We start from the raw sequence: 82,255 nt of genomic DNA, 5'->3' as shown, positions 1-82,255 counted from the left end.
GTCTACCATGTCCCCGAACAAGTGTTCACTATGTCCCCGGACCGTACACCCGAAACGGGAGAGGGAGTTTCCCGGCAGTGAACGGACAGCCCACCGCATCGTCATATTCTGCCGTTTCTGTTCTGAAACCGGGCGCCGGAGCCACCTGTCACCCTCACCTGGCCCTCTCCCGAAACGGGAGAGGGAGTTTCCCGGCAATGAACGGAACAGCCCACCGCATCGCTATGTTCCGCCGCTTCTGTTCTGAAACAGGGCGCCGGAGCCACCTGTCACCCTCACCCTGGAACGTACACCCTGAAGGGAGAGGGAGTTTCCCGCCAATGAACGGAACAGCCCACCGCATCATCAGATTCTGCCGGTTTTTTGTTTCCGCTTTCGAACACTCCACGCTAATCCACGATGAACCTAAAATTTTGTCGACCGGATCGCGATGAGGCGACGAAGGAAATATAAAGTTGGCGCTTACTTACTTTTGACCCCATTTACCAGGGAGGACGGAAAGCGGCTATCCCGTAAATGATGCAACGACGCATCGGGGTTTTGTTAAAAAAGGCGCTGGAATGTTAATCATCATATGCCTTTTTGTAATTATTAGTGCCTTTATTTACAGGGCATAAAGCGAAAGTGGCCACTCACTTTTTTGCCGGGCGATCGGTGGTGCGGCCATTCATTCCCGCTTAATGGCATTTCATTCCGCCTGAACGGCATTTCATTCCTTTTTCCCCCGGGTCGGGTATCGTACCGGATAAGGTAACCAGCAGAGATTAATGATTTCACTTGTTGGCCAGGACTCTGCTATGAACACAACCACAACGAATCGTACCCGCTGGTTAACCCTGATTGGTACCATCATTACGCAGTTTGCACTGGGCTCTGTGTATACCTGGAGCCTGTTTAATGGGCCGCTGGCTAATAAGCTGGGCGAGCCCGTGAGCCAGGTGGCTTTCTCTTTCGGCCTGCTCAGTCTGGCGCTGGCACTTTCGTCGTCGGTGGCGGGTAAGCTACAGGAGCGTTTCGGCGTGCGCCGGGTTTCTGTCGCTGCCGGTCTGATGCTGGGGCTGGGATTATGTCTGACCGCCTGGTCCAGTAACCTGATGCTGCTCTGGCTGTGCGCCGGAGTGCTGGTGGGGCTGGCGGATGGGGCCGGTTATCTGATGACGCTGTCGAACTGTGTGAAATGGTTTCCGGAACGTAAGGGGCTGATTTCCGCCTTCGCCATCGGCTCCTATGGGCTGGGCAGTCTGGGCTTTAAATTTATTAACACCCACCTGCTGGCGGCGTATGGCCTGGAAGAAACCTTTATGATTTGGGGCGTAATGGCGCTGGTGATGGTGCTTGTCGGTTCCTGCCTGATGAGCGATGCGCCGCGGCAGAGTGTGACCGCCGCCTCTGGCGGCGTCGAACAGGACTTCACGCTGGCCGAATCCATGCGTAAACCGCAGTACTGGATGCTGGCGCTGATGTTCCTGACGGCCTGCATGAGCGGCCTGTACGTTATCGGCGTTGCTAAGGATATCGCGCAGGGAATGGTACATCTGGATGCGATGACTGCGGCCAGCGCCGTTACCGTTATCTCTATTGCTAATCTTGGCGGCCGTCTGGTACTGGGCGTGCTGTCGGACAAAATAGCGCGTATCCGCGTCATTGCCATCGGGCAGGTGATTTCGCTGGTGGGCATGGCCGCGCTGCTTTTCGCGCCGCTGAATACCATGACCTTCTTTGCCGCTATTGCCTGTGTGGCCTTTAACTTCGGCGGCACTATTACCGTCTATCCATCGCTGGTCAGCGAATTCTTTGGGCTGAATAATTTGACCAAAAACTATGGCGTTATCTACCTGGGCTTCGGTATCGGTAGCATTTGCGGTTCGATTATCGCTTCGCTGTTCGGTGGGTTCTATGTCACCTTCTGCGTTATCTTCGCCCTGCTGATTTTGTCGCTGGCGTTTTCCACCACCATTCGTCAACCGGCGCATGAGCATCTGAAAGAGGCTCACGCCTGAGGTGCCAGATAGCGCATCGCCCGTTTATCAAACCAGGCCGCCGGGATGTTGTACGGCGGCCTCATTAATTGTGTAATGCCTTGCTCTACGACCAGTTGCGCTTCCTGACGCAGTTGGTCATTTCCCCGCGTCATACCTGCCAGCTGTAGCCGTTTTTCCAGTAGATAGACGCGTGCGAAATCGGGGTCATAATGCAGTAATTCCCGGGTGTTATCGATAATGTCAGCCAGCTTGATGGTCTGGGCACGGGAACAGGCGTGGGCGCTGTGCTGGAAGTGCAGGCGTTTACGCTGGGCGCGGTTCATGCCTTCTGGCGTTGGCGGATTGGTCAGCATCCCGACCAGGCGTGCCACTTCGGAGCCAAAGCGACTTTCAATATCGCCCAGGGTGGTATCGGTATCTTCTACGGTGTCATGTAGCCAGGCGGCGGCCAGTGCGGCGTCATCTTCAGGTAATACCTGGCGTACCTGTGCCACCACCGCCGCCGGGTGGATGATATAGGGATCGTTGGTGTACTTACGCCGCTGATCCCGGGCGGCGTGAGCCCGTGTTGCAAAGCGGCGAGCGCGTTCTTCCAGTGACGGCATGTTTTTTCCTCCAGTGAAACCTGAGCCACTTACCGTAACGTTTTCCCATAACTTCTTATTGCGCGTCCAGTTTTCCGGAAAAATTCAGAAGTATTCCCCCATAATTCTCAGATACGGAATTGTCTAATATTTATGCGATAAGAAATACCCTAGGGTATGTATGACTTTTTATTCCTTCACTTACCTGAGCAGCGACAGACTTATCCTGTTTTTATTTGTGGGTATTCCTTTCAGAACTCTGGCACATTTTCAGGGTCAGATAAGTGTTTTCAGATCTTTTATTTTTTGCCGGGGCGGCTTGCATGAAATTTATAAAATCGATAACCCAGCAGAAACTCTGCTTTCTGTTGGCTATCTACATCGGCCTCTTTCTGAATGCATCGGTATTTTACCGGCGTTTCAGCCTGTTCGCGCAGGACTTCACGCTGCTTGATGGCGTGACCGCCGTCGTAGAAGTGGTGGCGACGGTTCTGGTCACCTTCTTTTTATTACGGGTTATTTCGCTGTTCGGGCGTCGGATCTGGCAGGTACTGGCCTCTTTTATTGTCCTCTGTTCGGTCGGCGCCAGTTATTACATGACATTTTTAAATGTCGTTATTGGCTACGGCATTATTGCTTCGGTAATGACGACCGATATCGATCTTTCCAAAGAAGTGGTGGGGAAAGACTTTATTATCTGGATGGTGCTGGTCAGCGCGTTGCCGCTACTGCTGATCTGGAGTAATCGCTGCCGCTTTACGCTACTTCATCAGTTGCGCACCCCGGGGCTGCGTCTGAAGAATCTGGTGGTAATGGTGGTGGTCGGGCTGCTGGTCTGGGCGCCGCTGCGCTTTATCGATATCCAGATGAAAGAGATTGAGGAAACCACCCGGGTGGATATGCCGAGCTATGGCGGTGTGGTGGCGAACTCCTATCTGCCTTCGAACTGGGTGGCGGCGCTGGGGCTGTATGCCTGGGCGCAGGTGGATGAATCCTCGGATCACCGTTCGCTGATGAACCCGGCGCAGAAGTTTAACTATGAAGCGCCGAAGGGCATAGATGATACCTATGTGGTATTTATCATCGGCGAAACGACGCGCTGGGATCATATGGGGCTGTTTGGCTATGAGCGCGACACCACGCCGAATCTCTCTCGCGAGAAGAATCTGGCGGCGTTTCGCGGCGAATCCTGCGATACCGCGACCAAACTTTCGCTGCGCTGTATGTTCGTACGGGAAGGAGGAACAGAGGATAATCCTCAACGCACCCTGAAAGAACAGAACATTTTTGCGGTGCTGCGCCAGCTTGGTTTCAGCAGTGACCTGTTTGCGATGCAGAGTGAACTCTGGTTTTACAGCAATACCATGGCAGAAAATATTGCCTACCGGGAAATCATCGGCGCCCGTCATCAGGGTAAGCGGGTGGACGATATGCTGCTGCTGGATGAAGTGAAAGATTCTCTGGCGGAGCATCCCAAAGGTAAGCATCTGGTGATTCTGCATACCAAGGGCTCGCACTTTTCCTACGCGCAGCGTTATACGCGCGATTATGCGAAGTGGAAGCCGGAATGTATTGGCGGAGATAAAGACTGTAGCCAGGCCGAGCTGATTAACGCTTACGATAATTCCATCCTGTATGTGGATAGCTTTATCGATAAGGTTTATGACCAGTTCCGCGATAAGAAGGCGTTGATCTTCTATGCGTCGGATCACGGTGAGTCCATTAACGAGCATGAGCGTCTGCATGGTACGCCACGCGAAATGGCGCCGCCGGAGCAGTTCCGGGTGCCGCTGCTGGTATGGGCCTCAGATAAGTATCTGCAAGACCCTGAACGCGCCCGGGCTTTCGCACATATGCAGGAAGAAGCGAAACGCGGCGTGGAGCATCGCCATGTGGAACTGTACGACTCAATCCTGGGCTGTCTGGGCTACACATCGCCTGATGGCGGGATTCGCGAGCAGAACAACTGGTGCCACATTCCGCATGCTTCTGCAGCGAAAGCCGCGGATTGATGGGTTTTCAGACGATCGATTCTCTTTTTCTTAAAAAGGATTGACGCCGCATCGGGGGGGCAGTAATATGCGCCCCGCATTCGGTGATTGGCGCAGCCTGGTAGCGCACTTCGTTCGGGACGAAGGGGTCGGAGGTTCGAATCCTCTATCACCGACCAGATTCAGAAAAACCCAACCGCAAGGTTGGGTTTTTTGCTTTCTGCCTCTCGCTAATCCTCGTTGATTCGTCATCTCTGCAGTCGACTTATCCCCGTATTCTCTTATCCTCTCCTCCATAGAATTTTCTTCTGCATCCTGAAGTTTTCGCCTTATAAACCCACCATAAGCGCATTGTCTGAGAGAAATTTCACAGAAAAACGAACCTCATTGATTGCTGATAATTTATCTTTATCCAGCGTTTTATTCTAATTAAATGGCGGTAGCATAATTTTCTGTACTGTGAATTAACGCAAAGGCTTTTTTTAATGGTTGTTTCGTATGGCACACAATTTTGATAAAAGCCCGACGGCTATATTGACCTTTAGCCTGCCAGTTGACAGATTGTAGTGCGAGAAGTCGGGTAACCAGGTGCTTTGTCTGGATAAACGAGACATAACCTTGAGGATTGCCTTATTTATATTCCGAGCGGGCCGGGTAAAAAATAAAAAAGGTCCGATGATAAACCCAAAATAACTCAGGTTTTATCAACGTAGTCTGGCCTGAATCAGTGCATATACCCATCATACTTCAAGCTGCAGATGCGTTGGCTGCACTCGCTCATCCCGGTCGCATAGTACGGCTATGCTCCCGGGGATTCATGAGCTTGCCGCCTTTCTGCAACGCGAATTATTCAGGGTATAGACGGCGAAGTTGTCGGCGCTTTACGGCAAGCTACAGTGAAACAACCGGTGTTATGGCGGGAGTCAACAACGCACAACATACATCACACTGGAGCAAAACTGATGAGAATTTCCTTGCGCAAATCAGGGGCGGTAAAACTGGGGCTTGGCCTGCTGGCTATGGCTTGCGCCGCGAGCGTACAGTCAAAAACGCTGGTTTATTGTTCCGAAGGTTCACCGGAAGGGTTTAACCCGCAGCTGTTCACCTCCGGCACAACATATGATGCCAGCTCGGTACCAATCTATAACCGACTGGTTCAGTTCAAGCTCGGCACAACAGAGGTTGTTCCCGGGCTCGCGGAGAAATGGGATATCAGCGAAGATGGCAAAACCTATACCTTCCATCTGCGTAAAGGCGTGAAATGGCATACCACCAAAGCGTTTAAGCCCAGCCGTGACTTTAATGCCGACGATGTGGTGTTTACCTTCGATCGTCAGATGAATAAGGAAAATCCCTATCACAACGTTTCTGGCGGCAGTTATGAATACTTCGAGGGTATGGGATTTCCCAAATTAATTAAAGAAGTTAAAAAGGTTGATGAATATACCGTTCAGTTTGTATTAAGCCGACCGGAAGCGCCGTTCCTGGCCGATTTGGCTATGGACTTTGCTTCAATACTTTCGAAAGAGTATGCCGATAATATGCTGAAGGCAGGAACGCCGGAAAAATTGGATCTTAATCCTGTGGGTACAGGGCCCTTCCAGTTGCTGCAATATCAAAAAGACTCCCGGATTCTTTATAAGGCTTTTCAGGATTACTGGGGAACGAAACCGAAAATCGACCGCCTGGTGTTTTCGATCACGCCCGATGCTTCAGTACGCTATGCCAAGCTGCAAAAAAATGAATGCCAGGTGATGCCTTACCCGAACCCGGCCGATATCGCTCGTATGAAAGAAGATAAGAATATCAATCTGATGGAGCAACCGGGGCTTAACGTTGGCTATCTGTCGTTCAATGTTGAAAAGCCGCCGCTGGATAATGTAAAGGTACGCCAGGCGCTGACTAGGGCGGTGAATAAAGAGGCGATTATCAAAGCCGTTTACCAGGGCGCGGGCCAGCCGGCTAAAAACCTGATTCCGCCCACCATGTGGGGCTATAACGACGATGTGAAAGACTACAGCTACGATCCGGAAAAGGCGAAGCAGTTGCTGAAAGAGGCCGGAATGGACAAGGGCTTCACCATCGACCTGTGGGCTATGCCGGTGCAGCGCCCCTACAACCCCAACGCCCGCCGTATGGCAGAGATGATCCAGGCTGACTGGGCGAAAATTGGCGTGAAGGCGAAGATTGTCTCCTACGAGTGGGGTGAATACCTCAAGCGCGCCAAAGATGGCGAGCACCAGACCGTGATGATGGGCTGGACCGGCGACAATGGGGATCCAGATAACTTCTTCGCCACGCTGTTCAGCTGCGCGGCGGCGAAAGATGGCTCTAACTATTCTCGCTGGTGCTATAAGCCTTTCGAGGAGCTGATCCAGCCAGCTCGCTCCACGGAAGATCACAACAAGCGTATCGAGCTTTACAAGCAGGCTCAGGTGGTGATGCATGACCAGGCCCCGGCTTTGATCATTGCTCACTCCACCGTATTCGAGCCGGTACGTAAAGAGGTGAAGGGCTATGTTGTCGATCCGCTCGGGAAACACAATTTTGAGAGTGTATCCATAGAGTAGAACCCGCCTGGTCTGTTCTGATGTTGCTCTCTCGTCGTAACGGCGAGGGAGCAACCTGACGATCAAAGTATCGAATCCCGGCAGGAAGCCCTGGCGTTCCGGCGGCTGTGTCGTTTCTGGCGGGTGACATAAGAGAATTCAGATATGCTGCAGTTTATTCTCAGACGTCTGGGGCTGGTTATCCCGACGTTTATTGGTATTACGCTGCTGACCTTCGCCTTTGTGCATATGATTCCCGGCGACCCGGTGATGATTATGGCGGGCGAGCGCGGTATGTCCGCTGAGCGTCACGCTCAGCTTCTGGCGCAGCTGGGGCTCGACAAGCCGCTCTGGCAGCAATATTTCACCTATGTCTGGAACGTGCTGCATGGCGATCTGGGCATCTCCCTGAAAAGCCGCATTCCGGTCTGGGATGAGTTCGTTCCACGCTTTAAGGCCACGCTGGAACTTGGCGTGTGCGCCATGATCTTCGCCGTATCGGTGGGGATTCCGGTGGGTGTCCTGGCGGCGGTAAAACGCGGCTCCATTTTCGATCACGCCGCCGTGGGTCTGGCGCTGACCGGCTACTCTATGCCCATTTTCTGGTGGGGCATGATGCTGATTATGCTGGTGTCGGTACAGCTAAATCTGACCCCGGTTTCCGGGCGCATCAGCGATATGGTTTTTCTGGACGACACCATGCCGTTAACCGGCTTTATGCTGATCGATACCGCTCTGTGGGGCGAAGAGGGCGATTTCATTAACGCGCTCGGGCATATGGTGCTGCCTGCGATTGTGCTGGGTACCATCCCGCTGGCGGTGATCGTGCGTATGACCCGTTCTTCGATGCTGGAAGTGTTGGGCGAAGACTATATCCGTACCGCCCGCGCCAAAGGGCTGAGTCGGCTGCGGGTGATTATTGTGCATGCGCTGCGTAACGCGATGCTGCCGGTGGTCACGGTTATCGGTCTACAGGTGGGCACTTTGCTGGCGGGGGCGATCCTGACCGAAACCATTTTCTCCTGGCCGGGCCTTGGCCGCTGGCTGATTGAAGCGCTACAGCGCCGCGATTACCCGGTGGTACAGGGCGGCGTACTGCTGGTGGCGACCATGATTATCCTGGTGAACCTGCTGGTGGATCTGCTGTACGGCGTGGTGAATCCGCGCATTCGCCACAGGAAGTAAGGAGGCATCATGACGCAACTGACTGAAAATAATCTGAGTGCGCCGGCGCCGATGTCGCCGCTGCGCGAGTTTTGGTTCTACTTCCGGCGCAACAAAGGGGCGGTGATCGGCCTGGCCTATATTGTCATCATGGTGCTAATTGCGCTGCTGGCGAGCTTCATCGCCCCGCATAACCCGGCGGAGCAGTTCCGTGATGCGCTGTTGCATCCGCCGGTGTGGCAGGAAGGGGGAAGCTGGCAGCATATTCTGGGAACCGACGACGTAGGACGAGACGTGCTATCGCGCCTGATGTACGGTGCCCGGCTGTCGCTGCTGGTGGGCTGCCTGGTGGTGGTGCTGTCGCTGGTGATGGGGATTATCCTTGGCCTGGCGGCGGGTTACTTCGGCGGTGTGGTGGATATCGCCATTATGCGCGTGGTCGATATCATGCTGGCGCTGCCCAGCCTGCTGCTGGCGCTGGTTCTGGTGGCGATTTTCGGCCCCTCCATCGTCAATGCCTCGCTGGCGCTGACCTTTGTGGCGCTGCCTCACTATGTGCGTCTGACCCGTGCCGCGGTGCTGGCAGAGGTTAACCGGGACTATGTCACCGCTTCCCGGGTCGCGGGCGCGGGCGCGCTGCGCCAGATGTTTATTAATATTTTCCCTAACTGCCTTGCGCCGCTGATCGTTCAGGCGTCGCTCGGTTTCTCTAATGCCATTCTCGATATGGCTGCCCTTGGCTTTCTGGGGATGGGGGCACAGCCTCCTACGCCGGAGTGGGGCACCATGCTCTCGGATGTTTTGCAGTTTGCCCAGAGTGCCTGGTGGGTTGTGACCTTCCCGGGGCTGGCCATTCTGCTGACGGTGCTGGCGTTTAACCTGATGGGGGACGGACTCCGCGATGCCCTCGATCCCAAACTCAAGCAGTAAAAGAGGCAAGAGATGGCGTTACTGAATGTTGATAATTTATCGGTGCATTTCGGCGACGACGCGGCGCCGTTTCGCGCCGTGGATCGCGTTAGCTATAGCGTGGATCAGGGCGAGGTGGTCGGCATTGTCGGCGAGTCCGGCTCAGGAAAGTCGGTGAGTTCGCTGGCGTTGATGGGGCTTATCGACTTTCCAGGGAAGGTGATGGCGCAGGAGCTGGTGTTCAGCGGTCAGGATTTGCAGCGTCTTTCTGCGCGGGAGCGCCGCAACCTGGTGGGCGCCGATGTGGCGATGATCTTCCAGGATCCGATGACCAGTCTGAACCCCTGTTACACCGTGGGCTACCAGATCATGGAGGCGATTAAGGTACACCAGGGCGGCAATCGCCGCACCCGGCGTCAGCGGGCTATCGATCTGCTGAATCTGGTAGGGATCCCCGATCCCGCTTCAAGGCTGGATGTTTATCCGCACCAGCTGTCAGGTGGTATGAGTCAGCGCGTAATGATCGCGATGGCGATTGCCTGTCGGCCCCGGCTGCTGATTGCCGATGAGCCAACTACCGCGCTGGATGTCACCATCCAGGCGCAAATCATTGAACTGCTGCTGGCGCTGCAGCAGCAGGAAAATATGGCGCTGATTCTGATCACCCACGATCTGGCGCTGGTGGCTGAAGCCGCTCACAAAATCATCGTGATGTATGCCGGGCAGGTGGTTGAGGCCGGGATTGCGGAGGATATCTTCCGCGCGCCGCGCCATCCCTATACCCAGGCGCTGCTGCGGGCGCTGCCGGAGTTTGCGCAGGACAAAGCGCGGCTGGCCTCGCTGCCTGGCGTGGTGCCGGGTAAATATGACAGGCCGTCCGGCTGCCTGCTGAATCCGCGCTGCCCTTACGCCACCGACCGCTGTCGGGCCGAGGAGCCGCAGCTTGCCAGCCTGCCGGACGGTCGCCGGTCAAAATGCCACTATCCGCTTGATGATGCCGGGAGGCCGACGCTATGAGTAATCAGAACAACACCGGCCAGCCGCTGTTGCAGGCCAGAAGCCTTAAAAAATATTACCCGGTAAAAACCGGACTCTTTGCGCCGGAACGCCAGGTAAAGGCGCTGGACGGCGTCTCTTTCACCCTGGAGCGCGGTAAAACGCTGGCCGTGGTGGGTGAATCCGGCTGCGGTAAATCCACGTTGGGGCGGCTGCTGACCATGATCGAAACCCCGACCGGGGGCGAACTGTACTGGCAGGGCCAGGATCTGCTGAAGCACGATCCCCAGGCCCAGAAGCTGCGTCGTCAGAAGATCCAGATAGTGTTTCAGAATCCGTATGCTTCGCTGAATCCGCGCAAAAAGGTCGGACAAATTCTGGAAGAGCCACTACTGATCAACACCGGATTAAGTAAAGCGGAGCGACGTGAAAAGGCCATGGCGATGATGGCGAAAGTGGGGCTGAAGCAGGAGCACTACGATCGCTATCCGCATATGTTTTCCGGTGGCCAGCGCCAGCGTATTGCTATTGCGCGTGGCCTGATGCTGGATCCGGATGTGGTGATCGCCGATGAACCGGTGTCGGCGCTGGATGTCTCAGTACGGGCGCAGGTGCTGAATCTGATGATGGATCTGCAGCAGGAGATGGGGCTTTCCTACGTCTTTATTTCGCACGATCTCTCGGTGGTTGAGCACATCGCCGATGAGGTAATGGTGATGTATCTGGGACGCTGTGTGGAAAAAGGCACCAAAACGCAGATTTTCGATAATCCACGCCATCCGTATACCCAGGCGCTGTTGTCGGCGACGCCGCGCCTGAATCCGGCATTACGCAGGGAGCGGATAAAACTCACCGGCGAGTTGCCCAGTCCGCTGAATCCGCCGCCGGGCTGCGCCTTCAGCGCCCGCTGTCGCCGCTGTTTCGAGCCATGCACCCAAAGCCCGCCGCAGCTCAAATCATACCAGGGGCAGCTGGTGGCCTGTTTTGCCATCGATAAGGATGAAGGAAACGACGGCGATTCATCGTTCCACGCCGCCTGAGCCTTTTACATTATCGTTTCCAGGAGCGCCAGCAGGCGCTCTTTTTTTGTTGACTGAATGGAAATGTCAGTAATATTTTTTCTGAGTATACTTTTCTGTATTTTTATTCAGTGATTTATTGGATATGTCTGAAAATAAAATATCTTCTGTGATATAGGTTGTGTTATTTCATTTAAAAATTAAACTCCTTATGAAAATTCTTAATAGGATGTGACTCTTGAAAATGGTGTTAATGACTTTAACTCATTATCATTAGTTTGAATATTATGTCTGTGATGCTTTGCATCAGACATGAATTTATTTTCTTTGTTCATCCCCCGTTGTGAAAGTACGTTTTGGTGGAGAAGATGGATGCTCATATCAGGAAGAAACAGAATGCATATTTTACCAGGCGTAAAGAAACGATCCGCCATTCAGATAGCCCTGGCGCTGCTCCCTGCCTCGGTCTGTGCCAGCGATTTAGTAATTAATAACGGCAGTGGCGTCTCGGCGGTCTGGGCCATCAATGGCGCATCGAACGGCCCCGGGCAAGGCATTGTGCTGGGGTCAGGAAATATCGTTGTTGACGGCGGCGCGACCATTGATAGCTCAAACATACCAGCAACGCTTGCCAGATATGTGGTTTACGCTAATAACAGCGCGATCGATTTAGGTAGCGGAACCCAAATTATATCAGCGAATAGTGCTAATGCGCTTACCGTAGAGAATGGTGGAACGGTACGTGGTAAATACCTCACTATCATCGCTAAAGATGACCACTATGGTCAAAAGATGGCGCAGCTATATGGGCTGAACTCGATAGCCTTATCGGGAAATGCTGACTCTCAATTCGTTAATTTATCTGGCTTATCAGGGATCACACTGAATAATAATTCAGGGAATGCTACCGGAATATTAGCGAATTGTAGCCAGCCCGGAGAGTGTAACGCCGGTCAAAACGTGAATATTCAGCTTGAGGATGTAAAAATAAACCTTATTGCCAGTGGAGAGGCGACGGGCGTTGAGGCCGCAGGGCAGAATATCGCGATGAGCAACGCAGAGATCGTGGTGAACGGCAGCAGCTCGGATATGAGTATTAAAGGGCTGGTGGCGAATAACGGCAGTATTACCGCGACGGGCTACACCGGTCTGTCGGTTTCCGGTAGTGGCATATTGACGGCGATATCCGCCAGCGGCCCAGCGGCATCGGGGCTGGCGGGCATCGATTTGCAGAATGGGGCGATGCTGACGCTGGTTCGCGACGCCGGGAACCACCACGGAATTAACGGCATTGTGGCTCAGAATGGCGCTCGCGTGCAGCTAAGCGATATCTGGTTCTCGCTGGACAGCAATGCCAGCGTCAGTGAAACCGACCGCTTTATTCTGGCGCAGAACAGCCGGGATGATGTTACCTCGACAATTGTGGTGAATGGCGGACTGAATATTGGCGTGACGGAAGGCTCGCCGCTGTCGAACGCTCTTATCTATGTAGGGGCCGAAGGCAACAGCGCCATTGACCTGAACGGTAGCGTAAACCTGGGCGATTTACGCACGGCGGATAACGCCACCGCTTTTTTCGCTCAGAATGGCGGTAAGGTGACGCTTAATGATCAGACGGTGAATGCCTGGGGCGCGGTAACCGCAGATAACGGGGATATTGACCTGCGTACGGCGGATAATGCTTATCTTTACAGCACAATGACGGCGACGAATGGCGGTACCGTGAACCTGGCGTTGAATGGCGCCGGTAGCCTCTGGGATATGACCGGTAATTCTACGCTGACCGGTTTGCAGCTCAATGGCGGCACCATTCACTTTCTGAATGATTCCGGGTCGGAGTTTAAGACGCTGACGGTGAATGGTGATTATCACGGCGATGGCGGTACTCTGGTAATGAACGTCACCCTGAATGGCGACAGCGATTCCCCCGGCGATCGTATGGTCGTCACCGGCAACACCAGCGGCAATACTCAGGTGAAGTTCAATAACATCTACGGTCACGGTGAACACACCGATATGGGAATCGAACTGATCGCCGTCGGCGGCGCATCCGATGGCGTATTCAGCCTGGAGCGTCGCGTCGGAATTGGCCTGTACGATTACGCTCTGGTGCAGAAAGGAAGCAACTGGTATCTGAGCAACAGCGAAGAGGATGTGACGGGGGAGAACACTCCACCGCAGACGGGAGAGGCGGGTGATGATACTGGCGCTGGCACAAATGTCCCGGAAGTACCCACGGAAGAAGGAACGGGGAGTGATACCGATAATACGGATGGCGGTTCCGGTGAAACGGCCAACGGTGGTGGAACGAACACGCCAGAAGGGCTGCCTGCTGAAGAAGGGAACGACAACAGTAATTCTGGCGAACCCGGTAATGGGAATGATGCCAATGACAGCGGTAGCGGCGATGCGGTCGGGCGCTATGACTACGCTAAAGTTTATCGACCGGAAAGCGGTAGCTATGTCGCTAATATCGCGGCGGCCAATACGCTGTTTCTGACCCGATTACATGACCGGCAGGGCGAGCATGAGTATGTCGATCCGCTGACCGGCGAACGTCATACAACCACGCTGTGGTTGCGTAATACCGGTTCGCACAGCCGTTTCGAAGAGGCGGGCGGTCAGTTGATTAGCCACAGTAACAGCTATACCTTGCAGCTTGGTGGCGATGTGGCGCGCTGGAGTCGCAATGAGCGTGACAGCTGGCGGCTTGGTCTGATGGCGGGCTATGGACATAACCAGAGCAAAACCCGTTCAGAAATTACCGGCTACACGTCACGCGGCCAGGTAAACGGCTATAGCGTTGGCGTGTATGGCACCTGGTTTGCCGACGATGCGGAGCGTACTGGTGCCTGGGTCGATAGCTGGATTCAGTACGCCTGGTTCCATAATCGGGTCTCCGGCGATGAGTTTCGTCAGGAAAAATACCGCTCCCGCGGCGTGACTGCCTCGGTAGAGGCTGGTTATGCACTGCCTGTGGGTACCTCTGAACGCTTTAGCTTCTGGCTGGAGCCGCGCGGGCAGGCGGTCTGGATGGATGTTCGGGCGGATTCGCTGGTGGAAGATCAGGGTACCCGTGTCAGCAGCAGCGGAGCCGGCAATGTGATGACTCAGTTGGGCATGCGGGCCTGGATGAAGGGGCGGCCGGAAAAAGGGATTTCTGACAGCTTCCGTCCCTACGTTGAAGCCAACTGGATACACAACACCCGGGCCTTTGCGGTGAAGATGAACGGTGAGCGTAACGCCATGATCGGTGGTCAGAACCTGGCGGAAGTTCGGATCGGTGCCGAAGGGCAACTGAGCAGCAGTCTGGCGCTGTGGGCTGATGTCGGTCAGCAGGTCGGGCGTAATAAATATAGCGATACGCGCGGCACTCTGGGGCTCAAGCTACAGTTCTGACTTTGACGGGCAGATAGGGCGCCTCTTCCACCAGGAAAGAGGCGCTTTTTTATGGTTCATCGTGTATTAGCGTGGAGTGTTCGAAAGCGGAAACAAAAAACCGGCAGAATATGATGATGCGGCGGGCCGTTCCGTTCATTGCCGGGAAACTCCCTTTCCCGTTTCGGGAGAGGGCCGGGGTGAGGGTGACAGGCGGCTACGGCGCCCGGTTTCAGAACAAAAACGGCAGAATATGATGATGTGGCGGGCTGTTCCGTTCATTGCCGGGAAACTCCCTCTCCCGTTTCGGGAGAGGGCCGGGGTGAGGGTGACAGGCGGCTACGGCGCCCGCTTTCAGAATAGAAGCGGCAGAATATGACGATGCGGTGGGCAGTTCTGTTCATTGCCGGGAAACTCCCTCTCCCGTTTCGGGAGAGGGCCGGGGTGAGGGGAACAGACGGCTTCGGTGCCCGGTTTCAGAACAAAACTGGCAGAATATGTGATGCGGCGGGCTGTTCCGTTCACTTCAGGCAACAGCTTCTCTGTTAATCCACAGCAGGTAGAACGGGCCAGGGGGGCTCAGTCGCCGCCCCCCTGGCGACCCGGGCTCCCCGGCGGTAAAAAACTCCCTTCGGGGCCCCTTCGCTTATCACGCCGGGCTTTTCGGAACGGGCAAGGTCGCCATCCCTGGCGACCTTGCCCTGTCGCGACATCCTGTCGCTCCTCCGGCCCTGCGTGAACGCTGCGGCGTTTTTTAAGCCGGGTGGCAACCCCTCATCGCTTCGGCCGGATCGCTCAAATACAACCAACAATACCTTTACGGATAAATCAGGGCAGAAGATTCAGGGCAGTGACACTCCGGCCTGAAAATCGCCGGAGTATTCACGGAACCCAGGGCAGCCGCCGTAACTTCAGCTTCACGACAATCCGCGATGAACCTTTTTTATTATTGCGGATATGGCACCCAATCGCCGCCGCCAAGGCGAACCCAGGGTTTACCCTGATACTCAATCACCACGGCATTGGCGTTTTCGGAAACCGGTGCTGTCTGCGGAAGGTCGCTGGTCAGGGCGTTCCTGTCCACCTGATCGGCCACGAAGTTCTTACCGTCCACGGAGCGTGCGACCAGTTCGGAGATCGCCAGATAGCTGCTGGGCTGGCTAATTTCAATCGGGCTGCCCTGATGAGGCGCCTTCATACCGATAAACTTCACGCCCACCGGCACGTGGGTGATAGACGGGCTGGGAATATCACGCAGCCCGGAAACCTGCATTCTGTCGCCCTTCAGCGCGGCGCCATGCTCTGGCACCACGACCACCATCACCTTACGCCCTGACTTTTCCAGCTCGCTCAGGAAGCTATCTAACTGATCGAACAGCTTCTGGGCGCGCACCTTATAGTCGGCGGTCTTACTGATACCGGGGAAGTGGTTGCCGTCGTGTAGCGGTAGCAGGTTAAAGAAAGTGGCGGAACGGGCGTTGGGATCGCGCTCTTCTGCAGAAAGCCAGCGCTGCAGCACCGCCGTATCGTCATAGATCGGTGAGTTATCAAACGACAGCAGGTTCGTAGGCAGACCGTTCTGATTCATCAGCGGCGACTGAACGCCGCCGTTTTCACGAATCTCTTTCAGGAAGTTGCCGAAGACGCCGTTGTGATCCAACATCAGGTGCTGACTGAAGCCGAGTGCCGCCAGGTTATCGAACAGATAGCACTGATTGCCGGCCGGCGAATAGAGATTCTTATGGGAAGGCTGACCACAGCTGGCGCGCAGCAGGCGAATCGCCGCCGGGCCGCTGTATGAGGTCGCGGAGTTAAACTCCTTAAACAGAATATCGAAGTGTGACCAGAGCGGGTGCGATGTCAGACCGGTGGCCTCCATATCGGACCAGGCCAGCGAACAGATATTGATGACCAGCAGCTCGAAGGGCTGGGCATCCGCAGGCAGCGAGGCAGGAAATTTTGTCTGGCGTTTGGCTTCGCTGGCGTAAAAGCTGTTCAGCCACGCGGTGAGATTCTGGGAATTAGCCGGGGCGGTCTGGGCCGGAATGTCCCCCACCTGAGGTGTACTGGCATCGCCAGAAGAGATAGCGGTGGTGACTGCCGCTGGTGCCGTATTGCCGCCTGGGGTCAACGCAATCACCGGGCCGGAAACCGTCAGCACGTTAAGCCAGATAAGTGCCGCCACGACCAGCACCGTTACCCGCACCCACTGAGAGATAAACAGCCAGGCCACCAGCAGCACAAATGCCGCGCCCACCATCTGCCAGTTAATAAAGCGGGTGGTGAGATCCAGAATATAATCCCAGCTAAAACCGGCCACCTGGGAACCCTGACTGAGAATACTGTCCAGGCCTGGCAACCAGGTATCGTGCCAGAACAGAGCGATACCGACAGGCAGACCGATCCAGTGGCGCAGGCGATGCAGCCGCGGAGCGGGAATCGGAAACAGCAGGTAAGCAGCAAAAACCAGGTTCTCCAGCGCGTGAAAATTCAGGTAGCCAGTCCAGAGCAGCGCGAATTTAGCCAGAAAGTAGAAGTTCCAGCCTGAAAGCCCGCGCCAGTACTGCCAGAGCGGTGTTGTTAATGGCGGCGTTGATTTATGTTCAGTCATGTTCTGAGTTTGCCCTGACATCCTGTTGCCGGCGTAATGTTCCGGCAGGTTTGACGAAACGGGGTTTGAAAAAGGTGATGCGCGCCCAGGTTGTCAGGGGCGCCAGCCAGCGGCGGGCGTAGTACCCCAGCGGCAAAAAGATAACGGCGCACAGTACAATCAGTTGAAGAATGTCACTGATGCTCATCATAAGCAGACTCCGGGGCCAGAAGGGTGACGGGATGAGGCTGACGGCGCCCCATGTCTGGCGCTTCTTCGGTCCGAATGGCGGATTGAGCCTTGGCGGCAGGCATGATGTCGCGGCGCGGCGCCTGGGTGCGCATCTGGATCAGCTCCGCAGCGATCTGCCGATCTTCGAACCACACCATACGGTTGGAGGCCACCTCATCCGGCGGCAGCAAAAAAATGTTCTTCAGGGCAATATCCAGATCGTTAATCCGGCAGTAGCTCAGGAATAGCACAATACGCTGAGCATTGGCGGTCATGATGTCGCCCTGGCGTTTAAGACGACAGAGGGAAAGCGCCTGCTCTGTCGCCAGCCCCGGAACCGGACGCAGGGCCACCAGTACGCCGCGATTGTTTTCGGGAATCAGGGGGTTATGGAGCAGTGCCTCAATGGCGTTACAGAAGGCGCCCCAGGGCTGCCAGCCTCGTAGCTGCAGCGGGCGCAGCGCGCCGATGAGATCGGAAAGATTTTCCGGTATCGGGCGGGTGTACTGCTGGCCCTGTATGCTTTCGATAAGCGTCAGGCAGCGTGAAAGCGGCGTATTTCCCGAAATTACCAGGCTGGCGCCGCTGCCCATCAACAAACGTTCGTCCACGGCGCGCAGACTGGCCTGGCTTTCACGCACTATAAGCTTCAGCGCGCTGCCGCGCTGGCGGCGCAGGGCATGTAGGTCGTGGGCGATGGATTCGACGTCGCGGTTGTGGGTGAGTGAAAAGATGATCGTGGCTGCCTGGGCGCTGCGTGCCGCGTCAAACAGCGCCTGATTACTGTCAAACAGGCGCCAGTGTTCCGAGAGCGGCGGCGCGCCTTCCAGAACCGCCTTGTGACTAAGGATCGTTCGCTCATCGCTGCGGGGTTGCGGATCGCTCTGTACCGACTCACACAATTCCCAGCGGCTTTGCTGCCAGCGAATCGTTAACTGCTGTCGGGCGCTGACGCCTTTTTCGTTACACCAGAAAGCGACATCGAAAATCCAGGCATCATTCTGCGGACGCAAGCTCGCCAGGCCGTTCAGGCTCCGATGCGCATTCACCAACGCGGAATATTGATCGTCACTGCGCCTTCCCGGATTTATCACCAGTAATGTGCACTGATATTTTTGGCACTGTTTGTTTATCTTATTGATAATCTCATGAAGTTTTTCTGATCTTGCTTTGTTAAAAAAATTATCCTTGAGCAAAAAAACAATCAGAAAATGCTCAGGGTTTATATTGCATGACAAATCTGGCAATAGCGAGTATAGACTATTTTTCGTATTTTTCGCTTTATAGAGTAAAATCTCTTCCGGCCCGTTTTCAGAAAGCGAAGTGAGAATCTTTTTCGGTGCCGTTCCCATTGTGACGAAAGCGACTTTCGCATCATTTTTCTGGGTGGAGATTGTGCTGTTGGCCAGGCGTACCGCATCCTCAAAACGTTCGGCGTTTACCCACCAGATGCCACCTGCGGGCATATGCCGCAATTCGTCCCATAGTGCGTGGATTCCAACAGAAAAAATGGGGGCCATGATCTCTCTCTTCGCTTACTCGCCAAACTGCGGAAATGAACCTAACATTGAAAATAAATAACAGCGGTCTTAGCATTGTAAAACAAAAACTTTATCGCAGCATGGCGTGTTTCTTTTGTTGCGAATCTTCCTGGTGCATAGAAATACTAATGGATTATACCGGTGCAGGGTATGAATAAGCAAAAAGATGCATCTGATGGGCTTCTGGATTTACCTGGGATCGCGGCGCAAAATGATATTCAGACGCTGTTCCAGGCATTTGCTTTGCCGGATATTGATTATACCGACATCTCCCGGCAGGAAAGGCTAAATACCGCGCTCCAGCGCTGGCCGCTGCTGGCTGAGCTGGCGCAGGGTAACTAAAGGGAGCGAACCTGATGGCAGTCGTAGGGTTACAGGGGCTGCGTGGCGGTGTGGGAACGACGTCTATTGCGGCGGCCCTGGGCTGGTCGTTACAGCAGCAGGGCGAATCCGTACTGGTGATCGGCGCCGCCCCGGATAATTTGTTGCGCCTTTTGTTCAATATTGGTTTTGCGCAGAGCGCGGGTTGGGCGTACGCCCTGCACGAAGGGCAGTCCTGACAGAGCGCTGCCTGGCGCTATACGCCGCGCCTTGATGTTCTGCCGTACGGACAACTGAATGCCGTGCAGAGCAGCGAACTGCTGGCGCGTCCGCAAGGAAACGCCTATTTTCTCGACGCCCTGAAAACCCTTAAGCAGAGCGGCCGCTATCGCTGGATTCTGGTGGATATCCCCACAGGCTTCAGCGGTTTTGCAATGGAAACCCTGGCGGCGGTAGATAGCCGCATTGTGGTGGCAACGCCGGATGCCAATTGCCATGCTCGCCTGCACCAGCAGCCGCTGGCCCAGGATGCTTATCTGCTGGTCAACGGGCTACGGGTCACCAGCCATTTGCAGGACGATATTTATCAGCTCTGGCTCCAGAGCCAGCGTAATCTGATTCCGGTAATTTTGCACAGCGATGAAGCGATGGCGGAAGCGATGGCGGCCAAACAGCCGGTTGGCGAATACAGCCCCGATTCGCTGATAGCGGAAGAGTTCATGACTCTGGCGGGCTGGTGCCTGCTGCATCTGGCGGAGAGCCGGCCATGAGCCTGGTGCTGCGTTGTCTGCTGGCGCCCGGCGTTAGCCAGCGTCTGCGAACGCGATATATGAGCTGGCGGCGTAACGGCGCCACGCCGTTCAGCGCGGGTTTGTACTGCCTGATAGCGGCGTTGGGCTGGATCTTTTTACGGCTGGAGAGCGAAAGCTGGCAGCGTATCAGGGCCCAGCGCCAGCGTCTTTATCCGCAAATCGATCCCCGGCGCCCACGTCCGCTCGATTTGCTGCGTTATCTGATCCAGTCTCTCTGGCTGTTGCTGATACTACCAGGGCGCGAGCTGGCGGCGCCAGTCTCCTCGCGGCTAATACGGATGAAGGCCTGGCGGGAGAACTACTATCAGTGGATGAACGCGCTGCCGCAGCGCATTGAGCGCAGCCATAGATTCAGGCGCAACGTTCAGGATCTTGCGCAGTTCAGCACGATGGCCAGACGTATTCTGCTGGGGGTTGTGATAGCGGTGGCGCTGATTATGGCGGTGCTGTGTGTCACCCAGCCTTTCAGCCCGCTGGCGCAGTTTATCTTCCTGATGCTGCTGTGGGGTATTGCGCTGGTGGTGCGGCGCATTCCCGGGCGCTTTCCCGCGCTGGTAATGGTGGTATTGTCGCTGACCATCTCCTGTCGCTATATCTGGTGGCGTTATACCTCGACGCTGAACTGGAACGATCCGGTGAGCCTGGTCTGCGGCCTGATTCTGCTGTTCGCCGAAACCTATGCCTGGCTGGTACTGGTGCTGGGCTTTTTCCAGATAATCTGGCCGCTGCATCGCCAGCCGGTGCCGCTGCCTGCTTCAACGGCCCAATGGCCAGCCGTGGACGTGATGATTCCGACCTACAACGAAGAGCTCAGCGTAGTGAAAGGGACAGTCTATGCTTCGCTGGGTATGGACTGGCCAAAAGATAAGCTCAACATCTGGATCCTTGATGATGGCGGTCGTGAAGAGTTTCGCCGCTTTGCCGACGAAGTGGGAGTGAACTACATCGCCCGCGCTACTCATGAACACGCCAAAGCGGGAAATATTAATAATGCCCTCAAGCAGGCGCGCGGCGATTTTGTGGCCATATTCGACTGCGACCACGTGCCGACTCGCTCGTTCCTGCAACTGACCATGGGCTGGTTCTTTAAAGATAAAAAGCTGGGGCTGATTCAGACGCCACACCATTTCTTTTCGCCGGATCCCTTTGAGCGCAACCTGGGGCGCTTTCGCAAAACCCCGAACGAAGGTGCGCTGTTCTACGGGCTGGTGCAGGACGGTAATGATATGTGGGACGCCACCTTCTTCTGCGGCTCCTGCGCGGTTATTCGCCGGCAGCCGCTGGATGAGATTGGCGGCATCGCCGTAGAAACCGTAACCGAAGACGCCCATACTTCGCTACGCCTGCACCGCCGCGGTTATACCTCTGCCTATATGCGCATTCCCCAGGCCGCAGGCCTGGCGACCGAAAGCCTGTCGGCGCATATCGGCCAGCGCATTCGCTGGGCCAGGGGCATGATTCAGATCTTCCGGCTGGATAATCCGCTATTCGGCAAGGGGCTGAAGCTGGCACAGCGTGTGTGCTACGCCAACGCCATGCTGCACTTTCTGTCCGGCCTGCCGAGGCTTATCTTTCTGACGGCTCCATTGGCCTTTTTGCTGCTACACGCCTACATCATCTATGCGCCGGCGCTGATGATAGCGCTCTTCGTCTTGCCCCACATGATTCACGCCAGCCTGACCAATTCAAAAATTCAGGGGCGTTACCGCCACTCCTTCTGGAGCGAAATTTACGAAACGGTACTGGCCTGGTACATCACGCCGCCGACCCTCGTCGCACTGATTAACCCGCGTAAAGGGAAATTTAACGTTACGGCGAAAGGGGGGTTGGTGCCCCATGAATATGTCGACTGGGTGATTACCCGGCCGTATCTGCTGCTGGTGCTGCTTAACGTACTGGGGCTGCTGTTCGGCGTCTGGCGCTTCTTCGAAGGGCCGCAGCACGAGATACTGACCGTGCTGGTGAGTGTCGCCTGGGTGACCTACAACCTGATAATTCTGGGCGGAGCCGTGGCGGTATCGGTCGAGAGTAAGCAGGTGCGACGCGCTCACCGGGTCGAAATCGCCATGCCCGCAGCGCTGGCCCGGGAAGACGGCCATCTCTATCCCTGTACGGTGCGCGACTATTCCGACGGCGGCGTAGGGGTTCGTCTGCACGGCACGTTGGCGCTGCGCCACGGCGAACGCATCCAGCTTCTGCTGCGTCGCGGTCAGCAGCAGTTTTGCTTTCCGGCGCTGGTGGTACGTTCTGGCGGAGAGAGCATCGGCCTGCAACTGGTGGAAATGACTACCCGCCAGCATATCGATTTTATTCAGTGCACTTTCGCCCGCGCCGACACCTGGGCGCTATGGCAGGACAGCTTTCCGGAAGATAAGCCGCTGGAAAGCCTGCTGGATATTCTGACGCTGGGACTGCGCGGATACCGCCATCTGGCGGAATTTGCCCCGGCATCGCTTAAATACGTGTTCCGTAGCATCACTCTGGCGGTGGATTGGGTGGTTTCCCTGATGCCCCACAGACCGGCACGCAGCGCCGGGGAGCGGCAACCGGATTCGGCCATGACTCAACAATGATGATAACGCGATGAATAGAAATCTCTTCTGGATCTGTGCAGTGGTTTTGGGGCTGAGCGCGTTGCCGTGTCGGCCTGGCATGGCGGCGCCAGCGAACCCTAATGAGGTGCCTGCGCCGATGGTGCCCACGGTCGCGCCCACTACTGAAGGCGTGGTGACGCAGGGGCCCACCGATAACGACCTTAAAGCGGTAGTGCCGCAGACGGCGGAAGAGGCGGCAACGGGCGCCGCCGGGCAGGTCATGCCTGGAGTACCCGGCGCCGGGGCGCCTGTTGTGGCGGAAAACGCGCCGGCTCGCGAAGTTACCCTGAACTTCGCCCAGATTGCGCCGCCGCCCGGCAGCATGGTGCTGCGCGGCGTGCATCCCAACGGTACTGTAGAATTCGGTATGCGCAGCGACGAAGTGGTGTCCCGCGCGCTGTTAAATCTGGAGTACACCCCCTCTCCGGCGCTGATTCCGGTACAGTCGCAGCTTAAGGTGTACCTGAACGATGAGCTAATGGGCGTACTGCCGGTCACTAAAGAGCAACTGGGGAAAAAGACCCTGGCCAGGCTGCCCATCGACCCGCTCTACGTCAGCGACTTTAACCGGGTACGGCTGGAGTTCGTCGGTCACTATCGTGATGTGTGCGAAAACCCGGCCAACAGCACGCTGTGGATGGATATCGGGCGCGGCAGTTCCCTGAGCCTGCTGTATCAGAAACTACAAGTGCGTAACGATCTCTCCCATTTCCCGGTGCCCTTCTTTGACCCACGTGACGATCGGCCGCTGACGCTGCCGATGGTTTTTGCCGCCGCGCCGGACGTAGAACAGCAGCGCGCCGCAGGAATTATCGCCTCCTGGTTCGGTACCCGTTCGGTGTGGCGTGGCCAGCGCTTCCCGGTGCTCTATAACCAGCTACCGGAAAGCAACGCCATTGTCTTTGCCACCAACGACAGGCGCCCGGATTTCCTGCGCGACCATCCGCCGGTGAAGGCGCCCACCATCGAGATGATCAACCATCCGGATAACCCTTATGTGAAGCTGCTGGTGATCTTCGGCCGTGACGACAGCGATCTGCTTCAGGCGGCTCAGGGGATTGCCCGGGGCGATATTCTGTTTCGCGGCGACGCCGTCACGGTGGATAAAGTGGAGCCGCTGCTGGCGCGTAAACCTTACGATGCTCCGCACTGGGTGCGCACCGACCGGCCGATCACCTTTGGCGAGCTGAAAACCTATGAGCAACAGCTGCAGTCGAGCGGTATCGAACCCAGCTCAATTAATCTGACGCTTAATTTACCGCCGGATCTTTACCTGCTGCGCAGCAACGGCATCGATATGGATCTTAAATATCGCTATACCGCGCCGCCGGTGAAGGACAGTTCGCGGATGGATATCAGCCTGAACAACCAGTTTTTGCAATCTTTCAGCCTGTCGCCAAAAACCCGCAGCGGTGATTTGCTGATGCGACTGCCGGTAGTGCAGGGGCTGTTGGACGGCAAGAATGAGGTTGCCATTCCGGCACTACGTCTCGGCGCTGCTAACCAGTTGCGCTTTGACTTCCAGTATATGAACCCGATGCCCGGCGGCACTATTGAGAATTGTATTACCTTCCAGCCGGTGCAGAATCACGTGGTGATAGAGGATGAGTCGACCATCGATTTCTCCAGTTATCATCACTTTATCGCGATGCCGGATCTGCGCGTCTTTGCTAATGCGGGCTTCCCTTACAGCCGGATGGCCGATCTGTCGGATACCCTGGTGGTGGTGTCTAAACAGCCGACCCCGGCGCAGGTCAGCACTTTGCTGGATACCCTGGGCGTTATCGGCGCTCAGACCGGGCTGCCTGCGGTGAAGGTGGCGCTGACCAATAGCGCCGACGAGATTAAAAAACGCGATGCCGACCTGATGATTATCGGCTCCCTGCCCGAAAAATTAAAGGACGATACTCGTCTCGATCTGCTGGTTGAAGCCGCGCTGAGTTGGGTGAAAGCGCCGTATCGCCAGACGCCGCTGCCGTCGATTATGACAAGCCAGGCGGATCAGGAGCCTGATGTTCGCACCACGATCAGCTCCCGGGGAGCGATGGCGGCGATTGTCGGCTTTCAGTCGCCGTTCCATAGCCAGCGCAGCGTTATTGCTCTGCTGGCGGACAGCCCGCGCGGCTATGAACTGCTGAACGGCGCCCTGAATGACAGCGGCAAACGCGCTGCCATGTACGGTTCGGTTTCCGTGATTCGCGAATCCGGCGTCAACAGCCTGCGGGTTGGTGATATTTACTATGTCGGCCACCTGCCGTGGTTTGAGCGTATCTGGTACTCCCTGGCGAATCATCCTGTATGGCTGGCTATCTGCGCCGCCATCAGCGTTGTGCTACTGGCCTGGGTGCTGTGGCGGGTACTGCGGATGCTAAGCCGCCGTCGTCTGGATCCGGAGGATGAATAACATCATGGCATGGCGTTATGTATTAACCCTGGGCCTGCTGCTGGCGGCGATGACTGCCAGCGGCGCCTGCGACTGGCCCGCCTGGCGGCAGTTTAAGCAGCACTACGTCAGCGATGAAGGGCGGGTTATCGACACCAGCGACCCACGCAAAATCACCACTTCCGAAGGGCAGAGCTACGGACTGTTCTTCGCGCTGGTGGCTAACGATCGCCAGAGCTTTGACCAGTTGCTGACGTGGACCCGTAACAATCTCTCCAACGGAGATGTAAAAACCACGCTGCCTGCCTGGCTGTGGGGCAGGCGTGAAGATGGCCAGTGGCGGGTGTTGGACAGTAATTCGGCTTCGGATGCCGATTTGTGGATAGCCTGGGCGCTGCTGGAGGCGGGCAGGCTCTGGAATAGCGACGATTATACGGAACAGGGGAGGGCGCTGCTCGACCTGATCGCCCGTAAAGAGGTGGTGAAGATTCCCGGTCTTGGCGAAATGCTATTGCCTGGAGCGCAGGGCTACGTCCATGACAGCAGCTGGCGCCTGAATCCCAGCTATCTGCCGCCCCAGGTCATCGCTCGTTTTGCCCGTTATCCCGGCCCCTGGAAAGCGATGCGCGAGCCCATGCTGCGGCTGCTGCTGGAAACTGCACCTAAAGGGTTTTCTCCCAACTGGGTCAGCTGGCATAAGGGAAGCGGCTGGCAGATGCAGGAGCAGCCTGCGCTGACGGGCAGCTACGATGCGATTCGCGTCTACCTGTGGGTGGGGATGCTTAGTGAGCGCTCCCCCGACAAGGCGCGGCTGCTGAAACACTTCCAGCCGATGGTGGCCGCTACGGAACAGCGCGGCGCGCCGCCGGAAAAAATTGACATAATGACCGGTAAGTTGACTAACGACGGCCCTGGCGGTTTTTCCGCCGCCATGCTGCCGATGCTCCAGGAAAGCACGGCGCTTTATGTGCAGCGTCAGCGGCTGGTAAAACACTTTCCCGACCATGAATCTTACTACAGCTATGTGTTAACGCTGTTCGCTCAGGGTTGGGATCAACAGCGTTTTCGCTTTAATGTTCAGGGTGAACTGGTGCCGGACTGGGAGCGGGTATGCGCGGATCCTCATTAACCCTGGTTGCCGTTGCGTTGGGGCTGGCGCTGACGATGCCAGCCCGGGCGGAGAATCCCGCCCGGCAGCATCTGCTGGAGCAGGTGCGGCTGGGAGAGGCGACCCATCGCGACGATCTGGTTCGTCAGTCGCTCTACCGACTGGAGCTGATCGCCCCGGACGATCCGGAGGTGATCGCCGCCCGGGTTCGCTATCTGCTGCGTCAGGGGGACAGCACGGGCGCTCAGGCGCTGATGGATAAACTCAAATCCACGGCGGCGGATTCCACGGCCTATCGCCGTTCGCAACTGGAGATGAAACTCGCCACGCCAGCCGGCAGCCAGGCGCTGCAACAGGCGCGGCTGTTGGGAACCACCGGCCATATTGATGAGGCCATCGCCGCGTATCAGGATTTGCTCGGGGGGACGCCCCCGGACGGTTCGCTGGCGGTGGAGTACTGGCTGCTGGTGGCGAAAAAACCGCAGCGACGCGCTCAGGCGATTGAACAACTAACAGCGCTGAACGCCCGAATGCCCGGCAATAACGAGCTGCGCGCCAGCCTGGCTGGATTATTGTTTGATAACCATCGCTCCCGGGAAGGATTCCGGGTGCTGGAACAGATGGCACGTTCGGGGGACGGGCGTGGTCAGGCGGCGGAGCTGTGGTATCAGCAGATTCAGGGATTGCCGGTCAGCGCCGCCAGTGTGGCGGCGCTGGAGCGGTTTGTGACGCTGTTTACCGATGGTGAGACGGTGGACGATGCGAAGGCGAAACTAGCGGAGCAGCGCAAGCAACTGGCCGATCCGGGATTTCGGGCTAAGGCGACCGGGCTGGCGCAGGTGGCCGCAGGCGATGGCGCCAGGGCGGTCGCGCCGCTGCAAACGGCACTGCGTGAAAATCAAAATGATGCCGAAACCGTGGGGGCGCTGGGTGAAGCCTGGTCCCAGGCAGGAAAACGCGCCGCCGCGGTTCGCCAGCTTAGTCGGGCGCTGCGGCTGGATCCCGACAACGACAGCAGCGGCAGATGGAAATCGCTGTTGAGTACCAACCGCTACTGGCTGCTGATTGACGAAGGAGACGCGGCGCTTAACGCTAAAGATAGCGCGCTGGCAGAGCGTAAATTCCGCCAGGCGCGGGCAGTGGATGGCAGCGACAGCTATGCGGTACTCGGCCTGGGAGATGTGGCGGTGGCACGCCAGAATGACGCCGAAGCTGAACGCTATTACCTTCAGGCGTTACGCATGGATCGCGGCAACAGCAACGCGGTACGCGGGTTGGCCAACGTCTATCGCCGTCAGTCGCCGGAGCGGGCGATGGCGTTTATCAACACCCTGAATGCCAGCCAGCGCCGCAGCATTGACGATATCGAACGCGGTCTGGAAGACGATCGGCTGGAAGCTCAGGCCAGCGAGCTGGAGTCTCAGGGGCATTGGAACCAGGCCGCCGAGTTGCATCAGCGGCGGCTGGCGCTTTATCCCGACAGCGTCTGGACCCTCTACCGGCTGGCGAAAGCGCGCTATGCCGCCGGTCAGCAGGCACAGGCCGATGCGCTGTTTCGCGATCTGGCCCGGCGCCAGCCAAAGGATGCCGACCAGGTCTATGCTTATGGGCTTTATCTCTCTTCTACCGGGCGGGATGAGGCAGCGTTGCGCCATCTCGATACGCTGCCCCGCGGTCAGTGGAGCGACAATATTCAGGAGCTGGCCCGGCGGCTGACGCTGGATCGGGTGCTGGCCCAGGCAAGCGAGCAGCGGGAAGCGGGGCAGGAGCCACAGGCCATTGCGCTGCTGAAACGCCAGCCTGCCTCCGACCGAATCGATCTCACTCTGGCAGACTGGGCCGTAGAGCGGGGAGACTACGCCGAGGCGACCAGCCGCTACCGGCAGGTACTGTCCAGGGAGCCCGGAAACGAGGATGCGCTGCTGGGGCTGGCGGAGACGGCCCTGGCTCAGCACGATAAAGCGCAGGCCCGCAAGTGGCTCACCCGGCTTGAACGCGCGCCTTCGCAGGCTGCGCCATCGGTAAACAGCGAACGTCGACTGGCCAACGCCTGGAATGAGGCCGGAGAACCCGGCCGCGCCCGCGAGATCTACCGGCGTATCGTCCCGTCTGCGAAAAGGCTGCCGCCTTCAATGGACAGCGCACTGGCGTTGCGCGATGCCGCGCGTTTCGACGCCGCCAGCGGCGAACCTCAGCAGGCGCTGGAACGCTATCGCGACGCGATGGTGGCGTCCGAAATCGCCAATAAACGGCCTGAAGATAATGATACTTTTACCCGGCTGACGCGCAACGACGCCAGCGATGACTGGCTGAAACGCGGGATACGCAGCGACGCGGCGGATCTCTATCGCCAGCAGGATGTGAACGTCACGCTCGATCATGATTACTGGGGATCCAGCGGTACGCCGGGCTATTCAGATCTGCGCGCCCACACCACCATGCTGCAGGTAGATGCGCCGCTCAGCGACGGGCGCCTGCTGCTGCGTACCGACGTGGTGAATATGGACGCCGGCAGCTTTAGCGGTGGCAGCTACGACGAAAAATGGGGCACCTGCTACGACTTCACCTGTAACAGCAACCACCAGCAGCGGGCCAACGGCGCCAGCGTGGCGGTAGGCTGGCGAAACGACACCTGGGAGGCGGATATCGGCACCACGCCGATGGGCTTTAACGTGGTCGATGTGGTGGGCGGTCTGAGCTACAGCAGCGATCTGGGCCCCTTTGGCTATACCCTGAACGCCCACCGGCGGCCGATCTCCAGTTCGCTGCTTTCGTTCGCCGGCCAGCGTGACCCGAATACCCATAAGGTATGGGGCGGCGTGCGCGCCGACGGTGGCGGCATCAGCATGAGCTATGACAGGGGCGGCGATCACGGCGTCTGGTCGAGTCTGAGCGCCGATCAACTAACCGGTAAGAATGTGGCGGATAACTGGCGGGTACGCTGGATGACCGGCTACTACTACAAGCTTATCAATGAAAATAACCGTCGGGTGACCGTGGGCCTGACCAATATGCTCTGGCACTACGATAAAGACCTGAGCGGCTATACCCTGGGACAAGGAGGCTACTACAGCCCGCAGCGCTACCTTTCGTTCTCGGTACCGGTAATCTGGCGCCAGCGTACCGAGAACTGGTCGTGGGAGCTGGGGGGATCCGTCTCATGGTCCTATGCGAAGACCGACAACGAACGGCGCTATCCGATTCAGAGCCTGCTGCCTGCCCGGATGGAGGCCATGGAAGAGGGCTCCTCATCCACCGGTGTAGGCTATACCGCGCGGGCGCTGGTAGAACGGCGCCTGACTTCCCACTGGTCCATCGGCGCAGGGATTGATATTCAGGAGGCCAAAGACTATACACCGAGCCACGCTCTGATCTTTGTGCGTTATTCCATGGCGGGATGGCAGGGCGATATGGATATGCCGCCACAGCCGCTGGTACCCTATGCGGACTGGTAAATTATGAGTATTGCCGGAAGGAAAGCGGTTAAAACGCCATGCGATGCAGTATACTCTGCCCGCATCAGGCGTGGAAAGTTCAGTGCGGAGAGTGAGTTTGCGAGTCAGGCGTTCTTTAACGATAAAACAGATGGCAATGGTGGCCGTGGTTGCCGTGGCCTTTATCTTTGTTTTTGCCGTGATTCAGCTTTTTCATTTCGTACAGCAGAGCCGTTATACTACCGCGACGCAGATGGAGAGCATCGCTCGTTCGGTGCGTGCTCCGCTCTCCTCCGCTATTCTGAAGGCGGATATTCCCCAGGCTGAAGCGATTCTTAAAGATATTCAGCCGGTCGGCGTGATAAGCCGTGCGGATGTGGTGCTGCCTAACCAGTTCCAGGCGCTGCGCGTCAGTTTCGCGCCGGAGCGGCCAGTGCCGATGCTGATTTCGCGTCTGTTCGAGCTGCCGGTGCAGATAAGTCTGCCGCTCTATTCGCTGGAACGACCCGCTAACCCGCAGCCGTTGGCCTATCTGGTACTCCAGGCTGACTCCTGGCGCATGTACAAGTTTATTATCAGCACGCTTTCGACGCTTATCACCACCTGGCTGTTACTGGCGCTGATGCTGACGGTGGCGATTACCTGGTGCATTAACCGTCTTATCGTCCACCCGCTGCGCGATATCGCCCGGGAGCTGGATGGGCTGCCGCCCGGCGAAGTGGTGGAGCATCAGCTGGCGTTGCCGAAACTGCATAACGACGATGAAATTGGCATGCTGGTACGTGGCTACAACCGTAACCAGCAGCAGGTGCAGCGTGCGCAGGAAGAGATGAGTCAGCTTGCCACCCATATTCCCGTGAGCGGCCTGCCCAATAAGGCACTGCTGCTGGCGCTGTTACGGGGGCAGGAAGAGCAGGCGATAGCGCCGCTGCTGATGATCTCCTGCGAAACGCTACAGGAAGCCGCCGAGGTGCTGAATGAGCAGCAGCGTGAGATCCTGCTGCTGTCGCTGGCGTCCAGAATTCAGTCGGTGCTTGGCCCATCCATGGTGCTGGCGCAGATTAGCCACTTCGATTTCGCGGTTCTGGCCAACGGCATCAATGAGTCCTGGCAGGCGGCGACGCTGGCCCAGCAGTTACTGAGGGCGTTGAATGAAAAACTGCCGGTACAATCGATGCCGCTGCATCCGGCGGTCAATATCGGGATTGCCATGTGGAGCCCCGGTGTGAGCGGTGAGCAGCACTATCAGCGCGTGATATCAGCGGCGTATTCGGCCCGGCGTCTGGGGAAAAATCAGATTCAGTTCTTCGACCCTCAACAGCTGGCCGTGGCGCAGCAGCGGATGACCGAACAGCATGATATTTTACACAGTCTGGAAAGTGGGGAGTTCGTGTTGTGGCTCCAGCCTCAGGTTGATCTGGCCAGCGGCGAGGTGGTAAGCGCCGAGGCGCTGCTGCGCCAGCGCCAGCCGGATGGTGATTTCACTCTACCGGAAGGGCTTATCGAACGTATTGAACGCTGTGGGCTAATGGAAAAGGTAGGCAACTGGATCCTTGAAGAGTCCTGCCGACTGCTGGCGGAATGGCAGAGTCAGGGCGTAGCGCTGGCGCTGAGCGTGAATGTCTCGGCGCTTCAGTTGCTTAATGACGAGCTGCGTCATCGCTTTATAACGCTGCTGTCGCGCTGGCGTATTCACCCGGGGTCGTTGATTATTGAAGTGACCGAAAGTCAGCGTATCGACAACCCGCAAAAGGTCCATGATATTCTGCGCCCCCTGCGCGATCTTGGAGTACGTATCGCCCTTGATGATTTTGGTATGGGTTACGCCAGCCTGCATCAGCTTCAGCAGATGAAGGGACTGCCGGTGGACATTCTTAAAATCGATAAAGTCTTTATCGACGCGCTGCCGGAAGACGACAGCATGGTGGCCGTTATTCTGTCGCTGGCGAAGCATCTGAATATGCGGGTGGTGGCGGAAGGGGTGGAAAACCCGGCACAGCTCGACTGGTTGCGTCAGGCCGGTGTTGATATCGGTCAGGGCTACCTGTTCGATAAGGCCCTGCCGCCGCACCGTTTTATGGCGCGTTACTGCGAACCCGCCCGGTAGTCATAGAAATCCACTTAACCAAAAGTCATAGACTGTAGCGTTTCAGCTCAAAGAACTCATTCAATTTGTTCCAAATAAGATACATGGATGTATCTGGGGTGTTTCTCTGATGTTATTTTAGCGGCGCGGACCCAACGAGGGTCTCCGCTTTTTACCGCTGCAAGGACACCTCCTGATGAAAACCTCTCTGTTTAAAAGCCTCTATTTTCAGGTGCTGACGGCGATCGCCATCGGCATTGTGCTGGGCCACTACTGGCCGGAACTGGGCGCCCAGATGAAGCCACTCGGCGATGGGTTCGTAAAACTGATAAAAATGGTTATCGCCCCGGTCATCTTCTGTACCGTCGTTACCGGTATTGCCGGAATGGAAAGCATGAAGGCCGTGGGCCGTACCGGCGCTGTGGCGCTGCTCTATTTCGAGGTTGTCAGCACCATAGCGCTGATTATTGGTCTGATTATCGTTAACGTGGTGCAGCCGGGGGCCGGCATGAACGTCGATCCGGCTACGCTTGATGCCAAAGCGGTGGCGGTTTATGCCCAGCAGGCGGAACAGCAGGGCGTGGTCGCCTTCCTGCTGGATGTGATTCCGGGTAGCGTGATAGGCGCTTTCGCCAGCGGCAATATCCTTCAGGTGCTGCTGTTCGCCGTGCTGTTTGGTTTCGCCCTGCATCGCCTGGGCGAGAAAGGGCAACTGATTTTTAACGTTATCGAAAGCTTTTCAAAAGTTATTTTCGGCATCATTAATATGATCATGCGTCTGGCGCCCATTGGTGCATTCGGCGCTATGGCCTTTACCATCGGCAAGTACGGCGTGGGAACGCTGCTGCAACTGGGGCAGTTGATCGCCTGTTTCTACATCACCTGTATCCTGTTTGTGGTAGTGGTTTTGGGCTCCATTGCTCGCGCCACCGGGTTCAGCATCTTTAAGTTTATCCGCTATATCAAAGAAGAATTGCTGATCGTGCTGGGGACTTCCTCTTCCGAGTCGGCGCTGCCGCGTATGCTCGATAAGATGGAAAAACTGGGCTGTCGCAAATCGGTGGTGGGGCTGGTGATTCCGACCGGTTACTCCTTCAACCTGGATGGCACTTCTATCTACCTGACCATGGCGGCGGTATTTATCGCCCAGGCCACCAACAGCCATATGGATATTTTCCATCAGATTACGCTGCTGGTAGTGCTGCTGCTGTCGTCGAAAGGCGCAGCTGGCGTAACCGGTAGTGGATTTATCGTGCTGGCGGCGACGATTTCGGCCGTGGGCCACCTGCCAGTGGCCGGTCTGGCGCTGATTCTGGGCATCGATCGCTTTATGTCCGAAGCGCGTGCATTGACTAACCTGGTCGGTAACGGTGTGGCGACCGTCGTGGTCGCGAAGTGGGTGAAAGAGCTGGATGAAAAACAGCTAAAACAGACGTTAAATAATCCCAGACTTACTGCCAGTGGTCAGCAAACTTCCTCCTGATTTCGTCAATTACCCGCGGTAACTTGCCCTTGCCGCGGGCTCCTGCGCATAATTAACTGATACAGACCGTGTATTTTCACATTATGGCGTGACGTTTATCGTTATTTGCGGTCAAAGGAAAAAACGCCACCGCTATGGTGGGCGTCTGTGCGTTACGCGCCGTCTTTTCATATTTTTTCAGGAATCTCATGCAGGGGTAGACATGCAGGGCACAAAAATGGGTCTTATCGCCGGGGGAACTCTACTGGCGGTGATTACCGGTCAGGGACAGGCCGCAATGCTCCAGCCGGATCCGGCCTGGCAGCAGGGAAAGTTGAATAACGGTTTTCAGTGGCAGGTGCTCGCCACCCCTCAGCGACCCAGCGATCGGATAGAGATCCGACTGTTGGTCAACGTCGGCTCTCTGACCGAAAGCACGCAGCAGAGCGGCTATAGCCATCTGTTGCCTCGTCTGGCGCTAAGCCAGCAGACATCACCTCAGCATGGCGCCTGGCAGCAGGGTATGACCGGTCATCCACAGCCGCCTGCGGTAGTTTCTTATAATCTTACCCGGTTTAATCTGAGCCTGCCCAGCGGCAGTGGTCGCGGTGAAGAGCTGAAAGAGGCGTTAAGCTGGCTGGCGGAGACGGCGGGCGGAGGACTGACCATTACGCCGGAATCCATCGCTAAGGCGCTACAGGTACGGGATGGCGTGACCACCTGGCCTGAAGATACGCGTGACAGCTGGTGGCGCTATCGCCTGAAAGGGTCGACGCTGCTGGGGCACGATCCGGCGGCTCAGGTCGTACAACCGGTTGACGCCGAACATCTCAGGGCCTGGTACCGGCAGTGGTACACCCCGGACGCCATGACGCTGATTGTGGTGGGCAACGTTGACAGCCGCAGCGTGGCGGAACAGGTCGGTAAGCTGTTTGGCGACCTTAAAGGCAAGCGCGAAACCCCGGCGCCGATACCGACGCTATCGCCGCTTAAGCGTGATGCGGTAAGTATGATGAACCCCAAACTGCAGCAGGATCGGCTGTCGATGATGTGGGATACGCCCTGGCAGCCGATTCGCTCCTCTGAAGGGCTGATGCGCTACTGGCGCAGCGAACTGGCCCGTGAGGCGCTGTTCTGGCACGTGCAACAGAATCTCAATAAAAATAACGTGCGCGACGTTACATTAGGCTTTGACTGTCGCGTGCTGTTTCTGCGCGGCCAGTGCGGCATCCATATCGATACTCCTAACGCCAGACTCGACGATAATCTGGGGCGAATTGCCCGCGATATGGCCAGCGTACGCGACAAGGGATTACCGGCGGCTGAGTTCGAAACGCTTTTGGCCCAGAAAAAGCTGGAGCTGGAAAAACTGTTCGCCACTTACGCCCGTACCAATACCGAGGTGCTGGCCAGCCAGCGTCTGCGTTCGTTGCAAAATCAGGTGGTAGATATCGCGCCGGAGCAGTATCAGAAGCTGCGTCAGGCGTTTCTGGACGAGCTGACGCCGGAGATGGTCAATATGGATCTGCGGCAGATTCTCTCTCAGGAGATGGCGCTGGTGCTACAGCAGCCGGAAGGGGAGCCGGAGTTCAACATGAAGCAGTTACAGGAAACCTGGGATAAAGGCATGAGCCGACCGGAAGGGACGGAGAACCCGACGCCTGACGCTCGCCCATTGGGCGAAGTTTCGGATATTCCGGGACAGCAGTAATGTTGGCGCGCCGGAGCCTGGCTTCGGCGCACTATCATTTTACTGCGGCATCGCCTGCTTCGGAATAATGGCGCCGCGATACTGGATAACGGTGCTGGCGGTCAGGTGCCCGCGGGCCGCAGCCTGTGCCGCACTGCCGCCGTTCAGACGCACGGCAAGATAGCCGCCACCGAACGAGTCCCCGGCCGCGGTGGTATCCACCACTTTCTCTTTCGGCAGTTTTACCGCCGGAATTTCCTGTAACGCTTCTCCATTAATTGCCACCAGGCAGCTTTCGGCGCCGCGCTTAATCACGACTTCCTGTACGCCTGCCGCCTGAGTGCGAGCAATCACGTCTGCTACCGGGCGCTCGCCCCACAGGGCGTCTTCATCGTCCAGGGTCAGGAAAGCGATATCGGTACAGGCCAGCATCTGCTGGTAAACCTGTTGCGTCTCTTCCTTACCGGACCACAGGCGTGGGCGGTAGTTGTTATCGAAAATAACCTTGCCGCCGCGCTCACGGCAGCGACGCAGCAGCGCCAGCAGCATTTCGCGGCTGCGGGGGCTGAGGATGGCAAGGCTGATACCGCTGAGATAGAGGTAATCGAATTCCACAAGCTGTTCGATAATAGCCGGTGCCTGGTCGCTTTCCAGCCAGTAACGGGCGGCCGCTTCGTTGCGCCAGTACCAGAAGGTGCGTTCGCCGCTATCGTCGGTTTCGATGTAATAGAGCCCGGGCAGGCGGTCGGACATGCGCTGCACCAGGTCGGTTTGCACATTTTCCTGCTGCCAGGCGTCGAGCATCTGCTGACTGAAGCTATCCTGGCCGAGCGCGGTGACGTAATGGACGCTGAGTGCTTCGGCATCCACCTGGCGGGCGATATAAACTGCGGTGTTGAGAGTGTCGCCACCAAAGCCGCGACTGACCTGAGCGCCCTTTTCCGACAGCTCAATCATGCATTCGCCGATAACGGCAATCTTCTGTGTAGCCATAATTATGAAACCTGCATGTAAGACGACTGGCGCTAGTTTGGGCTGCCATACCAGTACAGTCAATCATTTTAAAACGCCGTTTTGATAAAACTTGCGCCAGAACGGGTTTTCGTGAGCTATCGCCGGATAGCCTTGTGTCGCCACCTCAACTATCTTTATGTCATGCCAGGGAACAAAGGAACGGAATGATGACGAGGTTGGGAAAGACAGGGCTGGGGGTGGTGGTGGCGATAGTCGTGCTGGGCGTGGGCCTGGCGGCATTTATCGCAACCTTTGACTGGAACCGCCTGAAACCGGTCATTAACGATAAAGTCTCCAGCGAGCTGCGGCGCCCGTTTGCGATACGTGGCGATCTTAGCGTAGCCTGGGTTCGTCACCCTGAAGAGCCGGGCTGGCGTGGCTGGGTGCCATGGCCGCAGGTGACGGCTCAGGATGTCATGCTGGGTAATCCGCCGGATATTCCCGATAAGACGATGGTGTTGCTGCCGAAGGTGGAAGCGACTCTCTCTCCTCCCGCGCTGCTGACGAAAACCGTCTGGCTGCCGTGGCTACGCCTGGTGCAGCCCGATGTGCGGCTGATTCGCCTGTCAGAGCGGCGCTATAACTGGCGCTTTGAGCTGGGGGATGACAGCGCGAAGGATAAAGGCTCTCCTTCTGGCTGGTCGTTTCGGCTCGATAATATCCTGTTTGACCGTGGCCGTATTGCCATTGATGACCAGGTGGCTAAGGCGCAGATGACCGTGCTGGTCGACCCGTTGGGTAAGCCGCTGGCGTTAAGCGAAGTGACCGGCAGCGGCAAGTCCGGCGCGGCGAAGATGGGGGATTATGTTTTCGGGCTGCGGATTAACGGGCGCTATAAGGGGCAGGATATCGCAGGTAGCGGCAAGATTGGCGGCATGCTGGCGCTACGCAGTGAAGGGACGCCATTTCCGCTACAGGCCGATATTCGCGCCGGCCAGAGCCGCCTGGCGGTCAGAGGCACCATCAGCAACCCTATGGCATTTGGTGGCGCCAATTTGCAGCTACGTCTTTCCGGCGATTCGCTGGGGGATCTCTACGCTCTGACCGGCGTTCTGCTACCCGATTCACCGCCCTATGAAACCGACGGACGCCTGGTGGCGCGCCTCGGTGGTGAAGAGGGCAATCGTTTTGATTACCAGGACTTTAACGGCCGTATTGGCGCCAGCGACATCCATGGTTCTCTTATTTTCCGCCAGAGCCAGCCGCGGCCCAGGCTGGAGGGGGATCTGGTTTCACGCCAGCTGCGGCTGGCGGATCTGGGGCCGCTTATCGGCGTGAAGTCCGGCGGTGCGAAATCGCAACCCGGACAGACCGTGCAGCCGTCGGATAAAGTGCTGCCCCGGGATCGTTTTGAAACCGATAAATGGCGGGTGATGGATGCCGATGTGCGCTTTAAAGGGCAGCGCATTGAACATGGCAGTGCGCTGCCGCTGCGCGACCTTAATGTGCATCTGAACCTGCGCGACGGCGATTTGCGCCTGACGCCGCTGCGTTTCGGTATGGCGGGAGGCGATATCGATGCCGATATTCACCTGCGGGGCAACCGGCAGCCGATGCAGGGAGAGGCCAAAATTAAGGCGCGCCGCCTGCAGCTTAAGCAGTTAATGCCGAACATTCAGGAGATGCAGAAAACCCTGGGTGAGCTGAATGGCGACGCCACTCTGCGCGGTAGCGGCAATTCGGTCGCGGCACTGCTGGGCAGCAGCAGCGGAAATCTTAAGCTACTGATGAACGACGGCTTGATCAGTCGTAACCTGATGGAGATTCTGGGGCTGAACGTGGGCAACTACGTGGTCGGGCAGATTTTTGGCGATGAAGAGGTGCGGGTGAACTGCGCCGCCGCGGGTCTGCAACTCACCAATGGCCTGGTCAGGCCCGATATCTTCGCTTTCGACACTGAAAACGCGCTGGTCAATATTACCGGTAACGCGAATCTGGCCAGCGAGCGTCTCGATCTGACCATCACGCCGGAAAGTAAGGGGATTCGCATTATTACGCTGCGATCGCCGCTCTACGTGCGCGGCACCTTTAAGTCGCCGGATGCGGGGGTTAAACCGGGCCCGCTGATTGTACGAGGAGCGGTAGCGGCGGCGCTGGCAACCCTGGTGACGCCCGCAGCGGCACTGCTGGCACTGGTTTCACCATCGGAAGGGGGGGCGGATAATCAGTGTCGTACCATTTTGTCGCAGCTGGGGAAATAGCCATCTGTTCCCCTCTCCCCACTCGGGGAGAGGGCGAGGGAGGTTACAGCGCGTCGTGGCGGGTTTCCCGGGCGCACAGCAGAGCAACCAGAGTTATGGTCGCCATCGCGGCCAGATAGACGCCGACCCAGAACAGCCCGTAGCTGGTTTGCAGCCATGCGGCGATCCACGGGGCCACCGAGGCGCCCAGAATCGAGGCGACGTTATACGAGAAGGAAGCGCCGGTATAACGGACTTCGGTCGGGAACAGTTCCGGTAGCAGCGCGCCCATCGGGCCGAAAGTCAGGCCCATCAGGCTCAGGCCCACCAGCAGAAACAGCATCACTTCTCCCTGATTGCCGGAACCCAGCAGCGGCTGGAACAGGAACAGCGCGAACAGCAGGATCAGGCTGGTAATCGCTATCATGCAGCGGCGGCGGCCATAGCGATCCGCCAGTAGCCCGGCGATGGGCACCATCACGCCAAAACCAATGACCGCCATCATCAGCATCCACAGCACGTTGTTGCGCGGAATACCCAGACCGTTCGGCGCCGGCGTGGTGCTGAAAGACATGGAATAGACCGTAGTGATATAGAACAGCGTATAGGTGGCCAGCATGATAAAGGTGCCGAGCACGGTAGCTTTTAAGTGGCGGCTGAGCAGGGTGCCTAGTGGCACCTTTACCTGCTTGCCTGCTTTGGCGACTTTGGCGAATACCGGCGTTTCATGGAGTGAAACCCGCACATACAGGCCGATCAGCACCAGCACCGCCGAGAAGATAAACGGAATGCGCCAGCCCCAGCTCATAAACTGTTCGTCACTCAGAAGCCATGAGAGCAGCAGGAAGGTTCCGTTGGCGAAGAAGAACCCGATCGGCGCGCCAAGTTGGGGGAAAGAGCCGTACAGGGCGCGTTTATGGGCCGGGGCGTTTTCGGTGGCGAGCAGCGCCGCACCGCCCCATTCGCCGCCCAGCCCCAGCCCCTGGCCGAAGCGGGCCAGGGCCAGCAGCAGCGGCGCCATAATGCCGATGGTTTCATAACCCGGCAGCAGGCCAATCACCACGGTGGAAATGCCCATGGTCAGCAGCGAGGCAACCAGCGTTACCTTACGTCCAACCCGGTCGCCGAAGTGGCCGAATAGCGCCGAGCCAACCGGCCGGGCGACGAAGGCGATAGCGAAGGTGGCCAGCGACTGTAGCGTGGCGGCGGTGGCATCGCCCTGGGGAAAGAAAATATGGGGAAAGACGATGACCGCCGCGGTGGCATAGATGTAAAAGTCGAAGAATTCGATGGCGGTTCCGATAAGTGACGCGACTACCACCTTGCCGCGCGAGTTAACGGGCGTCTGTTGTTCGGTATCGATAGCTGTGGCGATTGATGCTTGCATAAGTTTTTATGATTTTTAGACCAGTGAACGGCCATATTAGGCACAGCAAAAGTGACATTTCAACGCGCCACCGGGGCGGCATGAGGATGAAAAAAAGCCAAAAAGTGGATAATTTTTACTCCGGGTGAGTAACTTATTGGTTGTTCTGAATGTTGGCGGAATGTGTAGTGGATAAAACTGGTTTTTGGTTAAAAAAAAGTTAACGAATGGAGAGTTGCTCTGGATGGCGGTTCGCGCCGCACGGGACGGCGCGAAAAGCGGGGCTAGCTGGGGCGTTTGCCCGGCATCGGTTTGTCATCCTTAAACTGGGCGGTGGCGATCCAGGCGGCGCAGAATAGCGTCAGGCGCGCGAAGAAATAGAAGAACGCCATCAGCCCCAGCACCGAGCCGAAGGCGGCGCCAGAGGGGGATTTCACCAGCGCCGGTAGGGTCCAGGTCATCACTATTTTAATTACCTCGAAGCCCACGGCGGCGATCAGCGTGCCGCGAACCAGCGCTTTCTTGCGCGGACGGTGGCGCGGCAGGCGCCAGAAAATCCAGAAGAACAGCAGATAGTTGGCGAAAATTGAAATCGCCAGACCGATCAACCGCCAGGCCGGTTTCAGCCAGGTTAGCTCGTCCAGGTGCAGCAGACTGATAATGAGCGCCTGCGCCGAGCCTGCTATCGAGGTGATGGACAGGGTGATCACCAGCGCCACCAGCAGGCCGATCAGCGCCACAAAGTCACGCAGGTATTTGACCCAGAACTTCTCTTTGTCCTGGGGCGCTCGCTCCCAGACTTCCCGGGACTGGGCGCGTACCGCTTCCCGCAGGTTGCCCATCCAGTTAATGCCGGAGTAGAGCGCCACCAGCAGACCGACCAGGCCAACCGTGGTACGCTGCTGAACCGCAGTGTTGATGGTGTTCTTTAGCGTCATGGCCAGGGTTGGATCGCTGACGTTCGCCAGGATTTTCGCGAAAATATCCTGTAACAGGGTGGGGTGTGAGGCCAGAATATAGCCCCCCGCCGCGAAGCTGACCATCAGAATGGGAATCAGCGATAAAAACGAAAAATAGGTGATCGCAGCGCCGAACTGGTTGCCAAGCCGATCGTTAAAGCGTTCGGCGGCACGCAGTAAATGGGCGATAAACGGGGTGCGCTCAATGCGTTTAACGGTGTGGGTGACGCTTTCCAGCGCGTTCGCCGGCTTCTCCTCATCGGCCTTCTGATTTTTTTGCGATTCCTGATCCAGTTTCACCACCGGATCGTAATCCAGATCCCGGGTCGGGCGTTTGTGATTATCCTCGGTACTCATTGACTCCGTCGTCCTTTTTTATTTTATGCCTGCGATGTTAAGGAAATTATAGTCGCGACGCTAATCGACATACTCTTTCATTATCTCGCTAAGCCAGGCCATAAACAGATGCACCCGCCGTGACAGGTTGCGGCGATGCGGCCAGATCAGGGAAACCGGCATCGGGCGGGCCCGATACTGGGGCAGAATTTCGACCAGTTTTCCGCTGCGCAGCGCTTCGCGTACGCCGACCCGCGGCGCCTGAATGATGCCTAACCCGGCCAGGCAGGCGGAATGATAGCTTGCGGTACTGTTAACCGTGACCACGCCGCCGGTTTTTATCCACTGACTCTGCCCGTCGCGCCAGATCTCAAACCCCTGGGGACGCATACCCATGGTGGGCACATAGTGAACCAGGGCATGCGACGCCAGATCTTCCGGGCTTTCCGGCCAGCCGAAACGCGTCAGATAGTCGGGGCTGGCGCAGTTCAGCACGGTGAGTTGCCCCAGCGTTTTGGCTACCAGCCCGGAGTCGTTAAGCTCCCCGATGCGCACCACGCAATCAAAACCTTCCTGAATCACATCCACCAGCCGATCGCTGCTGCTTAGCTCCAGTTCAACGCCTGGATACTGCTGTAGAAAGGCTGGCAACCGGGGGATCACCATATTAGCCGCTACCGGCACTGGCATATCGACCCGCAGGCGGCCGCTGATGCTGGCCGGATCGCGCTGGAACAGCGAATCCAGTTCGTCCAGGTTTGTCAGCAGATCCCTGGCTCGCTCATAGTAGACCATGCCGTCCTGGGTGAGCTGCACCCGCCGGGTGGTGCGGTGGAGCAGCCGGACGCCCAGTTCATCCTCCAGCGCCTGAATCTGGCGCGAAACGCTGCCCCTGGGCAGGCTCAGGCTTTCAGCGGCGCGGGAAAAGCTGGCGAGTTCCGCTACCCTCACAAAAAGCTGCATTGCGTGTATTTTGTCCATACCAAAGGCTTATTGTTGTTTTCAGTGAAACAGTGAAGCGTAACTGGCCGTCTTTATTGTTTTACTAGCAGCTAATAAGCTTGATCTCAACCTTAATCACAGTCAATGGGGTAAATGATGACGCAGACTATCGCATTAGTGACCGGCGCAAGCCGCGGTTTAGGGCGAAATGCCGTGATAAAACTGGCACAGCGCGGCGTGGATGCCATCTTCACGTATCGCAGCCAGCGCCAGGAGGCGGAGGAGGTCATCAGTATTGTGACCGCTATGGGCCGACAGGCGGTGGCGATTCCGCTGGACGTGGCGGACTGCGGCGCATTTGCCGCGTTTGGCGCCGAGGTCGGGAAACAGTTGCGCGAGCGTTGGGGGTGCGAAAGCTTCGACTATCTGGTGAATAATGCGGGCTTTGGCGAGGATTCACCTTACGCGGAGGTGAGTGAGGCGCTGTTTGAACGGATGCTTAACGTACACTTTAAGGGGCCGTTTTTCCTGACTCAGCAGCTATTACCGCTCATTAAAGATGGCGGGCGCATTCTTAACGTTTCCAGTGGGCTGACCCGCTTTGTACATGACGGTAAGGCAACCTATGCCGCCATGAAAGGAGCGATGGAGGTGCTGACCCGTTATCAGGCTCAGGAACTGGGCAACCGCGGTATTTCCGTTAACATTATTGCGCCAGGCGCTATCGCCACCGATTTCGGCGGCGGTGCGGTGCGTGATAATCCTCAGGTTAACCAGGCTATCTCCGCGATTACGGCGCTGGGACGCCCGGGAATGCCGGACGATATCGGTGACGCTATCGCGGCGTTACTGAGCGACGATCTGGCCTGGATGAACGGCCAGCGCATTGAGGTTTCGGGTGGGATGCATCTGTAAACCGGGAGCCGGAGGCTCCATCGTTATGGCTTTTCCAGCAAGCTCACCCGTAGCCGGAAGGGGTTCTGCTTTTTATCCAGTGAGCCGGTGACCACCACCGGCTTTGTGGCAGCGACTGGCGCGGAGCCCAGCACGGTACCGGGAATCACGGCATTCAGGGTTCCGCTGTCGTCGCGCAGTTGGTAAAGATCCTCTCCCAGCTTCTGTTCCAGTACGCCCTGAATCTTCACGGAGGCGCCATCCTCCATCTGCTTTGCCCGGGCGATAGTGGTGCGGTGGGCATCCTGCTGCGCCGCCGACTGCGGCGCGTTATCGCTAAGTTGATGGGGGGTTGGCATGCCTGGCGCCGCCATGGACCAGAACAGCGCGACGGGCGCGGCAATCAGTATTCGCGTTTTCATTGCTCACTCCTGCCTGATAGTCTGCCTGTAAGCCTGGCACAGCATGCTGCCATCTGCTAACGCCAGCGGCGCACATCCTCGCGATCCAGCCCCAGATCGCGTAACCGTTCATCGCTCATGGCGCCCAGTATCTGACGCGTGCGATGACGTTCCCACCAGCGCTTCAGCCAGCGCGCGACCAGAACAAAGCCGATAAAGGGATTGGTGTGCCTGTTTTCATGGAATTCCATACGCGCCTCCTCTTTAGTACCCGCCATCAGTGTGCGCGCTGCGGGGAGAACCATACAGATTCAGAAATTACTTTTATTTAACATACAGAGGCGGTAAAAATGTGAACTGTACCGTTTTTAAACGGACAGTCTGTACCGATCGTGGGCGCATTGGGGATTTATCAGGGGATACAGTATGACGCGTTATGAACACCTGGCCCGGCTGTTGGCTGAACGTATTGAGCAGGGGCTCTATCAGAGCGGAGAGCGACTGCCGTCGGTGCGTAGCCTTAGCAGTGAACACGGCGTGAGTATCAGCACTGTCCAGCAGGCATACAATCAGCTGGAAGATCGCGGTCTTATCCAGCCCCGACCGCGTTCCGGCTACTTTGTTGCACCGCGGCGCGCCCAGCCGCCGTTGCCCCGTCTGACCCGGCCAGCACAGCGCCCGGTAGAGGTCACTCACTGGGATGCAATTCGTGAGTTGCTCGACGCCCGTCATTCCCCACAGATGGTTGCTCTGGGGGGCGGCACACCGGATCTGACTCAGCCCACTATCCGTCCGCTGTGGCGTGAAATGCAGCGTATTATTCAACATGAAGAGGCTTGCCTGTCTGGCTATGACGATATGGCCGGAACTCAGGCGCTGCGCCAGCAGGTGGCCCGACTGATGCTTGATGGCGGCAGCGCGGTCACCATGGATGACATCGTCATTACCAATGGTTGCCAGGAGGCGATATCCGTAGCGATACGCGCTATCTGTCAGCCTGGCGATGTGGTGGCGGTGGAGTCGCCATCGTTTCATGGCACCATGCAGATTCTGCGCGGGTATGGCGTTAAGGTGCTGGAGATCCCTACGGATTCGCAGTCCGGCATCAGTCTGGAAGCGCTGGAGATGGCGCTGGAGCAGTGGCCCGTTAAAGCGGTGATTCTGGTGGCCAGTTGCAATAATCCCCAGGGCTTTATTATGCCGCCGGAACGCAAGCAGGCGCTGCTGAGTCTGGCGCGACGCTTTGATATTGCGATTATCGAGGACGATGTATACGGAGAGCTGGCCTTCAGCTATCCGCGTCCGGAAACCATCAAGTCGCTGGACCACGAAGGGCGTGTGGTGCTGTGCAGCTCATTTTCCAAGACCCTGGCGCCAGGCCTGCGGGTTGGGTGGATAGTCCCTGGCCGCTGGCGGGAGCGGGTTCTGCATATGAAATACATCGGTACCGGCAGCACGGCGGTGGTTACTCAACTGGCGATAGCGGCGTTTATCCGCAACGGCCATTACCATCGTCACCTGCGGCGCCTGCGTCAGCACTATCAGCGCAACTATGAGGATTTTCGCTGTCGTATCCGTAGCGATTTTCCCTGTGGGGTATGCGTCAGTCGCCCGCAGGGCGGTTTTCTGATGTGGCTGGAGTTGCCGGAAGGCCTGGATACCGTCAGTATCAGTCGCGAACTGCGTGAGCAAAAGGTGCAAATCGCGCCAGGAGCCATCTTTTCGGCCTCCGGCAAGTACCGTAACTGCCTGCGTTTAAACTACGCCAGCGCCTTTAATGAGCAGACTGATCGCGCCCTGCGTTTGATTGGTGGCGCGATCGCTCGCCACCTGGAGGCGCAGTCCGGTGCGTAGCCCTACCGGCGCGCCTGTGCGGGAGCGATAGCGACGCCGTTATTGCGAAAACCGCTCAGCCAGTAGTGATTGCCGGTCTGGATAATACCGGTGCTGGCTCGTATGCCGTTAAAATGAGTGGCGGGAATCAGGGTGGTCGGCTTCAGAGTCTGAGGATCGACCTGGGCCGCCTCCTGGCTGATGTCGTTACAGCTTTCCTTACGGCCCACCACGCAATCCATCAGGGTATTGCCGGAAGCGGATTGGCCGCCCGCATAGAGTTGTTTGCCGTCCGGCGACCAGCTCAGGTTGTCGGGATGAAAATCGAGCGGGATCTTCAGGATCTGCGGCTGGCTGCCGCCGTTGGTAATCCGGGCGATGTACTGACCCGCCCAGGCGGCGACCCAGACATTTTTTTCATCCGGTGATGTGACGATACCACTGGGGCCGGAAAGCTGTTCGCTACCGGACATCTTATTCAGCCCTTTCTGTGGACTCCAGGTATAGAGCGCGCCGGAAGGCTGACCAGCTTCCAGCTTGCGGATACGCCAGGGATCGTCGTCGTTCCAGGGGCTACTGATAATCATGCGGTTGTTGCTCAGACCGACAACCGAGCTAAAACGGGCATTCTCCGGCCCGATAATGCAGCCCTGCCAGCTCAGCGTCGGGCGACCTTTTTTATCGGCAGAGACTGAAAAGGCTTCCACTGATTCGCGCTCGCCGTGATTAACGACATACAGTCGCTTGTCTTCACGGTAATAATCCATGCGTTCCGGAGAAAGGGTGGTGAAGTCAGGGGCGCCGGGGCAGTGGGGAAATACGCGGGGATCGGGCTTCACGGCGATACGATCCGGATCGATACGCTGCGGCTTGCCGTTGGAAATGCTGAACAGCCAGAGGCCGCCGGGTTTCTCGCCGTCGGACAGGCTACTGCCGATAATCCAGTCGCCGTTAAGTTGCACCAGATCTTCGATATTACTCACCTGTTGAATGACCCGAGCCTGCTTGATATCCGGCGGCATGGCGGCAAACGCGCCGGTGGCGATGAGCGCGGTCGCCAGCGTTATCGCCTTATGGTTGTACATACTGCCATCCTCCCCTGATTTTTGCGCCTTCTATTAGGATAGGGAGAGCGAGGCGCGGGTGCCACCCCGCAAAGAGTATGTTTTTTCAGTCCCGGGTCGAACGGTATTCGCGCCAGCAGGCATAGCTGCATGCCAGCGTGGTTAACAGCACCGTCAGGGTATGAACCGACCAGAGCCGCATTGCCAGGCGAAATACCAGATCGCTGACGGTTTCGGACCAGGGCGGCGTCAGGCCGGCGCGAACCATCACGGTGCCAGCGCCGACAGCCAGCGCAAACTGGATAAGAAGCCAGGCTACCGGCGGTAGCACCAGCCAGGGCCACAGTGCCGCCTGACGCCGGCGCACCAGCGCGATAAAGCACAATAGCGGCATGAGCGCGGGCAGCGCCGTAACCAGCCATCCCACCGCCATTTGCGATACCGGGATGCCGTACTGATGCATAACCTGCGCCGACAGCACCAGCTCGGCCGGCAACGTTCGATACAGTAAGATAAAACAGAGCCCGCCCCAGATCAGGGCAAGGGAGATGTTGCGCGCTTGCGGCATGTGCGCTCCTGTAGGGGTATCGTTGTCTGAAGGTAGCATAAGTGATTGAGGCAAAGCGTTCCGGCAGGCCTGAAGAAATTCCGCTTTTGGTTAGCGCTTCGTCATTGCGGCGTCATATTGTGATCATAACCTCATTTTTTATATTTAGTGTTTGTCAGTTCTACGCGGGTAGATAATGCTATGCGCCATAAAAATATACAAATCTACGCGAGTAGATAACGCATTTGCACAATTCGTCATTCCTGTTATCCAACACCAGGGAGCTTCGCTATGAGTATTGATACCACCGGCGTACCTTCCGCTGATGCGCCGCACGCAGCGCAGGAGCGGCTGGCCACGGAAGAAGGGCAGCGTGATTTTCGGCGCGCGACTTTCTCCTGCTGGTTAGGCACCACCATGGAATACGCGGATTTCGCGCTCTATGGTCTGGCCGCTGGCATCATTTTTGGCGATGTCTTCTTTCCGGAGGCAACGCCAGTCATGGCGTTGCTCTCCAGTTTCGCCGCCTGGTCGGTGGGTTTTATTGCCCGACCGATAGGCGCGTTATTATTCGGCTGGATAGGCGATCGCCATGGTCGTAAGGTGGTGATGGTGGCCACTATTGCGCTGATGGGATTATCCACCACGCTTATCGGCCTGATTCCTGGCTATAACGCGATCGGCGTCTGGGCGCCCGCGTGTCTGGTTATTCTTCGTTTTTCCCAGGGGCTTGGCGCTGGCGCCGAACTGTCTGGCGGTACGGTGATGCTGGGGGAATACGCACCCGTTAAGCGACGCGGCCTGGTCTCTTCCATTATCGCGCTGGGCTCCAACAGCGGCACGTTACTGGCCTCGTTAGTGTGGCTGCTGGTGCTTCAGCTCGATAAAGAGAGCCTGATGAGCTGGGGCTGGCGTATTCCTTTTTTGGGCAGCATGCTGATTGCGGTGGCTGCGCTGATTATTCGCCGTCATATTCGTGAAACGCCGGTGTTTGAACGGCAGAAAGTATTACTGGAGGCCCAGCGCCGCGAAGCCATGCAGCGAGGTCTGGCGCAGCAAAGTCAGGATACGCGCAGCTTCTGGCGCCGTACCCGGGCCTTCTGGACCATGGTGGGCCTGCGTATTGGCGAAAATGGCCCCTCTTATCTGGCTCAGGGCTTTATTATTGGCTATGTGGCTAAGGTGCTGGCGGTGGATAAATCTGTGCCCACCACTGCGGTTTTCATCGCTTCGCTGCTGGGTTTCGCGATTATTCCTCTGGCGGGTTGGCTTTCCGACCGCTTCGGGCGGCGCATTACCTATCGCTGGTTCTGCCTGTTGCTGATTCTCTATGCCTTCCCGGCCTTTATGATGCTGGATTCCCGTGAGCCGTGGATAGTGATTTCAACTATCGTGGTGGGAATGGGGCTGGCGTCGCTGGGGATATTCGGCGTACAGGCGGCCTGGGGGGTTGAACTGTTTGGCGTCACCAATCGTTATACTAAAATGGCGTTCGCCAAAGAGCTGGGTTCGATTCTTTCCGGCGGAACGGCGCCGCTGGTGGCTGCCGCGCTGCTCTCCTGGGCAGGGCACTGGTGGCCGATTGCGACCTATTTCGCGGTAATGGCGGGTATTGGACTGGTGACGACTTTCTTTGCGCCGGAAACCCGGGGGCGTGACCTGAACCTGCCGGAAGATGCTATCTAAAATCCCCCGCCCGACAAAGGGATTTTTGCGGCGCAAACCGCTATGCTGTTGGACTGCAATTTCGCTTTAAATCAGGCAGGTATGTTGTGAGCTCATCCCGTTCCCGGCGCGTTACGCGCACCGATGTCGCCCGTGAGGCAGGAACCTCGGTGGCGGTAGTCAGCTACGTTATCAATAACGGCCCACGACCGGTGGCACCCGCCACCCGACAGCGGGTGCTGACAGCGATAGAAAAGACCGGGTATCGGCCGAATGGCGTGGCGCGCGCGCTGGCATCCGGCTCGACGCAAACCTATGGCCTGGTAGTGCCGAATATCGCCAATCCCTTTATCTCCTCCATGGCCCATGCGCTGCAGCAGGAAGCCTTTGCCGATGGTAAAGTGCTGCTGCTGGGAGACGCCGGCGACGATCGCCTGCGCGAACGGGAGCTTATCAACAATCTGCTACACCGCCAGGTTGACGGACTGATTTATACCAGCGTCGATCGCCATCCCTGTATTGATGTGATTCAGGCCAGCGGTACGCCCTGCGTAATGATCGACAGGGTCGAACCCGGGTTAAACGTCAGCTCGATTCAGGTCAATGAACAGCAGGCGGCTTATCAGGCCACCCGCCACCTGGTCGAGCACGGCTATCGGGATATCGCCATTATCTGCGGGCCGATGGCGATGCTGAATACCCAGGATCGTCTGCTTGGCTGGCGTCAGGCTCTGGAGGAAAGCGCTCTGGCGGTTAATGAGCATTGGATCTTTTCCACCGATTACACCCGGGCCGGCGGCTATGACGCCACCCGACGCATGCTGGCAGGCGTGCTGCCGCGCGCGCTGTTCGCCACCAATGAACAGCAGGCGTTTGGTTGCCTGAGAGCGTTGGCGGAACACGGGCTGAGCGTGCCGCAAGATGTGGCATTGGTCTGTTTTAACGCCACGCTGGAGTCGTTTTACAGCGTACCGTCGCTGACAGCGGTACGCCAGCCGGTCGACCGTATGGCGCAGGCGGCTATCGCTATGTTACGGGAATGGGATGGCGTGGCGCGCCGCCTTGAGTTTGATTTTGAGTTGCAGCCTGGGGAGTCCTGCGGTTGTCGACCGTCGGAAGCCCCGATAACTAAAGTGATGCTATGCGGGTAATTATTGACTGCGATCCCGGCAACGGCGTACCGGGCGCGAACGTGGACGATGGCCTGGCGCTGTCTCTGGCGCTCTGTGCGCCGCAGATACGGCTGGAACTTATCACCACCGTGGCGGGTAATACCGCAAGCGAAGTGGGCTATCGCGTGGCCTGCGATTTGGTGAACCGCCTGGGGGCCAGCGTGCCGGTCAGACGCGGGGCTTCCCGGGCGCTGATGGAGCCGCCGGAGCCCTGGCGGGCGCGGCTGGACGGCGCGGTCGATAGTTATGGATTGCGCGAACTGTGGCGCGATACGCCACCGCCCGCAATCGTCGCACCAGCGCCGCCGCTGGCGCCTTATGCGATGGGAGAGCTTATCTGCCAACACCCTGGCGAAATTACGCTGATTGCGATTGGTCCGTTAACCAATGTGGCGCTGGCGCTGCGCCTGTTTCCCGAAATGGCGCAGGCGGTCAGACGCATTGTGATTATGGGCGGTGTTTTTCATGTCCCTGGCTACCTGAAAGATACCAACTTCGGGCTTGACCCCGAAGCGGCCCATATGGTGTTGACCAGCGGAGCGCCTGTTACCCTGGTGCCAATGGATGTCACGACCCAAACCCAGATGGTGCATGCCGACCTCGACAGGCTGACGGCGGTGGAAAATCCCTGTACCCGTTATCTGGCGCAAACCCTGCGCCCGTGGCTCGACTATTCCATGAAGACCCGCGGCCTGCCGGGCTGCTGGATCCATGATGCCCTGACCGTCGCCTGGCTGCTGGAACCCGGGCTGTGCGATAGTGAACAGGCGTATCTGGATGTGGCGCTGGAAGGCGTGGCGCGTGGCATGACCTGTCGCCGCAGCGCGCTAAAGCTGGATGTGGGCGTTGCGCCTCCCCTTGGCGCGCCGGTGCAGATCCTGACCTCGGTGGATAATGCGCGGCTGCTGGCGCTGCTTGAGCGCTATTTCCAGGGGAACGCCATCCACTGAAATTGTCACGCCAGTTTAAGCTGCATAAACAGATCGCAGCCGCCATGCCCGGTGTTCCCCAGTGGGGAAGCCAGATAGTCGAAGCCGAACTTTTCATACAGCCGCACGGCGCTTTGTAATTCGCTCAGCGTTTCCAGATAGCAGTAGTCGTAACCAAGTTGGCGGGCTTGCTGGAGCGACAGGGCTATCAGCCGGCGGCCCAGACCGGTGCCCAGTGCATCGGCGCTCAGAAAAAGCTTCTGCATTTCACAGGTCGTTTCTGTCGGCCCCGCCAGCGGTGCTATCCCTACCCCTCCCAGTACGCGGCCGTTTGCTCTGGCGACCCAGTAGCGGCTGCCTGGTCGCTGATAAGTCTGGTACAGGTTGTTCAGCTCCGGGTCGTGCAGGCTGACGCCTTCCAGATGATCGATCTTATTATCGCGAAAGCTCTGGCGGATAATCTCTGCCATCGCCTGGTTATCGTCAGGTGCGATCTCAGTGATGACAATCTCTTGCTCCCGCTGAGCACGGGCATTTTTTAATGCGCTGTTCAGGCCGTGAATCGTCCGGGAAAAATCGCGGCATTCGCGTTCGGAAGCCAGGCCAAGCGCCTGGCTGATAAAGCGATTGGCGTTCTCTTCAATTTGGGCCAACTGTGCTTTTCCCTGGGGGGTAAGGCAAAAGCTGGAAGCCCGACCATCCTGGCTATCCTGGCGGCGTTCCAGTAGCGCATTTTCCATCATACCCCGAATTGTCCGGCTGATATTGGCCTTTTCACACCCCAGTTTTCTGGCAAGCTCCGTCACGCCAAGCGGCGCTTTATCAAGCTCAATCAGGATATGGCTTTGCAGCGGCGACAGGCTGGTGCCGCTGCTTTTGCGACTCAACATTCCTAATTCCCTGACCAGCTCGCGCAGCGAGGCTCTGAATTCCTGTATCTGGTTAAGATCCATTGAAAGCTCCCGAATGAGTCATAACAAAAAAGTTATCACTGTTAACTTAATGTCGGGAGTATAGCCAGAAAGATTATCCATGTTAACTATTTTTTATATCCCGGCGATATGTGACGACCGCCGGGAGGCTGTCACCGGGGGATGACGGCAATAGCGTTATTTTTAAAACTGCTCAGCCAGTATTCGCCGTTGACAAGAATGGCGCCGGTACCGGCATTCATCCCCGGAATCGGCGTGGCGGAAAGTAATGGTGTGGTTTTCATGGTGGCGGGATCGAGCGCGTCCAGCCGCTGGTTGATATCCGGGCAGACCGGCGCTGACTTTTCCAGGCAGGCAAAGAGGGCATCCAGATCGGTGGCCTGACCGCCGGCGATAATTTTTCTGCCGTCCGGCGACCAGCGCAGATTATCCGGATGGTAATCCACCGCCGTTTTGCGAACCTGCGGTTCACTGCCATCGGTATCGATGCGAACCAGCGCTTTTTCGGCCCAGGCGGCGACCCACACCGTTTTACCATCCCGGTCGGCCAGTACGCCGTTGGGGCCGGAAAGCATCGCGCTGCCTTTTACGGGCTGCAAACCCGCTTCTGTACTCCAGCGATATAACCCACCAACCGGCTTTCCGGCTTTAAGTTTCGGGTTACGCTGTGTATCTCCGGGGTCCCACAGGCTACTGATAATCATTTGATTATTAGATAGCCCGGCGACGGCATCGAACCAGGCGCTATGCGGCGCCATCACGCAACCCTGCCAGCTCAGGGTGGGACGGGCGTTATTTTCGGCGTTGATGGCGAAGACTTCCACCGACTCGCGACCACCGTGGTTGACGACATACAGACGACCCGCGTCCCGGTAATAGTCCAGCCCGTGAGTGGAAAGCCGGGCGAAGTTCGGCGCGCCGGGGCAATTCGGGAAAGCCGTTTTATCCGGTGTTACTCTGACCTGGCGCCAGTCCACTTTTTGCGGTTTACGATTGCGGATATTGAACAGATACAGCCCTGTCGGCTTATTTTGGATGGAAAAGCTGCTGCCGATAATCCAGCTATCGTTAATCTGCACCAGATCTTCAACGTTGATGGCGTTACGGATAATCTGCGCCTTGCCGGTATCCAGAGAGCCGTCGGCGGCGCTCGCCGCTGTGCTCAGGAACAGCACAGATAGCGCCGCTCCGGTCACACCCTTGAATGTGCTCATTTATCTCTCCTGTTCTTTTTGGCTTATTAAGCGTAGCGAACGGAGCGACAGGGTGCTGCCGGGCGGCAATTTTCCTTTATTTGGTGGTATAACCGCCGTTAACCAGAACGGTTTGACCCGTCATCCACCATCCTTCAGAAACCAGAAAACGTACCCAGGGAACGATATCTTCGATATCCGTCAGGCCGGTTCTGGAAAACGCGGAGAGCGCCGCTGCCGTTTTATGGTAATTCTGCGCTTCTGCGCTCTCTTGCGGATAGAAGAATGGCGTATCCATGGGGCCTGGGCCGATAGCCGTCACTGAAATCCCCCTGGCGCCAAACTCTTTAGATGCTGCGCGCGTGAAATGCTCCACCGGTGCTTTGGTTCCGGCATAAGCGGCATAAAACGGGGTATAGGCGCCCAGCAGGGAAGTCACCAGAGTACAAATTTTTCCGTTATCCGCCACATGTTTCCCGGCTTCCTTCAGGAAGAAGAATGCAGATTTGGCATTAACGGCGCTCATTTCGTCATACTCTTCTTCCTGAATATCGGCGATCGGTTTTTTAAGGACTTTCCCTACGGTATTAATCGCGATGTCCAGGGGGCCGAATTGGTTAACGGCATCCTCGAACAATTTTTCCATGGCGCTGGCACGGGTCAAGTCCCCCTGGAGGGCAACGGCCTGTGCGCCCGCTTGTTGTACGGCAGCGACGGTAGCGTCGGCATCAGGTTTCGATTCGTCGCGGTTATAGTGAATGACGATGGAGGCGGCGCCATTTTCGGCAAGATCCCGGGCGAGCAGGCCCCCCAGGTTTTTCGCGCCACCGGCGATGAGAATGCGTTTCCCTTTAATACTATGGTCGATCATAGAGGATCTCCTGTGAAGTCATGATGCATCGGTATGATGCGGCCTGTGTTATTGATTCTTATCGCTGGCCGGGGTGTTATAAAGATGTTATTTCTGACAGTACCTGTCAGAAATAACGAACAATAATCGTCATGGATAAAATTACGCAGTACCGTATTTTTACCCGCGTGGTGGAAAGCGCCAGTTTTACCCGTGCGGCTCATTACATGGAGATTCCGCGCTCAACTGTCTCTACGGCGGTGGGAGAGCTGGAAGCAAAGCTCGGCGTCCGGCTTTTGCACCGTACGACGCGTTCCATGCAGCTGACGCCCGATGGGGAACTGTTCTATCTGCGCGCCTTACAAATCCTTGCTGATATTGATGAGACGGAGGCACTTTTCCGCCAGACCACAACCCTGCCGGAAGGGCGAGTACGCGTGAATGTTCCGTCGCGAATGGGACGTTTGCTTGTCGCGCCGGCGTTACCGGATTTCCTGGCGCGCTATCCCGGTATCGATGTGGTGCTTGGTAGCACCGATCGGACGGTTTCTCTGGTGGAAGAAGGCGTGGATTGCGTATTACGTGTGGGTCATCTTACCGATTCATCGTTGATTGCACGCTCAATAGGGCAGTTGAATCTGATCAACGTTGCCAGCCCGAAGTATCTGGCGCAGTACGGTTTACCACAGCATCCTGACGAGCTGGAACGACACCGAATTATTAAGTATGCCTCTCCTTCATCAGGGTGCGTGGAAAACTGGGAGTGGCTGGAAGATGGCAAATGCCATGCCCGGGAATTTCCCGGTCGGGTCACAGTGAACAGCGCAGAATCCTATATTGCATGCTGTAAAGCGGGTCTGGGATTGATTCAGATCCCTGCCTATGATGTGCAGCACGATCTGGCGTCTGGTGACCTGACCGAGGTGATGTCGGCGTACCGTGCGCCTCCTCTGCCCATGAATTTACTATGGCCACACAGACAGTACCGGCCGTTGGCCGTACAGCACTTTGTTGACTGGCTGAGCGCCCTAATTCGTCAGGCTGTGGCAATAATACGGTGAAAATGCGATGCGCATACCGTTCAGTCATGCGCATCGCCTGACGATTAACGCATGGTCACGAACTCTTCCGCCGCGGTGGGGTGAATGGCAACAGTGTTGTCGAAGTCTTGCTTGGTGGCGCCCATTTTCAGGGCAACGGCGAAGCCCTGGAGCATTTCGTCCATACCGAAGCCGATGCCGTGAATGCCGACAATCTTCTCTTCCGGGCCGACGCAGACCAGCTTCATACGGCACGGCTGGCGGTGGCTGGTGACTGCGGTGTACATAGCGGTGAACGAGGATTTATAGACCTTCACCGCGTCGTCGCCGTACTGCTCGCGGGCCTGGGGTTCGGTCAGGCCAACGGTGCCGATTGGCGGATGGCTGAAGACCACGGTGGGGACATTGCTGTAGTCCAGGTGCTCTTCCGGTTTGTTGTTAAACAGCCGTTCAGACAGGCGGCGTCCGGCAGCGACGGCGACCGGCGTCAGTTCGATATGGCCGGTGTTGTCGCCCACGGCGTAAATGCCGTCAACGTTGGTATTCTGATATTTATCGACGACGATATAGCCTTTTTCATCGGTTTTAACGCCAGTTGCCGCCAGATTGATATTGTCATTGGCCGGTTCGCGGCCAATAGCCCAGATCAGGGTATCGACGGTGAGAGTACGCCCATCTTCCAGCGTCAGCGTCAGGCTGCCGTCGCCGTTTTTCTCCACCGATTTCGGCACCGCGTGGGTGTGCAGGGTGGGGCCTTCGGCTTCCATCACTTCAACCAGGGTTTCTACCAGTAGCGGATCGAAACTGCGCAGCGGCGCGTGTTTGCGTACCAACAGGTGGGTTTCCGCCCCCAGCCCGTTAATCACGCCTGCCAGCTCTACGGCGATATAGCCTGCGCCCACTACCGCGACGCGCTTCGGAAGCTCTGGCAGCTCGAAGAAACCGTCGGAGTCTATGCCGTATTCGGCGCCCGGAATCGCCGGATGGCTCGGACGGCCTCCGGTGGCTATCAGAATATGGTCGGCGCTGATAGTTTCGCCATTAACTTCTACGGTATGCGCATCAATGAAACGAGCGAAGCCGCGGATAACATCCACCTTATTCTTGCCCAGCACGTTGTCGTAGGAAGTGTGGATGCGGTCGATATAGGCGCTACGGCTGGCGACCAGCTTCTGCCAGTCCAGCTTGTTCAGGGTGGCGTCAAAGCCGTAGTCCGGGCCATACATACGAATCGCTTCGGCTATCTGTGCCGCATGCCACATCACCTTTTTCGGTACACAGCCCACGTTCACGCAGGTGCCGCCAAGCTCTTTTGCTTCGATCAGGGCGCATTTTTTACCGTACATAGCAGCGCGGTTGATGGAAGCGATGCCGCCGCTGCCGCCGCCGATGGCGATATAGTCGTAATGTTTAGTCATGGCCGTTACCTTGTGTAAATCTGAGGTTAAATTGTAGCGAGCATTATGGGATGGCATACAGCTATTGCTGCCATTGGCCGTTATTCCGGCACAATCCATGAAAGCGTCGTATGCCCGATTCCACCAGGAACCAGTCTGGCGTGGAGCCAGGGCAGAAGATCTGCCATCTGCTGCTCCAGTTTCCAGGGCGGGTTAATCACAATCATTCCCGAGGCGGTCATACCGCGCTGGTCGCTGTCCGGGCGAACCGCCAGTTCTATCTGCAGAATACGGCGAATGCCGGTCTCTTCCAGTTCATGAATCATGCGTTTAATCTGGCTTCTGAGCACCACCGGGTACCAGAGTGCGTAAACGCCGGTCGCAAAACGTTTATAGCCGTCGCTGATGCCTTTGACCACCGCCTGATAGTCGGTCTTAATTTCATAGGGCGGGTCGATAAGGATAAGGCCGCGCCGGGAAGCCGGCGGCAGTTTGGCTTTGAGCTGCTGGTAGCCGTCGCCGCGGCTGACTATGGCGCGCTTATCTTTGCTGAATTCGCCGCGCAGCAGCGGGTAGTCGGTGGGATGCAGTTCCGTCAGCTGCAGTTTGTCCTGAGGGCGCAGCAGATGGCGGGCGATCAACGGCGAACCCGGGTAGTAACGCAGTTGGCCGTCATGGTTAAAGGCTTTTACCGCGTCCAGGTAGGGGGTCAGCGCTTGTGGGACGTCGTCGCGCTGCCAGAGGCGGGCGATGCCTTCCAGGTATTCGCCGGTACGTTCGGCATGCTCGCCAGAGAGCTGATAGCGCCCGGCGCCAGCGTGGGTGTCCAGGTAAAGAAAGGGTTTTTCTTTCTCTTTCAGCGCCTCGATAATCAGGCTCTGGACGGTATGTTTTAAAACGTCGGCGTGGTTGCCGGCGTGAAAGCTGTGGCGGTAACTGAGCATTGCCTGATGATTCCTGCGGGGTAAATGACTAATCCCGCCAGTATATCGCAAAGCGGCGGCTTCCGGGATGGCATTGAAATTGCCGCGCTTCACCCCCATGCTTAGGCTGTGTCCTTCAATGAGTCATGGCGCTGGCGCTGAACGAAAAAGCCGCTATCAAGGCGGAGGGCGAAGGGCAGAGTGGCTCTCTGTTCGAGCCTGACAACGCAGGTAGCGGCTTTTTCGTACGCGCCCTGAAAGGCTGGGGCTATTTTTGCGTGTTGCTGCGTTACTCGCTGCTGATTTGGGCCCACCAAACCACGCAACTCGCGCCTTGCCACACGCAAAAATAGCCGCCAGCAGCACTCATGCATCATTGAAGGACACAGCCTACTGATTGCGCCGTGAGATGCGCTTAATGAACAACAATTCAGGACCGAGCTTATGACAAATCCATTATTGACCCCCTTTACCCTGCCGCCGTTTTCCCAAATCCAGCCCGAACACGTAGTGCCTGCCGTCAGCGAGGCGCTAAAGGCCTGTAAGGAGAAAGTGGAAAGCGTGGTGGCTCAGGGGGGGCCGTACAGCTGGGATAATCTCTGTCAGCCGCTGGCGGAAGTGGATGACCGTCTGGGGCGGATCTTCTCGCCGATAAGCCACCTGAATTCGGTCAAAAACAGCGCCGAATTGCGCGAGGCTTATGAACAAACCCTGCCGCTGCTTTCCGAATACAGCACCTGGGTTGGTCAGCATGAAGGGCTGTATCAGGCTTACCGCGATTTGCGCGATGGCGAAAACTATCAGCGAATGGATGTGGCGCAGAAGAAAGCGGTGGGTAACGCGCTGCGCGATTTCGAGTTGTCCGGTATCGGTCTGGATAAAGAAAAACAGCAGCGCTACGGTGAAATCGCCGCCCGTCTGTCGGAACTGGGCTCCGCTTACAGCAATAACGTGCTGGACGCTACTATGGGCTGGACTAAGCTGATTACCGACGAAGCCGAGCTTTCCGGCATGCCGGAAAGCGCCCTGGCCGCCGCTCGCGCTCAGGCCGAGGCCAAAGAGCAGGAAGGCTGGTTGCTGACCCTGGATATTCCAAGTTATCTGCCTGTCATGACCTACTGTGACAACCAGGCCCTGCGCGAAGAGATGTACCGCGCCTACAGTACCCGAGCTTCCGATCAGGGGCCGAACGCCGGGAAGTGGGACAACACGCCTGTTATGAACGAGATCCTGGCGCTGCGCCACGAACTGGCGCAGTTGCTGGGCTTTGGCAACTACGCTGAAAAATCGCTGGCCACCAAAATGGCGGAAAATACCACTCAGGTGCTGGCGTTCCTGACCGACCTGGCGAAACGCGCCCGGCCTCAGGGGGAAGAGGAGCTGGCGGCGATTCGTGCCTTCGCGAAGCAGGAGTTCGGCGTGGACGATCTTCAGCCCTGGGATATCACGTACTACAGCGAAAAACAGAAGCAGCATCTCTACAGCATCAGCGATGAGCAACTGCGCCCTTACTTCCCGGAGCAGCGCGTCATCAACGGTCTGTTTGAGGTGGTTAACCGCATTTACGGCATTACGGCGAAAGAGCGTAAGGATGTGGACGTCTGGCATCCGGATGTGCGTTTCTTCGAACTGTATGACGAGGACAACGAACTGCGCGGCAGTTTCTATCTGGATCTCTACGCCCGCGAACACAAGCGCGGCGGCGCCTGGATGGACGATTGCGTAGGGCAGATGCGCATGGCTGACGGTAGCCTGCAGAAACCGGTCGCTTATCTTACCTGTAACTTTAACCGCCCGGTTAACGGTAAACCGGCGCTGTTCACCCACGACGAAGTGACCACCCTGTTCCACGAATTTGGTCACGGCCTGCACCATATGCTGACTCGTATTGAAGCCGCGGGCGTGACCGGCATCAGCGGCGTGCCGTGGGATGCGGTGGAACTGCCGAGTCAGTTTATGGAAAACTGGTGCTGGGAGCCGGAAGCGCTGGCGTTTATCTCCGGCCATTATGAAACCGGCGAGCCGCTGCCTCAGGCGCTGCTGGAAAAAATGCTGGCGGCGAAGAACTACAACGCGGCAATGTTCATCCTGCGTCAGCTTGAGTTCGGCCTGTTCGACTTTCGCCTGCATGCGGAATTCGACCCTGAGCAGGGGGCGAAAGTGCTGGAAACCCTGCACGAGATTAAAAAGCAGGTGGCCGTGGTGCCGGGGCCGGAGTGGGGGCGTTTCCCGCACGCCTTCAGCCATATCTTCGCCGGCGGTTATGCGGCGGGCTACTACAGCTATCTGTGGGCTGATGTACTGGCGGCGGATGCGTACTCCCGCTTCGAAGAAGAGGGGATTTTCAACCGTGAAACCGGCCTTTCGTTCCTGGATAATATCCTGAGCCGCGGCGGTTCCGAAGAGCCTATGGAGCTGTTCAAACGCTTCCGCGGGCGCGAGCCGAAGCTGGACGCCATGCTGGAACACTACGGCATTAAGGGCTAATCGCTGCGTGAAAATCTGTTTACTCGATGAGTCGGGCGCCGGTGACGGCGCCCTGTCTATTCTTGCCCAACGACAGGGGCTGGATCACGATGCCAGCAGCCCGCTGGCTCTGGCGCTTACGCCGCATCATCTGGAACTGCGTAAGCGTGACGAGCCGAAGCTTGGCGGTATCTTTGTTGATTTCGTCTCCGGCGCCATGGGGCACCGCAGGCGTTTCGGTGGCGGGCGCGGTGAGGCGGTAGCCAAAGCCGTGGGCGTGAAGGGCGACTATCTGCCGGATGTGGTGGACGCCACCGCCGGACTGGGGCGTGATGCCTTTGTTCTGGCCGCCGTGGGCTGTCGGGTGCGGATGCTGGAGCGCCACCCGGTGGTGGCGGCGCTGCTGGAAGATGGCCTGCATCGGGGCTATGCCGATCCTGAAATTGGCGGCTGGTTGCGGGAGCGACTGACGCTGATTCAGGCCTCCAGCCTGACGGCGCTGGACGATTTGCGTCCGCGTCCGCAGGTGGTGTATCTGGATCCGATGTTTCCCCATCGCCAGAAGAGCGCGCTGGTGAAGAAGGAGATGCGGGTGTTTCAGGCGCTGGTGGGAGCCGATGAGGATGCCGATGGACTGCTATCACCCGCATTGCGTCTGGCGACGAAGCGGGTAGTGGTCAAACGGCCGGATTACGCGCCGCCGCTGGCCGGGAAAGCCACCCAGTCTGCGGTGACCACCAAAAGCCACCGCTTTGATATCTATCCCGGTACGCCGGAGTGACCCATGTTATCCGCCTCGTCTGTGGGGCGGTTAATGTTAAGTTATTTTTATAAATTCCCCTCGTCCCCATATTATTTATCTTTCTGTTTTTTATTATTTTAATGGCTTGTTTAGACGGCTTTCAGGCTTAAATAATAAATATTTTTTAAGATATCGTTAAGAAAACTTTACCAGATTGACGGATACACGTTCACTGACAGGGGAGCCTTATCGTGAATCCAGTCAAATTGCATGTTGTCCTTATTTTCTCTCTATCCTGCGCTGGCACAACGCCGCCCCACAGAGGGAGGGCGGCCTGATGAGCGGAACGACGATTCGCAGTGATATTCTGGCCGGGATTATCGTGTTTCTGGTGGCATTACCGATGAACCTGGGTATTGCCCAGGCGTGCGGGCTGCCGCCGGTCGTGGGGATAGTCACTGGCGTGACCGGGGGCCTGCTGGTTACGTTACTGAGTCCGTCGCGTTATGCCGTAAGCGGCCCGGAGGCCAGTATGGTGACGATTATTCTGGGCGCCTCCGCTAGTCTTGGCTCCTGGCCGCTGTTGCTGACCGCTATCGTGCTGGCTGGCGTGTTGCAGCTGCTGATGGGCTGGTTCAGACTCGGGCGCTGGATCGCGCTGATGCCGGCGCCGGTGATTGCCGGCATGCTGACGGCGATTGGCATTATGCTGGTGACTCAGCAGCTTCCTGTTGCGCTGGCGCTGGATACCGCAACTTTTAGTCTGTCACCCGGCGCGCTACTGCTGGCTGCGCTGGCGCTGCTCATTCTGTTTGGCTGGGAGTTGCCGATTATCAAACGACAGCGCCTCCTCTCAATGGTTCCGGCGGCGTTAATCGCCGTGCTGGCTGGCGCACTGGGGCTGGCTTTGATGAAAAGCGGGACGACGCTTGGCGACGGCGTACAAACGGTGGTGCTGCCCGAGCTGACAAACCCCGGCGCCTGGCATGAGGTGTTGTCGCATCCTGACTGGCACGGGGCGTTGACTCATCCGCAGGTCTGGATGGTGGCGGTGAATATTGCGCTGGTGGCGAGTCTGGTGACGCTACTGAGCCAGGAGGCGCTGAAGAAGCTTAAAGCTCAGACGCCGCCGCCATCTTCCGATCGCGAACTTTACGCCCAGGGGGCGGGAAATATCCTCAGCGGCTTGTGCGGCGGGCTGCCGGTGACATCGGTGATTGTGCGCAGTTCGGTGAATGTTAACGCTGGCGCACGAACCCGACTGTCGGCTATTGTTCACTGTCTACTGCTGATGGCGGCGCTGTTCTGGTTTCGCGGGCTGATTAGCCTGATCCCGATGCCGGTACTGGCGTCTATTCTGATAGCCAGCGGCTGTAAACTGGCGGCGCCCGGCGTGCTGAAACAGCAGTGGCGACAGGGAATGTTTGATTTTACATCGTTCCTGGTGACGCTGGGAGGCATTATCGCGCTGGGAGTGCTGAGCGGCATCGCCCTGGGCGTCGGCGCCCAACTGTTGGGATATGCGTTACGCCGCCTGCCCGGAAATCTGGCCGTGGGTCGCCTTGAGCGAGAGCGCTGAAAAAGAAGGGCCCCGAAAGGGGCCCTGCTATCCGTTTATTCGTCTTCTTCGTCACGTAGCGGCACGATGAGCATGTCGACGTGAACGGTGTTGATAAGCTGGCGGGCGGAAGACATCAGCTTACTCCAGAAATCCTGATGATGACCGCAAACCACCAGATCCATATCGTATTGCTTGATGGCGTCTACCAGTACCTGGCCCAGATCGCCACTTCCGCTCAGGGTTTCGGTAATCGGATAACCGGCATTGTTGGACAGTTCGGTTAAAGCGTGGTGAGTTTCTTCTGAGATGCGCTTTTGCATATCGCCCAGGTTCACATCGATCAATCCGGTATAGAGATCGGAGTAATTCACATCGACATGAATCAGGGAAACTTTCGCGTCGTAGGGTTTCGCCATTGAAACCGCTTTTTCTACCAGTACTTTACTCTCTGGGGAGAGGTCTACCGCGATCAGAATGTGTTTGTAAGCCATGGTGTTACTCCTTCCATAAGATGTCGATGACCAGATGGAGCGGATAGCGCGACATCGCTTATGGCTATCCTCGCCCCCGCCTCCTGCGTTCCACATTTGCGGGAACTTTATATATTACATTATAGATGCTTTCAGTACCTTACTGCGAGCCGGTGCAAAGCGTCAACGTCATTACCTTACCTGTTCTTATTTCACGAAAAAGAGGGCAGGAATACCGTGATGAGGATTAACTATGTGGCAAAAAAATTAACGGATCTCCTACAATAATAATTAAGCCGTTTGGATACATATTTGTGACTCCGATCGGGTTTGTTGTGTCTCTGTCATCACCGTAGTCTGGGTATTGGGAAGCGGAAGCCCCGGAGCGCGGCTTCGTGGGCAGTACGTCGGGGAGGAGGTATGATCAGTACCGTCGCGCTGTTTTGGGCCTTGTGTGTGGTTTGTGTGGTGAACATGGTGCGCTACTTTTCATCATTGCGCGCACTGTTGGTGGTGCTCCGTGGCTGTGATCCCCTGCTGTATCAGTATGTTGACGGCAGCGGTTTTTTCACCTCTCACGGGCAGCCCAGTAAGCAGATGCGCCTGGTGCGTTATATCTATGCGCAGCGCTATCGCGACCATCATGATGACGAATTTATCCGGCGCTGCGAGCGGGTTCGTCGTCAGTTTATTCTGACCAGTTCGCTGTGCGGTCTGGTGGTGGTGAGTCTGATAGCGCTGATGATTTGGCACTGAGGCACAAAAAAAGCGGGCCATCGCAGGCCCGCCCGTTCGGTTTTCATCTGTGCGCTTAGATAAAGTGCAGCGAAATCCAGTAAAGACCGCTGGAAAGGCCAATCGCCGCAGGCAGGGTAAAGACCCAGGCCATCAGGATATTGGTGACGGTTTTCCGCTGCAGGCCACCGCCGTCCACAACCATGGTTCCCGCCACGGATGAGGAGAGTACGTGGGTGGTGGAAACCGGCATCCCGGTATAACTGGCGACGCCGATGGAGACTGCCGCCGTCATCTGGGCGGACATCCCCTGCGCGTAAGTCATGCCTTTCTTACCAATCTTCTCGCCGATGGTGGTCGCGACACGCTTCCAGCCGATCATGGTTCCAATGCCCAGCGCCAGTGCGACGGCCATGATTATCCAGATTGGGGCGTATTCGATGGTAAACAGCAAATCCTTTTTCAGGTCTTTCAGATAACGCGTATCTTCCGCTTTGGTTTCCGGCAGCGCGGCGACTTTATCGGCGGTGTCGGAAACGCAGAGCAGCAGACGGCGTAGATGGCTACGTTGGTCAACGGAAAGTTGATCGTAGCTTTCCAGACCGTTGAGCATCTGCTTTGCGCTACCCAGCGCCAGTACGGCACGCCCGGCATCGCAGTGGAACTCATGCGGCTTACTTTCCACTTCTTCCGGTGTGGGAATGGCTGGCGACATATCGATAACGTGCTTCAGCGTATCGCTATGCTGCTGGAAGTACTGCTCGACGTGGTTAATGGCGTCACGGGTACGCGCAATATCGTAGCCGCTGGCATTCATATTAACCACGAATCCGGCCGGTGCCACGCCAATCAGAACCAGCATAATCAGACCAATGCCTTTCTGGCCGTCGTTAGCGCCGTGCGAGAAGCTCACGCCGATAGCGGAGATAATAAGCGCGATACGAGTCCAGAACGGCGGTTTTTTCTTGCCGTCTTTCTTTTCGCGCTCGGCTGGCGTCAGGTGAATACGACGCCGTTTCTTGGTGCCGCTCCAGTAACGACGCAGCAGGAAGATCAGACCACCGGCAATCACCAGACCCACCACCGGAGAGATGATCAGGGACATGAATATACCGATAACCTTGGGGATGTTCAGCGCATCGACGACAGAGGTGCCGGTCATCAGTGCGTTAGTAAGACCGATACCGATAATCGCGCCGATAAGAGTGTGGGAGCTGGAGGCCGGCAGCCCAAAATACCAGGTGCCAAGGTTCCAGATAATCGCGGCCAGCAGCATGGAGAAGACCATGGCGAGACCGTGTGCGGAACTGACGTTAAGCAGCAGATCGGTTGGTAGCATATGCACAATGGCATAGGCCACGCTCAGGCCGCCAAGCAGAACGCCAAGGAAGTTAAACACCGCTGCCATGGCAACCGCAAGCTGCGATTTCATCGCTCGGGTGTAAATCACCGTTGCTACTGCGTTTGCGGTGTCGTGGAAACCGTTGATGGCTTCATAAAACAGTACAAATCCCAGAGCAAGTAACAATAACAGGCCGGTATGAAGATCCAGCCCGGCAAACAGATGTAGCATAGACGTTACGCCATTTTGTGGACATGAACGCGGCGCATTATCCAGGACAATTGCCGCGAGGGCCAAGTGAAATATAGACTTTTTTTGATGTGGCCTGATTCTTTTTGGGTGGCTTTGAAAAATTACCTTTTTATTTTCAGTTGGTTAGTTTTGATATTCTTTCCTGGTCTGGTGTGACCAGCGAGGAATCTTTACAATTCGCCACCTCAACGAAGCGGGGAAACGGCGTGAAAAAGTTTGATGTTATCGTGACAGGGGCAGGCGCTGCGGGGCTTTTTTGCGCAGCCCAGGCGGGCCAGGCCGGGCTGAACGTGCTGCTTATCGACAACGGTAAGAAGCCAGGACGCAAGATCCTGATGTCCGGCGGCGGGCGCTGCAACTTTACCAACCTCTACGTCGAGCCTGGCGCTTATTTAAGCGCCAACCCGCATTTCTGCAAGTCGGCGCTGGCCCGTTACACCCAGTGGGACTTTATCGAACTGGTAGAGCGTTACGGCATTGCCTGGCATGAAAAGACGCTGGGGCAGCTGTTCTGCGACGAATCGGCCCAGCAGATTGTCGATATGCTGGTGGCGGAGTGTGAAAAAGGCAGGGTAACGCTGCGATTACGCAGTGAAATTCTGGATATCCAGCGCGATGAAAATGGCTATACGCTCACCCTGAATGGCGATGAGGTTTGGGCGCCTGCGCTGGTGATTGCCAGCGGCGGCCTTTCCATGCCGGGCCTTGGGGCTTCGCCCTTTGGCTACAAAGTCGCGCAGCAGTTTGGCCTGCCGGTGCTGCCTACCCGCGCCGGACTGGTGCCTTTTACCCTGCATAAACCGCAGCTGGCGCAGTTGCAGACGCTGTCCGGCGTGTCGGTGGCGGCAGTGATCGGCGCGGAAAACGGCGTCAGCTTTCGCGAAAACCTGTTGTTTACCCACCGTGGGCTGTCCGGCCCGGCGATTCTGCAAATTTCCAGCTACTGGCAGCCTGGGGAGTGGGTGACGGTGAATCTGGTACCGGATTGCGATTTAGCGGCTTTTCTGGATGAGCGTCGGGCGGCCCAGCCGGATCAGAGTTTGAAGAACGCACTGGCGCAGCAGTTGCCTAAGCGGCTGGTGGAGATTTTGCAGGGTGACGGGCAGATTCCTGATGTCACGCTCAGGCAGCTAAATGTGCGCCAGCAGGAGGCGCTGGTCTCTCTGCTGACCGGCTGGCGGGTACAGCCGAACGGCACCGAAGGCTATCGTACCGCGGAAGTGACGCTGGGCGGCGTGGATACCCATGCGCTTTCGTCGCGTACCATGGAAGCGCGGGAGGTTCCCGGGCTCTATTTTATCGGTGAGGTGGTGGATGTCACCGGCTGGCTTGGCGGATATAACTTCCAGTGGGCCTGGAGTTCCGCCTGGGCCTGCGCCCAGGCGTTGAAGGAGCGCCATAGTGCGTAAAACGGCGGCTCGCCATAGCCGCCGCTCGGCTGGGCCAGCGGTTCCAGCCAGCCGTCGCCGGAAAGTTTGAACAGGCGCCAGAGCTGCGACAGCGCCGGCGCCGCCGCACAGGCACTGGGTTCCCCGGGTATGCCATCATTACGGCCTGGCCGGGTTTGGTTATCAGGCCTGTCAGTTCAGCATATTTTGTCGGGTATCGCATAAATACCGTTAGCGTTAGCGTTGGCGTTTTTCTTCCAGCTCCTGCATAAGCGTTGCCACCAGCTGCGCCGCAGGCATGGCGCGCGCGCGCGGGGCGCCGGTTCCGGCCCAGTGGGCGGCGTAATCGTGGCACCCTTTGGCGCTGGCTGCCTGATGCAGCGCTTTTCCGATGTCGTAAGCTACCGGATAGTCGGCGATATTATCCGCAGGCGCATCGATATGCAGTCGGTTGATAATGCCGCGGGCCGGGCGCCCGGAAATCGTGCGGGTGAGGGCGGTATGCCGCGCTCGCTCGCTGCTGAGCGCTTCCCGATAGTGGGCATCGGCAGCGGATTCCGGGCAGGGAATAAAGGCGGTACCGAGCTGGGCCGCACAGGCGCCCGCTGCCAGTGCCCGGGCGATGTCGGCGCCGTCCATTATGCCGCCAGCGGCGACGATTGGTAGTTCGCAACGCTGGCGAATGGCTTGCACCAGCGACAGCGTATCGGTCAGGGCGTCGGGCGCAGCGGTATCGAATATGCCGCGGTGGCCACCCGCCTCGGCACCCTGGGCGATAACAGTGTCAATGCCCGCTTCGGCGATCTGCTCTGCCTCTTCCACGCTGGTGGCGCAGGCAAGAGTGTGAATACCGGCCTGGCGTAGCGCCTCAAGGGCCTGCCGATCCGGCAGTCCAAAGTGGAAGCTCACCACAGCGGGGGGCGATTCCAGCAGTACGGCCAGCATTTCCGGGTTATTGATAAAGCTTTGGTAGATTTCGCGTAGCTCTGGGGGGGGAAGGGCATTGAAGCGGCTGAATTCCGGCGTCAGGGTGTTAATCCAGCGCCGTTCGCGCGCCGCATCGCGGCGCGCGGGAGCATGGCAGAACAGATTAACGTTAAAGGGCCTGTCGGTCAGCGCCCGGGTGGCCTGAATCATCTCCCGGGCTTTTTGCGGCGTAGCGGCGCCCAGGCCAATGGAACCCAGTGCCCCGGCATTACTCACCGCAGCCGCCAGCTCCGGCGTAGAGACTCCCGCCATCGGTGCCTGAATCAGCGGATGTGTTGCAAGTGAAAATGTTGCCATAACGTTAACCTTAAGCGATATCTGGTAACGATATGGCAACATAAAGTGCATCTTAAAAGCAACTATTCGCTGTGATTTTATTGCGTCAGCCGGCGCTTATTCCCCTGCGAACGCATACCCTTCATCCGCCCAGCCGGTCAGGCCGCCAGACATCACTTTGACGCGCAAGCCGAGATCGGCCATTTTCATTGCCGCCCTGTCTGCGCCGTTGCAGTGGGGGCCTGCGCAATAAACCACATAGAGTGTGTCTCTGTCCCAGTCGGCCAGGTTCTCTTCGGTCATTAATCGATGCGGGAAGTGCATGGCGCCAGGAATATGCTTTTTACGAAAGGCTTCTTCGCTACCGACAGCGTGGATCAGAGTAAAGTCGATATCACCATTGGCGAATGCGCTATGAACATCAGCACAGTCGGTTTCAAATTGCAGTTTCTTTCTAAAGTATTGTGCGACTTCCTGGAGACTTTCTGCCTGATATTCAGAAACAACACTCATTTTTTATCCTTATTATATCGGTGGTTATCTATGACGTCCCGACTCTGGAACGTCAGCTATTATTCTTTACGGCTCACTGCCCAAATCGTCAAGCAACCGCTGGTGGAACATTTGTGGATCTTCCATTTGCGGCGCGTGGCCCATGCCCTGGAATTCCACCAGTCGGGCGTTGGGGATCATCTTAGCCACCTCTTTACCCAGCTGCAGGTAATTGCCAAGCTTCTGTTTCACCTCTGGCGAAGCAATATCGCTGCCAATGGCGGTGGTATCGCCGGTGCCGATGAACAGCGTGGTGGGCACCTTCAGATCTTTAAATTCATACCAGACCGGCTGGGTGAAAATCATGTCGTAGATAAGGGCCGAGTTCCAGGCGACCTTTTTATGCCCCGGCCCCGCGTTCAGCCCGGCCAGCATATCAACCCACTTGTCATATTCCGGCTTCCAGTTCCCCATATAGTAGGTTTTCTGTTCATAGGCTTTAATGCCTGCCGCGCTGGTTTTCAGTTCACGCGCGTACCACTGATCCAGGGTGCGATAAGGCGCTCCCTTGGCTTTCCAGTCCTCAAGTCCGATGGGGTTGACCATTACCAGTTTTTCGGTCTGCTGTGGGTACATCAGGGCATAGCGGGTAGCCAGCATCCCGCCGGTAGAGTGGCCGATGACAATGGCCTTTTTCACCCCCAGTTTTTCCAGCAGGCGATGGGTGTTATCCGCCAGTTGCTGGAAGCTGTACTGGTAATAGTCTGGTTTGCTGGAGGTGCAAAAGCCTATCTGATCCGGCGCGATAACCCGGAAACCGGCGTTAGTTAGCGCCCTGATAGTGCTTTCCCATGTGGCGGCGCAAAAGTTTTTGCCGTGCATCAGTACGGCTACCCGGCCATTGGGCTTATCGGGTTTGACGTCCATATAGCCCATACGCAGATTCTGCTGCTGGGAGCGAAAGTCAAAGTGCTGAAGTGGCCAGGGGTAGTCGAATCCTTCCAGATGTTCGCCGTAGGTGACAGCCGCCTGACTATGCGCCGCCAGCATCAGGCCTGCCGCCAGTATCGATCCGCGCAACAGTTTTTGGGACATGGTGAACCTCCTTTATTAATTCTAATAACGCCGGAAGAAAAATAAGTACGACTGATAATGCCCACCGGGAAGGGGGTCTGTAATTTTTATACAGCAGATTGAGTCCCGGTGAAACTCCAGATGGAATAACCATATGACCGGGGGTGATATAAGACATTCTAATGGTTTAATATTTAATTAAATTTACGAAATTCATTTTTATAATGAGTGATAATTAATATTTGTTTGGAAAAATCCCATTAAATCATCGTATTTGCTGGATTTTCTGAGTGCAGAGTAATAGCGATTACAGTTTTGTGAATTTACGAAAAACAGACAATTTATTTAAACAAGATGACAAAAATAAATTAATTTTGTTTATAGGATTAATCCTGGGCTAATTGCTAATAGAAAGGTGCTACACATTATTTTTCGCCGTTGTGACCTGGATGATTCGCATGCTGCGGCGAATGCGCCATGCATTATCGTATGACCAGGTCAGAGAGGTATTTCCGAATAAAAGAGGCATGCTTTGACGACGTTAAAACCCCTGTTAGCCAGGAACCGTAGTTGGGCGCTTCAGTGCCGTCAACGGGATCCAAACTATTTTGAGAAATATGTGCATCAGCAGCAACCCCACTCGCTGTGGATAGGTTGTTCCGATAGCCGGGTTCCGGCAGAGGTGCTGACTGGCTCCCATCCAGGCGAACTGTTTGTTCACCGTAATATCGCCAATATGGTTGATTGCTCGGACGATAATTTTATGAGCGTACTGCAGTACGCATTGTTCAACCTGAAAGTGGAGCGGGTGGTGCTGTGTGGCCACTACGGTTGCGGCGGCGTCCAGGCGGCGCTGGCTCTGCCCGATCTGCCGCTGGCCAGTGAGGATTCAGCGCTGGCACGCCGTATCGCCAGCCTGCGTGGCGCTCTTGGCGACAATATCGAGCAGTTTCATCGCTCGGACGATGACGAAGCCGAACGCCATAAGCGGCTGGTGGAAGCCAATGTCCTGATCCAGTTTGCCCGACTGGCGGCCTGCGAACCGGTACGCGCCGTCTGGCGCAGCGGGCGGGCGCTTGGGCTGTACGGCTGCGTCTACGAGTTGGGCAGTGGCCATCTGAAAGATCTGACAGAACAAACCGCAGAGGAGTCGTCCCCATGAATTTGAGTACGCTGCGTCAGGATATTCCCGCCGGGCTGGTCGTCTTTCTGGTTGCGCTACCGCTTTGTCTGGGCATTGCCCAGGCAAGCGGCCTGCCCCCGTTTGTCGGGCTGCTGACCGGGGTGATTGGCGGCCTGGTGGTGACGGTCATGAGCCCATCGCGCTTCGCGGTCAGCGGACCGGCCGCCGGACTGGTCACCATTGTGGTCGCCTCGCTGGAAACGCTGGGCTCTTTTTCCGCCTTCCTGCTGGCGCTGGTACTGGCCGGAGTGATTCAGTTTGCGCTGGGTGTGGCGCGTGCCGGGCGCTTTATTTCACTGGTACCGGGCAGCGTTATTAAAGGCATGCTGGCGGCCATTGGTATTCTTTTGATTATTCAGCAGATCCCCGTGGCATTGCGGGGGCCGGGCGAAAACGGCTGGCGCGAACTGCTGACTGGCAGCTTCGCCTTTTCGCTGCCCGCTATTCTGGTGGGGGGAAGCGGGTTGCTGATCCTCTGGCTGTGGTCCACGCCGTTTATCCGCCGTGCGAAGTCGGTTAACTGGATCCCGGGACCGCTGATTGCCGTGTTGATGGGGGTTGTCACCACGCTGCTGACCCAGCGTGTGGCACCGGAGTGGTTTGCTGCGCTGCCGCGCATTTCGCTTCCGGAATTTACCAGCCTGGGAGGGGTTATTGGCGAACTGGAAAGCCCTGGCTGGGCGGCCTGGCGGAATCCGTCGGTGTATGTGGTGGCGCTGACTCTGGCGCTGGTGGCGAGCCTGGAGACGCTGCTTAGCCAGGAGGCGCTGAATAAGCTGCGTCCCCAGCATCCGTCGCCGTCGCCTAATAAAGAGCTGCGGGCGCAGGGTGTAGGCAACCTGCTGTCCGGCCTGCTGGGGGCGATGCCGATTACCGCGGTGATTGTCCGTAGTTCGGTTAATGTCAGCTCCGGCGCGCAGTCAAAGCTTTCGATTCTGCTGCATGGCGTGTTGCTGCTGATTTGTGGTCTCTGGTTTAGCGGGCTGCTTTCACTGATTCCGCTGGCGAGCCTGGCGGCGGTGCTGTTGCATACCGGCTATAAGCTGGCGTCGCCGCGGCTGTTTGTCGACCATATCCGCATGGGCGCCCAGCAGTTCGTGCCGTTTATCACCACCATTGTCGGCATCATTCTGTTCGGTATGCTGGCGGGCATCGGGCTCGGGCTGGCAACCCAGATCCTCTACAGCGTCTATAAAAGCCATCGTAACGCGTTGCAGTTGACTCGCTACGATGACCACTATGTGCTGCGCTTTCAGCAGAATCTGACCTTTATGCACAACCCGCAGCTCCAGAACCTGCTGGCGGAGATCCCGGAAAACAGCGTGGTCATCGTCGAGCACGATAACGCCAGCTGGATGGATCCCGATGTGAAAGCCGTTCTGACTGACTTCGGCGAGAATGCCCGCCAGCGCGGCATTCGCCTGAATCAGTGGCCGGTGGCGCTTTCCTGATTCAGACGATATCGTCCACGACGCCGCCGTCTACCCGCAGGGCGGCGCCGGAGGTGGCCGAGGCCTGAGGCGAACAGACGTACACGACCATGTTCGCCACTTCCTCTACCGTAGCCGCCCGCTGAATCACAGAGGCGGGCCGCTCGGCCATCACGAACGCCTTCGCCAGCTCTTCCAGCGACTTACCGGTTTTGGTCATCTCTTCCCGCATCATCGCCTCGAAGCCGTCTGACATCGTTGGTCCAGGCAGAACGCTATTGACCGTGACGCCGCTACCCGCGGCATATTTCGCCAGCCCGCGGGACAGCGCCAGCTGCGCCGTTTTGCTGACGCCATAGTGGATCATATCGGCGGGGATATTGCGGGCTGATTCGGAAGAGATAAATACCACCCGACCCCAGCCTTTGGTCATCATGGCTGGCAGCAGGGCCCGGGAAAGGCGTACGCCGGACATGACGTTGGTCTGCCAGAAGCGTTCCCAGGTGGCGTCATCGACTTCGTTGAATGGTTGCGGGCCATAGATACCGGCGTTATTGACCAGAATATCCACCCCGGCGAGCTGTTTGAGCAGGGTTTCGACGCCCTGAGCGCTGCCCAGATCCGCCGCTATGCCGCGCAGATTTGCCGCCGGAAGAGAAGAACGCAGCGTTTCCAGGCCGCGACTGACTGAAGCGTCGCTACGTCCGTTAATAATGACTTCGGCGCCGCTTTCCGCCAGTCCGCGTGCGATAGCCAGCCCGATTCCGCCGGTGGAGGCGGTCACCAGAGCGCGTTTCCCGGAAAGGTCGATATGCATGTTGCTCCTCCTGTTGCATGAATGCTCATTATCAAGGGTAGCAGCCGCCGCGTCGCGTCGTTGGCGCTGCGTGCGGGTCAGGTTTCGTTAAACAGGCGCAGCAGAGTGGCGACCGGCGCATCCAGCGGCGCGAGATCCTGGCGTACCAGCAGGTGGAGAGGCGTGGCGCGCCGTGCCCCGTGGCTGAGCGCCAGCGGACGCAGGATTCCGTCGGCAAGCGCCCCTGCGATACGCTCTTCCGGCAGCCAGCCGTAGCCAACCTGGTGGAGTACCGCTTCGGTGGCGGCGTCAATGGTCGAGAAGATCCAGTTTTCCCCCGACGAGTGATCGAGGCTTTCCCGGGCGTCACGGCCGGCTATCTGAATCAGGGGGTAGCGGGCGAGCCGCTCTTCGCTAAGCGGTTCATCACTACGGTTCAGGGGATGATCGCGGTGCGCCACGGCCACAAAGTCGACATTCATCAGCCACTGTCCGCGGCCGCTGATATCCTGGCGGCGGGTCAGCACCATCACATCGGCATCGGCGCTTAGCGGCTCGCTTTCCAGCACTTCGGTCAAATGGATGCGGGTAGCGGGGTGCAACTGCTGGAAACGCTTGAGCAGGCTGAACAGCCGGGCGCGAGGATAGATGGCGTCCACCACCAGATCCAGGCGGGCGCGTACCCCGTCGCGCAGGGTGACGGCGCGGGCTTCCAGATAGTGAAAAGCGCCAAGTAACGGTCGGGCCTGGGCGAGTAGCTGCTCTCCTGCCGGGGTCAGCACCGCGCGTCGCCCTTCGGGCTGAAGCAGCGCCACTCCCAGCCGCTCCTGAAGCAGGTTCAGGTTATAGCTGACCGATGACTGGCTGCGGTTGCTGGCCTCCGCAGCCCGGGCAAAGCTGCCCAGCTCGACTACCTTTTCCAGTAGCACCCACTGCTCCAGGGTTGTCTTATGCATATTGATTTAAATATCAGATTAATTTAATGGAAAATTAGCGTTATTCATCCAAAAAGTGAAGCAGTATGCTGATCATATCAACACATCAGGAGGTACAACATGAGCAACTTCGATAAACAGGATTTGAGTGGTTTTGTGGGCAAACATCTGGTGTATACCTACGATAACGGCTGGAATTACGAGTTTTACGTAAAGAACGCCAGCACCCTGGACTACCGTATTCACAGCGGGATTGTCGGTAATCGTTGGGTGAAAGATCAGCATGTCTATATTGCGCGGGTCGGTGAGAATATCTACAAGATTTCCTGGACCGAGCCGACCGGAACCGACGTCAGTCTGATTGCGAACCTGGGCGACCGCCTGTTTCATGGCACCATCTTTTTCCCGCGCTGGGTGATGAATAACCCGGAAAAAACGGTCTGTTTCCAGAACGAGCATATTGCGCAGATGGAAGCGTATCGCGAAGCGGGCCCGGCTTATCCCACCGAAGTTATCGATGAGTTCGCCACCATTACGTTTATTCGCGACTGTGGGGCAGATGACGACAGCGTTATCAACTGCCCGGCGAGCGAACTCCCTGCGGATTTCCCTAATAACCTGAAATAAATCGCTATGGCAACGGGCGCTGCTTCGGGCGCCCGGGCCCCAGCAGAATCGCCAGCTTGCTTCCGCCTTTGGTCGTCTCCATCCAGATCTTACAGACGCTGGTCAGCGGCACCGAAAGCAGCATTCCTACAGGCCCCAGCAGCCAGCCCCAGAACAGCAACGACAGAAAGACTACCAGCGTCGACATACCCAGACGGCGACCCATTACTCTTGGCTCCACCATATTGCCGATGACCATATGGATGGCGGAAAACAGCGCGCCGACCATCAGACATTCATACCAGCCGTTAAACAACATTGCCTGTAGCATGGGGGGAATGGCGGAGATGGTGGCACCGATATTCGGAATAAAGTTCAGCAGAAAGGCCAGCACGCTCCACATCAGCGCGAACTCCACGCCCAGCAGTTTCAGCCCCACCCAGGTGATGACGCCGGTTAGCAGACTCATCAGGGTTTTGAGCGCCAGATAGTGGCTCACTCCTTTCAGGGCGCGATGCAGGCTGGCGATGTGGATCCGTGGGTTGTTCAACGCAAAGCGTAGCTTGTATGGAATATGGCGCACTTCCATTAGCATAAAGATAACGGTCATTACCAGCACTACCACGCTGACCATGGCACCGGAAAGCTGGGTCATCAGGGTGGTGGCGAAAGAGACCATCCGCTCAGAGTCCATACGCTGCAGCAGACGTTCCGGAGACAGATGCTGATTGCCGGGAATCAGACGTTCCAGCTGAAGCGCTCTTTCGGTCAGCATATGGTTGAATTCAGGGAGCCGGGTCGCGAATTCATTGAGCGAGCTGGCCAGCACGCCCAGCACCAGCGACATCAGAATCAGCATGGTGATGACCACCACGGTGACCGCCAGACCGCGCCGCAGCCCGCGGCGCATAAACCACACCACCAGCGGGTTGAGCACGATGGCAAAAAATACCGCCAGCAGCAGCGGCACAATAATATCCGACGCCGCGCGGATACCGGCCACAATTATCACCAGCGCCGCCAGTTTCTGCAGCATGTGCAGCCCGGCTTTCTCAGGGTCATAGCCTGACATCATCAATCCTTTTTATGAGTGGTAGCAGGTGGGGCGCCAGAAAGTGTAGCGATATCTGGCGTATTTACGACGGATGATATCTGAAAAACATGGCGCCGCCTTATGCTGTTTTACGGTGGTTGGGGCCGGAGGGGAGCACCTGCGTACTGACGGTTGTTTAGCCGTGGGGTTGTCGGCACCCAACTGCGGTTTCCCTACGGCATTAATCGGCAGGGCGGTATGAACGTGGTGATGATCGGTTTCGACGTGGAGTGTCTGGGGCTGCTGTTGGTAAGGGCTGGCTGATGGGGAAGGCGAGACCGTTGCTGGCCTGACGCCTGAAATCCAGGCCTGCCCGAATGGGCGAGCAGGCCGCGTCATCATAGCTGATTACTGAATTTTGAGAGTCTTAACGATGTCGCTCGCCTCGCTCTGGGCTTTTTGCTGATCGTCGGCAGGCAGGGTGATTTGCATGGTCAGCAGTTTATTATCGACCTTGCCCAGCAGCACCGTAGACCAGGCGCTCTGGCCGCGGGCGGAGACGATGCTGTCCAGTTGCTGAAGGGTCTGGCCGTTTACTTCCAGCGCTTTGTTGGAAACAACCTGGAGCTGAGGATCGCGATTACGCTGCTGCTCTTCCAGACGCTTCGCCAGAACCTCCAGCGACTCGTTGGTGGTGTCGCCTACAATGACGATCACGGCTTTCTGACCGGTTGGATCGGAATAGACGTGCATATTGTTGCTCTGGGTGCCGACCTTGCCGCTCTGGTCGGACATATCCGCCGGCAGCGAGAAGGTCAGTTTGCCGTCCAGCAGGGAAACCGTCTGGCCGCTTTCGCTGCTCTGGGCCGCATCGCCGCCCTGGGCAGGGGCTTGGCTGTCACTGTTATCGCAGGCCGCTAACCCAAACACCAGCAGGCCAATACCGACATATTTTACCAGGTTGCGCATTGATTCTTCCTTACAGGTTATTTAGCACTAAGGCGGTGCCTCTCCCTGCATCTTAACACAAGATGCGAACTGTCAGAGCGGCTGTGGCGCTGAAGGGGTGTGCCCCTTTGCCCACCGTTTCAGCAACATATTCAACAACACGCCGTAGGCCGGCAGGAAGAAGATAATACTGATAAGCACCTTAAAGCCGTAATCGACCGTTGCGATCTCCACCCAGTGCTGCGCCATAAAGGGGTCGGGGCTGCGCCAGAAAGCAATAAAGAAGAAGGCCAGGGTATCACTGAAGTTGCCGAAAAAGGTCGAGGCGGTGGGAGCCAGCCACCAGCGGCGATTCTGGCGCAGTCGGTTAAAGACGTGTACGTCCAGAATCTGCCCCAGCACATAGGCCATAAAGCTGGCGCAGGCGATACGCAACACAAAGATGTTCGGCACGCCGAGCGCCGCCAGTCCCTGCCAGCTTCCCATATAGAACAGCGATGAGATAAGCCACGAAAGGAACAGCGCCGGGATCATCACTGCGAAGATAATACGTCGCGCCAGCGGCGCGCCGAAGATTCGCACCGTCAGATCGGTGGCGAGAAAGATAAACGGAAAGCTGAACGCGCCCCAGGTGGTGTGGAACCCCAGAATATTGACCGGGAGCTGTACCAGATAGTTACTGGAGATAATCACCAGCAGGTGAAACAGCGAAAGTCCAGTTAGCGCCCGACGATGCCGACGCAGCGTAAATGCCATCATGTCAACGACCTTTTTGATAAATGGGGTGAGGGAACCCAGTTGCGGCAGGACAGTAAGGCCCGCCGCGCTGAAAACGCCGGATCATACTGCTTTAGCACGCTATTGCAATGGCTGATTTTCACGCAATCGTTCACCTTGCTTGCACGATGAATTACCTGGCGTACACTAATGCGATTTTCAGATGCTGATGAGAAGAGTATGTCCGATCCTTTCGATTGCGCGGACCATACCCTGGACGCCCAGGGGCTGCGCTGCCCGGAGCCGGTGATGATGGTGCGTAAAACGGTACGTACCATGCAGACCGGCGAAACGCTGTTGATTATTGCCGACGATCCGGCAACTACCCGGGATATCCCCGGTTTTTGCCGCTTTATGGAGCATGAGCTGCTGGCACAGCAGACGGAAAATCTGCCATACCGCTACCTGCTGCGTAAAAGCCACTGAGTTCACGGACAGCCAGGCCGCTGTCCTGAATTTTGGGGCATCCACTTTTTAAACCCCTGTTTTAAAAATTGGCGCTTTTGTGAAGCGCTTCACTCCCGTTTTGTTTGCTCTGGTCTAGTTTTAAACGGCAATGTAACAAAATTTTAACTAATATATCCTGCCGGAGCTGACACGATGAACAACAAAAGCATACTGCCGGCGCTAGCCGGTCTCTGTCTGAGCACCGCGTCACTGCTGTTTGCGCCCACCGCCGCGGCGCAAGTGATTAAAGCGGCGGATGTCCATCCCGAAGGTTATCCCAACGTGGTCGCCGTTCAGCATATGGGAGAAAAGCTGAAAAAGGAGACCAACGGTGATTTGGAAATTCAAACCTTTCCCAATGGCGTACTGGGTGATGAAAAGCAACTCATCGAACAGGCCCAGATGGGCGCGATTGATATGATTCGCGTCTCTATGGCGCCAGTTTCCGCCATTCTGCCCGCAACGGAAGTCTTTACGCTGCCCTATGTATTCCGCGATGAAGATCATATGCATAAGGTGATCGACGGCCCGGTGGGTAAAAAGCTGGGGGCCATGCTGACCCGGGATCCCAACTCGAAGCTGGTATTTCTGGGCTGGATGGATCCCGGTACCCGTAATCTGATAACCAAAAAGCCGGTGCTTAAAGCAGAGGATCTTAAAGGTATGAAGATTCGGGTGCAGGGCAGCCCGGTGGCTATCGATTCTCTGAAGGCGATGGGCGCCAATGCGGTGGCAATGGGGGTCAGTGAGGTGTACAGCGGCCTGCAGACCGGGGTTATCGACGGGGCGGAAAACAATCCTCCTACCTATGTGGCCCATAACTATATGCCGGTGGCGAAGCACTACACCCTGAGTGAACATATGATAGTACCGGAAATGTTGCTCTATTCCCGGGTAAAATGGGACAAACTTAGCGCCGATCAGCAGCAAAAAATCATGAAGCTGGCGCGAGAAGCGCAGTTTGAACAGCGCAAGCTGTGGCAGGCCTATAACCAGCAGGCGCTGGAAAAAATGAGGGCCGGCGGCGTGCAGTTCCACAAGATCGACAAAACCCCGTTTATACAGGCGACGGCGCCGGTACGCGAAAAATACGGCAAGGCGTATCCGGAGTTGATGAAGGCGATCGCCGACGTTCACTAATCTATGGCCGGGCACTGGCCCGGCCCCTTCAGGGAGGCGCTATGGCCCGTCTCTATATCACGTGGATGGATCGCCTGTATCTGGCCGCAATGGTGGTTTCCGGCATCGCATTGCTGGTGATGACGGTGGTGATTCCGGTGGGGATTTTCTTTCGCTACGTTCTGAACCGCGGTATTTCGTGGCCGGAACCAGTGGCTATCCTCTGCATGGTGACTTTTACCTTTATTGGCGCTGCGGTTAGCTATCGCGCCGGCGGGCATATTGCCGTCAAAATGCTGACCGACAGAGTACCGGAAGGCTGCCAGCGTCTGCTGGCGCGCCTGGTGGATCTGCTGATGCTGGTGATTTCGGCGCTGATGCTGTGGTACAGCTTTTTTCTGTGCCAGGGGCTGTGGTTCCAGCCAGTAGCGGAATTCCCGCTGCTGACAGCCGGGCAGACCTATCTGCCGCTGCCGGTCGGCTCGGCTATCCTGATTCTGTTCGTTATCGAGCGGCTCCTGTTTGGCTCTCAGGCTCAGCGGCCGCTGGTCATGCTTGGCAACCCGGAATAGGCGGAGGTAACGGATGGACGCACTGGTATTATTGCTGACCCTGGCGGTGCTACTGGCCGTGGGGATGCCCGTCGCTTTTGCGGTGGGGTTGAGCGCGGTGGTGGGAGCGTTGTGGATAGGCCTGCCATTGGAGGCGCTGATGATTCAGATAACCAGCGGGGTGAATAAATTTACCCTGCTGGCGATTCCCTTTTTCATTCTGGCGGGCGCCATTATGGCGGAAGGCGGCATCGCCCGAAGGCTGGTGAACTTCGCCTATTTGTTCGTCGGTTTTATCCGTGGCGGGTTGTCGCTGGTGAATATTATGGCCTCCACCTTTTTCGGCGCCATTTCCGGCTCATCGGTGGCCGATACCGCCTCGGTGGGCAGCGTGATGATTCCGGAAATGGAAAAGAAGGGGTATCCACGGGCCTACGCCGCGGCGGTGACCGCCAGCGGATCGGTACAGGCGATCCTGATTCCGCCCAGCCATAACTCGGTGATCTACTCGCTGGCGGCGGGAGGAACCGTTTCGGTCGCCGCGCTGTTCATCGCCGGCGTGCTGCCCGGGCTGCTGATGGGCGGGTCGCTGATGCTAATGTGTATGCTGTTCGCCCGGCGCCGCGGCTACCCGAAGGGCGAACCCATCACACTGAAAGCGGCGCTGAAGATTAGCGTGGATGCCCTGTGGGGGCTGATGACGGTGGTGATTATCCTCGGCGGCATTCTTTCCGGCATCTTTACCGCCACCGAATCGGCGGCGGTAGCCTGTCTGTGGGCCTTTTTCGTCACCATGTTTATCTATCGCGATTATCGCTGGAATGAGCTGCCGAAGCTGATGTTCCGCACGGTGAAGACGGTAACTATCGTGATGATTCTGATAGGTTTTGCGGCGGGATTTGGTGCGGTAATGACCTGGATGCAGCTCCCGACGCGGATCACCGAATTCTTCACTTCGCTGTCGGATAATAAATACGTCATTCTGATGTATATCAATATCCTGCTACTGCTGATCGGCACCCTGATGGATATGGCGCCGATTATTCTGATTCTGACGCCGGTGCTGCTGCCGGTGACCAATGCGCTGGGCATCGATCCGGTACACTTCGGCATGATTATGATGGTCAATCTGGGGATTGGACTGATTACGCCGCCGGTGGGCTCTGTACTGTTCGTCGCCAGCGCGGTCAGTAAGCAAAATATTGAAGCCGTAGTGCGCAGTATGCTGCCGTTTTACGGCATGCTGCTGGCGGTGCTGGCGCTGATAACCTGGATTCCGGCTATTTCGCTTTGGCTACCGAGACTGTTGGGCATGATGTAGCGGGCGGCCGGGCCGCCCGTATGGGTTACAGATAGAGCGCGCGCACGATCATAAAGTGACCGGCGAAGTAGCAGGCGGCACCCACCGCGTTGGCGGCGCGGAAGCTGCGGCGATAGTGGCTAATCAGCCAGATAATATTGCCGAGCAACAGCAGAGCGGCGCCGATAAACCCGGAAAAAGCAGTGGCGGTGGGGCGCAGGAACCACTGCTCCGCCGCCAGCCAGACCATCACCAGCGTCATGCCAATAAAGGTACAGACCGGCCAGCGGAAGGTTTCCAGCCGTGTCCAGATGGCGGCGATAAGCAGAGCGCCGATAATGACCAGTGCCAGCGGAATCGGCCAGAAAAAGCTTAACGCCATGCTGCTGGCGAACCAGATGGTATAGAGCAGATGGGAAAGAAAGAAGGCGCCAATGGCGTAGAGCATGCGCTGGCCGGGTAGCATCGTCAGCGCATCCCCCATCATGCTCGCCAGCAGCCCCGCCACGACCAGATAGCCGATAGCGCTAAACATCGGTGCCTGCCAGGCCAGCATCAGCAGCAGTAACAGAGTAATGGGCTTAAATACCCAGCGTTGCCAGGCGGGCCCGCGGTAGGTGGCGTCCACATACAGCCAGCCGGAAAAGAAGACAGCAATAAATGACCACAGCATATTAAGCCTCTGAATCCGTTATGATTAGGTACGCTCACGGCGTACAGTCCTGCCTCCAGTCTGGTGCGGTGGAGCGGGAATGACAAGTGCACTTCGTGCAGGCTATGGTTAAATCTACCGGTAAAGCAGGGCCAGTCAAATGAATAAAATGCCGATTTTCTTCATTATTATCATCGCATTAATTGTGGTGCTCGCTTCATTTCGCTATATGAATCAGCGCCGTCAGAATGCGCTGAATGATGCGGCGCCGTTACAAACGCATCAGGTGGTGGTGGAAGAAAAGCACCAGACACCCGTGAACGAGCGCCGATCGCGACAGCGTCAGGTGACGCCGCCGGAAGATAAATTGCGCTATGAAGTGACTTTTCGCCCTCAGGCGGGAGGCGAAGCGTTACGTTTTCAGGTAAACGCCGCGCAGTACCGGCAAATGTCGCTCGGGCAGGCGGGGACGTTGCGGTACCGCGGTACGCGCTTTGAAGGCTTTAGCGCCCGTTAACGCTTGTGCTGCTGCTTTTTCTGCCAGGCCAGTAGTTCGAAAACCCCAAACAGGAAAATGCGGATCTGCTGGGCGCTTCCCAGCGGCTGATCGGCTTTACCGTTTTTATCGGCGGCCTGAGAGGCCTTCAGCAGGGTCAGTTGCAGGCCGTGCATCAGGATGGTGAAGATCATCGCCACGTTCACAAAGATATTGAGTGGACGGGGAAAGGGATGCAGCAGGTTAAACAGCATAAAACCCCATACCCCGAGCATTAGCAGGCGCCCCAGATTAATTAACATTTTTTATTCTCCAGTAGTGACTTCGCGATGATAGAGGCGCCAGGCCACCTGGCCTGCGACCTTTTCCCGGTGCAATGACCAGCTGTGAGGCACCTGTGGGGGGCCGCTTTCCACTTCGCTTTCCACATAGATTAGCGCTTCGTCGGCCAGCCAGCCGTTGTGTTCCAGCAGATGAAGAGTTTCATTTAGCAGACCCTTGCGAAAGGGGGGATCGACAAACGCAATATCGTGGGGCGTACCGGCGCGGGCGAGGAAGCTCAGGGTATCTGCGTTGACCACCTCGCCCTGGGGCGCTTTGAGGGTTTCCAGGTTTTTGCGCAACTGCTGGGCCACGACGCGATCTTTTTCCAGTAGCGTAGCGCTGGCAGCATAGCGGGAGAGTGCCTCCAGCCCCAGCGCGCCGCTACCGGCGAAACAGTCCAGGCAGCGCGCCTGGGTCATCCAGGGGGCCAGCCAGTTAAACAGCGTTTCCCGCACCCGGTCGGTGGTGGGGCGCAGTCCCGGGCTGTCCGGCACCGGGAGTTTTCGGCTGCGCCACTGACCGCCGATAATTCGGATCTGGCCGCCGCCTGCGCTATGGGGTCTTTTCATAACTCTCACTAAAATACGATTCTGGCCGGCTATTTTAGCGGTCTCTGAGGAGAGGGGAAACCATAATCACCCGGAGTGCTGCCAGCCCGGGAAAGTGTTAAACTAACGCATTCAATTTATTTCATAATCACGCTCCCGTCCGCGCAGAAGACGGGGCTGCGCCATGAATCAACAGCGAGGAGCATGGTCGCCAATGGCAAAAGAGAAAAAAAGGGGCTTTTTTTCCTGGCTGGGATTCGGCCAGAAGGAGCAGGCAAAGGAAACTGAAGCCGAACAGCAACCTCAGGAAGAGGCCGCTGACGGTACAGGGCTGGCGCAGCGCGAAGAGATGCCTGCTTCCGTCGATGCTGAACCGGCGAGCCCTGAAAAGCAGTCACCTCATTCTGAGGAAGAATCTGAAAATTTCGCCCGTTCGCTGGTCGATATCAACGAACAGCTGGCGGAAAGTGAAAAACCGCATCCGCAGTCGCCGCAAGAGCAGCCCCGTGAACCATTAAGCGAGGCGCAGCCGGAAGTGCCGGTTGCCAAAGAGCCGGAACAGGCGTCGGCCCCTGAAATCAGCGACAACCAGCCTGTCTCCGATGTCTGGCAGGACGAACAGTCACGTATCGTAGAAGAAGAGCTGGATATCGCCCGCGCCGAACTGCATGCCGGCGCGCCGGGACAGCTGGCGGAAGACGAAGCGGACGCGCAGAAACCTGCCGCGGACGTTGCGCCGGAGTCGCAGGAAGATGTTGCGGAATCCGCAGCGCCGATCGAGGATCGTGCAGAAGCAGAAGCAGAAGCAGAAGCAGAAGCAGAAGCAGAAGCAGAAGCAGAAGCAGAAGCAGAAGCAGAAGCAGA

68 protein-coding genes, 1 tRNA gene and 3 pseudogenes are annotated in these 82,255 nt (G+C 57.2%); 41 read left to right on the top strand and 31 right to left on the bottom strand.

Annotated features, from left to right (window positions below; translation table 11 throughout):
- Positions 1–797 precede the first annotated feature (797 nt).
- Positions 798–2,000, top strand: a complete 1,203-nt coding sequence (locus V3W49_RS14340) for an L-lactate MFS transporter (protein WP_500146359.1) — start codon at positions 798–800, stop codon at positions 1,998–2,000.
- Here the strand turns inward: V3W49_RS14340 and V3W49_RS14335 are convergent.
- A complete protein-coding gene (locus tag V3W49_RS14335) occupies positions 1,991–2,587 on the bottom strand; it encodes an HD domain-containing protein (RefSeq protein WP_500146357.1) in 597 nt (198 codons plus the stop codon). The two genes, V3W49_RS14340 and V3W49_RS14335, sit on opposite strands and share 10 nt — an antisense overlap.
- 302 nt (positions 2,588–2,889) lie before the next feature.
- Between V3W49_RS14335 and eptB the strand changes: the two genes are divergently transcribed.
- The 8 genes from eptB to V3W49_RS14295 all read left to right on the top strand — a co-directional run bounded on the left by eptB (position 2,890) and on the right by V3W49_RS14295 (position 14,593).
- Positions 2,890–4,578 (top strand): kdo(2)-lipid A phosphoethanolamine 7''-transferase, encoded by a 1,689-nt coding sequence (gene eptB, locus V3W49_RS14330; protein WP_500146355.1) that lies wholly within the window; start codon positions 2,890–2,892, stop codon positions 4,576–4,578.
- A gap of 81 nt (positions 4,579–4,659) precedes the next feature.
- Positions 4,660–4,736 (top strand) — tRNA-Pro (locus V3W49_RS14325).
- Between the two features lie 783 nt (positions 4,737–5,519).
- The gene (gene dppA, locus V3W49_RS14320; RefSeq protein ID WP_500146354.1) at positions 5,520–7,127 is read left to right on the top strand and encodes a dipeptide ABC transporter periplasmic-binding protein DppA; all 1,608 of its coding nucleotides are present in this window, start codon (positions 5,520–5,522) and stop codon (positions 7,125–7,127) included.
- Positions 7,128–7,271: 144 nt separating this feature from the next.
- On the top strand, positions 7,272–8,291 hold the full coding sequence (dppB, locus tag V3W49_RS14315; protein WP_500146352.1) for a dipeptide ABC transporter permease DppB: 1,020 nt from the start codon (positions 7,272–7,274) through the stop codon (positions 8,289–8,291).
- A gap of 9 nt (positions 8,292–8,300) precedes the next feature.
- Positions 8,301–9,200 (top strand): dipeptide ABC transporter permease DppC, encoded by a 900-nt coding sequence (dppC, locus tag V3W49_RS14310; protein ID WP_500146351.1) that lies wholly within the window; start codon positions 8,301–8,303, stop codon positions 9,198–9,200.
- A gap of 12 nt (positions 9,201–9,212) precedes the next feature.
- Positions 9,213–10,196 (top strand): dipeptide ABC transporter ATP-binding protein, encoded by a 984-nt coding sequence (dppD, locus tag V3W49_RS14305; RefSeq protein WP_500146349.1) that lies wholly within the window; start codon positions 9,213–9,215, stop codon positions 10,194–10,196.
- Entirely contained in the window at positions 10,193–11,215 is a 1,023-nt protein-coding gene (gene dppF / locus V3W49_RS14300) for a dipeptide ABC transporter ATP-binding subunit DppF (protein ID WP_500146348.1), read from the top strand. The genes dppD and dppF overlap by 4 nt, the downstream gene beginning before the upstream one ends.
- A 375-nt stretch (positions 11,216–11,590) precedes the next feature.
- On the top strand, positions 11,591–14,593 hold the full coding sequence (locus V3W49_RS14295) for an autotransporter outer membrane beta-barrel domain-containing protein (RefSeq protein ID WP_500146347.1): 3,003 nt from the start codon (positions 11,591–11,593) through the stop codon (positions 14,591–14,593).
- A gap of 524 nt (positions 14,594–15,117) precedes the next feature.
- Here V3W49_RS14295 and V3W49_RS14290 read toward each other — a convergent pair.
- The 4 genes from V3W49_RS14290 to bcsE all read right to left on the bottom strand — a co-directional run bounded on the left by V3W49_RS14290 (position 15,118) and on the right by bcsE (position 18,913).
- A complete protein-coding gene (locus tag V3W49_RS14290) occupies positions 15,118–15,285 on the bottom strand; it encodes a hypothetical protein (RefSeq protein WP_500146345.1) in 168 nt (55 codons plus the stop codon).
- Between the two features lie 233 nt (positions 15,286–15,518).
- Positions 15,519–17,183 (bottom strand): cellulose biosynthesis protein BcsG, encoded by a 1,665-nt coding sequence (gene bcsG, locus V3W49_RS14285; RefSeq protein WP_500146343.1) that lies wholly within the window; start codon positions 17,181–17,183, stop codon positions 15,519–15,521.
- Complete coding sequence (bcsF, locus tag V3W49_RS14280) at positions 17,176–17,370, bottom strand: cellulose biosynthesis protein BcsF (protein WP_500146368.1); 195 nt, start codon at positions 17,368–17,370, stop codon at positions 17,176–17,178. Before bcsF ends, bcsG begins: the two co-directional genes overlap by 8 nt.
- A complete protein-coding gene (gene bcsE, locus V3W49_RS14275; RefSeq protein WP_500146342.1) occupies positions 17,357–18,913 on the bottom strand; it encodes a cellulose biosynthesis protein BcsE in 1,557 nt (518 codons plus the stop codon). Before bcsE ends, bcsF begins: the two co-directional genes overlap by 14 nt.
- 171 nt (positions 18,914–19,084) lie before the next feature.
- Here bcsE and bcsR point away from each other — a divergent pair, with 171 nt between their 5' ends.
- The 9 genes and pseudogenes from bcsR to V3W49_RS14230 all read left to right on the top strand — a co-directional run bounded on the left by bcsR (position 19,085) and on the right by V3W49_RS14230 (position 34,845).
- On the top strand, positions 19,085–19,276 hold the full coding sequence (gene bcsR, locus V3W49_RS14270; protein WP_500146367.1) for a cellulose biosynthesis protein BcsR: 192 nt from the start codon (positions 19,085–19,087) through the stop codon (positions 19,274–19,276).
- A gap of 14 nt (positions 19,277–19,290) precedes the next feature.
- Positions 19,291–20,025, top strand: a pseudogene (bcsQ, locus tag V3W49_RS14265) (cellulose biosynthesis protein BcsQ).
- Positions 20,022–22,640: a UDP-forming cellulose synthase catalytic subunit gene (gene bcsA / locus V3W49_RS14260; RefSeq protein ID WP_500146341.1), complete on the top strand. Its 2,619-nt coding sequence runs from the start codon at positions 20,022–20,024 to the stop codon at positions 22,638–22,640. The pseudogene bcsQ and the gene bcsA overlap by 4 nt, the downstream one beginning before the upstream one ends.
- 10 nt (positions 22,641–22,650) lie before the next feature.
- The gene (gene bcsB / locus V3W49_RS14255) at positions 22,651–25,065 is read left to right on the top strand and encodes a cellulose biosynthesis cyclic di-GMP-binding regulatory protein BcsB (RefSeq protein ID WP_500146340.1); all 2,415 of its coding nucleotides are present in this window, start codon (positions 22,651–22,653) and stop codon (positions 25,063–25,065) included.
- 1 nt (position 25,066) lies between these two features.
- Positions 25,067–26,173 carry a cellulose synthase complex periplasmic endoglucanase BcsZ gene (gene bcsZ / locus V3W49_RS14250; RefSeq protein ID WP_500146366.1) on the top strand — a complete coding sequence of 369 codons (1,107 nt, stop codon included), beginning with the start codon at positions 25,067–25,069 and terminating at the stop codon, positions 26,171–26,173.
- On the top strand, positions 26,155–29,607 hold the full coding sequence (bcsC, locus tag V3W49_RS14245) for a cellulose synthase complex outer membrane protein BcsC (protein ID WP_500146339.1): 3,453 nt from the start codon (positions 26,155–26,157) through the stop codon (positions 29,605–29,607). The genes bcsZ and bcsC overlap by 19 nt, the downstream gene beginning before the upstream one ends.
- Before the next feature lie 97 nt (positions 29,608–29,704).
- The gene (gene hmsP / locus V3W49_RS14240) at positions 29,705–31,693 is read left to right on the top strand and encodes a biofilm formation regulator HmsP (protein WP_500146338.1); all 1,989 of its coding nucleotides are present in this window, start codon (positions 29,705–29,707) and stop codon (positions 31,691–31,693) included.
- A 175-nt stretch (positions 31,694–31,868) separates the two neighbouring features.
- The gene (locus V3W49_RS14235; protein ID WP_500146337.1) at positions 31,869–33,155 is read left to right on the top strand and encodes a dicarboxylate/amino acid:cation symporter; all 1,287 of its coding nucleotides are present in this window, start codon (positions 31,869–31,871) and stop codon (positions 33,153–33,155) included.
- Between the two features lie 202 nt (positions 33,156–33,357).
- Complete coding sequence (locus V3W49_RS14230; protein ID WP_500146336.1) at positions 33,358–34,845, top strand: M16 family metallopeptidase; 1,488 nt, start codon at positions 33,358–33,360, stop codon at positions 34,843–34,845.
- A gap of 39 nt (positions 34,846–34,884) precedes the next feature.
- Here V3W49_RS14230 and kdgK read toward each other — a convergent pair whose 3' ends face one another.
- Positions 34,885–35,817, bottom strand: a complete 933-nt coding sequence (gene kdgK / locus V3W49_RS14225) for a 2-dehydro-3-deoxygluconokinase (RefSeq protein ID WP_500146334.1) — start codon at positions 35,815–35,817, stop codon at positions 34,885–34,887.
- A gap of 188 nt (positions 35,818–36,005) precedes the next feature.
- On the opposite strand from kdgK, the gene V3W49_RS14220 reads away from it, so the two are divergent.
- On the top strand, positions 36,006–38,039 hold the full coding sequence (locus V3W49_RS14220) for an AsmA family protein (RefSeq protein WP_500146365.1): 2,034 nt from the start codon (positions 36,006–36,008) through the stop codon (positions 38,037–38,039).
- A gap of 43 nt (positions 38,040–38,082) precedes the next feature.
- Here V3W49_RS14220 and V3W49_RS14215 read toward each other — a convergent pair whose 3' ends face one another.
- The 3 genes from V3W49_RS14215 to V3W49_RS14205 form a co-directional block, all read right to left on the bottom strand.
- Complete coding sequence (locus V3W49_RS14215; protein ID WP_500146333.1) at positions 38,083–39,405, bottom strand: MFS transporter; 1,323 nt, start codon at positions 39,403–39,405, stop codon at positions 38,083–38,085.
- A gap of 263 nt (positions 39,406–39,668) precedes the next feature.
- Positions 39,669–40,700, bottom strand: a complete 1,032-nt coding sequence (yhjD, locus tag V3W49_RS14210; protein WP_500146332.1) for an inner membrane protein YhjD — start codon at positions 40,698–40,700, stop codon at positions 39,669–39,671.
- A gap of 60 nt (positions 40,701–40,760) precedes the next feature.
- Positions 40,761–41,660: a LysR family transcriptional regulator gene (locus tag V3W49_RS14205; protein WP_500146330.1), complete on the bottom strand. Its 900-nt coding sequence runs from the start codon at positions 41,658–41,660 to the stop codon at positions 40,761–40,763.
- Between the two features lie 117 nt (positions 41,661–41,777).
- Here V3W49_RS14205 and V3W49_RS14200 point away from each other — a divergent pair, with 117 nt between their 5' ends.
- Positions 41,778–42,536, top strand: coding sequence for an SDR family NAD(P)-dependent oxidoreductase (locus tag V3W49_RS14200; RefSeq protein ID WP_500146364.1), 759 nt, complete (start codon positions 41,778–41,780; stop codon positions 42,534–42,536).
- Between the two features lie 23 nt (positions 42,537–42,559).
- Here the strand turns inward: V3W49_RS14200 and V3W49_RS14195 are convergent, their stop codons facing one another.
- Both V3W49_RS14195 and V3W49_RS14190 read right to left on the bottom strand, forming a co-directional pair.
- Positions 42,560–42,937 carry a YgiW/YdeI family stress tolerance OB fold protein gene (locus V3W49_RS14195; RefSeq protein WP_500146329.1) on the bottom strand — a complete coding sequence of 126 codons (378 nt, stop codon included), beginning with the start codon at positions 42,935–42,937 and terminating at the stop codon, positions 42,560–42,562.
- 56 nt (positions 42,938–42,993) lie between these two features.
- Positions 42,994–43,167 (bottom strand): DUF1127 domain-containing protein, encoded by a 174-nt coding sequence (locus V3W49_RS14190; protein ID WP_500146328.1) that lies wholly within the window; start codon positions 43,165–43,167, stop codon positions 42,994–42,996.
- Positions 43,168–43,342: 175 nt separating this feature from the next.
- On the opposite strand from V3W49_RS14190, the gene V3W49_RS14185 reads away from it, so the two are divergent.
- Positions 43,343–44,770, top strand: coding sequence for an aminotransferase-like domain-containing protein (locus tag V3W49_RS14185; RefSeq protein WP_500146327.1), 1,428 nt, complete (start codon positions 43,343–43,345; stop codon positions 44,768–44,770).
- 2 nt (positions 44,771–44,772) lie between these two features.
- Here the strand turns inward: V3W49_RS14185 and V3W49_RS14180 are convergent, their stop codons facing one another.
- Positions 44,773–45,834, bottom strand: a complete 1,062-nt coding sequence (locus V3W49_RS14180) for a YncE family protein (protein WP_500146326.1) — start codon at positions 45,832–45,834, stop codon at positions 44,773–44,775.
- A gap of 85 nt (positions 45,835–45,919) precedes the next feature.
- Positions 45,920–46,381 carry a hypothetical protein gene (locus V3W49_RS14175; protein ID WP_500146325.1) on the bottom strand — a complete coding sequence of 154 codons (462 nt, stop codon included), beginning with the start codon at positions 46,379–46,381 and terminating at the stop codon, positions 45,920–45,922.
- Between the two features lie 270 nt (positions 46,382–46,651).
- Here V3W49_RS14175 and V3W49_RS14170 point away from each other — a divergent pair, with 270 nt between their 5' ends.
- From V3W49_RS14170 to V3W49_RS14160, 3 genes are all read left to right on the top strand, one after another.
- Positions 46,652–48,046, top strand: a complete 1,395-nt coding sequence (locus V3W49_RS14170; RefSeq protein WP_500146324.1) for an MFS transporter — start codon at positions 46,652–46,654, stop codon at positions 48,044–48,046.
- Between the two features lie 86 nt (positions 48,047–48,132).
- On the top strand, positions 48,133–49,176 hold the full coding sequence (locus V3W49_RS14165; RefSeq protein ID WP_500146322.1) for a LacI family DNA-binding transcriptional regulator: 1,044 nt from the start codon (positions 48,133–48,135) through the stop codon (positions 49,174–49,176).
- A complete protein-coding gene (locus tag V3W49_RS14160) occupies positions 49,167–50,147 on the top strand; it encodes a nucleoside hydrolase (protein WP_500146321.1) in 981 nt (326 codons plus the stop codon). The genes V3W49_RS14165 and V3W49_RS14160 overlap by 10 nt, the downstream gene beginning before the upstream one ends.
- A 5-nt stretch (positions 50,148–50,152) precedes the next feature.
- Here V3W49_RS14160 and V3W49_RS14155 read toward each other — a convergent pair whose 3' ends face one another.
- From V3W49_RS14155 to V3W49_RS14145, 3 genes are all read right to left on the bottom strand, one after another.
- Complete coding sequence (locus tag V3W49_RS14155; RefSeq protein ID WP_500146319.1) at positions 50,153–51,079, bottom strand: bifunctional helix-turn-helix transcriptional regulator/GNAT family N-acetyltransferase; 927 nt, start codon at positions 51,077–51,079, stop codon at positions 50,153–50,155.
- Positions 51,080–51,210: 131 nt separating this feature from the next.
- A complete protein-coding gene (locus V3W49_RS14150) occupies positions 51,211–52,272 on the bottom strand; it encodes a hypothetical protein (RefSeq protein ID WP_500146318.1) in 1,062 nt (353 codons plus the stop codon).
- Positions 52,273–52,348: 76 nt separating this feature from the next.
- A complete protein-coding gene (locus tag V3W49_RS14145) occupies positions 52,349–53,122 on the bottom strand; it encodes an SDR family oxidoreductase (protein ID WP_500146316.1) in 774 nt (257 codons plus the stop codon).
- 131 nt (positions 53,123–53,253) lie between these two features.
- Here V3W49_RS14145 and V3W49_RS14140 point away from each other — a divergent pair, with 131 nt between their 5' ends.
- Positions 53,254–54,162: a LysR family transcriptional regulator gene (locus tag V3W49_RS14140; protein WP_500146315.1), complete on the top strand. Its 909-nt coding sequence runs from the start codon at positions 53,254–53,256 to the stop codon at positions 54,160–54,162.
- Positions 54,163–54,206: 44 nt separating this feature from the next.
- On the opposite strand, the gene gorA is transcribed toward V3W49_RS14140, so the two are convergent.
- Both gorA and V3W49_RS14130 read right to left on the bottom strand, forming a co-directional pair.
- On the bottom strand, positions 54,207–55,559 hold the full coding sequence (gene gorA, locus V3W49_RS14135) for a glutathione-disulfide reductase (RefSeq protein WP_500146314.1): 1,353 nt from the start codon (positions 55,557–55,559) through the stop codon (positions 54,207–54,209).
- An 80-nt stretch (positions 55,560–55,639) separates the two neighbouring features.
- A complete protein-coding gene (locus tag V3W49_RS14130; RefSeq protein WP_500146312.1) occupies positions 55,640–56,482 on the bottom strand; it encodes a 23S rRNA (adenine(2030)-N(6))-methyltransferase RlmJ in 843 nt (280 codons plus the stop codon).
- 125 nt (positions 56,483–56,607) lie between these two features.
- Here V3W49_RS14130 and V3W49_RS14125 point away from each other — a divergent pair, with 125 nt between their 5' ends.
- From V3W49_RS14125 to V3W49_RS14110, 4 genes are all read left to right on the top strand, one after another.
- Complete coding sequence (locus V3W49_RS14125) at positions 56,608–56,814, top strand: hypothetical protein (protein WP_500146310.1); 207 nt, start codon at positions 56,608–56,610, stop codon at positions 56,812–56,814.
- Positions 56,815–56,905: 91 nt separating this feature from the next.
- Complete coding sequence (prlC, locus tag V3W49_RS14120; RefSeq protein ID WP_500146309.1) at positions 56,906–58,948, top strand: oligopeptidase A; 2,043 nt, start codon at positions 56,906–56,908, stop codon at positions 58,946–58,948.
- Positions 58,949–58,955: 7 nt separating this feature from the next.
- Positions 58,956–59,708: a 16S rRNA (guanine(1516)-N(2))-methyltransferase RsmJ gene (gene rsmJ / locus V3W49_RS14115; protein ID WP_500146307.1), complete on the top strand. Its 753-nt coding sequence runs from the start codon at positions 58,956–58,958 to the stop codon at positions 59,706–59,708.
- 298 nt (positions 59,709–60,006) lie between these two features.
- A complete protein-coding gene (locus V3W49_RS14110; protein ID WP_500146306.1) occupies positions 60,007–61,248 on the top strand; it encodes a SulP family inorganic anion transporter in 1,242 nt (413 codons plus the stop codon).
- Positions 61,249–61,283: 35 nt separating this feature from the next.
- Here V3W49_RS14110 and uspA read toward each other — a convergent pair whose 3' ends face one another.
- A complete protein-coding gene (uspA, locus tag V3W49_RS14105) occupies positions 61,284–61,721 on the bottom strand; it encodes a universal stress protein UspA (protein WP_500146304.1) in 438 nt (145 codons plus the stop codon).
- 399 nt (positions 61,722–62,120) lie between these two features.
- Here uspA and uspB point away from each other — a divergent pair, with 399 nt between their 5' ends.
- A complete protein-coding gene (gene uspB, locus V3W49_RS14100; RefSeq protein ID WP_500146303.1) occupies positions 62,121–62,456 on the top strand; it encodes a universal stress protein UspB in 336 nt (111 codons plus the stop codon).
- Between the two features lie 55 nt (positions 62,457–62,511).
- Here uspB and pitA read toward each other — a convergent pair whose 3' ends face one another.
- A complete protein-coding gene (pitA, locus tag V3W49_RS14095) occupies positions 62,512–64,008 on the bottom strand; it encodes an inorganic phosphate transporter PitA (protein WP_500146301.1) in 1,497 nt (498 codons plus the stop codon).
- Between the two features lie 227 nt (positions 64,009–64,235).
- On the opposite strand from pitA, the gene V3W49_RS14090 reads away from it, so the two are divergent.
- The gene (locus V3W49_RS14090; protein ID WP_500146299.1) at positions 64,236–65,438 is read left to right on the top strand and encodes a BaiN/RdsA family NAD(P)/FAD-dependent oxidoreductase; all 1,203 of its coding nucleotides are present in this window, start codon (positions 64,236–64,238) and stop codon (positions 65,436–65,438) included.
- A gap of 216 nt (positions 65,439–65,654) precedes the next feature.
- Here V3W49_RS14090 and V3W49_RS14085 read toward each other — a convergent pair whose 3' ends face one another.
- The 3 genes from V3W49_RS14085 to V3W49_RS14075 form a co-directional block, all read right to left on the bottom strand.
- Positions 65,655–66,701, bottom strand: a complete 1,047-nt coding sequence (locus V3W49_RS14085; protein WP_500146298.1) for an NAD(P)H-dependent flavin oxidoreductase — start codon at positions 66,699–66,701, stop codon at positions 65,655–65,657.
- 96 nt (positions 66,702–66,797) lie between these two features.
- Positions 66,798–67,193 (bottom strand): rhodanese-like domain-containing protein, encoded by a 396-nt coding sequence (locus tag V3W49_RS14080; RefSeq protein ID WP_500146296.1) that lies wholly within the window; start codon positions 67,191–67,193, stop codon positions 66,798–66,800.
- A gap of 66 nt (positions 67,194–67,259) precedes the next feature.
- Entirely contained in the window at positions 67,260–68,222 is a 963-nt protein-coding gene (locus tag V3W49_RS14075; protein ID WP_500146363.1) for an alpha/beta fold hydrolase, read from the bottom strand.
- A 556-nt stretch (positions 68,223–68,778) separates the two neighbouring features.
- Between V3W49_RS14075 and V3W49_RS14070 the strand changes: the two genes are divergently transcribed.
- A complete protein-coding gene (locus V3W49_RS14070; RefSeq protein WP_500146294.1) occupies positions 68,779–69,408 on the top strand; it encodes a carbonic anhydrase in 630 nt (209 codons plus the stop codon).
- A gap of 2 nt (positions 69,409–69,410) precedes the next feature.
- Entirely contained in the window at positions 69,411–70,880 is a 1,470-nt protein-coding gene (locus V3W49_RS14065) for a SulP family inorganic anion transporter (RefSeq protein ID WP_500146362.1), read from the top strand.
- Between the two features lies 1 nt (position 70,881).
- On the opposite strand, the gene V3W49_RS14060 is transcribed toward V3W49_RS14065, so the two are convergent.
- Both V3W49_RS14060 and V3W49_RS14055 read right to left on the bottom strand, forming a co-directional pair.
- Positions 70,882–71,676, bottom strand: a complete 795-nt coding sequence (locus V3W49_RS14060; RefSeq protein ID WP_500146292.1) for an SDR family NAD(P)-dependent oxidoreductase — start codon at positions 71,674–71,676, stop codon at positions 70,882–70,884.
- Between the two features lie 77 nt (positions 71,677–71,753).
- Entirely contained in the window at positions 71,754–72,611 is an 858-nt protein-coding gene (locus tag V3W49_RS14055; RefSeq protein ID WP_500146290.1) for a LysR family transcriptional regulator, read from the bottom strand.
- Between the two features lie 99 nt (positions 72,612–72,710).
- Here V3W49_RS14055 and V3W49_RS14050 point away from each other — a divergent pair, with 99 nt between their 5' ends.
- Positions 72,711–73,217, top strand: a complete 507-nt coding sequence (locus tag V3W49_RS14050) for a phenolic acid decarboxylase (RefSeq protein ID WP_500146288.1) — start codon at positions 72,711–72,713, stop codon at positions 73,215–73,217.
- Positions 73,218–73,221: 4 nt separating this feature from the next.
- Here V3W49_RS14050 and V3W49_RS14045 read toward each other — a convergent pair whose 3' ends face one another.
- Complete coding sequence (locus tag V3W49_RS14045; RefSeq protein WP_500146361.1) at positions 73,222–74,268, bottom strand: AI-2E family transporter; 1,047 nt, start codon at positions 74,266–74,268, stop codon at positions 73,222–73,224.
- Between the two features lie 153 nt (positions 74,269–74,421).
- Between V3W49_RS14045 and V3W49_RS14040 the strand changes: the two are divergent.
- A pseudogene (locus V3W49_RS14040) lies at positions 74,422–74,541 on the top strand (hypothetical protein); the annotation flags it as partial.
- A 96-nt stretch (positions 74,542–74,637) separates the two neighbouring features.
- Here V3W49_RS14040 and V3W49_RS14035 read toward each other — a convergent pair.
- Together V3W49_RS14035 and V3W49_RS14030 are read right to left on the bottom strand one after the other, a co-directional pair.
- Positions 74,638–75,198 (bottom strand): DcrB family lipoprotein, encoded by a 561-nt coding sequence (locus V3W49_RS14035; RefSeq protein ID WP_500146287.1) that lies wholly within the window; start codon positions 75,196–75,198, stop codon positions 74,638–74,640.
- Positions 75,199–75,270: 72 nt separating this feature from the next.
- Positions 75,271–75,936: a 7-cyano-7-deazaguanine/7-aminomethyl-7-deazaguanine transporter gene (locus tag V3W49_RS14030; RefSeq protein ID WP_500146285.1), complete on the bottom strand. Its 666-nt coding sequence runs from the start codon at positions 75,934–75,936 to the stop codon at positions 75,271–75,273.
- A 198-nt stretch (positions 75,937–76,134) separates the two neighbouring features.
- Between V3W49_RS14030 and tusA the strand changes: the two genes are divergently transcribed.
- From tusA to V3W49_RS14010, 4 genes are all read left to right on the top strand, one after another.
- A complete protein-coding gene (gene tusA / locus V3W49_RS14025; protein WP_500146360.1) occupies positions 76,135–76,380 on the top strand; it encodes a sulfurtransferase TusA in 246 nt (81 codons plus the stop codon).
- Between the two features lie 174 nt (positions 76,381–76,554).
- The gene (locus tag V3W49_RS14020; RefSeq protein ID WP_500146283.1) at positions 76,555–77,541 is read left to right on the top strand and encodes a TRAP transporter substrate-binding protein; all 987 of its coding nucleotides are present in this window, start codon (positions 76,555–76,557) and stop codon (positions 77,539–77,541) included.
- 41 nt (positions 77,542–77,582) lie between these two features.
- The gene (locus tag V3W49_RS14015) at positions 77,583–78,092 is read left to right on the top strand and encodes a TRAP transporter small permease (RefSeq protein ID WP_500146281.1); all 510 of its coding nucleotides are present in this window, start codon (positions 77,583–77,585) and stop codon (positions 78,090–78,092) included.
- A gap of 13 nt (positions 78,093–78,105) precedes the next feature.
- Positions 78,106–79,392, top strand: coding sequence for a TRAP transporter large permease (locus tag V3W49_RS14010; RefSeq protein WP_500146280.1), 1,287 nt, complete (start codon positions 78,106–78,108; stop codon positions 79,390–79,392).
- Positions 79,393–79,417: 25 nt separating this feature from the next.
- Here the strand turns inward: V3W49_RS14010 and V3W49_RS14005 are convergent, their stop codons facing one another.
- Entirely contained in the window at positions 79,418–80,044 is a 627-nt protein-coding gene (locus V3W49_RS14005) for a lysoplasmalogenase (RefSeq protein WP_500146279.1), read from the bottom strand.
- Positions 80,045–80,183: 139 nt separating this feature from the next.
- On the opposite strand from V3W49_RS14005, the gene V3W49_RS14000 reads away from it, so the two are divergent.
- On the top strand, positions 80,184–80,540 hold the full coding sequence (locus V3W49_RS14000; RefSeq protein ID WP_500146277.1) for a DUF2500 domain-containing protein: 357 nt from the start codon (positions 80,184–80,186) through the stop codon (positions 80,538–80,540).
- Here the strand turns inward: V3W49_RS14000 and V3W49_RS13995 are convergent.
- A complete protein-coding gene (locus V3W49_RS13995; protein ID WP_500146275.1) occupies positions 80,537–80,821 on the bottom strand; it encodes a DUF1145 family protein in 285 nt (94 codons plus the stop codon). The two genes, V3W49_RS14000 and V3W49_RS13995, sit on opposite strands and share 4 nt — an antisense overlap.
- Before the next feature lie 3 nt (positions 80,822–80,824).
- Positions 80,825–81,412 (bottom strand): 16S rRNA (guanine(966)-N(2))-methyltransferase, encoded by a 588-nt coding sequence (gene rsmD / locus V3W49_RS13990; RefSeq protein WP_500146273.1) that lies wholly within the window; start codon positions 81,410–81,412, stop codon positions 80,825–80,827.
- Between the two features lie 163 nt (positions 81,413–81,575).
- Here rsmD and V3W49_RS13985 point away from each other — a divergent pair.
- Positions 81,576–82,255: pseudogene (locus V3W49_RS13985) on the top strand (hypothetical protein); the annotation flags it as partial.

Origin of the sequence: Rosenbergiella sp. YN46, from assembly GCF_036620675.1 — a bacterium.
Lineage (GTDB): Bacteria > Pseudomonadota > Gammaproteobacteria > Enterobacterales > Enterobacteriaceae > Jejubacter.
The sequence above is the reverse complement of the archived record's forward strand: the minus strand, read 5'-3'. Positions and strand labels throughout refer to the sequence as shown.

Coding starts and splice junctions, on each gene's coding strand:
- bcsC (WP_500146339.1), top strand. CDS start 26,155: ATGCGCGGATCCTCATTAACCCTGGTTGCCGTTGCGTTGGGGCTGGCG.
- V3W49_RS14200 (WP_500146364.1), top strand. CDS start 41,778: ATGACGCAGACTATCGCATTAGTGACCGGCGCAAGCCGCGGTTTAGGG.
- bcsA (WP_500146341.1), top strand. CDS start 20,022: ATGAGCCTGGTGCTGCGTTGTCTGCTGGCGCCCGGCGTTAGCCAGCGT.
- V3W49_RS14290 (WP_500146345.1), bottom strand. CDS start 15,285: ATGTCGCGACAGGGCAAGGTCGCCAGGGATGGCGACCTTGCCCGTTCC.
- bcsF (WP_500146368.1), bottom strand. CDS start 17,370: ATGAGCATCAGTGACATTCTTCAACTGATTGTACTGTGCGCCGTTATC.
- V3W49_RS14185 (WP_500146327.1), top strand. CDS start 43,343: ATGACGCGTTATGAACACCTGGCCCGGCTGTTGGCTGAACGTATTGAG.
- V3W49_RS14005 (WP_500146279.1), bottom strand. CDS start 80,044: ATGCTGTGGTCATTTATTGCTGTCTTCTTTTCCGGCTGGCTGTATGTG.
- V3W49_RS14020 (WP_500146283.1), top strand. CDS start 76,555: ATGAACAACAAAAGCATACTGCCGGCGCTAGCCGGTCTCTGTCTGAGC.
- V3W49_RS14045 (WP_500146361.1), bottom strand. CDS start 74,268: ATGTCAGGCTATGACCCTGAGAAAGCCGGGCTGCACATGCTGCAGAAA.
- gorA (WP_500146314.1), bottom strand. CDS start 55,559: ATGACTAAACATTACGACTATATCGCCATCGGCGGCGGCAGCGGCGGC.
- V3W49_RS14230 (WP_500146336.1), top strand. CDS start 33,358: ATGCAGGGCACAAAAATGGGTCTTATCGCCGGGGGAACTCTACTGGCG.
- yhjD (WP_500146332.1), bottom strand. CDS start 40,700: ATGAGTACCGAGGATAATCACAAACGCCCGACCCGGGATCTGGATTAC.
- V3W49_RS14195 (WP_500146329.1), bottom strand. CDS start 42,937: ATGAAAACGCGAATACTGATTGCCGCGCCCGTCGCGCTGTTCTGGTCC.
- bcsR (WP_500146367.1), top strand. CDS start 19,085: ATGAATAAGCAAAAAGATGCATCTGATGGGCTTCTGGATTTACCTGGG.
- V3W49_RS14035 (WP_500146287.1), bottom strand. CDS start 75,198: ATGCGCAACCTGGTAAAATATGTCGGTATTGGCCTGCTGGTGTTTGGG.
- V3W49_RS14215 (WP_500146333.1), bottom strand. CDS start 39,405: ATGCAAGCATCAATCGCCACAGCTATCGATACCGAACAACAGACGCCC.
- dppD (WP_500146349.1), top strand. CDS start 9,213: ATGGCGTTACTGAATGTTGATAATTTATCGGTGCATTTCGGCGACGAC.
- V3W49_RS14050 (WP_500146288.1), top strand. CDS start 72,711: ATGAGCAACTTCGATAAACAGGATTTGAGTGGTTTTGTGGGCAAACAT.
- V3W49_RS14340 (WP_500146359.1), top strand. CDS start 798: ATGAACACAACCACAACGAATCGTACCCGCTGGTTAACCCTGATTGGT.
- bcsG (WP_500146343.1), bottom strand. CDS start 17,183: ATGACTGAACATAAATCAACGCCGCCATTAACAACACCGCTCTGGCAG.
- V3W49_RS14000 (WP_500146277.1), top strand. CDS start 80,184: ATGAATAAAATGCCGATTTTCTTCATTATTATCATCGCATTAATTGTG.
- V3W49_RS14160 (WP_500146321.1), top strand. CDS start 49,167: ATGCGGGTAATTATTGACTGCGATCCCGGCAACGGCGTACCGGGCGCG.
- dppB (WP_500146352.1), top strand. CDS start 7,272: ATGCTGCAGTTTATTCTCAGACGTCTGGGGCTGGTTATCCCGACGTTT.
- eptB (WP_500146355.1), top strand. CDS start 2,890: ATGAAATTTATAAAATCGATAACCCAGCAGAAACTCTGCTTTCTGTTG.
- V3W49_RS13995 (WP_500146275.1), bottom strand. CDS start 80,821: ATGTTAATTAATCTGGGGCGCCTGCTAATGCTCGGGGTATGGGGTTTT.
- V3W49_RS14015 (WP_500146281.1), top strand. CDS start 77,583: ATGGCCCGTCTCTATATCACGTGGATGGATCGCCTGTATCTGGCCGCA.
- V3W49_RS14175 (WP_500146325.1), bottom strand. CDS start 46,381: ATGCCGCAAGCGCGCAACATCTCCCTTGCCCTGATCTGGGGCGGGCTC.
- V3W49_RS14140 (WP_500146315.1), top strand. CDS start 53,254: ATGGATAAAATTACGCAGTACCGTATTTTTACCCGCGTGGTGGAAAGC.
- V3W49_RS14205 (WP_500146330.1), bottom strand. CDS start 41,660: ATGGACAAAATACACGCAATGCAGCTTTTTGTGAGGGTAGCGGAACTC.
- V3W49_RS14335 (WP_500146357.1), bottom strand. CDS start 2,587: ATGCCGTCACTGGAAGAACGCGCTCGCCGCTTTGCAACACGGGCTCAC.
- bcsE (WP_500146342.1), bottom strand. CDS start 18,913: ATGGCCCCCATTTTTTCTGTTGGAATCCACGCACTATGGGACGAATTG.
- kdgK (WP_500146334.1), bottom strand. CDS start 35,817: ATGGCTACACAGAAGATTGCCGTTATCGGCGAATGCATGATTGAGCTG.
- uspA (WP_500146304.1), bottom strand. CDS start 61,721: ATGGCTTACAAACACATTCTGATCGCGGTAGACCTCTCCCCAGAGAGT.
- V3W49_RS14030 (WP_500146285.1), bottom strand. CDS start 75,936: ATGATGGCATTTACGCTGCGTCGGCATCGTCGGGCGCTAACTGGACTT.
- V3W49_RS14170 (WP_500146324.1), top strand. CDS start 46,652: ATGAGTATTGATACCACCGGCGTACCTTCCGCTGATGCGCCGCACGCA.
- V3W49_RS14055 (WP_500146290.1), bottom strand. CDS start 72,611: ATGCATAAGACAACCCTGGAGCAGTGGGTGCTACTGGAAAAGGTAGTC.
- V3W49_RS14075 (WP_500146363.1), bottom strand. CDS start 68,222: ATGCTGGCGGCGCATAGTCAGGCGGCTGTCACCTACGGCGAACATCTG.
- V3W49_RS14060 (WP_500146292.1), bottom strand. CDS start 71,676: ATGCATATCGACCTTTCCGGGAAACGCGCTCTGGTGACCGCCTCCACC.
- dppF (WP_500146348.1), top strand. CDS start 10,193: ATGAGTAATCAGAACAACACCGGCCAGCCGCTGTTGCAGGCCAGAAGC.
- prlC (WP_500146309.1), top strand. CDS start 56,906: ATGACAAATCCATTATTGACCCCCTTTACCCTGCCGCCGTTTTCCCAA.
- V3W49_RS14235 (WP_500146337.1), top strand. CDS start 31,869: ATGAAAACCTCTCTGTTTAAAAGCCTCTATTTTCAGGTGCTGACGGCG.
- bcsB (WP_500146340.1), top strand. CDS start 22,651: ATGAATAGAAATCTCTTCTGGATCTGTGCAGTGGTTTTGGGGCTGAGC.
- rsmD (WP_500146273.1), bottom strand. CDS start 81,412: ATGAAAAGACCCCATAGCGCAGGCGGCGGCCAGATCCGAATTATCGGC.
- dppC (WP_500146351.1), top strand. CDS start 8,301: ATGACGCAACTGACTGAAAATAATCTGAGTGCGCCGGCGCCGATGTCG.
- V3W49_RS14125 (WP_500146310.1), top strand. CDS start 56,608: ATGGCGCTGGCGCTGAACGAAAAAGCCGCTATCAAGGCGGAGGGCGAA.
- dppA (WP_500146354.1), top strand. CDS start 5,520: ATGAGAATTTCCTTGCGCAAATCAGGGGCGGTAAAACTGGGGCTTGGC.
- V3W49_RS14150 (WP_500146318.1), bottom strand. CDS start 52,272: ATGAGCACATTCAAGGGTGTGACCGGAGCGGCGCTATCTGTGCTGTTC.
- V3W49_RS14190 (WP_500146328.1), bottom strand. CDS start 43,167: ATGGAATTCCATGAAAACAGGCACACCAATCCCTTTATCGGCTTTGTT.
- tusA (WP_500146360.1), top strand. CDS start 76,135: ATGTCCGATCCTTTCGATTGCGCGGACCATACCCTGGACGCCCAGGGG.
- V3W49_RS14145 (WP_500146316.1), bottom strand. CDS start 53,122: ATGATCGACCATAGTATTAAAGGGAAACGCATTCTCATCGCCGGTGGC.
- V3W49_RS14155 (WP_500146319.1), bottom strand. CDS start 51,079: ATGGATCTTAACCAGATACAGGAATTCAGAGCCTCGCTGCGCGAGCTG.
- pitA (WP_500146301.1), bottom strand. CDS start 64,008: ATGCTACATCTGTTTGCCGGGCTGGATCTTCATACCGGCCTGTTATTG.
- V3W49_RS14295 (WP_500146347.1), top strand. CDS start 11,591: ATGCATATTTTACCAGGCGTAAAGAAACGATCCGCCATTCAGATAGCC.
- V3W49_RS14180 (WP_500146326.1), bottom strand. CDS start 45,834: ATGTACAACCATAAGGCGATAACGCTGGCGACCGCGCTCATCGCCACC.
- uspB (WP_500146303.1), top strand. CDS start 62,121: ATGATCAGTACCGTCGCGCTGTTTTGGGCCTTGTGTGTGGTTTGTGTG.
- V3W49_RS14085 (WP_500146298.1), bottom strand. CDS start 66,701: ATGGCAACATTTTCACTTGCAACACATCCGCTGATTCAGGCACCGATG.
- V3W49_RS14220 (WP_500146365.1), top strand. CDS start 36,006: ATGACGAGGTTGGGAAAGACAGGGCTGGGGGTGGTGGTGGCGATAGTC.
- V3W49_RS14130 (WP_500146312.1), bottom strand. CDS start 56,482: ATGCTCAGTTACCGCCACAGCTTTCACGCCGGCAACCACGCCGACGTT.
- V3W49_RS14110 (WP_500146306.1), top strand. CDS start 60,007: ATGAGCGGAACGACGATTCGCAGTGATATTCTGGCCGGGATTATCGTG.
- V3W49_RS14080 (WP_500146296.1), bottom strand. CDS start 67,193: ATGAGTGTTGTTTCTGAATATCAGGCAGAAAGTCTCCAGGAAGTCGCA.
- V3W49_RS14010 (WP_500146280.1), top strand. CDS start 78,106: ATGGACGCACTGGTATTATTGCTGACCCTGGCGGTGCTACTGGCCGTG.